Here is a 112,001-nt window from a genome sequence, read left to right on the forward strand (position 1 = left end):
CAACACCGCGATCTGACCCCGCTCACCCGCATCCAACCGACGACCCGGCATGCAACCACCCCTCCGTTGCAACAACCGTATGAAACCGCCCCCGGGGAACCGGATCGCCCTGGCGATTCGATTCCGCAGCGGCCGGGGCTAGAGGCGGTCGGCGAGCGCCGCGATGAGGGCCGCGCGGTCCTCGCGGAGGATCGAGGCGCCCGCGCCGGGGATCGTGCGGACCTCCGCGCCGTGGTCGGCGAGCACATCACCGAGCGAGGAGTGGCCCAGCGGGTCCTCCGGCAGCACGGCCAGCGTCGGCACCGGGAAGGCGTCCGGGGCGTCGGCCGCGCCGCGCGTCGTCAGGCCGGAGGCGGACTCCGGGTCCCAGAGCGCGTGGGCCGAGACGTCGAGCTCGATCTGCTCGTCGGTCCAGATCGGGTGGCGGTGGCGCAAGTCGTCGGCGTCGCCCTTCTCGACGTGCGCGATCGAGCCGGCGCGGCGCAGGGCGCTGGTCAGCCCCTTCGCGTCGGAGAAGGCGGGGTCGAGCAGGATCAGCCGCTCGGCGCGGTACTCCGGGGCGAGCCGCGCGGCGACGACGGCGCCGAGGCCGTGCCCGATCACCAGGTCGGGCGACTGCAGCACCGAGGCGCGCACGTCCTCCGCCCAGTGGCCGACGGAGTAGGCGGGCGATTTCGGCGAGCCGCCGTGCCCGGCGAGGTCGGGCGCGACGACGCGGTAGCCGTGCTCGTGCAGCGTCGGCACCAGGGCGTACCAGACCCGCGAGTCCGTGCCGAGGCCGTGCAGCAGCAGGGCGATCTTCTCGCCGGAGCCGCCGTAGTCGCGGACGTGCAGCTCGAGCGGCTCGGCACCGGCCGCGAGCGCCTTCCGCTCCGCCTTCGTCGGCGGGAGCACGAAGACGTTCCCGAACTCGCGCGGGGCCGGACCGAACGCGTCCCGCGCGCTCTGCACGACCTTGCGGCCGAGCATCGCGTTGCCGACGCCGCCCAGCGCGGCACCGATCCCGAACGGCATCGCCCGCCCGACCAGCCCGGCGCCCTGCTGCGCGAGGAAGTGCTTGGCGAACGACTTCTTGGCCCGGTCGGCCAGCTCGCCCACGAGGAACGACGGCAGCCCCTTGGTCACCACCGAGCCCCAGTACTGGTTCATCCCGGCGCTGGTCCCGGTCGCGTGCCCGGCGACCTGGCGCACCAGCTCGCTGCCGGAGGAGCCCATCATCAGCGTGAGCACGAGGGCGCGGGCGCGGTCCGGGTCCTCGAGGCGGATGCCGTGCACCTCGGTGACCGACTGCGCGAAGAGGGCGCTCGCCTCGAGGAAGCCGATCGCACCGGCGCCGGAGAGCGCGACGGACGCGGCGGTGCCGATTCCGGGGACGACCGCGGTCGCTCCGATGGCCGCGCCACCGGCGGCGACGCTGGAGAGGTACTGGCGCTCGAGCGAGGTGATCAGCTGCTCGGGAGTCGCGTTCGGCCGGCGACGCCGAAGCGCCCGGATGTTCGCGAGGACCGCGGGCCGCTGGACGGCGAGGACGCGGTCCAGGATCCTGGCCAGCTGCGCGTTCTCGACGTCGGCGGTGCCGGTCTGCTCGAGCTCGTCGCGGTCCTTGCGGTCCTTCTTCGAGGACATGTCTGCACTCCTGCGTCGTGAGGTCCCGCGCATCGCGCTGTCACGGCGAGCTCCGGGCCGTGCGGCTCGGACTGCCGGTCACTCCGCGGCGGGCTGCGCTTTCGGCGCGTAGTCCTCAGAATACCGGGCGAGAACCTGATCGATCGGTGCGTCGAGCACCAGCGCGCCCTTGTCCAGGTAGAGCCCGCGGGTGCAGAAGCGGCGGAGGTCGCGCTCGTTGTGCGAGACGAAGAAGAGCGTCCGGCCGGCCGCGAGCAGCTCCTCGATCCGGGCGTAGCACTTCTCGCGGAACGCCTTGTCGCCCACCGCGAGCACCTCGTCGACCAGGATGATCGGCTCCTCGAGCCGCGACACCACCGAGAACGCGATCCGCACCTTCATCCCGCTGGAGAGGTGCTTGTACGGGGTGTCCAGGAAGTCGCCGATCTCGGCGAACTCGATGATCGAGTCGAACCGGTCGTCGACCTCGCGCTTGGACATGCCGTGCAGCCCCGCGGTCAGGTAGACGTTCTCCCGGACGCTGAGGTCGGCCACGAAGCCGCCGGTGATCTCGATCAGCGGAGCGACCCCGCCGCGGACCTCGACCACGCCCTCGTCCGGCAGCACGACGCCGGCGACGAGCTTCAGCAGCGTCGACTTGCCCTGGCCGTTCCGGCCGACGACGCCGATCGCCTCGCCCGCGTGCACCCGGACGTCGAGGCCGCGCAGGGCCCAGAACTCACCGGGCCGCGAGCGTCGCGTCCCGCGGGAGAAGAGGTCCTTGAAGGAGCGACGGCCGCGGCGGTTCCGCCGGAACCGGATCCCGAGACCCCGGCACTCGATCACGACGGGCGAGTCCCCGGCGGGAGCGCGGCCGGCGGGGGAGTCGCCGACGGAAGCGCGGTCGGGGGCGTCCATGCTCACAGCTCCTTCAGCACCGCGCGCTCGGAGCGGCGGAAGACGATCAGGCCGAGACCGAGCACGAGGAACGAGATCAGCACGGAGGTGAGGATGAGCGGCAGGTCGAGCTCGCTCGCGAAGAAGGTCGAGCGGTAGAGCGCGAAGATCCCGCTGAGCGGGTTGAGCGCGGCCCACGGCCGGATCGCGTCGGGCAGGTTCGCCGTCGAGTAGATGATCGGCGAGGCGTAGAAGAGGAAGCGCAGCACCAGCTTGATCGCGCGCTCGAGGTCGCGGAAGAACACGACGAGCGGGGCGACCAGCAGGCCCACGCCGAGCGTGAGCACGCCCTGCAGCAGGATCGCGAGCGGGAAGAGCAGGATCGCCGGCGTCACTCCCGCTCCCGCGACGACCGCGAAGAGCACGAGCACCGGCAGGCTCGCCACGAACTCGATGCCCTTGGAGAGCACGATCCGGCCGACCCAGATGGTGCGCGGGATCGACGTGGAGCGCACGAGCTTCGCCTCGCGGAGGAAGGCGCGCGTCGCATCCGACGTCGCCTGGTTGAACCACATCCACGGCAGCAGGCCCGCGAGCAGGAAGACGATGTACGGGTCCTCGCCGACGGTGCGCTTGAACACCACGGTGAAGACGAAGTAGTAGATGCCCGACATCACCAGCGGGTCGAGCACCGACCACACGTAGCCGAGCGCGCTGGTGGCGTAGCGGACCGTGAGGTCGCGCTTGGTCAGCAGCCAGAGCGAGTGCCGATAGCGCCAGGCCCGCGAGCGGTGCGGACGCAGGGCGGTCGCACCGGCGTCGACGCGTGCGGGGCTGCTCACGGCAGGCGACTCCTCTCGACCGGCTCGGATCGAGCCGGACGAGACGCGAGCCTCAGACGAAGAGGTTCGCCCGCTCGAGATCCTCGGCGAAGTCCACCTCGACGGCGTAGAGGTCGGAGATGTCCATCGGCTCGACGAGCAGTCTGTCCTGCTCGATCGCCAACTCTATTCCACGCTCGAAGTAGTCCTGGGCGTCGACCCGGGCCAGCTGGCGGATGAGCGCCGGCTTGTCCGCGGCCGAGACGTAGTTGATCCCGACGGCCTCGCCGAGACCGCGCTTGACGGTCTTGGACAGCTCGTCGATGTAGCCCTCGGCGCTGGTCGTGTACTTGACCTCCTCGTCGGACACCTTCGCGGTGTTGACGGTGACGAAGGAGACGTCCTTCGCGATGAGGTCCGCGGTGCGGTCGAGGATGCGCGGGTCGAAGACGACGTCGCCGTTCATCCAGAGCACGCCGCCCTGGCCCGAGGCCTGCAGTGCGCGGAGGAGGCTCTTCGAGGTGTTGGTCTGGTCGTACTGCTCGTTGTAGACGAACGTCGCCGAGGGGAACGCCTCGATGATGTGCTCGAGCTTGTAGCCGACCACGATGCTCACCGGCACCTTCGTGCCGAAGGCGTGGTGGATGTTGTCGAACTGCTGCTGCATGATCGTGCGGCCGTCGCTCAGCGGCGTCAGCGGCTTCGGCAGGGAGCGGCCGAGCCGGCTGCCCATGCCTGCGGCGAGGATGACGACGGAGGCGGGCGCGCCGGTGGAGCCGCCGGCGGGGGCGGTCGGGAAGGGCTTGCTCGTCATGTGTTCTCCTCGCGTCGATCGCGGCGGAACGATGTGTTCACCGCCGCGTAGCGATCCTTAACCGGCGTGCAGCGACCTGATCGCTTCCTGGGTCGCCACTTAGTGTACTGTGCACGCCTTCGAAGGCCAGGGGTTGCCAGGAGCCGTGTCGGGGAGGCGGATCCCGGGCTCCTCTCCACAGGGTCCGGCGCGCCCCGTCCCCGTCCGGAGCGACTTGGTACCGTAGCCGGATGACGTCCGCGACGAACGCCGAGGAATCCGAGCGCGACGGCGCTCCGCCCGCCGAGTCGCCGACTCCCGCAGAATCCGTCGCGACGGAGACCGCGGATCCGGCCGCTCCCGCGCAGACGGCCGACCCCTCGCCGCAGCCCGAGACCGCCCAGCCCGCCGACCCCGAGCACCCCGTCGTCTTCGAGCTGCACGCCCTCACCCGCACCTTCGGGCGCACGGTCGCGGTCGACCGCATCGACCTCGCCGTCCGCGCCGGCACCTTCTACGGGATCATCGGTCCGAACGGCGCGGGCAAGACCACGACGCTGTCGATGATGACCGGCCTCCTCCGCCCTGACACCGGCCGCGTGCTCGTGCACGGCGTCGACGTCTGGAAGGACCCGCGCGCCGCGAAGCCCCTGATCGGCGTCCTGCCCGACCGCCTGCGCCTGTTCGACCGCCTCACCGGCGCGCAGTTCCTCTACTACTCCGCCGCGCTGCGGGGGATCGACCGGAAGACCGCCAAGCAGCGCACGGTCGAGCTCGCCGAGGCGCTCGGACTGACCGACGCGCTCGAGCGCCTGATCTCCGACTACTCCGCGGGCATGGCCAAGAAGGTCGCGCTCGCCGGCGCGATGATCCACGCGCCCCGCGTCCTGGTGCTCGACGAGCCGTTCGAGTCGGTCGACCCGGTCTCCTCCGCGGCCGTGATCACCGTCCTGCGCCGCTTCGTCGCGGGCGGCGGCACCGTCGTCCTCTCCAGCCACGGCCTCGACTTCATCGAGCGCGTCTGCGACGACGTCGCCGTGATCGTGGGCGGCAAGGTCCTCGCCGCCGGGTCCGTCGAGGAGGTCGCCGGCACCGCGACGCTCGAGGAGCGCTTCCTCGAGCTCGCGGGCGGCAAGCAGATCGCCGAGGGGCTGCAGTGGCTGCACGACTTCTCCGGCTGAGGCTCGACGTCCTGCTCGGCGCCTTCCGCTCGGGCGCGCGGCACACGGGCGGCGCCCTGCTCGGAGTGCTCGTCGTCGTCGTGGCGACCGCGGCGCTCCTGGCCGGCCTCGGCACGCTCGACCCCGGCTCCTGGCTCGCGGACGACGCCGTCGTCGCCGGGGGAGCGGTCGTCACGCTCGGCTTCCTGGTGCTCCCGTTCCTGCTCGGGCCGAAGGATCCGATGGACCCGCGGGCGTTCCGGCTCTTCGGCATCCCGAGCGGCCGGCTCGCGGCCGCGCTCGCGCTGGCCGGGCTCGTCTCCCTCCCCGTGCTCGCGCTCGTCGTCCTGGGTGCGGCGTCGATCCGGCTCTTCCCGGCCGCCGGACTCCTGGCTGTGCTCGGCCCGCTGCTCGGCGTGCTGACCGCGGCGCTGCTGGCCAGGATCGGCCTCGCCGCCTCCTCGGCGCTGGTGCCCTCCCGCACGGCGCGGGAGCTGCTCGCGGTGCTCGGCCTCGTCCTCCTGCTCACCGCGCCGGTCGCGCTCGTGCTCACCACCGGACTCGACTGGGGCGGCGAGGGCTCCGAGGCGCTGGAGCGGCTCGCCGCCGTCCTCGCGCCCACCCCGTTCGGCGCCGCCTGGGCTATCGCGCCGAGCGCGGCCTCCGGGGCGGCCGCCGGCCCGCTGATGACCGCGCTGCTCACCCTCGTCGTCGCCGGGGCGCTCTGGTGGCTGGTCGTCCGCGCGCTGACCGTCCGCCCCGAGCGCACCTCCCGGCCGCCGCGGGGGCTCCGCCTGGGCTGGTTCGACGTCCTCGGCGGCAGCCGCACCGGTGCCATCGCCGCGCGGAGCACGACCTACTGGCTCCGTGACCCCCGCTACCAGGCGTCGCTCGTCGCCGTGCCGCTGCTCCCGGTGCTCGCCGTGGTGCTGCTGGCCCTGGTGGGAGTGCCGTTCCCGCTGCTCTCGCTGCTGCCCGTCCCGCTCGTCGCGCTGTTCCTCGGCTGGTTCCTGCACAACGACGTCGCCTACGACGGCTCGGCCTTCTGGCTGCACGCCGCCGCCGGGGTGCGCGGCTGGTCGGACCGGCTCGGCCGCGCCTTCCCGACGCTGCTGCTCGGCCTGCCGGTCGTCGTGCTCGGCTCGCTCGTCAGCAGTGCCACCTCCGGCTTCGACGATGCGCTGCCGGTCCTGCTCGCGGTGAACGCCGCGCTGCTCCTGGTGCCCGCGGGGGTCGCCAGCGCCCTCTCCGCGCGGCTCGCCTATCCGGCACCGCGTCCCGGCGACAGCGCCTTCGTCCAGCCGCAGGCACCGGGAGCGAGCGGGGCCGGCTCGCAGGCGCTCGCGTTCGGCCTCGGGCTGCTGCTCTCGGCACCGGCCGTCGTGCTGGCGGTGCAGACCCTGTTCTTCGAGGGCGACCGGGACCAGGCGATCCTCGCGGGCCTCGGCAGCGCGGTCGGCGTCTTCGCCCTGGGCGTGCTGCTCGGCGGCTTCCTGTTCGACCGCCGCGCAGCCGAGCTGGTCTCGTTCACCAGCCGCTACTGAGCCTCAGCGGGCCCCGCCCGCTCCCGCGCTCCGAGCGTAGGATCGGAGCCATGACGTCCCGATTCGAGAACAGCAGCACCGACCCCCTCGAGGGAGGCGGAGGAACCGCCACCCTCGACCGCGAACTCGAGGAGCTCCTCAACCAGGAGACGATCGAGCCGGGCGACCACGAGCGCTTCTCCCACTACGTCCCGAAGGACAAGATCCTCGAGAGCGCGATGACCGGCAAGCCCGTCCGCGCTCTCTGCGGCAAGAAGTGGCTGCCGGGCCGCGACCCGGAGAAGTTCCCGGTCTGCCCCTCCTGCAAGGAGATCTACGCCCGGATGAAGTAGGGCGCGCGGCCCGGCCCCCTCGGGAGCCGGGCCGGTCCCGTTCCGCGGCCGTTCCGCTCAGGCGTAGCGGGTCGGGATCACCGGCTCGCCGCGGCCGAGACGCAGCGCGTCCTGCGGCAGCTCGATCACGGCGTTCGCCCGGTGCTCGCGCGCGGCGACGACACCCGCCGCACCCAGGTGCTCCTCGCGGATCCGGCCGTCCTCGATCAGCGGCACCAGCAGCGCGCGCTCGTCCTCGCCGACCGCGCCCTCGGGCCCGGCACCGACGTGCACGACCTCCTCGACGGCGACGCCGTCCTCGGTCAGGCGCCGCCCCGCGGACTTGCGCCCGCCGATGGAGGCCTTCGCCGCCGACTTCTTGGCGACCGAGACCCACTCGCCCGCGTCGTCCTCGTGCGCGACGAGCTTGTAGACCATGCCCGCGGTGGGGTGGCCGGAGCCGGTCGCGACCGAGGTGCCCACGCCGTAGGAGTCGACGGGGGAGGCGGCCAGCGCCGCGATGCCGTACTCGTCGAGATCGTTGGTGACGGTGATCCTGGTGCCGGTGGCGCCGAGTCCGTCCAGCTGCGCGCGGACGGCGGCGACCTGCTGCGGCAGATCGCCCGAGTCGATCCGCACGGCGCCGAGCGAGGTGCCCGCGACGCGGACCGCGAGGTCGACGGCGGCGGTGACGTCGTAGGTGTCGACGAGGAGCGTCGTGCCCGGCCCGAGCGCGGCGACCTGCGCGCGGAAGGCGTCCTCCTCGGAGTCGTGCAGCAGGGTGAACGCGTGCGCGGAGGTGCCCATCGTCGGCACGCCCCAGCTGCGACCCGCCTCGAGGTTCGAGGTCGCCCCGAAGCCGGCGATGTGCGCGGCGCGCGCGGCGGCGACCGCCGAGCGCTCGCCGGCCCGGCGCGAGCCCATCTCGGCCAGCGGGCGGCCGTCGGCGGCGGAGACCATCCGGGCGGCGGCGCTCGCCACGGCGCTGTCGTGGTTGAGCACGCTCAGCACCAGCGTCTCGAGCAGCACGCCCTCGGCGAAGGGCGCCTCGACGATCAGCACGGGAGAGCCGGGGAGGTAGACCTCGCCCTCGCGGTAGCCCCACATGTCGCCCTGGAAGCGGTAGTCGGCCAGCCAGTCCAGCGTGCGGGCGTCGACGACACGGTTCTCCCGCAGCCAGTCGAGCTCGGCGTCGCCGAAGCGGAAGCGGGAGATCAGCTCGAGCAGGCGGCCGGTGCCGGCGAGGATCCCGTAGCGGCGGCCCGGCGGGAGGCTCCGCGCGAACACCTCGAACATGCAGCGCCGGTCGGCGGTGCCGCTGCCGAGAGCGCCCTCGACCATCGTCAGCTCGTAGCGGTCGGTGAGGAAGGCCGTCGCGTCCATCCGACCAGTGTTCCATGCGCCGTTCCCCGCACGGGGCACCCTCCCCGGGCGCGGGTAGGCTCTTCCTCCGTGACGGACGCACCCCTCGGCATCTTCGACTCCGGCGTCGGCGGACTCACCGTCGCCCGCGCCGTGATCGACCAGCTGCAGAACGAGTCGATCGTCTACCTCGGCGACACCGCGCACTCGCCCTACGGGCCCAAGCCCCTCGCCGACGTCCGCGCCTACGCCCTGGACACCCTAGACACGCTGGTCGACCAGGGCGCGAAGCTGCTGGTGATCGCCTGCAACACCGCCTCGGCCGCGATGATGCGGGACGCGCGCGAGCGCTACACGATCGGCCGCGGCATCCCGGTGATCGAGGTCATCCAGCCGGCCGTCCGCAGCGCCGTCCGCGACACCCGCAACCGCCGCGTCGGCGTGATCGGCACCGTCGGCACGATCCGCTCGCGCGCCTACGACGACGCCTTCGTCGCCGCGCCCGACCTCGAGCTGGTCACCGCCGCCTGCCCGCGCTTCGTCGAGTTCGTCGAGGCCGGCATCACCTGGAGCGATGAGCTGCTGGCGCTCGCCGAGGAGTACCTCGCGCCGCTCAAGCAGGCCGGCGTCGACACCCTCGTGCTCGGCTGCACGCACTACCCGCTGCTGCGCGGCGCCATCGCCTACGTGATGGGGCCCGACGTCCGGCTGGTCTCGAGCGCCGAGGAGACCGCGCTCGACGTCTACCGCACGCTGGTGGCGCACGGACTGCAGCGCACCGCCGCCGCCCCGCCGACCTACCGCTGGGAGGAGACCGGCTCGAGCGACTTCGTCCGCCTCGCCCGGCGCTTCCTCGGCCCCGAGGTCTCGAGCGTCGACCTCGTCGAGACCGGCACGATCAACCTGCGCGAGCTCGACCGGGCCGCGCGCCGCACGACTCCAGGGAGCCCCGAGTGACCGACAGCACCGCCGCCCAGCCAACCGCCGCCCAGCCGACCGTCAAGCGCAAGGACGGCCGCGCGCCCGACGAGCTGCGCGCGATCACCATCGAGCGCGGCTGGAGCACCCAGGCTGAGGGCTCCGCGCTGATCTCCTACGGGAACACCAAGGTGCTCTGCACCGCCTCCTTCACCAACGGCGTCCCGCGCTGGCTGCAGGGCAAGGGCAAGGGCTGGGTCACCGCGGAGTACGCGATGCTGCCCCGCGCCACCAACTCCCGGATGGACCGCGAGGCCGTCAAGGGCAAGGTCGGCGGGCGCACCCACGAGATCTCCCGGCTGATCGGCCGCAGCCTGCGCGCGGTCGTCGACACCAAGGCGCTCGGCGAGAACACGATCGTGATCGACTGCGACGTCCTCCAGGCCGACGGCGGCACCCGTACCGCGGCGATCACCGGCGCGTACGTGGCGATGGTCGACGCGATCGAGTGGGCCCGCGGCAAGAAGTACGTCGGCCAGAAGGCGCAGCCGCTGATCGACAGCCTGTCGGCGGTCTCCGTCGGCATCATCGACGGCGTCCCGATGCTCGACCTGGCCTACGTCGAGGACGTGCGCGCGGAGACCGACATGAACGTCGTCGTCACCGGCCGCGGTCTCTTCGTCGAGGTGCAGGGCACCGCCGAGGGCGCCCCCTTCGACCGCCGGGAGCTCGACGCGCTGCTCGACCTCGCCGTCGGCGGCGCGGCCGACCTGGCCCGCTTCCAGACCGAGGCGCTCGCCGCGGGGCAGGACGCGTGAGCCTCGACCTCGTCCTCGCCACCCACAACGCGGGCAAGGTCGAGGAGTTCCGGGCGATGCTGGCCGGAGCGCTGCCGGGCGTCGGCGTCCGCGCCTACGAGGGACCGGAGCCGGTCGAGGACGGCGTCTCCTTCACCGAGAACGCGCTGATCAAGGCGCGGGCCGCGGCGGCGCACACCGGCCTCGTCGCGCTCGCCGACGACTCCGGCCTCTGCGTCGACGTGCTCGGCGGCTCGCCGGGCATCTTCTCGGCCCGCTGGTCGGGCCGCCCGCACGACGCGGTCGCGAACCACGAGCTGCTGCTCGCGCAGCTGGCCGACGTGAAGCCGGAGCACCGCGGCGCGCACTTCGTCTGCACGATCGCGCTGGTCGTCCCCGATTCGGTCCTGCCCGGCGGCCGCGAGATCGTGGTCGAGGGCCGCTGGGACGGCGCCATCGCCGCCGGTCCGCGCGGCACGAACGGCCACGGCTACGACCCGGTCTTCGTCCCCTCGGACTCAGCTCTCTCAGCCGCGGAGATCGCCCCCGCCGAGAAGAACGCCCGCAGCCACCGGGCCCGGGCCTTCACCGCCCTCCGAGCCGAACTGACCACCCTGGCGACCACCCTCTCCTGATCGGGGGCACAGCCTCCCGTCCGCGAGATGCCACTTGTGCACGCGACACGCCGTGTCGAGCGTGCACAAATGGCATCTCGCGGGATCGGTCAGTGCTTGCGGCGCTTGTCGTCGACGGCGGTGGGGTCGAGGACGAGGGCGCTCGCCTCCGACGCGTCGGTGTCCTTGTCGGCGGCGAGGCGGGCCTTGCGGCGCTGCTGGAAGAAGTGGAACGCGGTCGGGATGATCGCGAGGGCCACGGCGCCGATCAGGATGACGTCGATGTAGTGCGAGACGAAGTCGGCGACGGGCGGGATGAAGGCCAGCAGCCAGCCGATCAGCGTCACGCCGCTGCCCCAGATCAGGGCGCCGATGGCGTTGTACAGGCTGTACTTGCGGTAGTTCATGTGGGCGACACCGGCGGCGATCGGCGCGAAGGTGCGGACGATCGGCACGAATCGCGCGAGGATCACGGCGAGGCCGCCGAAGCGCTCGAAGAAGGCGTTGGTGCGCTTGACGTTCTCGACGCTGAAGAGGCCCGACTCCTTGCGCTCGAAGATGCGCGGACCGGCCTTGTGCCCGATCAGGTAGCCGACCTCGCCGCCGAGGAACGCCGAGAAGCCGACCGCGAGGCAGATCAGCCAGATCGGGACGCCCAGCCCGCCGTTGGAGGCGTTCTCGTGAGCGAGCAGGCCCGTGATGATCAGCAGGGTGTCGCCGGGGAAGAGGAAGCCGATCAGCAGGCCGGTCTCGGCGAAGACGATCAGGCAGACGACCAGCACGCCCCACGGACCGAAGGAGGTGAGGATCGTCTCCGGGTCCAGCCAGGGGATCAGGGCGGCGTGGTTCAACGGTTCTCCAGTCGATCAGTGCCGTGCGGCCGGCCGACGCCGCAGCCGATCCTCGGTCTGCGGCGGCTCGACCGCGCTCACTGTACCGGCGAAACCGGGAAGACGGCCGGGGCGGCCCCCGAAGGTGGCGTGCCACGCCGGTCGCTCCGGTCGCCCCTGGTGCGGAAGGTGGGACTCGAACCCACATGCCTCTCGGCACAGGAACCTAAATCCTGCGTGTCTGCCATTTCACCACTCCCGCGTGCGCGCTCCAGTGTAGGAGGGGAGCGCGAGCAGGGGCCCGCGCGGAGACCGCGTGGTCGCCAGGTGCGCTGCGGGTCAGCCGCGCGGGCGCCGGTGCGGCAGGTACCGCGGGATCCAGCGCGAGAGCGCGGCGGCACCGGCCAGCCCGAGCACGCCCATCGCCCCCGCAGCGAACGGCAGCGAGACCGCCGCGGTCAGCGCGGACACCGCGATCGGCGCCGCGGCGTTGCCCGCGTCACCGGTGAAGCGGAACGCTCCGAGGAAGGGCGCCGGATCCTTCGGCGGTGCGAGATCCGCGGCGATCGTCATCAGGATGCCCGAGCCGATCCCGTTCGCCACCGCGAGGACGCAGGCCACCGCGATGAACCAGGGCACCGGGTCGGCGGCGAGGAGCGTCGCCACCAGCAGCAGGTGTCCGACCCCCAGGCCGATCATCGACGGGATCGCCGTGGCGCCGCGGCCGAAGCGGTCCATCACCTGCCCGCCCGCGTAGAAGAGGGCGAAGTCGAGGGCCCCGGCGAGGCCGATGATGATCGCGGTGTCGGTCTCGGCGAGGCCGAGGCTGACCGCCCAGAGCGGGAGGATCAGCGTCCGGCTCGCGCGCAGGGCGCCGATCACGGCGGCGCCGGAGCCCATCCGCGCGAGCACGCCGCGGTGCGAGCGGAGGGTGCGGACCAGGCCGGGGGAGGACTCCGGCACGGCCTCGGCCTCGGCGGCGGCGTCGAGTGCGGGGTCGGCGGCGGCGGAGGCGGCCGCCGCGCGGCGCAGCACCGTCGCCGGGTCCGGCACGAGCAGCAGTACGACGACCGCGGCCACGCAGCAGGCGATGTGCACCCAGAAGATCGACTCGACCGAGCCGCTGAGGTGCACGACCCCGGCAGCGAGGAACGGGCCGATCAACCAGCCCGCGCGGAACACCCCAGCGAGGGAGGACAGCGCCCGCGCCCGGTGGCTGATCGGCACGAACGAGGTCATGAAGGCGTGCCGGGCGAGCGCGAAGACCGCCGTCGCGAGGCCGATCAGGAAGACGCCCACGGTCAGCGTCACCCAGGAGGTGGAGACGAGGCAGATCACCAGGCCGAGGATCGAGGCGGCCGAGGCGCCGAGCATCGCGCCGCGCTCGCCGATCCGCGAGACGATCCAGCCGCTCGGGATGTCGCCCGCGAGCTCGCCGATCATGATCATGCCCGCGACGAGGCCGGCGATCGCCAGCGTCGCCCCGAGGTCACCGGCGACGGCGGGGAGGAGGGGGATGATCGCGCCCTCGCCGACCGAGAAGAGCAGTGTCGGCAGGAAGGTCGAGAGCAGGAGGGGCCCGACGGGGAAGGGGCGCTCGGCGGTGCTGCTCACCAGCCCCATCCTAAGCGCCGCCCGGGCGGCCGCCCGCGGTGAGCCCCGGCGCCCCCGGTAGTCTGGAGCCACCATGCTGGACAACGACTTCACCGAGCAGATCACTGCTCTCCGCTCCACCTTCTCCGACATCCTCGCCGTCATCGACGTTGACGAGCTCCGCTCGAAGATCGAGGAGCTGAACGAGCAGGCGGGCGTCCCCGATCTCTGGGACGACACCGACAACGCGCAGAAGGTGACCAGCGCGCTGAGCCACCGCCAGTCCGAGCTCGCCCGGATCACCGCGATCGAGCGCCGCCTGGACGACCTCGAGGTCCTGGTCGAGATGGCCAACGAGGCCGATGACGCCGAGTCCGAGCAGGAGGCGATCGCCGAGCTCGACGCCCTGCAGAAGACCATGGGCGAGCTCGAGGTGCAGACCCTCCTCGACGGCGAGTACGACGACCGCCCGGCCGTCATCACCATCCGCGCGGGAGCCGGCGGCGTCGACGCCTCCGACTTCGCCGAGATGCTGATGCGGATGTACCTCCGCTGGGCCGAGAAGCACAAGTACCCCGCGACCGTGATGGACGCGAGCTACGCGGAGGAGGCCGGCATCAAGTCCGCCACCTTCCAGATCGACGCGCCCTACGCCTTCGGCACCCTCTCCGTCGAGGCCGGCACCCACCGCCTCGTCCGGATGAGCCCGTTCGGCGCCGCCGGCAAGCGCCAGACGTCCTTCGCCGCGGTCGAGGTCATCCCGCTGATGGAGGAGGCCGGGGCGATCGAGATCCCGGACAACGACATCCGCGTCGACGTCTTCCGCTCCTCCGGTCCCGGCGGCCAGTCGGTCAACACGACCGACTCCGCGGTGCGCCTGACCCACCTCCCCACCGGCCTGGTCGTCTCGATGCAGAACGAGAAGAGCCAGATCCAGAACCGCGCGGCCGCCATGCGCGTGCTGCAGTCGCGCCTGCTGCTGCTGCAGAAGGAGCAGGAGGCCGCGACCAAGAAGGAGCTGGCCGGCAACATCACGGCGAGCTGGGGCGACCAGATGCGCAGCTACGTCCTCGCGCCGTACCAGATGGTCAAGGACCTCCGCACCGACCACGAGGTCGGCAACCCCTCGCACGTCTTCGACGGCGACCTCGACGGCTTCATCGCCGCGGGCATCCGCTGGCGCAAGTCCGCCTGACCCGCGGCGGCACGGCGCGAGCCGGGCCGGCCCCCTCCGCCCGGGAGCCCCACTCGAGCACGAGCGCGAGGCGGAGCCGACGTTCCGCGAACCCGAAAGGGCCTGAGCGTCGACCGGTTCTACCCTGAGAACGTCTCGATGCGAGACTCTCTCAAGAAAGGTGGAACCATGTCGAAGACTCCTCTCCTGATCGCTGCCGGGGCCGGCGCCGTGCTCGCCCTCGCGGCAGCCGCTCCGGCACAGGCGGACGAGCCGATCGCCGGCCTCCCGCTGTCCTCCGAGACGTCGCTCTCCGACGCCCTCGGGGAGGACATCGCGCTGCGACTCGGAGAGACCCCCGCGAACCCGCTCGCTCCCGCCCGAGCAGCGGACGTGGTCGGGGGTGCCTCCGCGGGAGCGGTCACCGGCGCCGGGCTCCGAGTCGACGGAGCCGCGCTGTTCGACGGCACCGAGCTGTTCGCGCTGGTCCTCGAGGACGAGTGGGCGTCCCTCCCCGTGGAGGGCGACCTCGCGCTGCCCTCCGAGGAGACGGGCGCCGTCGTCGCGGGCGGTTCCGTCGCGGACGCCGCTGCCGTCGTCGACGCCGCCGCTCGCGTCGCCCCGACCGGGGCGGTCGACGGCGATCCGGGAGACGCCCCCTCCGCCGATCGCCGGTGAGCACGCCTCCCCGCCGGCCCGCCGCGGAGCGGACCGGCGGGGAGACCCCCGGGCGCACTCCGGCCGAGCGCCCGGTGGGGATCGTTCTCCTCGGGCTCGCTGCGCTCGGTGCGGCGGCGGCCGTGTTCGTCGTCGCGTCCGTCATCGGCAACCGGACCGGTGCGTTCGACGCCGTGCCGGACGAGGGGTGGCGGGTCGGCTTCGCGGTGGCGTCGGCGCTCGCCGGTCTGCTGCTGCTCGGAGCCGCCGCTCTCCTCGGGCGTGCGTGGGGTGCCGAGCGAGGGGGGAGCACTGCCCCCGTGATCGCGACGACGGCGGCCGCGGCGGCGGTCTGCCTCCTCGTCGGGCTGTCGCTCGTGAGCGTCGGGACGGAGGCGGCGACGTCGATGCCGGCTCCCGAGTCGCAGAGGGCGTCGTCCGCTCTCGCGATCGCTCTCCTCGCCTGCGCGACCGTCTCCGTCTGCTCCTTCGTCGTCGCCCTGGTGCGGCGACCCGGCGAGTCGCGAGGCGTCTGACTCCCAGGTCGGGTCCGCCGAAGGGCCGGCCGCTCGGCGCGCCGGGCGGCCGGACGGGTCACTCTCCGGGATCGTCGCTTACCCTCGTACCGACATGATTCGCTTCGACAACGTCTCCAAGCAGTATCGGGGTGGCACGAGACCCGCCCTCAACGCCATCGATCTCGAGATCCTCCGGGGCGAGTTCGTCTTCCTCGTCGGCGCCTCCGGGTCCGGCAAGTCCAGCTGCCTCCGCCTGATCCTCAAGGAGGAGCGGCCCTCCTCCGGCTCGATCCACGTGCTCGGGCAGAACCTGGGCAAGATCTCGAGCCGCAAGGTCCCCTACTTCCGCCGCAACATGGGCGTGGTGTTCCAGGACTTCCGGCTCCTCCCGAACAAGTCGGTCTTCGACAACGTCGCCTTCAGCCTCCAGGTGATCGGCAAGTCGAAGGGCTACATCCAGGAGGCGGTCCCCGACACGCTCAAGATGGTGGGTCTCGCCGGCAAGGCCGCGCGCCTGCCGCACGAGCTCTCCGGCGGCGAGCAGCAGCGCGTGGCCATCGCCCGCGCCGTCGTCAACAAGCCCGCGGTCCTCCTCGCCGACGAGCCGACCGGAAACCTCGACCCGACGACCAGCGCCGGCATCATGGCACTGCTCGAGCGGATCAACGCCGGCGGCACGACCGTGATCATGGCCACCCACGAGGCAGGCATCGTCGACCAGATGAAGCGCCGCGTCATCGAGCTCTCGGCGGGCAGCATCGTCCGCGACGAGAGCCGGGGCGGCTACGGCCAGACCGAGAGCATCACCGTCGTGCACGACGGCGTCGTGGTCGTCGCGGCCGACGACCACCCGACCACCACGTCCTCGATCGCCGTCCCCGTGATCACCGAGAGCGCCCTCGCGCCCGCCGAGGTCCCGGAGGTCGACCTGCGCCGCGCGCCGGCGCCCGCCGCCGCCGCGCCGGAGCTCCCCGAGCACGGCGCCGCGTTCGCGCGCCCGCGCCTGCAGCAGACCGCGCCGCAGCCCCGCGTCCCGGAGGGCCGCCGCTCGGCCGCCGCACCCGAGACCCACGTCGCTCCGGCGCGCCCCACCACCCAGTCGAACCCGGTCGTCCCGCCGCCGCCGCCCGCCCCGACCGAGGCGCCCGTCTCGCCGCGCGTGGTCGAGCTGCAGAGCCAGACCGGCCCGATCTACCTTCCCGCCGACACCGGGGCCCTCCCCGAGGAGTCCCTCGCGGCCCGCCTGGGCCTGCGCGCCCACGCGGGCGAGGGCGACGAGTCCGGGGACGACCAGCAGGATGTAGGACCCGTCAAGTGAGATACGCACTGATCTGGTCGGAGGTCTCGAGCGGCCTCCGGCGCAACGTCTCCATGGTCGTCTCGGTGATCCTGGTGACCTTCATCTCGCTCACCTTCGTCGGCACCGCGATCCTGCTGCAGATGCAGATCGGCCAGATGAAGAACTTCTGGTACGACAAGGCCCAGGTCGCGGTGTACATGTGCACCGCCACCTCCGGCGGCGCGAACTGCAGCGGCTCCGACGCGACGCAGGAGCAGATCGACACCGTCGAGTCGCAGCTCGCGGGCGCGACGCTCGCCCCGTACATCGACCGCTCCTACTTCGAGGACCACGACCAGGCCTACGCGAACTTCCAGGAGCAGTTCGCCGGGAACCCGGTCGCCGAGTACGTCACGCCCGACCTGCTCAACCAGACCTTCTGGATCAACCTGAAGGACCCGACGCAGTCGGACGTGCTCGTGGAGAGCCTGTCCAGCGTCTCGGGGGTCGAGAGCGTCACGGATCAGAAGCAGTACCTCGACCAGATCTTCTCGATCCTCAACGCGGCCAGCTACACGGCCATCGGCATCGCGGTGCTGATGCTCGTGGCGGCGGTGCTGCTGATCGCGACGACGATCCGATTGTCGGCGTTCTCGAGGAGACGGGAGCTGGGCATCATGCGGCTCGTGGGCGCCTCGAACCGGTTCATCCAGACCCCCTTCATCCTCGAGGGCGTGTTCGCGGCGCTGCTCGGCTCGATCCTCGCGGGGGTCGCGGTCGTGGCGATCGTGGTCTTCTTCGTGCAGGGCTTCCTCGCGTACCGGATCCCGCTGACGTCGTTCGTGGGCGTCGACGACGCGCTGATCGTGGTGCCGATCCTGATCGTGGTGGGCATCGTCCTGGCGGCGATCTCCGCCAACGTGGCGATCGCGCGGTACCTGCGGGTCTAGACCGCCCGGCGCTCTCGGCCGCGTGCGGCCGTATACTGGTGGGCTGCCCCGATCGGGGCGGCCCACCATCGCTCTCGGACCGAAGGAGCAGCCGTGCCCAGGGAACAGGGACAGAAGGTCGTCGCGACCAATCGCAAGGCGCGCCACGACTACCTCATCGAGGACACCTACGAGGCGGGACTCGTGCTCTCGGGCACCGAGGTCAAGTCGCTCCGCAACGGCCGCGCGTCACTGGTCGACGGCTACGCCTTCGTCGACGGCGGTGAGGCGTGGCTCGACGCCGTGCACATCAACGAGTGGGCCCAGGGCACCTGGACCAACCACCCGCCGCGCCGCAAGCGCAAGCTGCTGCTGCACAAGGCGCAGATCCTCAAGATCCACAACAAGGTGAAGGAGGGCGGGTACACGCTGATCCCGCTCTCGCTCTACTTCAGCGACGGCAAGGCCAAGGTCGAGCTCGCGGTCGCGAAGGGCAAGAAGGACTACGACAAGCGCCAGGTGCTCCGCGAGCGCCAGGACCGCCGCGAGGCCGACCGCGCGATGTCCACCCGCCGCCGGATGGGCGAGTAGGCCGTCCGCGCCGATGTCCCGCAAGCGGGGGAGGCGCGCGCTCCGGTCCTGAGAGACTGGAGGACGTGACCTCTCCCGACAACGCTCCCGACGCGCCGCCCACTGCCGCAGAGGAGCGGACGCGCTGGCGGGCCTTCGCGGTCGCGGTGTCGGTCGCCGCCTTCACGATCCTTGACCTGTCGAAGGTCAACGTCGGGCTGCCCTCGATCGAGAAGTCGCTCTCGGCCGATCCGAGCCAGTTGCAGCTGATCGTCGCCGGCTACGCGCTCGCGTTCGGTCTCTCGCTCGTTCCCTCGGGACGGCTCGGCGACATCAAGTCGCGGCGCCTGCTGTTCCTGGTCGGGCTGACCGCGTTCACGCTCGCGAGCCTGCTCTGCGCGGTGGCGCCGACCATTGAGTTGCTCGTCGTCGCCCGCTTCATCCAGGGAATCGCCGCGGGCATCCAGATGCCGCAGGTGCTCGGCCTGGTGCAGCAGCTGTTCACCGGGGCCGCACGGGCCCGCGCCTTCGGCGTCTTCGGCGCCGTGATCGGCCTCTCCACGGCGTTCGGGCCGACGCTGGGCGGACTGCTGATCGCGATCGGCGGCGAGCAGGACGGCTGGCGCCTGCTGTTCTGGATGAACATCCCGCTCGGCATCGCCGCGCTGGTCTTCGCCTGGAAGCTGCTGCCGAAGGTCCAGCGGACACCGCAGGGCGACACCTCGCTCGACCCGGTCGGCCTGCTGCTGCTGGGCGTGACGATCTTCGCCTTCATGCTGCCGTTCCTGCTGACCACCGGTGCCTCGACGGACTCGCCGTTCCGCTGGTTCTGGCTGCTGCTGGCGGTCGTCGCCGCGTACGCCTTCGTGAAGTGGGAGGCGCACTACGCCGCGAAGGACCGCACCCCGGTCATCGACTTCCGGATCTTCCGCACCAGCTCGTACCGCAACGGGATCCTGGTCGCGACCTCCTACTTCGCGGCCATCCCGGCGACCTTCCTGCTGACGACGCTCTTCCTCCAGCAGGGCCTCGGCCTCGCGCCGGTGTTCGCGGGCATGGTCAGCATCCCGTTCGCGCTGACCTCGGCGGTGACCGCCTGGTACGGCGGCAAGCTCGTCCAGCGCTACGGGCGCGCGCTCGTCGTGCTGGGCATCGTGCTCGTCGTCGTCGGCTTCACGCTGGTGCTGCTGGCGGCCGAGCTCCTGCCGGCCGAGACGGCCGCCTACGGGATGGGCGCGGCGATGCTCGTCGCCGGCGCGGGCGGCGGCTTCGTCGTCTCGCCGAACCAGACGCTGACGCTCGCCGAGATCTCGCCCGAGCAGGGCGGCGTGGCGGGGTCGGTCGGCCAGCTCGGTCAGCGCGTCGGCACCGCGGTCGGCACGGCCTGCGCCTCGGCGATCTTCTTCGCCACCCTCGCCAGCGAGGCGGGGATGGCGGAGGGGCTCGACCGGTACCACGACGCCTTCCGCAACGGCTACTTCGTCACCCTCGGGCTGATCGCACTGGCCCTCGTGCTCGGACTGCTCGATCTGCGCCGTCGTCGGGTCACCGCCCGCGCGACGAGGTAGACTCTTCTCTCGTAACTCCACAGTGTGCGACGACGACCCACTCCACCCGGCCCAGTGTCGGCCAAGGCTCAGTGCCGGTGAGTGCTCGCGGGGATGATCGGTTTCGACATTGCCTGCGAAACTGCGAGAAGCGGGTCGAGGATTCAGGGTTATCTCGTTAACGATCTCTGAAAAACACAGGTGCCGAACAGAAGCGCACCGACTTCGCTCTCGCTGCCTAAGCCAGAGTAGATAGTCCGTCAGCCCGTGGGTGCGTCCTCGCCCCGGATCCTGGCGTCATCTAGAGGACTTGCTGCGTCGTTACGCCTGAGGGCGACGCGGGACTTGAACTCGGGCTGGGCCCGTCGACCGATGCGCCAGTGGTAACGGTCGGGGCCGAGTAGAACGCTCTCACTGGCTACACCCGTAGAAGGCGCAGAATCACAGCGATGGACGGGGGTTCGATTCCCCCCATCTCCACCACCGGTCGTCGTCGCACACAGGAGCTGCCGCTCCGAGCCGCTGCCGCTCCGAGCCGCTGCCGCTCCGAGCCGCTGCCGCTCCGAGCCGCTGCCGCTCCGAGCCGCCGCTGCCCTGAGCCGCCGCTGCCCTGAGCCGCTGCTGCTCCGAGCCGTCACTCCGGACGCACGTCGAGCTGGCGGACGCGGCCGTAGAGGGTCAGCAGCGCGAGGCGCTCGTCGTCGTCGCGCTCCACGCCGTTCTCCGGACCCTGGAGCGTCTCGGGAGGCGTCCACGCGCGGTAGAGGTTCTCGGGCGTGACGACCGTCGCCATCGCCCCCTCCGGGTAGTGCGCGTGGGCATCGAGGGGCAGCTCGGCGAATCCGCTCGGGAGCATCCGCGCGAGTGCCTGCGTGAGCGGTGCGAGGCGCTCGGCGCGCTCGTCGTCGACGGTCAGCGTCACCGCGTTCATCGCCGCGAGAGCGGCGGCCAGGTGCTCGACCGCGTGGTCGTCCGCGCACTCCTCCGTGACCAGGAGGGCGACGACGCCGCGGGGCTTCAGCCAGCCCAGCACGGCCTCCTCGGCGCCGCCGTGCACCGACACGACCCGGTCCGAGGTCAGCGCGTAGTCGTGGATGAGCCGCGACCAGCGCCGGACGGAGTCCTCGGTCGAGTCGGCCAGCGCCTCCGCCGCCGAGAGCAGCGCGCACTGCCGCTGCAGCCGGGTGAAGAGGCTGTCCGCCGGCCGGAACTCGTGCTCCGCCGTCGCCGAGCGCTTCGGCTCCGCGCTCTCCGGAACGTCTCCTGCGTGCTCGTGCATCTTCGACTCCTGCAGCGCTTCGCGGCACCCCCGAGCCGTTCGCCGATCGTGTGTGATCGTCCTCCCACAGTGCGCGTGCGCCGCGAACCTGTCAATCGAGGTGCGGAGGGGATTGACCCCGACGCCGGGCGTCCGGGCTGGTCGTCAGCGCGCGGCGCCGAAGAGGCTGCCCGTGGTCTCGCCGGTCGCCGGGTCGAAGACGGCGCAGAGCACGGCGCGGTCGCCGTGGCGCCAGCTGACCTCGGACGGGACGAAGCTGCGGTACTCGAGGGCGGAGTCGCCGTAGGCGATGCCCATCACCGCGCCGAACTCGGGCTCGCAGCCGGCGTCCGCCTGGGCCAGCAGGGTGTTGCGGCTGGTGTAGTCGTCGCCGGGCTGCGCGAAGACGTGGAAGACCTCGAGGTCGTGGCTGTCCGCGCAGGGGACGGCCTCGAAGTCGGCGACGCGGTCGTCGTCCGGCTCCCGGAGGCAGTCGCCCTTCGCCACCGAGAAGGCGTCGACGACGCCCGCGGTGGTGACCGTGCCGCCCTCGTCGCGGAGCGCCGCCGGATCGTCGGAGCCGACGACGGACGAGCACGCCGCGAGCGGGAGCACAGCGGTGAGGAGTGCCGCCGCGAGGAGCGCCGAGCGCCGGCTCATCGGCGGGCGGCGATCGCGAGGACCTCGTCGTGCAGGAGGCCGTTGGTCGCGACGGCGCTGCCGTGCCAGGGGCCGTCCTCGCCGTCGGCGGAGGTGAAGCGGCCGCCCGCCTCCTGGACGATCGGGACCAGGGCGGCGAGGTCGTAGGGCTTCACGTCGAACTCGCCCGCGCCGTCGATGAGGCCCTCGGCGACCAGCATGTAGGGCCAGGCGTCGCCGTAGGCCCGGTCGCGCCAGACGGTGCGGGCGAGCTCCAGCAGCTGCTCGAGCCGGCCGGCGCCGTCCCACTGCTGGATGCTGTTGTAGCTGAAGGTGGCGTCGGCGAGGGACGCGACGCCGGAGACCTGGAGGCGGCGCGGCTCCTCGGCGGCCGGGGCGACCAGGACGCCGCGCAGGCCGTCCGGCAGATCGAGGCTGCCCAGGGGAGCGCGGCTCTCGTCCACCCAGGCGCCGGCGCCCCTGGAGGCCCACCAGCGCTTGCCGAGGGCGGGGGCCGAGACGACGCCGACCACCGGGACACCGTCGATCGCCAGCGCGATCAGGGTCGCCCAGATCGGGACGCCGCGTACGAAGTGCGCCGTGCCGTCGATCGGGTCGAGGATCCACTGGCGCGAGGCCTCGCCGGAGGTGCCGAACTCCTCGCCGAGGATCGCGTCGTCGGGGCGCTCGGCGGCGAGGAGCGCGCGGATCGCCTCCTCGACGGCGCGGTCCGCGTCCGAGACGGGGGTGCTGTCGGGCTTGGTGTCCACGACGAGGTCGAGGGCGAGGAAGCGCTCGCGCGAGATCGCGTCGGCGGCGTCGGCGAGGCGGAGGGCGAGGCGGAGGTCGTCGTCGAGGGTCACGCGTCCACGATACTGAGCGCCCCCGCTGCGCGCGGGTCTCCCCGCCGGTCGAGCGGCCCCGGAGGGGCGCACTGCATGCTGGTCGAGTAGCGCGGAGCGCGTATCGAGACCCACGTGTGCAGAAGGGTGGATCTCGATACGCCCGCTGCGCGGGCTACTCGATCAGCATGAGGCGCGGAATGCTCGCTCGGCAGGGAGCGCCAGCGAAACACGTCGGTGCTGGCGGATTCTTGCTGGTCGAGTAGCGCGGAGCGCGTATCGAGACCCGCCCCTCGGAGCGCGGCGGATCTCGCTACGCCCGCTGTGCGGGCTACTCGATCAGCATGGCGCGAGTGTCGATTTGACGAAACGGGGGTGGGCGCTGGTAATGTGATCCCTCGGTTCGGCACGCACGATTCGCCGGTCGCCACGCACCTCTAGCTCAATCGGCAGAGCAACTGACTCTTAATCAGTGGGTTCTCGGTTCAAGTCCGAGGGGGTGCACCACATCGAGACGCCCGCCACTCCGGCGGGCGTTTCGTGGTTTCCGGAGCGTCCGACGTCGTCGCGCTCCGCCTGGGCATCCCCGCAACGTGCGGCGTCGCCCCGTGCGCTCCCCGCCGTGTCCGTGGGAGGCTGCCCTCTTCGTCCGATCCGCTCGATGGTGCGCGCCCCTTCCCCCACTCGAAAGGACCGCCGTGCCAGAAGACGCTCTGCAAGAAGTCGGCTCCATCGCCCTCGCCGTGCTGATCGCCGTCGTGATCGCCGTCGTCGTGACCGCGGTCGTGGCGCTGATCATCCGCTCGATCGGCAAGCGCAAGACGTGGGCCCGGCTGCTGATCCGCCGGGTGCGCATCCCGTTCCGCGTGCTGCTGCTCACGATCGCCGTCTGGGCCGCGCTCGCCGCCACCGTCTCCGGTGACACCTGGCCGGGGCTCGTCGACCGGATCTTCCAGATCGCCACGATCGGCGCCGCCGCCTGGCTGGTCGGCGCGACCTTCGTCTTCCTCGAGGACCTCGGCGCCGAGCGCTACCGCACCGACACCGCCGACAACCGTCGCGCCCGTCGACTGCGCACGCAGATGACGATCATCCGGCGGGTGGCCGTCGCGGCCGTCGTCGTGATCGCGATCGGCGCCTCGCTGCTGACCTTCCCCGAGGCGCGGACCGCCGGGGCGTCCCTGCTGGCCTCGGCCGGTGTGCTCTCGATCGTCGCCGGTCTCGCCGCGCAGTCGAGCCTGACCAACATCTTCGCGGGGATGCAGCTCGCCTTCAGCGACGCGATCCGCCTGGACGACGTGGTCATCGTCGAGAACGAGTGGGGCCGGATCGAGGAGATCACCCTGACCTACGTGGTCGTGCACCTCTGGGACGACCGCCGCCTGGTGCTGCCGACCAACTACTTCACCACCCAGCCGTTCCAGAACTGGACCCGCACCGGCTCCGAGCTGCTCGGCGCCGTCGAGCTCGATCTGGACTGGCGCGTGCGCCCCGACGAGATGCGCGCCGAGCTGCACCGGATCCTCGAGGAGACCGACCTCTGGGACCAGCGGGTCAGCGTCCTGCAGGTCACCGACGCGGTCGGCGGCTACGTCCGCATCCGCGTGCTCGTCACCGCGAAGGACGCTCCGACGCTCTTCGACCTGCGCTGCTACGTCCGCGAGGGGCTGGTGAGCTGGCTGCACGAGAGCGACCCGATCGCCCTGCCGCGCCAGCGCGTGGAGATGCAGCACGAGGAGGCGGGCACCGCCCCCGCACCGCGCACCCGAACGAAGTCGGCGCCGGACAATCTGTTCTCGGGCGACCAGCAGTCCAACGAGCGCGGCGCGCTCTTCACCGGGCTGATCGACCTGCGCGAGACGCCCGACCGCGACGGCCGCCGGCACGACTGACCGCCACGGCGGGCGGGACCGGGCCTAGCCGCGCTCGCTTGCGAAGGCGAGCAGCGCCTCGGCGATCTGCGCGTCGGCCTCCTCGTGGCTGATCGTGGCGGTGCCGTCGCCCGGCTGCGGGCCGTACCAGCCGAAGTCGGCGTGGTTCGACCCGTCGATCTCGACGAAGCGCGCGTCGGCGGGCAGCTGGTCGCTCGCCGCGGCGACCTTCTCCGGGGTGCTCAGGCCGTCCTCCGAGCCGCTCACGCTCAGCACGGGCAGTCCCGACGCGGACAGGTCGTTCGCGCAGTAGCTGCCGAAGAGCACGAGGCCTGCGACCTCGGGGTCCTCGCCCCACTGGCAGGCCTTCACGCCGCCCAGGGAGTGGCCGCCGACCAGCCACTCGTCGACGCCGTCCGCCTGCGCCGTGAAGCTCTCGAGCGAGCGCAGATCGAAGAACGCCAGGTTGAGGATCGGCCGGGTGATCACCACGCTCGCGCCCTCCTCGACGAGCGGCGCGAGGGTCGCCTCGTAGGAGGCCGCGTCGACCTTGGCGCCGGGGACGAAGACGAGGCCGACGCCGTCGAGGTCGGTGCCCGCGTCGTCCGTCGGGGTGAGCACGATCGCGGTGTCGGTGCGCTCGACGGCGACCGCGGGGTCCGCGTCGACGCGGGCGAGCGCCTCCGGATCGGGGCCCATCACGATCGAGGACCAGGTCAGGAAGCCGAGGACCGCGACGGCGACGAGGGCGCCGAGGCTCACGAGGACGATCCGCAGCGGGCGGCGGCGCCTCCGCGCGGAGGTCGCGCGCGCGGCTCCGGCGCTCATCGGTGCCGCGCGATCGCGTCGGCGGCCTGGACGAGCGCGAGGTGCGAGAGCGCCTGCGGGGTGTTGCCCGCGTGGCGCCGGTTCTCGACGTCGTACTCCTCCGAGAGCAGACCGACGTCGTTGCAGAGCCCGACGAGGCGGTCCATCAGCGTGCGGGCGTCGTCGAGACGGCCGGAGTCGGCGTACTGCCGCACCAGCCAGAACGAGCAGGCGAGGAACGGGTGCTCCCCGCCGGCCAGGCCGTCGACCGAGGACTCGGTGCGGTAGCGGTGCAGCAGGCCGTCGTGCATCAGCGCCCGCTCGAGCTCGGCGACCGTGCCGAGCATCCGTGGGTCGTCGGCGGCGACGAAGCCGACCATCGGCAGCACGAGCAACGAGGCGTCCACCTCGGTGGAGCCGTAGGACTGCACGTAGTGGCCGCGCTCGGAGTCGAAGCCCTGCTCCTCGATCTCGGCGCGGACGGTGTCGCGCAGCCGCTCCCAGGTCTCGACCGGGCCGTCGAGCCCGTGCTCGCGGACGGCGCGGACGCCGCGGTCCAGCGCCGCCCAGACCATCACCCGGGAGTGGGTGAAGTGCCGGGGCTCGCCGCGGATCTCCCAGATGCCGTTGTCGGGCCGCTGCCAGTTGCTCTCGACGAAGCCGAGCAGCGCGCGCTGCAGCGGCCAGGAGAACTCGGTCTCGTCCACTCCGGCCACGCGCGCCTCGTGCAGCGCCACCATCACCTCGCCGATCACGTCGGCCTGGTACTGGTCGACCGCCGCGTTGCCGATCCGGACGGGGGAGGCGCCGTCGTAGCCGGGCAGGCTCGGCATCTCCCGCTCGGCCAGGTCGCGCTCGCCGGCGAGGCCGTACATGATCTGCACGTCCTCCGGCGAGCCGGCGACCGCCCGGAGCAGCCAGGCGCGCCACTTCTGCGCCTCCTTCTCGAAGCCGTGCGCGAGCAGGGCCTCGAGGGTGAGGGACGCGTCGCGGAGCCAGACGTAGCGGTAGTCCCAGTTGCGGCTGCCGCCGAACTCCTCCGGGAGGGAGGTGGTCGCGGCGGCGACGATGCCGCCGGTCTGGTCGTCGGTCAGCGCGCGCAGCGTGAGCAGCGAGCGGACCACCGCGTCGCGGTGCGGGCCGTCGTAGCGGATCGCGCCGGCCCAGTCCGTCCACCAGCGGATGGTGCGCTCGATCGCCTTGTCGACGTCGAGCACCTTCGGGGCGCGCTGGTGCGAGGGGAACCAGGCCATCGAGAGGTCGACCGTCTCGCCGGCTGCGACGTCGAACTCGGCGGAGTGCACGTGGTCGGTCGCCGAGAGGCGCACGCCGCGGACGACGACCGCGTCGGGGCCGGCGACGGCGACCAGCAGCGGATCCTCGTCCGTGCCCTCCTGGCGCACCCACGGCATCGTGCGGGCGTAGTCGAACCGGATCCGCAGCTCCTGGCGCATCCGCACCGAGCCGGAGACGCCCCGGACGCGGCGGACGAGCTCCGCGCGATCGTCGCGCAGCGGCATCACGTCGGTGACCTCGACGACGCCGGTCGCGGTGGTCCAGGTGGTGACGAGGGCGAGGGTGTCGCCGAGGTAGTGCCGCTCGACGGTCGCCTCCGCGTCCACCGGCCGGAGCGACCAGCGGCCCTGGTCGTCACCGCCGAGGAGCGCGCCGAAGATCGAGGCGGAGTCGAAGCGGGGGAGGCAGAGCCAGTCGATGCCGCCGTCACGGGAGACGAGAGCGGCGGTGCGGCAGTCGGAGAGGACGGCGTAGTCCTCGATCGGGGAGACCATGCGCTGATCCTGGCAGCAGAACGCTGGGCGCTCCTGCGAGCGGGCGGGGCCGGCCGACCGCGGCGCACCGCCGTCAAGGCCGGGAAACGGTCGGCGGGGGCGCCGTAGGGTGTGGCGCATGCCTCAGTCGGTCCACACGCTGCTCATCCTCGGTGCGACGGGCGACCTGTCCGCCCGCCTCCTCCTCCCCGCTGTCGGTCAGCTCCTGACCCGCGAGCCCGATCGCCGCCTGCACCTCGTCGGCGCCGGTCAGGAGGACTGGACGCAGGAGCACTGGCACGAGGTCGTGTCCACGTCGTTCGCCACGGAGACCGCCTCGGGCGCCGGCATCGACGCCCTGGTCTCCGGCACGCGCTACCAGCAGGTGGACGTGACGGATCCGGAGGCGCTCGCCGCGCTGCTCGCGAGCTGCGAGGGACCCGTCGCGATCTACTTCGCCCTGCCGCCGGCGATCGCCGCGAAGGCCTGCGACGCGCTCGCCGCGCACGAGCTGCCGGAGGGGACGGTGCTCGCGCTCGAGAAGCCGTTCGGCACCGACGAGAAGAGCGCCCGGGACCTGAACGCGCGCGTCGCCGCGCTCGTCCCCGAGGACCGGGTGCACCGCGTCGACCACTTCCTCGGCCGCGCGACCGTCATGAACCTGCTCGGGCTGCGCTTCGCGAACCGGATCCTCGAGCCGCTGTGGTCGGCGGAGCACATCGAGAGCGTCGCGATCGTCTACGACGAGCAGCTGGGCCTCGAGGGGCGCGCGGGCTACTACGACGGCGCCGGCGCGCTGATCGACATGATCCAGAGCCACCTGCTGCAGGTGCTGGCGGTCGTCGCGATGGAGCCGCCGTCGACCCTCGGCGCGGCGGACCTGCGCGACGCCAAGGGCATCGTGCTGCGGGCGACGCGGCTGCACGGCGAGGACCTGAGTGCGAACTCGCGTCGGGCGCGCTACACCGCCGGCTCGGTCGACGGGCGCGAGCTCCCCGCCTACACGGACGAGAAGGGCGTCGACCCGTCGCGCAAGACCGAGACGCTGGCCGAGCTGACCGTCGAGATCGACACCTGGCGCTGGGCGGGCGTGCCGTTCACGCTGCGCTCGGGCAAGGCCCTGGGGGAGCGGCGGCGCGAGATCGTCATCCGCTTCAAGCCGGTGCCGCACCTGCCGGCCGGCTTCCACGGGACGGCCGAGGCGTCGGTGCTGCGGCTGTTCCTCGCGCCGGACCAGATGGCGCTGGAGCTGAACATCAACGGCCCCGGCGACCCGTACACGCTCGAGCGCGCATCGCTCGAGGCGACCTTCGGCGCGGGGGAGCTGCTGGCCTACGGCGAGGTCATCTCCGGGATCCTCGACGACGACCCGTCGCTCTCGGTCCGCGGCGACGCGGCCGAGGAGTGCTGGCGCATCGTCCAGCCCGCGATCGACGCCTGGCGCGCCGACGACGTGCCGCTGGACGAGTACCCGGCCGGCAGCGAGGGCCCGGAGAGCTGGCCGGCGGTCTGAGCGCGTCCTTGGTGGTCGAGCAGCGGCGGAGCGGCTTCGCGTCTCGGTGGTGAGGGAAAGGACGCGGCTGCGCCGCGACATGCTGGTCGAGTAGCCCCGCAGGGGCGTATCGAGACCCTCCGTCACCAGAAGGGCGGGTCTGCCGACTCGTCTTGTGACGATGGTGGATCTCGATACGCCCGCTCCGCGGGCTACTCGATCAACATGGGGGACATGCTGGTCGAGCAGCCGCGGAGCGGCGTATCGAGACCCGGCGTGCTGACGAGGGCGGATCTCGATACGCGCTCTGCGAGCGCTGCTCGATCAGCAGGGGGGACATGCTGGTCGAGTAGCCGCGGAGCGGCGTATCGAGACCCGTCGGCGGGCGCGCAGGGCGTTTCGCGCCACAGCACGGCCGGGCTCCCCTCCGACCTACTGTGATCGGCGACCGGTGCCGAGTACGAGCCGGTCTCCGGTTCGAGGGAGTCTCCGTGGTCGTCGTCCTGTCCCCACTCGCCGGGCGCGCCGTGCCCCTCTCGGCCGTGCCCGATCAGCTCTTCGCGGCCGGCGTGATGGGGGCGGGGATGGCGATCCAGCCTCCCGCGGAGCGCGTCGAGGTGGTCTCGCCGGTCCGCGGGGTCCTGCTCCAGGTGCTGCCGCACGCGTTCGTGGTCGTCGCGGACAGCGGACGAGCGGTGCTCGTCCACCTCGGGATCGACACGGTCGGGCTGAAGGGCGCCGGCTTCACGGTCCTCGCCGCCAAGGGCGACCGCGTCGAGGCCGGGACGCCGGTCCTGGAGTACGACGTCCCGGCGGTCCTCGCCGCGGGACTCCCGACGGTGGTGCCCGTCGTCGTGCTGGAGCGGACCGCGGACCACGTCGACGCCCTCGTGGAGGACGGCGCGTCCGTCCTCGCCGGGGATCCTCTGCTCTCCGCATGACCGCCCGTCCTCGGAGCGCACCTGCCTCCCGCCGCCGACTCGTCGTCCCCGGCTTCGCCGGTCTGCAGCGCCTCGGCAAGAGCCTCATGCTCCCGATCGCGGTGCTCCCGGCGGCCGGGCTCCTCCTCCGGATCGGACAGCCCGATCTGCTCGGGCGGATCGATCTGCCGGTGATCCGCCCGTTCTTCCAGGCGATGAGCGCGGCGGGCGGTGCCCTCTTCGAGAACCTGGCCCTGCTGTTCGCCGTCGGCGTCGCCATCGGCTTCACCAGGAGGCCGGACGGGTCGACCGCGCTCGCGGCCGTCGTCGGCCACCTCGTGCTCGCGAAGGTCTTCACCGTCCTGTCGCCGATCGTCCTGGCGGGGCGGACGACGGCCGCCGGCGACCAGGTGCAGATCGACTACAGCGTCTTCGGCGGGATCGTGGTCGGTCTGCTCACGGCCGTGCTGTTCGACCGGTTCCACACCATCGCGCTCCCCGCCTACCTCGGTTTCTTCAGCGGCCGGCGGTTCGTCCCGATCGTCGTCTCGCTCGCGTGCCTCGTCGTCGGCTTCGGTCTGAGCTGGTTCTACCCGGTCTTCGAGTCCGGCCTCACCGGTCTCGGCGCCTTCATCGGCGGCACCGGGGCGCTCGGCGCCTTCGTCTACGGCTTCGCCAACCGCATGCTGATCCCGCTGGGGCTGCACCACATCCTCAACTCGTACGTCTGGTTCCTCCAGGGCTCGTACACGAACGCCGACGGCGGCGTCGTCACGGGCGAGCTGACGCGCTTCGCCGCGGGTGACCCGACGGCCGGCGCGCTCACCTCGGGCTTCTACCCGGTGCTCATGTTCGGACTCCCGGCGGCGGCGCTGGCGATGATCCACGTGTCCAACCGGTCGCAGCGCGCGGCCGCGATCGGAATCCTCGGTGCGGCCGGGCTGACCGCCTTCCTCACCGGCATCACGGAGCCGCTGGAGTTCGCGTTCATGTTCGCGGCGTTCCCGCTCTACGTCGTGCACGCCGTGCTGACCGGGCTGTCCCTCGCGATCGCTGACCTCCTCGACATCCACCTCGGCTTCTCGTTCTCCGCCGGGCTCGTCGACCTGCTTCTCTACGGCACGGCGCCCGCTGCGAAGAACGTGGGGCTGCTCATGATGATGGGCGTCGTGTACTTCGCCGTGTACTACCTGCTGTTCCGGGTGGTGATCAGGAGGTGGAATCTGCGCACACCGGGGCGGGAGGAGGTCGTCTCCGGAGTGGACGAGGGTGAACCCGTCGCGGTCGCGGCGGAGCCGATCTCCGCGGCGGACGCTCCGCCGGAGTCCGAGGTCGAGGCGGTCATCGCGGCCTTCGGCGGGCGCGGCAACCTCGTCCACGTCGACGCGTGCATCACGCGGCTGCGCGTCCAGGTCGGCGACCGGACGCTGGTCGATCCCGCGCGGCTGAAGGCTCTCGGCGCGGCCGGTGTGCTGGAGGTCGGCGAGAGCGTGCAGGCCGTCTTCGGCCCCCGCGCGGAGGTGCTGAAGAACGACATCCTCGACGTCCTCTGACGCGACCCATGCTGGTCGAGTAGCCGCGGAGCGGCGTATCGAGACCCGGCGTGCTCAGGGGGGGAATCTCGATACGCGCCCTGCGGGCGCTACTCGATCAGCATGAGTGGCGTCCTCTGCGAGGGGCTACGTGATCAGCATGAGTGGCGTCCTCTGCGAGGGGCTACGTGATCAGCATGAGTGGCGCCCTCTGCGAGGGCTACTCGATCAGCATGGTTCGGAGCATGCCGGCTACGCGGCGGCATTCCATGCTGGTCGAGTAGCCGCGGAGCGGCGTATCGAGACCCGCCGGGTCAGCGGGTGGCGTCGGCCGGGGTCGCGACGGGCGCGGCGTCGGGCTCGGCCCAGACGGCGATCGGCTTCGGGTCCCAGGTGAGGGCGGCGGGCTCGGCGACGGGGGCGGCCGGCTCCGCGGTGACGGGAGGAGTGGAGGCACGCATCACGGGGATGGCGGAGGTGACGGGGTTCGCGGTGGCCTCGACGCCGGCGCGCAGCTGCTCGGCCTGGATGGCGGCGGACAGCTCGTGGGCGAGCGAGCGGGCGAGCATCCCGTGGAAGATCGGGTCGCGGTCGTCGTGGCTGCGGCGGGTGACGACCCAGGCGCCCTCGGCGCCGACGAAGGCGGAGAGGCGCTCGTGCACAACGGCGAAGAGCTCGTCCTGCGTGAGCGCGGGGGCCGCGACGACCTCGGGGGCCGGCTGACGGCGCCTCAGACGAAACCTCATGTCGAACCCCGTTTCCCGTGCCGCGTGCTGGACCTCCAGTGTCCAGGGGCGACGGTGCCGGAGCGCGCTGACACGCCGCGGCCGGTGGCGCGCGGCGTGTCAGAAGGCGGTCAGCGGTCGCGCTTCTTGCCGTTCTGCTCCTTGACGAGCTCCTTCGAGTCGTAGGAGACCGAGCCGATGGCGACCGCCAGAGCGATCGCCCAGCTGACCCACTGCAGGGCCAGCCGCCAGTCGCGCGGACCCTTGCGCGTCGTCTGCAGGATGGACCAGCCTCCGACGATCGCGCTGATGACGCTGGAATTGAGGATGAACTTGCGCATCGATTGCCTCCTGTGTTCACCACGACGCTAGTGGCCCGGCACCGTTCCCTCCCAACGGTTGACACCGCCGACGGCCAGCGGACGGCTCCGTCGTCGGTCCCGCCCGCTACGGTGAACCGCTGCTCGGCGCCGGGCCGCGGCGGCCACCGAGGAGAACGGGTACGAGATGCGCACGGCTGTGATCGGGGCGGTGCTCCTCGTGCTCGGCGTGATCGCCGCCCTCACCGGGGTCCTGCCGATGGACGCGCTCGGCGAGCTGGTCGAGCGCACGGCGCCGATCCTGGCCTTCGTGGTCGCCGTCACCGTGGTGGCGGAGCTGGCCTCCGAGGCCGGAGTCTTCACGGTCGTGGCCGAGCGGGCGGCGATCTGGGGCCGCGGGCGGACCGCTCTGCTCTGGCTCCTGGTGGTCGCGATGGCGATCGTCAGCACCGTCTTCCTCTCCCTCGACACCACCGCCGTGCTGCTCACGCCGGTGGTCGTGCTGCTCGCCGCGCACGTCCGGGTGTCGCCGCTGCCGTTCGCGATGGCGACCGTCTGGCTCGCCAATTGCGCCTCCCTGCTGCTCCCTGTGTCGAACCTCACCAACCTCCTGGCAGAGAGGCGGCTCGGCGTCGACGGGCCGCTCGCCTTCGCCGCGCTGACCGCCGCGCCCGCGCTCGTCGCCGCGGTCGTCCCGGTCCTCGTGCTCGCGATCCGCTACCGGCGCGAGCTCGCCGGTCGCTACCGGACGGGGGAGCGGACCCCGGTCGAGGACCGCGTCCTGCTGATCGGCGCCGGCGTCGTCGTCGCGCTGCTGCTGCCCGCCCTCGTCTCCGGGCTCGAGGTGTGGATCCCGGCGGCCGTCGCGGCGCTCGCCCTCGTCGTGCTCTTCGCGGTGCGGAGGCCGTCCGCCCTGAAGGTCTCGCTGCTGCCCTGGCAGCTGGTCGTCTTCGCCTCCGGTCTCTTCGTCGTGATGGAGGCGGCGCACCAGCTCGGCCTCGGAGCGGCGCTCGCCGTGGTCGCGGGCGACGGGAGCGGCGTGGGCGAGCTGCTCCGGCTGGCGGGATCGGGCGTCGTCGCCGCGAACCTCGTCGACAACCTGCCCGCCTATCTCGCGCTCGAGCCGGTCGCCGCCGACCCGGTGCGCCTGGTCGCCCTGCTGATCGGCGTGAACGCCGGCCCGCTGATCACCCCGTGGGCCTCGCTCGCCACCCTGCTCTGGCACCAGCGGCTGACCGCGCTCGGCGTGACGATCTCCTGGCGGCAGTACGCGCTGCTCGGCGCCGTCGCGGTGGTGCCGACGGTCGGCGGCGCGGTGCTCGCACTGGCCCTCGCCCAGGGCTGAGCCCGGCCCCCGTTCGAGTGCGGCTGGTAGCCTCGGCGGGTACGAAGACGGGCACGACCGACGATCGGGACCACCATTCCTCCGCACTCCGCCTCCGCCCCCGCACCCCTCGAGGACAGTGCCGACGGGACGACTCCAGCCGCCGCCGACCACGCCGCCGGAGCGCGCAACGCGTTCGTCGTGGTCTCGAACCGCCTCCCGGTCGACCGCGTCGTCGACGCCGACGGCACCGCCTCGTGGAAGACCTCGCCCGGCGGGCTGGTCACCGCGCTCGAGCCCGTGATGCGGGCCAACGAGGGCGCCTGGGTCGGCTGGCCCGGGGTCGCGGACGAGGAGGTCGCGCCGTTCCAGAACGACGGCGTGCTGATCGTCCCGGTCGCCCTCAGCGCTCAGGAGCTCGAGGACTACTACGAGGGCTTCTCCAACGACACCCTCTGGCCGCTGTACCACGACGTGATCGCGCCGCCCACCTACCACCGCGAGTGGTGGGACGCCTACGTGCGGGTGAACCGCCGCTTCGCCGAGGCCGCCGCGGCGGTCACCGAGCAGGACGGCGTGGTCTGGGTGCAGGACTACCAGCTGCAGCTGGTGCCGAAGATGCTCCGCGAGCTGCGCCCGGACGTCACGATCGGCTTCTTCAACCACATCCCGTTCCCGCCGTACGGCATCTTCGCCCAACTCCCGTGGCGCAAGCAGATCGTCGAGGGCCTGCTCGGCGCCGACGTGATCGGCTTCCAGCGCCAGGGCGACGCGGGCAGCTTCCTCCGCGCGGTCCGCCGCCTGCTCGGCTACGACACCCGCAGCACCGTCGTCGAGGTGCCGGTCGAGGACGACGCGGTCGACGGCACCCGGCGGGTCAACCGCTCGCGCCGTGGCGCCAGCGTCCGCCCGGTCGTCGCCCGGCACTTCCCGATCTCGATCGACTCCGCCGCCTTCGAGGCGATGGCGCGCACCCCCGAGATCCAGGAGCGGGCGCGCCAGATCCGCTCCGATCTGGGCGATCCCGAGACCGTCATGCTCGGCGTCGACCGCCTCGACTACACCAAGGGCATCGGCCACCGGCTGAAGGCGTTCGGGGAGCTTCTCGCCGACGGCCGGCTCAGCACCAAGGACGCGGTGCTCGTGCAGGTCGCGAGCCCGAGCCGCGAGCGGGTCGAGACCTACAAGCAGCTGCGCGACGACATCGAGCTGCAGGTCGGCCGGATCAACGGCGACTACGGCACGATCGGCAACCCGGCGATCAGCTACCTGCACCACGGCTACCCGCGCGAGGAGATGGTCGCCCTCTACCTCGCCGCCGACGTGATGCTGGTGACGGCGCTGCGCGACGGGATGAACCTGGTCGCCAAGGAGTACGTCGCCTCCCGCTTCGACAACGAAGGCGTGCTCGTACTGAGCGAGTTCACCGGCGCGGCGGACGAGCTCAAGCAGGCCGTGCAGATCAACCCGCACGACATCTCCGGCCTCAAGGACGCGATCGAGAGCGCGGCCCGGATGCCGCGGGCCGAGCGCACCCGCCGGATGCGGGCGCTGCGCCGCCGCGTGCTCGAGAACGACGTCTCGCGCTGGTCGGCGAGCTTCCTCGACGCGCTGAGCGAGCACGCCGCGGGCCAGCAGCTCGACGTGCATCCGGCCGCGCGCGGCCAGGAGGCGCCGCTCGGCCAGGAGGCGGAGCACCACGAGGACGGCGTCCGCGGTCGCGCGGCCGAAGACGCGCACCACGAGGACGCCCGCCGCGACGAGGCGGAGGCGTCGCGATGACCGCCGTCATGCCGACCCCCGGCGAGCACCTGCCCGGCGTGCCCGACCGCCTCGTCGCCGCGCTGCACGAGCTGGCGGCGACCGGACGCCTGCTGGTGGCGCTCGACTTCGACGGGACGCTCGCCCCCGAGGTCGACGACCCGGCGCGCGCCCGCGCCCTGCCCGAGGCGCGCGAGGCGGTCCTCCGACTGCTCGCGCTGCCCGGCACCCGCGTCGCACTGGTCTCCGGCCGTGCGCTCGGGAGCCTCGAGGAGGTCGCGCAGCTGCCCGACGAGGCGCTGCTGGTCGGCTCGCACGGCATCGAGATCCGCCTCGACCCGGGCGACGACGCCGTCCGCCTCGACGAGACCGAGCTGGCGAAGGTCGGCGTGCTCGAGGACGTGCTGAAGGGCATCGCCCGCGGGATCGACAACGTCTGGATCGAGGACAAGCCGGCCGGCTTCGCCCTGCACACCCGCCTCGCGACGGACCGGCACAGCCGCGTCGCGCACGTCGTCGCCCTGTCGGAGGCGCGCGCCGAGGTCGAGGGCGTCACCGTCCGCGAGGGCAAGAACGTCCTCGAGTTCTCGGTCCGCTCGACCACCAAGGGCGAGGCCGTGCAGCACCTGCGCCGCTACACCGGCGCGACCGCCGTGCTCTACGCCGGCGACGACGTCACGGATGAGGACGCCTTCGCGGTCCTCGGCACCGGCGACGTCGGCGTCAAGAGCGGCCCCGGCACGACCTCCGCCGCCTACCGCGTCCGCGGCCCGGAGCAGATCGCCCACGTGCTGTCGCTCCTCGCCGACTTCCGCGCCACCGCGGACTGAGTCGTCACCAGCCGCGGCGGGGGTCCTCGCGGTGCAGACGGCGGAGCTCCCCGCTCGCCGCGGCGAAGGACGGATACGCGGCGTCGATCCGGCCCAGGATCGACAGCATGTCGTTCAGTCGGTGCGGGAGTGCCACGTCGAGCAGATCGTCGTGATGGGCGACCCGGTTGCGGAGCCGCCGGAGTGTCTCGAGCTGGTGCCCGAGAGCGACGCGCGACGCGTCGTCCCGAGGCGCGAGCGGGAACGCGCGGTGCAGCGCCTCCGACCAGAGCAGGGACTGGCGAGTCGGGTCGGACGTCGCGTGGAGGAGGCCCACCCACGCGCCGAAGGTCAGCCTCGACACGACATCGTCGTGCTCGGGTGTCGGAGGGCCGGGACGTCCCGATCGTGATCGCCTGTCCGTCTCACCGTGGGAACGTCGCCGTGCCGTCGTGAGCGGAGCGCGAAGCAGGCTGTAGAGCGGGTCGCCGGTCGCGTGCGGCGACGTCCAGTCGGGGCCCGATCCTCGGTCCGCGTTCCACGTGCGCAGCTCCCTGTCCATCGCGTTCCGCACCGCGATCTCGACGAAGAGGAGCTGGGAGTGCAGTGCTCCGGCCACCCGAGTCGCCCACTGACAGAGCTCGACGGCCCGCTCGTACTCGCCGCTCGCCGCCCCGAGGTGAATGTCGAACCGCGTTCGTCCGAGCAAGGCGATGAGGGAGGCTCGGGAAATCACGAGAGGGATGCTATTCTGGTCGCCGAGCGCCGGGCTTGGATCGGCGCGTAATACCCCGGGAACCCCCGTCTCTGACGGGGGTTCCCTGTTTCCTCTGACGGGGTTTCTCTGTTTCTCCGCGAGCCGCTTCCACACGTCGCGGCGCCGCCGCGGCAGCGCCGGAGCATCGCGCGCGAGGCGGTAGCCTCGTCACATGCCGGAAATCGATTGGAAGCCTCGTTCGCGCACCGTCACGGACGGCATCGAGGCCACGACGTCGCGCGGGATGCTGCGCGCCGTGGGAATGGGCGATGACGACTGGGAGAAGCCCCAGATCGGCATCGCGTCGTCCTGGAACGAGATCACCCCCTGCAACCTCTCGCTGGAGCGCCTCGCGCGCAGCGCGAAGGAGGGCGTGCACTCGGGCGGCGGGTACCCGCTGCAGTTCGGCACCATCTCCGTCTCGGACGGCATCTCGATGGGCCACGAGGGCATGCACTTCTCGCTCGTCTCACGCGAGGTCATCGCCGACTCCGTCGAGACCGTGATGATGGCCGAGCGCCTCGACGGCACCGTCATGCTGGCAGGCTGCGACAAGTCGCTGCCCGGCATGCTGATGGCCGCCGCGCGGCTCGACCTCGCCGCCGTCTTCGTCTACGCCGGGTCGATCGCGCCGGGCTGGGTCAAGCTGTCCGACGGCACCGAGAAGGACATCACGATCATCGACTCCTTCGAGGCGGTCGGCGGCGTCAAGGCCGGGATCATGTCCGAGGAGGACGCCAAGCGCATCGAGTGCGCCTTCGCCCCGGGCGAGGGCTCCTGCGGCGGCATGTACACCGCCAACACGATGGCCAGCGTCGCCGAGGCACTCGGGATGAGCCTGCCCGGCTCTGCGTCGCCCGCCGCGGCCGACCGCCGCCGCGACTACTTCGCCCGCAAGTCGGGGGAGGCGGTCGTCGAGCTGCTGCGCAACGGCACCACCGCGCGCGACATCCTGACCAAGGAGGCGTTCGAGAACGCGATCGCCGTGGCGATGGCCTTCGGCGGCTCGACCAACGTCATCCTGCACCTGCTCGCGATCGCGAACGAGGCGGAGGTCGACCTCACGATCGACGACTTCAACCGCATCGGCGACACGATCCCGCACATCGGCGACCTCAAGCCGTTCGGCAAGTACGTCATGAACGACGTCGACCGCCACGGCGGCGTCCCCGCCGTGATGAAGGCCCTGCTCGACGCGGGCCTGCTGCACGGCGACTGCCTCACGGTCACCGGGAAGACCGTCGCCGAGAACCTCGCGGCGATGGACATCGCGCCGCTGGACGGCGAGGTCATCCGCACCCTCGACAACCCGATCCACGCCACCGGCGGACTGACCGTGCTCAAGGGCTCGCTCGCTCCCGAGGGCGCGGTCGTCAAGACGGCCGGCTTCGACGCCTCGGTCTTCGAGGGCCCCGCGCGGGTCTTCGAGCGCGAGCGCGCCGCGATGGACGCGCTCACCGACGGCGAGATCAAGAAGGGCGACGTGGTGGTCATCCGCTACGAGGGCCCCAAGGGCGGCCCCGGGATGCGCGAGATGCTGGCCATCACCGCCGCCATCAAGGGGGCCGGCCTCGGAAAAGATGTACTACTGTTGACCGACGGACGATTCTCAGGCGGCACAACCGGCCTGTGCATCGGCCACATAGCTCCCGAATCGGTGGACGCAGGTCCCATCGCATTCGTTCGCGACGGAGACCCGATTCGGGTCGACATCGCCGCTCGATCGATCGACCTACTCGTCGACGAATCCGAGCTCGCCGCCCGCCGAGAAGGCTGGGCGCCCCTCCCTCCGCGCTACACCCGCGGTGTCCTCGCCAAGTACGCCAAGCTCGTCCGCTCGGCCGCCGAGGGCGCCACCACGGGTTGATCCCGGCCCGCTCGGGCCGGCCGCGCACTCGCGCCTCCCGGGCACCGCTCGCTCGCACTCCGAGCTCCCGGTGCCCGCCGCCGCACACCGCTTCGAAGGAATCGACACCCGCATGACCCCGGACCCGTCCGCCGCGCCTCCCGCCCCGACCCCCCAGCCACCACGCTCCGCCGCGTCCGCGTCCTCGGTCGCTCCCGTCGCCGAGTCGCTCACCGGAGCGCAGGCGGTCGTCCGCTCGCTCGAGATGCTCGGGATCGAGGACGTCTTCGGCCTGCCCGGCGGAGCGATCCTCCCCGTCTACGACCCGCTGATGGACTCGTCCAAGATCCGCCACATCCTGGTCCGCCATGAGCAGGGCGCCGGCCACGCGGCCGAGGGCTACGCCGCGGCGACCGGCAAGCTCGGCGTCTGCATCGCGACCTCCGGGCCCGGTGCGACCAACCTCGTCACGGCGATCGCGGACGCCTACATGGACTCCGTGCCGATGCTCGCGATCACCGGTCAGGTCTTCTCGACGCTGATGGGCACCGACGCCTTCCAGGAGGCGGACATCGTCGGCATCACGATGCCGATCACCAAGCACTCCATCCTGGTCACGCGCCCCGAGGACATCCCCTCGGCGCTCGCCTCCGCCGTGCTGATCGCGACGACGGGCCGCCCCGGCCCGGTGCTCGTCGACATCACCAAGGACGCGCAGCAGGATGCGGCGCCGTTCGTCTGGCCGCCCAAGGTCGACCTGCCCGGCTACCGCCCGGTGACGAAGGCGCACGGCAAGCAGATCCAGGCCGCGGCGCAGCTGCTGGCCGAGGCGAAGAAGCCCGTCCTGTACGTGGGCGGCGGCATCATCCGCGCCCGTGCGGCGGCCGAGCTCCTGGCGTTCGCCGAGGCCTGCGGCGCTCCCGTCGTTACGACGCTGATGGCGCGCGGCGCGTTCCCGGACTCGCACGAGCAGCAGCTGGGCATGCCCGGCATGCACGGCACCGTCCCCGCGGTGCTCGCGCTGCAGGAGTCGGACCTGATCCTGGCGCTCGGCTCGCGCTTCGACGACCGCGTGACCGGCAAGGCGGCGCTCTTCGCGCCGAACGCCAAGGTCGTGCACGTCGACATCGACCCGGCCGAGATCTCGAAGATCCGCACGGCCGACGTGCCGATTGTCGGCGACCTCAAGGACGTCCTGCCGGACCTCACCGACGCGTTCGCGAAGGCGATCGACGGCGCTGCGCCGGACACGGCCGACTGGTGGACCTACCTCAAGGGCCTGCAGGAGGAGTTCCCGCTCGGCTACACCGAGCCGGTCGACGGCCTGCTGTCCCCGCAGTACGTGATCAAGCGGATCGGCGAGATCACCGGTCCCGAGGGCGTCTTCGCCTCGGGTGTCGGCCAGCACCAGATGTGGGCGGCGCAGTTCATCAAGTACGAGCGCCCCAACTCGTGGCTCAACTCCGGCGGCGCCGGCACGATGGGCTACTCCGTGCCCGCGGCGATGGGCGCCAAGGTCGGCGAGCCGGACCGCACGGTCTGGGCGATCGACGGCGACGGCTGCTTCCAGATGACCAATCAGGAGCTCGCCACCTGCACGATCAACGACATCCCGATCAAGGTCGCGGTGATCAACAACTCCTCGCTCGGCATGGTGCGCCAGTGGCAGACCCTCTTCTACGAGGGCCGCTACTCGAACACCGACCTCAACACGGGGCACGACACCGTCCGGGTGCCGGACTTCGTGAAGCTCGCGGAGGCCTACGGCGCCCTGGGGATCCGGGTCACCAAGCCGGAGGAGATCGACGCGGCCATCGAGCTGGCGATCGCCACCAACGACCGGCCGGTCGTCATCGACTTCGTGGTCAGCCGCGACTCCATGGTGTGGCCGATGGTCCCGCAGGGCGTCTCGAACAGCTACGTCCAGTACGCCAGAGACCACAGCCCGACCTGGGACGACGAGGAGTAGACCGCATGACCCACCACGTTCTCTCCCTGCTCGTCGAGGACAAGCCGGGACTGCTCACCCGTGTCGCGGGGCTGTTCGCGCGCCGCGGCTTCAACATCGAGTCGCTGGCCGTCGGGCCGACCGAGCTCGAGGGGCTCTCGCGCATCACGGTCGCCGTGGACGTCGAGGACCTCCCGCTCGAGCAGGTGACCAAGCAGCTGAACAAGCTGATCAACGTCATCAAGATCGTCGAGCTCGACCCCGACCAGTCGGTGCACCGCGAGCACCTGCTCGTGAAGGTGCGCGTCGACAACGTCACCCGCTCGCAGGTGCTCGAGGCCGTGAACCTCTTCCGCGCCCGCGTGGTCGACGTCGCGACCGACGCCCTGGTGATCGAGGTCACCGGCGACTCCGGCAAGACCACCGCGTTCCTCCGGGTCATCGAGCCCTACGGGATCAAGGAGATCGCCCAGTCGGGCCTGCTGGCCATCGGCCGCGGCTCGAAGTCGATCACCGAGCGCGTCTTCAAGAACTGACGGCTCCGCGCCGTCCCCTCTGCTCCGCCCACTCCACAACCAGAAAAGGAAGCATCACGTGACCGAGCTCATCTACGACGCCGACGCCGATCTCTCCATCATCCAGTCCAAGAAGGTCGCGATCGTCGGCTACGGCTCGCAGGGCCACGCGCACGCGCAGAACCTCCGCGACTCCGGTGTCCAGGTCGTCATCGCTCTCAAGGAGGGGTCGAAGTCGACCGCCAAGGCCGAGGACGACGGGTTCGAGGTCAAGAGCGTCGCCGACGCCGCCGAGTGGGCCGACCTGATCATGATCCTCGCGCCGGACCAGCACCAGCGCGCCATCTACAGCGAGCAGATCGCGGACAAGCTGACCGAGGGCAAGACCCTCGCCTTCGCGCACGGCTTCAACATCCGCTTCGGCTACATCGAGGCCCCCGCGGGCGTCGACGTGATCCTGATCGCGCCGAAGGCCCCCGGCCACACCGTGCGCCGCGAGTTCGTCGCCGGCCGCGGCATCCCGGACATCATCGCCGTCGAGAACGACGCGACCGGCACCGCCTGGGAGACCGCGAAGTCCTACGCGAAGGCCATCGGCGGCACCCGCGCCGGCGTCATCAAGACGACCTTCACCGAGGAGACCGAGACCGACCTGTTCGGCGAGCAGGCCGTGCTCTGCGGCGGCACCTCGCAGCTCGTCCAGTACGGCTTCGAGACCCTCGTCGAGGCCGGCTACCAGCCCGAGATCGCCTACTTCGAGGTGCTCCACGAGCTCAAGCTGATCGTCGACCTGATGTGGGAGGGCGGCATCGCCAAGCAGCGCTGGTCGGTCTCCGACACCGCCGAGTACGGCGACTACGTGTCGGGCCCGCGTGTCATCGACCCGAGCGTCAAGGAGAACATGAAGGCCGTCCTGGGCGACATCCAGAACGGCGCCTTCGCGAAGCGCTTCATCGCGGACCAGGACGCGGGAGCGCCCGAGTTCCAGGAGCTGCGCGCCAAGGGCGAGAAGCACCCGATCGAGGAGACCGGCCGCGAGCTGCGCAAGCTCTTCGCCTGGAAGCAGACCGACGAGGACTACACCGACGGCAGCGTCGCGCGCTAGTCGCCCGCTCGGACGGACCTCGGAGCCCCGGGCCGTCGGCGGACACCGCTTCTGCGGTGGACGTCGGCGGGGCCGGGGCTCCGTCGCGTCCGGGGGCGGTCGTTCGGGCGGGGGTGGATCTCGATACGCCCGCTGCGCGGGCTACTCGATCAGCATGAAACGGGGCGTTCCTCGGATGCGAGCCTCCCATGCTGGTCGACTAGCCCCGGAGGGGCGTATCGAGACCCGGCGTCGCCGGCGCGGGTGGTCTGCAGACCTTTGTCCTGGCGGGGGTGGATCTCGATACGCCCGCTGCGCGGGCTACTCGATCAGCATGAAACGGGGCGTTCCTCGGATGCGGCCCTCCCATGGTGGTCGAGTAGCCCCGGAGGGGCGTATCGAGACCCGGCGTCGTCGGCGCGGGTTGTTTGCAGACCGTCGTTCGGGCGGGGTGGATCTCGAGACGCCCGCTGTGCGGGCTACTCGATCAGCATGCGCACCGCGGGAGAGCTCACGGGGGGCGCGGGTAGCGTGGGGCGGATGGAGCGACGGGCACGGCGGCTGCGGCAGTGGGACGAGGGCGTGGCGGCGGCGCGGGACGGGCTGTCGTACGAGGTGTCGGCGGGGATCGTGCTGTGCGGGGTGGCCGGCGGCGGGCTCGCGGCGGCGCTCGCGCTGGCGTCCGGCGGGATCCTCGAGTCGGCGCCGGTCGCGCTGCGGACGGTGACGGCCCTCGCGCTCGCGCTGATCGCCGGCACGGTCCTCGTGGCGACCGCCACCGCCCTGCGGCGACGGACGGAGGCCGCGGGAGCCCGCTTCGCCCGGGGCGCGTGGCCGGTCCCCGCCGACCTCGGACGGGACGACCTCGAGGAGACCGCCGATCTGCCGTCCGACGTGCGACTGCCGGAGGACGCGCTCTCGCCGGCGGACCTCGTCGGCATCCTCGCGCCGTCGCGTGCCGCACGGGCCGAGGCGAAGAGGAGGGCGGCCACGCGGGATCTGCGGGCCCGCTCCCTCCTGTTCTCGGCGCTCTCACTCGTCGGCATCGTCCTCGCGCTCGCCGGCGTGCTGCTGATGATCGCGGTGATCGCGCTGCAGGGCTCGGAGGGGGCCGTCGTCACCGCGGCGGTCGTCGTCGCGGCCGGAGCTGCGGCTGGGATCGGCTCGTCCCAGGCGAACGGGCTGCCGCTGGCGGTGCTGCGAGCATCCGACGCCGCCCTGGCCCGGAGCCGCGGGCTGCTGGTCGAGCGCTGGCCGGGGGATCTCGAGGAAGGACCGCTGTCGGTGCGCGGGGGAGTGGCGGCGATCGACCGCCGTCGGCTGACCGGACTGGCGCGGAGGCCGGCGCCGTCGAGCGCGGGTGCGGGACGGGTGGCGCCGATCGTGATGCTCGCGGTGGCGCTGCTGCTGGTGGCGGGGCTGCCGCTGCTGTCCTAGCGGCCCGCGCTTCGGGGGCCGAGCGACCCCTCGCGCAGAACATCAGTGGAGAGTGCTGCTCATCGCCGATGGCGGATGACGAGTGCTCTCGGCTGATGTTCTGCGCGCGAATGCTCGTCAGCGGGCGGCGTCGCGGGCGAGGCGGCGCAGGCCGCCCTTGGGCGGGACGAGCACGGGCTCCGGCCAGCGCGGCGAGAGGTGGTCGCCGAGGGTGACCCGGCGGATCTTGCGGCCGACGAGGGGGAGCACCCAGTCGTGCGCCCAGCGGTACTGGTCGCGCAGCAGCTCGCGCGGCGTGAGCGGCTCGGGCGGGTCCCACGGGCCGGCGGAGATGGTGTGCGGCACGCCGAGGACGTCCAGCACCTGCGCGGCGAGCACGCGGTGCCCGCGCTTGGAGAGGTGCATCCGGTCGCTGGACCACATCGCGGATTCGCGGAACGCCTGCATCCGCCAGTAGTCGACGAGGACCGCGCCGCGCTCGCGGGCGATGCGGCGGACGGCGCTGTTGTAGACGCGGTTGCGCTTGACGAACATCCGCGGGGCGGGCAGGAAGGGGATGTCGAAGCCGGTGAAGAGCACGAGCGACGCGCCCGTCGTCGCCAGGGCGTCGACCAGGTGCTCGTAGCCGTCGATCAGGACGCGCATGTCGGTGCCGAGATCGAGGATGTCGTTGCCGCCGGCGTAGAGGGTGACGAGGGTCGGCCGCAGTTCGAGCGCGGGCGTCAGCTGCTCCGCGGTGATCTGGGCGAGCCGCTTGGAGCGGATCGCGAGGTTCGCGTACTCCCAGCCGGGTTCGGCGCGGGCGAGCCGGTCGGCCACGCGGTCGGCCCAGCCGCGCACGCCGTTGGGCAGGAGCCGGTGCGGGTCGCCGACGCCCTCGGTGAAGGAGTCGCCGATCGCGACGTAGCGGCGCCGGCCGCCCTCCACCCCTCGTTCGTCCGTCCCCGACTGCTCCGCCATCCCCGAAGGGTCGCCCGCCGGGGAGGCCGGGCGGTGACGCCGCGGTGGCGGGGAGGTGTCGGGCTGCTCCGAGCCGACGGCGAGGCCGCGCGGCTAGGGTGTTGCGGTGATCGACAGCAGACCCGAGGACGACCGGGACGACGACGCGCTCAGCTGGGCGGGCGAGGGCGGCGACCCCACCCTGGTGGCGGGCGATGCTCCGGTCCGCCGCCGGACGCCCCGTGCCGTGCGCTCGGCTCCGGAGGTCCGTGAGGCGCGCGAGGGCGACGTCGACGAGCTGCCGGACGAGCTCCGCGAGGACGACGACGAGCTCGAGGACGACGACGAGCTGGAGGACGACGAGGACGACGAGCGCGACGCCGCCGACGCGGCGGCCGCCTCCTCCGTGCTGCTGGTCGCGATGGGCGTCGCCGCGGGCCTGTACCTGCTCTGGACGATCGGCTGGATGATCACCGCGACGCGGCAGAACGCCACGGTCGCCGGGACGTTCGGGGGCGACCCGCTCGGCGGCGGACTCTACGGCCTCGGACTCTGGCTCGCGGTCGCGGGGCCGGCGGCCTGGTTCGCCGCCGTGCTGCTCGGAACTCGGAGCGCCCGCACGCGCACCCGGGTGCTCTGGCTGATCGCCGGGCTGATCCTGCTGGCCCCCCTGCCGTTCCTGAAGGGGGCGTGATGAGCGACTCCGCATCGACCGACTCCGCATCGACCGACTCCGCATCGACCGATTCCGTCGCGACCGGGAGCACGGTGAAGGCGACCCTCGGCGGGACCGGACACCGTGACGGCCGTCGGAAGCGCCTCCTGCTCTCGGTGCTGATCGCCGCGGTCTTCGCCCTGTTCTTCGCCTGGGACGTCTGGGAGGGGATCGGCAACCTGGTCGGCCTGCGCACCTACGCCGCCACGCTCGGCACCGACCTGAACGGCACGGGCTGGACGGTGCTGCTGCTCGGGCTGGCGCTGCCCGTGGTCTGCTTCGTGCTGGCACTGGTGCTCGGCCGTCGGCGCGGGCTCCTGGCGCGGACCGGGCTGCTGTTCGCGGCGCTCTGCCTCTCCGCGGCGCTGTCGCTCGACGTGCAGCTGATCCTCGGATTCGAGAGACTCGTCTCGCTCTAGGCCGCCGTCGCGCCCGCCGTCGAGGCCGGGCGTCACACGGCCGGGGACGACTGCGGCCCTCCGCTACAGTGGCGGGGGTTCCACCGGCCCTCGTGCTCGGTGCCCGCTCCGTCCCCTCCCCGAAGGAAGCGCCTCTCGTGACTAAGCCGGTCGTCCTGATCGCCGAAGAACTCTCGCCCGCCACCGTGGACGCCCTCGGTCCCGACTTCGAGATCCGCTCCGTGGACGGCACCGACCGCCCCGCGCTGCTCGAGGCGCTCGGCTCGGCCGACGCGATCCTGGTCCGCTCCGCGACGCAGGTCGACGCGGAGGCGATCGCCGCGGCCCCCTCGCTCAAGGTCGTCGCGCGCGCCGGCGTGGGCCTCGACAACGTGGACATCACCGCCGCGACCGCCGCGGGCGTCATGGTCGTGAACGCGCCGACCTCGAACATCATCTCCGCCGCCGAGCTCACCGTCGGCCACATCCTGAGCCTCGCCCGCCACATCCCGGCCGCGCACAGCGCGCTCGCGCAGGGCCTCTGGAAGCGCTCGAAGTACACCGGTGTCGAGCTCTACGAGAAGACCGTCGGCATCATCGGCCTCGGCCGCATCGGCGCGCTGATCACCGCGCGCCTGCAGGCCTTCGGCGTGAACGTCGTCGCCTACGACCCCTACGTCACCAGCGCCCGCGCGCAGCAGCTCGGCGTGACGCTCCTGCCGCTCGAGGAGCTCCTCGCGCAGAGCGACTTCATCACCATCCACATGCCGAAGACCCCGGAGACCACCGGGATGATCTCGGACGCGCAGCTCGCGCTGATGAAGCCGACCGCGTTCCTGGTGAACGTCGCCCGCGGCGGGCTGATCGACGAGGACGCGCTGCACCGCGCGCTCGTCGCCAAGACCATCGCCGGCGCCGGGCTCGACGTGTTCGTGAAGGAGCCGCCGACCGACTCGCCGCTGCTGGCCCTCGAGAACGTGGTCGTCACTCCGCACCTCGGTGCGTCGACGGACGAGGCGCAGGAGAAGGCGGGCGTCTCGGTCGCGAAGTCGGTGCGCCTCGCGCTCTCGGGCGAGCTCGTGCCGGACGCGGTGAACGTCGCCGGCGGCGTCATCGACCCCTACGTCCGCCCGGGCATCCCGCTGGTCGAGAAGCTGGGCCAGGTCTTCTCCGGCCTCGCCGCCTCGCCGGTGACGTCGATCGACGTCGAGGTGCGCGGCGAGCTCGCCGGCTTCGACGTCAAGGTGCTCAAGCTCGCGGCGCTCAAGGGCGTCTTCAGCAACGTGGTGTCGGAGACGGTGTCCTACGTCAACGCGCCGGTGCTCGCGGAGCAGCGCGGCATCGAGGTGCGCCTGATCACGGACGCGGTCTCGGACGAGTACCGCAACGTGATCACGCTCCGCGGCGCCCTCTCGGACGGCTCGCAGATCTCGGTCTCGGGCACGCTGACCGGCACCAAGCAGGTCGAGAAGCTCGTCGCGATCAACGGCTACGACGTCGAGGTGCCGCTCGCGAAGCACCACGTGGTGATGAGCTACGTCGACCGTCCCGGGATCGTCGCGGTCTACGGGCGCGAGTTCGGCGAGGCCTCCGTCAACATCGCGGGCATGCAGATCGCGCGCACCGAGGCGGGCGGCAAGGCCCTCTCGGTGATCACCATCGACTCGCCGGCGCCGGACGGACTGCTGGAGAAGGTCCGCGTCGCGATCGACGCCGACCTGATGCAGGAGATCGACATCACCGAGTAGGTCCGAGCGCGGCGGAGGAGACGGCAGCATGGAGCGCAGGTTCGCCCAGGTCGACGTGTTCGGCGCGGAGCCGTTCCTCGGCAACCCGGTGGCGGTGGTCGTCGACGGCGACGGCGTGTCCGACGCGTCGATGGCCGCGTTCGCGCGGTGGACGAACCTGTCGGAGACGACGTTCCTGCTGCCGCCCACCACCCCGGAGGCCGACTACCGGCTGCGGATCCTCACGCCGCGGCGCGAGCTGCCCTTCGCGGGGCACCCGACGCTCGGCAGCGCGCACGCGTGGCTCGCGTCCGGGGGAGTGCCGCGCGATTCCGGAGTGCTGGTGCAGGAGTGCGCGGCCGGGCTCGTGCGGCTCCGGGTGCCGGACGGGGCGATCGCGTTCGCGGCGCCGCCGCGGCAGCGCACGGGGCCGGTGGACGAGCCGACGCTGGCGCGTGCGGCGGCGGCGCTGGGGCTCGCGCGCGAGGAGATCCTCGGGCACGAGTGGGCCGACAACGGGCCGGGCTGGCTGGCGCTGCGGCTGGAGTCGGCGGAGCGGGTGCTCGCCATCCGGCCGGAGTCGGCGCGGCTCGGCGGGCTCGCGGTCGGCGTGGTCGGTCCGCATCCGGCGGGGGCGGAGTGCGCCTTCGAGGTGCGCGCGTTCATCCCGGACGTTGGGGTGGCGGAGGATCCGGTGACGGGCAGCCTGAACGCGGGGATCGCGCAGTGGCTGATCGGGGCCGGGCTGGCGCCCGAGCGGTACGTCGCGGCGCAGGGGACCGCGATGGGGCGCGCTGGGCGAGTGCTTGTGGAGCGCGTGGGCGACGACGTGTGGATCGGCGGGGCCACGGCGACGCTGATCGAGGGGACCGTGCGGCTGTAGGCGACGGGTCTCGATACGCCGGCCTGCGGCCGGCTACTCGACCAGCATGATTTTCGGCACGGCACGGCACGGCACGGCACGGCATGGCACGGCACGGCATGGCAGGGCAGCGCGTGGCAGGCGCGGCAGGGCGCGGAAACGCGGCGCAGGCGCGGCAGCGGCTGCTCCTTCTCGCTGATCGAGTAGGCCGCGGAGCGGGCGTATCGAGATCCGGCGTGCCCGCGGTGGTGGGTCTCGATGCGCCGGCCTGCGGCCGGCTACTCGACTAGCATGCTCCGTGTCCTTCGGACGGGTGCTCCTCCTGGGTCAGCTCGGGAGGAGGCGGGCGATGACGGCGAGGACGTCGGCGGCCTCGCCACGGGGGCTGTCGCCGGTGGGGAGCAGGGCGGAGTTGTAGTAGAGGCCGTCGCTCAGCAGGACGATGGCGCGGGCGACCAGGGGGTCGCCGACGGCCTCGGCGACGACGGCGTACCAGCTGTCGTGGATGCGGGCGAGGCCGGCGCTCGCGCGCTCGTCGTGGCCCTGGGCCACGCGCGAGACGGCGAGGATGGTGCGGTCGAAGGGGGTGTCCGCGGCGAACGACGTGCGGATCAGGTACGGGACGACGCCCTCGTCGGACGTGCGGATCCGATCGATGTCCTCGGCGAGGCGGTCGTCGAGGCGCCCGACGAGGCCGTCGACGAGGGCGTCCTTCGAGGGGAAGTGGTAGAGCAGCCCGCCCTTGGAGACTCCGGCGGCCTTCGCGACGGCGTCGAGGGTGGCCGAGCGCTCGCCCTGCTCGATCAGCAGGGCCTCGAACGCGTCGAGGACGCGGTCGCGGGCGGGGGCGGCGGGCATGGGCTCCATCCTAGGGACGGATCTCGGTTCCGCCCCTGGCTACTGTACCGGCTGGACGGTATACTCGGTCGCGATCACCCCGTTCGAGAGAGAGCACCACTGTGTCCGCCCGCACCGCACCCGTCAGCACCGTCACGACCCCCGGCCCCGCCTCGCGCGCCGCCGTCGAGCCCGACGGTCCCCGCGTCGGGCGCCGCGCCTGGTTCGCGCTGGCCGTGCTGATGCTGCCGGTGCTGCTCGTCTCGGTCGACAACACCGTCCTCAACTTCGCGCTGCCGCTGATCGCGGAGGACCTCGGGCCCACCGGCACCGAGCTGCTCTGGATCGTCGACGCCTACCCGCTCGTGCTCGCCGGACTTCTGGTGGCGATGGGCAGCCTCGGCGACCGGGTCGGCCGGCGGAAGCTGCTTCTGATCGGCGCGGTCGGCTTCGCGGTCGTCTCGGTCGCGGCGGCCTTCGCTCCGACGGCCGGCGCGCTGATCGCCGCCCGCGCGGCGCTCGGTCTCTTCGGCGCGACGCTGATGCCGTCGACCCTCTCCCTCCTGCGCAGCCTCTTCCCGAACCGCGACCAGCGCCGGATGGCGATCGCCATCTGGGCGACCGGCTTCGCGGTCGGCTCGGCCGTCGGCCCGCTGGTCGGCGGCGTGCTGCTGGAGAACTTCCCCTGGGGCTCCGTGTTCCTGCTCGCGGTGCCGGTCCTGCTGCCGCTGGTGGTGCTCGCGCCGATCCTGGTGCCGGAGTCGCGTGACCCGAAGCCGGGCCCGGTCGACGTGGTCAGCATCGTGCTGTCGCTCGCGACGATGGCGCCGATCGTCTACGCGATCAAGTCGGCCGCCGAGCACGGGATCGACGCGGTCGCGGTGCTCTCGCTCGTGGTCGGCGTCGTGAGCGGCGTGCTCTTCGTGCGCCGGCAGCAGCGCCGCGAGGTGCCGATGCTCGACCTCTCGCTCTTCCGCCGCGGCTCGTTCAGCGCGGCGATCGTGGTCAACCTGCTCAGCGTCGTCGCGCTGGTGGGCGGTCTGTTCTTCGTCTCGCAGCACCTCCAGCTCGTGGTCGGCCTCTCGCCGCTCGAGGCGGGGCTCGTGCTGGTGCCCGGACTCGTGGTGATGATCGGCGCGGGGCTCGGCGTGGTGCCGATCGCCCGGCGGATCTCGCCGCGGATCGTCGTGCCGGCCGGACTCGTGATCTCGGCGGTGGGCTACGCGCTGCTCGCGATCGGCAGCGCGGCTCCCGGCGGCGCCTCCGCGCTGACCGTCGCGGTCTCGTTCGCCTTCCTCGGCCTCGGGATCGGCGCGGCCGAGACCGTCTCGAACGAGCTGGTGCTCGCGAACGCGCCCGCCGACAAGGCCGGGTCCGCCTCGGCGGTGTCGGAGACGGCGTACGAGCTGGGCGCGGTGCTCGGCACGGCGACGCTCGGCACGGTGCTGACCGCCGCCTACCGGAGCGGCGTGGTGCTGCCCGAGGGCCTCGACGCCGGCCAGGCGCAGCGCGCGGGGGAGACCCTGGGCGGCGCGGTCGCGGTCGCGGGCGAGATCCCGTCCGAGTCGGCGTCGAGCCTGCTCGCCTCGGCCGGTGCCGCGTTCGACGCGGGCGTCGGCTGGTCGGCCTGGATCGGCGTCGGACTGGTGCTGCTCGCCGGTGTCGTCGCGGCCTGGCGCCTGCGCCGGAGCTGACGCGGCGCGACCGGCGCGGGGACCGGCCCGAGAGTACGCTGGGCTGGTCTCCTGCCCCGCACGCTCGAGTGCTCCGCACGCCCAGTCCTCTGGACGCGCAGCACTCCGGCCCGTGCCCCCCGCACGTCTGAGGACCGCCATGACCCGCACCGTGAAGCTCGCCGTCATCCCCGGAGACGGGATCGGACCGGAGGTGATCGCCGAGGCCGTGAAGGTCCTCGACGCCGTCACCGCCGACTCCGACCTGGTGATCGAGAAGACGCCGTTCTCGCTCGGCGCCGGCCGGTTCCTCGAGACCGGCGACGTCCTCACCGACGAGGACCTCGCGTCGATCTCCGCGCACGACGCGATCCTGCTCGGCGCCGTCGGCGGCGTGCCCGGCGACCCGCGCCACAAGGACGCGAACATCGAGCGCGGGCTGCTGCTGCGCCTGCGCTTCGCGCTCGACCACTACGTGAACCTCCGCCCGACCCGCCTCTACGCGGGCGTGCCGTCGCCGCTGTCGGCGCCCGGCGAGGTCGACTTCGTCGTCGTCCGCGAGGGCACCGAGGGCCCGTACGTCGGCAACGGCGGGTCGATCCGCCAGGGGACGCCGCACGAGATCGCCAACGAGGTCTCGGTGAACACGGCCTACGGCGTCGAGCGCGTCGTCCGGCACGCCTTCGAGCTCGCCCGCAAGCGCCGTTCGAAGCTGACGCTGGTGCACAAGACGAACGTCCTGGTCTTCGCGGGCTCGCTCTGGAAGCGGCTCGTGGACGAGGTGGGGGCCACCTACGAGGACGTGGCCGTCGACTACCTCCACGTGGACGCGGCGACGATCTTCCTGGTGACCGATCCTGCTAGGTTCGACGTCATCGTCACCGACAACCTGTTCGGCGACATCCTGACCGATCTGGCCGGCGCGATCAGCGGCGGCATCGGACTCGCGGCCTCGGGCAACATCAACCCCGACGGCGCGTTCCCCAGCATGTTCGAGCCGGTCCACGGATCCGCGCCCGATATCGCCGGGAAGCAGCTCGCCGATCCGACCGCCGCGATCCTGTCGGTGGCGCTGCTGCTCGACCACCTGGGTCGCGGCGACGAGGCCGCCCGCGTGACGGCGGCCGTGACCGCCGACATCGAGTCGCGCGACGGCACCCCGCGCTCCACGGCCGCGATCGGCGACTCCGTCGTCTCGCGGCTCCGCTGACCCTCCTCTCCGGCCCCGCCCCCGGGCCCCACGCCACTCCAGGAAGAACCCCTCATGACCGACACCCTCCCCGCGCAGGACCTCGCCTTCGAGGTGACCGCCAACCCCGCGCCCCGCTCCGACGAGGAGCGCGCCCGCATCCTCGCGAACCCCGGCTTCGGGGTGCACTTCACCGACCACATGGTCGACATCCGCTGGTCGCGCGCCGGCGGCTGGGACCAGGCGCGCGTCGAGCCGTACGGCCCGATCCAGCTCGACCCGGCCGCGGCCGTGCTGCACTACGCGCAGGAGATCTTCGAGGGGATGAAGGCCTACCGCCACGCGGACGGCTCGATCTGGACCTTCCGCCCCGAGGCGAACGCGGGCCGGCTGCAGCGCTCCGCCCGCCGGCTCGCACTGCCCGAGCTGCCGACCGAGCTGTTCGTCGAGTCGCTGCGGCAGCTGATCGCGGCGGACGGCGCCTGGGTGCCGTCCGAGCCGGAGACGAGCCTGTACCTGCGGCCGTTCATGTTCGCCAAGGAGGCGTTCCTCGGCGTGCGCGCGGCCGAGGAGGTCGGCTACTACGTGATCGCGAGCCCGGCCGGCGCCTACTTCTCCGGCGGCGTGGCCCCGGTGTCGATCTGGCTGTCGACGTCCTTCGCCCGCGCGGGCAAGGGTGGCACCGGTGCGGCGAAGACCGGCGGCAACTACGCCTCGTCGCTGCTGCCGCAGCAGGAGGCGTACCAGCACGGCTGCGCGCAGGTGCTCTTCCTCGACTCGCAGGAGTCGCGCTGGATCGAGGAGCTCGGCGGCATGAACGTCGTGCTGGTGAAGAAGGACGGCACGCTCGTCACGCCGGAGTCGGACTCGATCCTCGAGGGGATCACCCGCGACAGCGTGCTGCAGCTGGCCGAGGACCGCGGTCACCGCGTGGAGCGCCGCCAGGTGTCGATCGACGAGTGGCGCGATGGGGTCGAATCCGGCGACGTGGTGGAGGTGTTCGCCTGCGGGACCGCGGCGGTCATCACGCCGATCGCCGAGCTCAAGGGCGACGGCTTCTCGGTGGGTCACGAGGGCGCGCCGGCCGGCGCGCTGACGATGTCGCTGCGCGAGGAGCTGACCGACATCCAGTACGGACGTCGCGAGGACACGCACGGCTGGATGACGAGGTTGGACTCATGAAGATCGCACGATTCGCCACGCAGCGCTCCGGAGACAACGGGGGTGCGATCCACTTCGGGATCCTGGACGAGGACGACCTGGTCGTGCTCGCCGGCGACCCGATGTTCGCGGGCTTCGAGACCACGGGGGAGCGGATCCCGCTCGCCGAGGCGAAGCTGCTCGCGCCGGTGATCCCGCGCTCGAAGGTGATCGGGATCGGCAAGAACTACTCCGACCACGCCGCCGAGATGGGCGGCGACGCCCCGGCCGAGCCGCTGATGTTCCTGAAGCCCAACACCTCGGTGATCGGGCCGGACGAGGCGATCGTGCTGCCCGAGGACAGCCAGCAGGTGGAGTTCGAGGGCGAGCTCGCGGTCGTGATCGGCGCGATCGCACGGAACGTGCGGGCGGAGGACTACGAGGACGTCGTCTTCGGCTACACGATCGCGAACGACGTCACGGCGCGCGACCTGCAGAAGTCGGACGGGCAGTGGGCGCGGGCGAAGGGCTACGACACGTTCTGCCCGATCGGGCCGGTCATCGAGACCGAGTTCGTCTGGAACGAGAGCGCGCTCGAGACGCGGGTGAACGGGCGGCGGCTGCAGTCCGGCAACACCGGCGACATGATCCACGGGGTGCCCGAGATCATCGCCTACGTCTCGCGGGTGTTCACGCTGCTGCCGGGCGACATCATCCTGACCGGGACGCCCGCGGGCGTCGGGCCGATCGCCAACGGCGACACGGTCGCGATCGACATCGAGGGCATCGGCACGCTCTTCAGCCCGGTGGTGTCCCGGGCCTGACCTTCGTCGCGAGATGCCACTTGTGCACGCTTCTCACGGCGTGTCGCGTGCACAAGTGGCATCTCGCGGTCCTTGACGGGCTCGGCTCAGTCGGCGGAGGCGCGGTCGTCGGTGACGGGGCCGTCGGTGTCGTCCGGGAGGTCGGCGTCGCCGGAGACGGTGTCACCGGCGCTGTCGCCCTCCGTGACGGTGTCGGAGACGCCGCGGTCGATGGCGGTGCCGCCGGGCGCGGCGCCCGCGGCGCTGGCGTCGGTCGCGTCCTCGCCGGGCAGCACGGTCTGGGCGCCGCCGGTGTTCGGGGTCAGGTCGGACTCCTGCTCGGGCAGGTCCTCGTTCACGTTCTCGGGCACGGGGGCTCCTCTCGTCGGTGGATCCATCGGAGCACGCGGGTGGTCGCGGGCGGCAGGGTCTTGACACGTTCCGGCGGTAGGTGGGTCTCAATACGCGCCTGCGGCGCTGCTCGACCGGCATGGTGGGGCCACCGTTGCCGACCGGCAGGATCGAGCGCGGCATCCATGCTGATCGAGTAGCCCGCGGAGCGGGCGTATCGAGATCCATCAGCGTCGGAACAGGGGTCTGCGGGCCCGCCCTTCTGAGGACGGTGGGTCTCGATACGCGCCTGCGGCGCTACTCGACCAGCATGGGTGGCCTGCGGCGCTACTCGACCAGCATGGTTGGGCTGCGGCGCTACTCGACCAGCACGGGGGCGCTCCGGCACTCTGCGACCGGCGCGGGGCGGGGCCGTGGCTTCACCGTGCTCCCCGGAGCTGTCAAGTGGAGACGCTCGACGGGGACGGAGTCGTAGCGTCGAAGCATGAGCTCGTCCCGCACGACCCGCAGTTCCGATACCACCGCCACGACCAAGAGCACTGCCACGACGACCGCCGCCGCAGAGAAGAGCCGCGCGAAGAAGACCGCCGCGAAGAAGACCGGCGCGAAGAAGATCACGCGCAGCAGCGTCGATCGGATCGCTCGCGAGGACTTCGGCTGGACGTCGCTGCTGCCGGGGCAGCGCGAGGCGATCGAGTCGGCCGCCGCGGGCCGGGACACGCTGCTCGTGCTCGCCACGGGCGGCGGCAAGTCCGCCGTCTACCAGATCGCCGGCGCCGAGCGCGGGGGCGTCGTGCTCGTCGTCTCACCGCTGGTCGCGCTGCAGGCCGACCAGCTCGCCTCGATCGAGGCCGCGCCGGCCGCGCCGCCCGCCGTCGCCATCAACTCCGCGCAGGGCGCCGCCGCCGTCGCGCGGGCCTGGGAGCGCATCGACGAGGGCGGCCCGCTGTACGTGCTGCTCGCTCCGGAGCAGCTGGCCAAGGAGGAGAACGTCGCCCGGCTCGCCGCGGCCGGCGTCTCGCTCCTGGTCGTCGACGAGGCGCACTGCGTCTCCTCCTGGGGCCACGACTTCCGCCCGGACTACCTGCGGCTGAAGGACGTCCGCAGTGCGCTGGGCGACCCGCCGGTGCTCGCGATGACGGCCACCGCCTCCCGGCCGGTGCGCGAGGAGATCATCGACCGGCTCGGCATGACCGACCCCGAAGTGCAGGTGCACGGCGTCGACCGCCCCGAGATCCGCCTCGTGGTGCACCGCCACGAGAGCGAGAACGAGAAGCGCGCGGCCGTCGCCGAGGAGGCCCGCAGCTGGACCGCTCCGGGGCTCGTCTACGTGGCCACGCGCAAGGAGACGGAGACCTACGCGGCGGAGATCGCTGCCGAGGGCCGCTCCGTCGCGGCGTACCACGCGGGGCTCAAGACGAGCGAGCGGCGTGATGTGCACCGGCAGTGGCGCGACGGCGAGCTGGACGTCGTGGTCGCCACCTCCGCCTTCGGCATGGGGATCGACCGCGGCGACGTGCGCTTCGTGCTGCACGCGACGACGTCCGAGTCGCTCGACGCGTACTACCAGGAGATCGGACGGGCCGGTCGCGACAGCGAGCCCGCGACGGCCGCGCTGCACTACCGGCTCGAGGACCTCGGGCTGCGCCGGTTCTTCGCCAAGCGCCGGGTCGAGCCGGCCGCGCTGCGCGTGGTGTGGGCGGCCGTGTCCGACAAGCCGGGCGTGCAGGTCGACGAGCTGGCGGAGGCGCTGGGCAAGTCGCCGCGCACCGTCGCGCGGCTGGTGAACGATCTGGCCGAGGCGGACCTGCTCGAGACCGACGGCGGCCTGCGGGCCGTGAGCGACGCCGGCGGGGACGACGCGGTCCGTGCGGTGAAGGAGGAGCTCTCCTCCCGCGAGCGCATCGCGGAGTCGCGGCTGTCGATGATGCGGGCCTACGCGGAGACCTCGCAGTGCCGGCGGCGCGTGCTGCTGGACTACTTCGGCGTCGAGGGGCCGGAGTGGTGCGGCAACTGCGACGGCTGCGAGCGGCACGAGGCGCGCCAGGAGGCGGCCGATGAGGCGGCGTCCGCGGCTCGCTCCGAAGCACCGCTGAGCGTCGACGAGGCCGTCGAGCACCGCGAGTGGGGTGCGGGGACCGTCATGAGCGTCGAGGACGACCGCGCGACGATCTTCTTCGAGTCCGAGGGCTACAAGGTGCTGTCGTTCGCGGCGCTGGAGTCCGGTGTGCTGCGTGAGCGCGAGGCCGTCTCGGCATAGGCGCCGACGGGGCGGGGTCTCGATACGCCGTCCTGCGGACGGCTGCTCGACCAGCGTGGAGGGCGACGTCATCAGTGCAGGAGGCGTCTCGTCCTAGAGGCGGCCTTCATGCTGATCGAGTAGCCCGCGGAGCGGGCGTATCGAGATCCACTTGCGTCAGAAGATCGGTCTGCAGACCGTCGTGCTGAGGACGGTAGGTCTCGATACGCCCCTGCGGGGCTACTCGACCAGCATGAAAGGGCAGCCGCACCGCAGTGCGACCTTTCATCGTGACGCGGGGTGCTCGATCAGCGTGAAGGGGCAGCCGCACCGAAGGTGCGACCTCCGCGCGCGGGTGCTGTCCGCGCCGAGCCCCACATGCGAGATGCCACTTGTGAGCGGGCGACACGGCGTGTCGCGCTCACAAGTGGCATCTCGCGGAGGGGGTCAGACGTTCGAGACGGCGGAGCTCACGTCGGTGGGCTTGTCGTAGTCGCCCTCGGGGATGGCGCGGAGGGCGTCGAGGACGTCGCTGTCGGCGCCCTCCTTCTCGGCGGTCTCGACGATCGTGTCCTTCGAGGCCGGGTAGTCGATCCCGGAGAGGTACTTCTGGACCTGGATCGGGTTGGGTGCATCCATCGTGCTGTCCTTTCGTCGTTCGGTCAGTGCTGGTGCTCTTCGGTGAAGAGCCGGTCGAAGGCGTCCACGCGCCGGTCGGTGACCGTCGTGGGCGTCTCGAGGTGCACGGCGCCGCTGGGGACGAGCCCCGCGCCGCCGAAGCGCTCCATGACGCGCCACTGCGCGGCGACGTCCTCGCCGCTGTGCTCCGGGGGCAGCTGCTCCCAGAAGTCGAAGCCGCCGCAGGCGACGAGCGCCTCGCGACGGTAGAGCACGCACGCGCCGAGCCAGGCGACGCGGTAGGCGCGCCAGGCGCCCTCCGGCACGTCGAGGCGGGCGGCGACGTGGGTGAGGTTCGCGGCGTTGTGCAGCGGCCAGCGCTCGAACTCCGGCGTGCCGCGCCGGATCCGCTCGGGCTGCACGCCGTCGTCCCAGGGCTCGAAGGCGGTCTGCTCGTGCGGCCGCTCGTCGCCGAGGTAGGACAGCCCCTGCACGGCCGAGCCGACGAAGCCGCAGCCGAGGCGCCCGAGTGCCTCGTGCAGCCGCGCCAGGGTGCCCGGCTCGAGCCAGACGTCGTCGTCGAGGTAGAGGACCGCCGGGGCGGTCGCGAGCGAGAGGAGGTAGTGCCGCTGCTCCGCGAGGCCGCGGCGGGGGAGGTGCCGGCGCACGAGCGGAGCGCGGCCCTGCGCGGCGAGGATCCGCAGCATCGAGACGACGGTCGGGTCCGTCTCCGTGACCGCGGCGTCCGACTGGTCGCTGACGACGACGCGGAACGGCGGGTCGTCCTGCGCCGCGAGGCCCGCGAGGGTCGCCGCCAGCTCGGCCGAGCGGCCGGCCGTCGGGATCAGGACGTCGACGGCCGGGGCCTCCGGGGGCAGGTCGCGCCCCCAGAGCCCCGACCAGCGCCGGCTGCTCACGGCGCCGACGACGAGCGGATGCGCTGGACCATCTCGGTCGTCGAGTGCTCGGAGACGTAGCCCACGGTGGTGACGGTGCCGCCGTAGGAGCGGACGACCACCGCCTCCGCGAGCATGTCGGGGGCGTAGTCGCCGCCCTTCACGTAGACGTCGGGCTGCACGCGCTCGAGCAGCGGGATCGGGGTGTCGCCGCTGAAGAGCGTGACGTAGTCGACGCAGCCCAGCTCGGCGATGACGCCCGCGCGGTCGCCCTCGGGGTTGATCGGGCGGCCCTCGCCCTTCAGCCGGCGGACGGAGTCGTCGTCGTTGACCGCGACGACCAGCACGTCGCCGAGCTCGCGCGCCTGGCGGAGGTAGGCGGTGTGGCCGCGGTGCAGCACGTCGAAGCAGCCGTTGGTGAAGACGATGCGGCGGCCGCGGCGCGCCTCCTCGGCGAGCACCTCGACCAGCCCGTCCTCGCCGAGCACGACGGCGCCGGGGGCGGCGAGCGAGGCGAGCAGGTCGTCGGCGGTGCAGACGGACGTGCCGGGGCGCTGCACGACCACGTCCGCCGCGGCCTGCGCCAGGTCGACGGCGGTCGCCAGCGAGCGGCCGGCGGCGAGGGCGAGGGTCGCGGTGGCGGCGAAGGTGTCGCCGGCTCCCGAGGCCTGCTTCTCCTCCGCGGGCTGCGCGAAGGTGCGGGAGACGGTGCCGTCGGCGTCGAGGGCGGTCGAGCCGTCGCGGTCGAGGGTGACCACGACGTGTCGGGCGCCGGAGCGCTCGCGCAGCTGGTCCGCCGCGGCGCGGACGGCGGCGGCGCGCTCGGTGCCGCGGCCGAGCGGGGTGCCGAGGAGCCGCTCCGCCTCCTTCGCGTTCGGGGTGACCAGGTCGGGCGCCGCGAAGGCCCAGTCGGCGAGCTCGTGCGCGTCGATCACGAGGAGGCCGGGGCGCTGAGCGGCGAGCACGCGCTCGACGGCCTCGCGGAGGATCCCGGAGCCGTAGTCGCAGACCAGCACGGCGTCGGCGCCGTCGGCCGCGCGGACGGCGGCCTCGGCGAGCTCGGCCAGCTCGGGGTCGGACGGGCGGTGCGGTCCGGAGTCGACGCGCAGCATCACGCTGTCGCCGCCGACGACGCGGGTCTTGATCGTGGTCGCGGCGTCGCTCCGGACGATCGCGCCGGTGTCCAGGCCCGCGCGCTCGAGCGCGGCGAGGAGGCGGTCGCCCTCGGGGTCGCGGCCGGCGACTCCGACCGTGCGGACCACGGCGCCGAGCGCGCAGAGGTTCGCCGCGGTGTTGGCCGCGCCCCCGGCGACGTCGACGACGTCCTCGAGGCGCAGCACCGGGGCGGGCGCCTCGCGGGTCACCCGCTCGGCCTCGCCGAGCCACCAGGAGTCGAGGATGAGGTCGCCGACCACGGCGACGACCGGCGGCCGCTCGCGCACGTGCGCGACCAGCGCGCTCGCCCGCTGGAGCGCGGAGCCCTCGAGGCTCATCGCCCGGCGCCGGGGAGGACGGGGAGGCCGAAGTGCACGACCGTGGTGGTGGTCATCTCGTCCAGCAGCTCCGGGCCGTAGCCGAAGCCCGAGCCGCTGGTGCCGCGGGGCTGGGCGCTGCCGCCGGGGGCGCCGCCGAAGACGCCGTTGATCTTGACGGTGCCGACCGGGAGGGTCGCCGCGGCGCGGTGCGCGTGCTCCATGTCGGCGGTGAGGACGGTGGCCGCGAGGCCGTAGGGACCGGCGGCGGCGCGGGTGAGCGCCTCGTCGAAGTCGTCGACGACGAGGACGGGGGCGACGGGGCCGAAGGTCTCCTCGGTCATCACCAGCATCTCGTCGGTGCAGTCGGCGAGGACGGTCGCGGGGTAGAAGGTGCCGTCGCCGGGCTCGCCACCGGTGAGGACGCGGGCGCCGTCGCGGACGGCGGAGGTGACGTGCTCGTGCACGGCGTCGCGCATCCGCGCGTCGACCAGGCGGGGGAGCGGGCCGTCGCGCCAGCGCTCGGCCTCGACGACCAGCGCGGCGGTGAAGGCCTCGGCGACGTCGCGGTGCACGTAGATCCGCTCGACGGAGGTGCAGATCTGGCCGGCGTTGGCGAAGGCGCCGAGGGCGGCCTGCTCGGCGGCCCAGACCGGGTCGACGTCGCGGTCGACGACGAGCGCGTCGTTGCCGCCGTTCTCGAGGATGGTGTGCGCGCCGGTGACGGCGGCGATCCGGGCCAGGGTTCGGCCGGTGGCGGTCGAGCCGACGTGCGCGAGGACGTCGACGCCGTCGGTGCGGGCCAGGGCGTCGCCCACGGCGCCGTCGCCCTCGACGAGGGTCAGCACGCCCTCGGGCAGGGCCTCGGCGAGCAGGCGGGTGAAGAGCGCGCCGGTGCCGGGGCTGCGCTCGCTGGGCTTGTGCACGACGACGTCGCCGGAGACGATCGCGGCGCCGAGCATGCCGGCGGCGACGGCGACCGGGTCGTTCCAGGGGGTGAGCGCGAGGACCACGCCGCGCGGGTGCGGCAGGGCGAGGTCGACGTTGAGGGCGCCGCCGCGCAGGCTCTTGCCGCGGTGCAGGGGGCCGAGCTCGGCGTACTGCAGCAGGGTGTCGACGCCGGCTCGGACGCCGCCGAGGGCGTCACCGGCGGGCTTGCCGGTCTCCTCGGTGTTGAGGTCGGCGAGCTCCTGCTCGCGGGCGGCCACGCGGTGGGCGGCGGCGCGCAGCAGGGCGCCGCGCTCGGCGGGCGCGGTGGCGGCCCAGGCGGGGAAGGCGGCGCGGGCGCGGGAGACGGCGTCGGCGGCGAGGTCGGCGGTGGCGCCGGTCGTGCCGGCGGCGGGGGTCGCGGTGTCGATGGTCACGGTCACCTCTCGGTCGGAGGCGTCCGCAGGGGTCGCGGACGCGCGTGCAGACGTCCGGTACCCGCGCGGCGGCGGCTCAAACGGATCGGGCCGCTCGACATCGGCTGAGAAGGGTGGGATATCCATGCTGATCGAGTAGCCCGCGTTGCGGGCGGATCGAGATCCACCACTGTCAGAAGTGGGGTCTGCAGACTCGCCGTGCTGGGGACGGGGGGTCTCGATACGCCCCTGCGGGGCTACTCGACCAGCATGTGCGCAAGCGTCTCTTCCAAGGAGATCCACCCATTGCTGAAAGACGGGTCCGGAGATCCGCCCTGCTGGGGACGGTGGGTCTCGATACGCCCCTGCGGGGCTACTCGACCAGCATGTTCCTGTGAGCGGGCGATTCTTCTGGGCTCCGATTGCGGTCACGGGACATCCATGCTGATCGAGTAGCCCGCGCAGCGGGCGTATCGAGATCCGCCGCTGTCAGAAGTGGGGTCTGCAGAATCTCCGTGCTGGCCACGGTGGGTCTCGATACGCCCCTGCGGGGCTACTCGACCAGCATGTGGGGGACGCCGACCATGTCCGCTGATGTCGCGCGGTCGCGGCGGGGGTCAGGCGGGGCCGAGGCGGGTGACGGCGGAGGTGATGGCGGGGGTGGTCTCGCCGTCGGGCCAGCGGAGGGTGACGCCCTCGCCGGGGACGACGCGGCCGATGGCGGCGGTCGTCGTGTGCGGCGTGCTCATGCGGGAGGCGCCGGGGCGGTCGGCGGTGAGCATCGCGAAGCCGGGGAAGCAGGAGAGCCAGTCGGCCAGGCCCGCGGCGGCGGGGCGGGGGATCGCGGCGACCTCGAGCTCGGCGCCCGCGCCGGACGCCTCGGCGAGCATGCCGACGGTGCCGACGAGGCCGGCCATGCTGACGTCCTTCGCGCCGTCGGGTGCGGCGGTGCCGACGCTCGCGGCAAGCGCGCGGAGCACCTCCGGTGAGCGGCCCGAGGTCGAGTCCCACTGCAGCCCGGCGTAGCCCGGGCGCCAGCCGCCGGCGAGGTCGGCGGTCAGGCTCAGCTCGTGCCCGACCGGGGCGCTGCCCGGGACCAGGCGCGCGGTGCGGCCGAGGCCGGTGACGGAGAGCGCGGCCGGGACGCCGAGCTGCGTGTGCCCGCCGAGCAGCGGGACGCCCCAGGCCTCGGCGCCGGCGCGCAGTCCGCGGAGGACGCGGGCGGCGAAGGAGGCGTCGCGTGCCCCGACCGCGTCGAGCAGGCCGACCGGATCCGTGCCCATCGCCGTGAGGTCGTTGACGTTGACGAGCACCGAGCACCAGCCGGCCCACTCCGGATCGCGCTCGACCATCGAGGGGACGATCGCGTCGCAGACGGCGACGAGGTCGGAGCCGGGGACGGGGGCGCCGTCGTCGCCGCGGAAGCCCGGGCCGCCGAGCTGGCCGGTGAAGGCGTCGAGCAGTGGACCGAGGGCCGCCTTGGCACCGCGGGCGAGCCGGTCGAAGCGGTCGATCGGCCAGCGCATCCGCACGTGGGGAGTCCCCGCGACCTCGACGGCGCCGAGCCGGTCCCAGCCGAGCCGGCGGAAGAGCACCTCGTTCTGCGTCTGCACCGTCGCCTCGAAGCGGATCACGCCGCGCGCCTCGGCCTCGGCGCAGGCGGCGCGCACCAGCGCGGCGCCGATGCCGGCACCGCCTCGGGCGCTGCGGCGGACGACCAGGCGGCTGCCGGTCCACCAGCCGAGATCCTGCTCGAGCGCGGGCGCGATCCGCACCCCGCCGAGCACGCCGTCGGCCGAGCGGGCCACCAGCACGACGGTGCGCGGATCCTCGTCGAGCGCGTCGCGGTCGTCCGCATCGAAGAGGCCCTGCTCACCGACGAAGACCTCGCGGCGCAGCGCGCGGTAGGCGGCCACCTCGGCCGGGTCCGCGACGACGACCACGAAGGCCTCGCGGGCGGCCGGCGCGACCGCCCGGACCCCCTCGAGGATCGAGAGCTCCATCAGGCGCCGGCGGTCTTCAGCACGCCGCAGGCGCCGCAAGCCGCGCAGCCCGCCTTCTGCCCGGACGAGAGCATCCCGGCGGCGATCAGCAGCGCGGCGACCTGCTCGCTGACCTTCTCCAGCAGCGAGCCGGCCGGCGGCAGGACGTGGTCCACCTCCGTCGCGAGCGTCCCCTTGAGCGGCCGGAACGGCACCACGAACGGGTAGATCCCGCGCTCGATCAGCTCGCCGGCGCTGGCGACCAGCTCGTCCGGGTCCTCGCCGAGGCCGACGAGCAGGTAGGTCGAGACCTGGTTGCGGCCGAAGATCCGCACCGCCTCGTCCCAGGCCTCCCAGTACTTCGCGGTCGAGACGCGCGCCTTGCCGGGGGTCCAGCGTCGGCGGATGTCGTCGTCCATCGACTCGATGTGGATGCCGATCGAGAGGGCGCCGGCGTCCTTGAGCTCCTGCAGGGCGGCGAGGTCCTCCGGCGGCTCGCACTGCACCTGGATCGGCAGCCCGGGGACGGCCTGGAGCACCGCGCGGACGCAGCGGGCGAGGTGCCGGGCCCCCCGGTCGCGGCCCTTCGAGGTGCCGGTGGTCATCACCATCTGGCGGATGCCGTCGAGCCGGGCGGCCGCCTCGGCGACCTCGGCGAGCTGCGCCGGGGTCTTCACCGCGATGGTCGAGTCGTTGGCGAGCGAGGCCTCGATCGCGCAGAAGCGGCAGCGCTCGGCCTCGTCGTAGCGCATGCAGGTCTGCACGACGGTGGTGGCCAGGATGTTCCGGCCGTGCAGGCGGGCGATCTTCTCGTAGGAGACGCCGTCGGCGGTGCTCAGGTCGTAGAAGCGCGGGCGCTTCACCGGCTCGACGTCGAGGCCGATGTCGGCGCCGTCGAGCAGGAGGCGTCCGTTGGTCACGGCGTAGGGGCTCTTCGGGTTCACCGGGATGGCGGCGCCGAGGCCGCCGAGCATCACGTGCCCGTCGTCGCTCGGGCCGGCGCCGGCCTCGCGGTGCACGGGGGCGTCGACGCGGATGCCCTGGAGGGCGATGTCGACGCGGGTGCGCAGGGCGGAGGAGCCGGTGCGGCGGACGGGGGCGGAGCCGCAGGCGTCAGGGCCGCAGGAGGAGTCGGCGGAGTCGGAGGGGGCGGGATCGGCGGTGCGGAGGCGGGGCGTCTGCAGATCGGTCATGGTGCTCCTCGGAGTCTCGAGTCGAGCGGTGCGCGACGGCGGAGTCCGACGTCGTGAGCCTCCATTAGGTCAACGCGGTGTTTCGGAGCGATGACATCGGGAACGCGATCGTGTTACATCCGACGGCGGACTCGGCGCCCACCCGATGCCCGCCCGGCGTCACGCAGGCTTCTTCTGGCCGAAACCACTCCGAAACACGAGCGGCCTTGACTGGACGCAGTCGGGACGAACGCTCCCGACCCGGCCCCGTCGCTCCGCTCGTCCTCGCACCGCCCCGAGCGACGCCGGCCTCTGCATCACAGCACCGCCCGTTCCACCCGGCACTCCTGTCCCTGCACCACTCGCTCGCGCCCCGCCCGGCGCGCTCCTCACCGAACCCCGGAGGTTCTCATGACCGACGACCAGACCACCCCCGCCGACCACAGCACCGACGACCAGGCCTCGATCGAGGAGCAGATCAGCGCCAACATCGAGAAGTCGCGCTCCGAGATCGCGCACCCCTCACTGCCCAAGGGCAGCAACCTCTACGGCTCCACCAAGGTGTTCCCCGACTACCAGGCCGAGCCCGGCCAGTCCTACTTCACGCTCGTGCACGGCATCGCGCACGAGTCCTCGGTCAGCTTCGTCGCGATCCTGCAGGCGACCCGCGCGGCGCGCAAGGGCTTCGAGTCGGCCGTCTACTTCTACGGCCCCGGCACGATCAACGCGATGGCCACCCGCGGCTTCCCGACGGTCGGCGACTCCGGCTTCCCGGGCGAGCAGAACATCAACGACGCCCTGAAGACCTTCATCGACGAGGGCAACCGCGTCTTCGTCTGCCGCTTCGGCATGGCGCTGCACGGCCTGCGCGAGGAGGACCTGATCGAGGGCACCATCCCGTGCCACCCGCTCGACGTCCAGGACGCCGTCATCCACTACGCCCGCAAGGGCGCCATCATCAACTCGACCTACAACCTCTAGGCGCCCGCCATGACCGTCGTCGGATCGGTCGCGGCGAACTTCACCCGCGACCTCGATCAGAACTACGCGCTCATCGCCGCGCTGGCCGAGGAGGCCCGCGAGAAGCGGGTCGAGTTCCTCGTCCTGCCCGAGGCCGCGATCGGCGGCTACCTCTCCTCCCTCGGCAATCACGGCGACACGGTCAAGACGACCACCCGCTCGATGCCCCCGGCGATCGCGCTGGACGGGCCGGAGCTGCGCCGGGTGCAGGAGATCGCCGGCGACCTGCTGGTCGCGATCGGCTTCTGCGAGCTCGACGCGGACGGCGAGACCCGCTACAACGCGGCCGCCCTGCTCGACGGCGGGCAGATCTACGGCAGCTACCGCAAGGTGCACCAGCCGCTCGGCGAGCACATGTCGTACTCGCCCGGGCCCGGCTACTCGGTCTTCGAGACGCCGGTCGGCCGGGTCGGGCTGCAGATCTGCTACGACAAGGCCTTCCCGGAGGCGGCCCGCTCGATGGCGCTGGACGGGGCGGAGATCATCGCCTCGCTCTCGGCCTGGCCTGCCGCCCGGACGGCGACGGCGGAGAACCTGCAGGAGGACCGCTGGACCTACCGCTTCAACCAGTTCGACATCGCGCGGGCCCTGGACAACCAGGTGTTCTGGCTGGCGTCGAACCAGTCCGGCACCTTCGGGTCGCTGCGCTACGTGGGCAACGCGAAGGTCGTCGATCCGGGCGGCAACATCCTCGCGACGACGCTGCTCGGCTCGGGCATGGCGGTCGCCGACATCGACGTGCGCGGCACCTTCGAGGCGATGCGCGGCGGGATGTTCCACCTCCGCGACCGCCGGCCGGACGCCTACGACATCGACCGCGTCTGGAGCGGAGGGCTGGTCCATGCCTGAGATGACCTTCCACGTCCGCTGGCCGGACGGTGTCGAGGAGCGCTGCTACTCGCCGAGCCTGGTGATGCACGACTACCTCGCCGAGGGCGAGAGCTATCCGCTCGAGGACTTCGTCGGGCGCTCGACCGAGGCGCTGCGGCTGGCGAGCGAGCGGGTGCGCGCGAAGTTCGGCTTCGCCTGCACCTCCGCGCTGCAGCAGGAGTCGGAGATCCTCGCGGCCGCCGCGCGCTTCGACGGCGGGCGGGTGCGGGTGCTGGCGATGGATCCGCCGCTCCCTCCGTCCTCCGCCCCCGCGTCCGCGCAGGGGGCCCGCGCATGACCGCGCTCGAGAACGGCCGGCACCTCCCGGTCGCCGTGATCGGCGCCGGCCAGGCCGGGCTGTCGATCAGCCGCCTGCTCACCGACCAGGGCGTCGAGCACCTCGTGATCGAGCGCGACACGATCGCGCACGACTGGATCGACCGCCGCTGGGACAACTTCACGCTCGTCACGCCGAACTGGCAGTGCCGGCTGCCGGGCTACCCCTACGACGGCGACGACCCCGACGGCTTCATGACCCGCGCCGAGGTGCACGCCTGGGTGCGGCGCTATGCGGAGTCGTTCGACGCTCCCGTCGCCGAGGACACCGAGGTGCTCCGGATGCGCGAGAGCGCGGACGGGGCGTTCGAGATCGTCACCTCGCGCGGCACGATCACCGCCGATCAGGTCGTCGTCGCCACCGGCGGCTACCACCGGCCGGTGCTGCCGGCGGTCGCGCACCGCATCCCCGACTCGATCGTGCAGCTGCACTCCGCCGACTACCGCTCCGCCGCGGCGCTGCCCGAGGGCGGCGTGCTCGTGGTCGGCTCCGGCCAGTCCGGCGCGCAGATCGCGGAGGACCTCTTCCTCGAGGGACGCGACGTGCACCTGGCGCTGGGAACGGCCCCGCGGGTCGCCCGGTTCTACCGCGGCCGTGACTGCGTCGCCTGGCTCGCCGACATGGGCGTCTACGATGTTCCGGTGCACGCGCAGGTGGGCGGGCTGTCCAAGCGGGAGTCGACCAACCACTACGTCACCGGGCGCGGCGGCGGCCGCGACATCGACCTGCGGGCGTTCGCGCGCGACGGGATGACGCTCTACGGCCGGCTGCAGCAGGTCGACGGCGGGTCGCTCCGCTTCGCGCCGACGGCCGAGGCGTCGCTCGACTACGCGGACTCGGTCGCCGAGTCGATCAAGAACGACATCGACGCCTACATCGAGCGCTCGGGTGTATCGGCGCCGACCGAGGCCCGGTACGCGCCGGTCTGGCGGCCGGAGCGCGAGATCGAGGAGCTGGATCTGGCGGCCGCCGGGATCACGAGCATCGTCTGGGCGGTCGGCTTCCGCTCCGACTACTCCTGGATGCAGATCGGCGTCTTCGACGGCGCCGGGCACCCCACCCACCGGCGCGGCGCGACCGCGGTGCCCGGGCTGCACTTCCTCGGGCTGCCGTGGCTGAACACCTGGGGCTCCGGGCGCTTCGAGGCGATCGCGCGCGACGCGGAGCACGTGGCGGAGCAGCTGCTCGGCGGCGCGCGGATGGACCGGCTCGAGGGCGCCGCGGTACGGTGACGGCCACGCGCTCGGCCCGAGCGCACCGCTCTGCCGCGCGGGGCGGAGGAGAGCGGAGGCTCTCCCTCCGCCCCGGCGCACCGGCCGCCTGCAGAGGGCGGGAGAGAAGGACCATGTCGACGATCACGATGGCCGCGGTCGCGGCGCACTTCGGCCGCGACATCGAGCGCACCCTCGTCAAGCTGCCCGGCATGATCGCGAGCGCGCAGGAGCGCGGGATCGACCTGCTGGTGCTGCCGGACGCGACCCTCGGCGGCTACCTCCTCGACATGCACCACCCCGGCCCCGACGACCTGCCGCAGGCCGTGGAGGTGGACGGGCCGGAGGTCGCGGCCGTCGCGGCGATGGCGGGGGACACCACGGTGTGCTTCGGCATCGCGGAGCGCGCGCTGGAGGGCGGCGAGGTGCGGCGCTACAACTCGGCGGTCTGCGTGCAGGGCGGTGAGGTGATCGGGACGCACCGCAAGGTGCACCTGCCGCTGGGCGAGTCCGAGGCGTACGCCGCAGGCGACTCCTTCCGCTCGTTCGACTCGGCCGTGGGGCGGATCGGGATGATGATCGACTTCGACAAGACATTCCCGGAGTCGGCCCGCTCGCTCGCCCTCGACGGGGCGGAGATCCTGTGCTGCCTCAGCGCCTGGCCCGCGAGCGTGACCGACCGGTCGGACCGGATCCGGAACGACCGCCAGGCGCACCTCTTCGACCTCTACGACTGCGCGCGTGCCGCGGAGAACCAGGTCTACCTGGTCTCCTCGAACCAGACCGGGGTGCTCGGCGGGCTGCGCTTCCTCGGGCAGGCGAAGGTCGTGGACCCGGCCGGCGAGATCCTCGCGAAGACCTGGGCGAAGGGCGGGCTGGCGGTCGCGACCGACGACGTCTCGACCTCCGTCGCCCGCGCCCGCCGCAGCATGGACCACCTGCGCGACCGCGCCGAGCACGCGTACCACCGCGCGGCTCCCACCGTCTGAACCCGGGGCCGCCCGTCCGACCGGTGCCGCCCGTGGGCGCCGCCCCGCCTGAAGGAGACCCCGTGCGGATCGCGCAGCTGACCTACTCCACGAAGCCCCGCGGCGGCGTGGTGCACACGCTCGCGCTCTCAGAGGCGCTGGCCCGGCGCGGGCACGAGGTGACCGTCTGGACGCTCGGCCGCGGCGGCGACTCCGCCTTCTTCCGCGCGGTCGACCCCGCGGTGGCCGTCCGGGTGGTGCCGTTCGCGGCGCGCGACGGGGAGGACGTCGGCGACCGGATCGTCCGCTCGCTCGACGCGTTGGCCGTCGCGCTCGGCGACGACAGGGAGGAGTGGGACGTCGTGCACGCGCAGGACTGCATCTCGGCCAACGCCGCGCTCGACGCGGGCTTCGCGGGGGCCAACGGGCTGCTCCGCACGGTGCACCATCTCGACGCCTTCACGACGCCGGCGCTGATCGCCTGCCACGAGCGCGCGATCACCGGGCCGGCCGGTCTGCTCGCGGTGTCGCGGGCGGTCGCCGACGAGGTGGCGGCGGGCTGGGGGCGGGCTCCGGCGGTGATCCCGAACGGCGTCGACGCCGCGCGGTTCGCGGCCGCGACCGGCGGTGCCGCGGCGGGGGAGTGGCGGGCCGAGCTCGGCCGCTACGTGCTCGCGCTCGGCGGCATCGAGCCGCGGAAGGGCAGCATCGACCTGCTGGAGGCGTTCGCGGGGCTGGCTCCGGGGACCGCGCTCGTCTTCGGCGGCGGGGAGACGCTGTTCGACTACCGGGGCTACCGCGAGGAGTTCGAGCGCCGGGCGGCGGAGCTGGGCGTCGTGCCGGTGGTGCTCGGCACGGTGCCGGAGGAGCGGCTCGCGGCGCTCGTCGCCGGTGCGGCGGTCCTCGGCTTCGTCTCGACCAAGGAGGGCTTCGGGCTGGCGGCGATGGAGGCGCTCGCCGCGGGGGTGCCGGTCGTCGCACGCGATCTGCCGGTGCTGCGAGAGGTGTTCGGGGAGACGGTGGCGTACGGGAGCGACGTGGCGGGGATCCGGGCGGCGCTCGCCGCGGCGCTCGCGGGGGAGGCGCCGGAGCCCGGGTCCGGGCGGGAGCTGGCGTTCTCGCACTCGTGGGACGACGTCGCGGCGAGCCACGAGGCGCTGTACCTCTCTCACGTCGGCGGCAGCTGATGCGGCGGTCGTTCTCGCGCTGCTTCTCGGCGCTCGCCGAGCGGGACCCCGAGCGCGTCGTGGTCGTCGCCGACGACGCGACCCTCACCGCGGGCGCCCTGGACCGGGCCTCGAACCGGCTCGCGCGCGCCTACGCGGCGCGGGGCGTCACTCCGGACTCGCTCGTCGCGGTCTCGCTGCCCAACAGCGCCGAGCTGGTGCTGGCCTGCGCGGCGATCTGGAAGGCGGGCGCGACGCCGCAGCCGCTCTCGCGCGGGCTGTCGGCTCGGGAGCTCGCCGAGGTCGGCGCGCTCGGGCGGCCGTCGCTGAGCATCGGCGTGGAGCTGGAGGGCGTGCCCTTCGTACCCGCGGGCTTCGCGCCCGACCCCGCGCTGCCGGACGACGCGCTGCCGGATCTCTGGGCCTCGTCCTGGAAGGCGCCCGCCTCCTCCGGCAGCACCGGGCGACCGAAGATCGTGCTCGCGGCGGCGCCCGCGCTGATGGATCCGACGCAGCCGGTCGCGGCGTTCCTGCCGCGGGAGGGGGTGCAGCTCGTGGCCGGGCCGCTCACCCACTCCGCGACCTTCACCTACGCCTTCCGCGGGCTGCTGACCGGGCAGCGGCTGGTGATCCTGCCGCGCTTCGACGAGGCGCGGGTGCTCGCGGCGATCGCGGAGCACCGGGTGACCTGGGCGCTGCTGGTGCCGACGATGATCCACCGGCTGCTGCGCGCGCCCGGGCACCGGGACGCGGATGTGTCGTCACTCGAGACGGTGCTGCACCTCGGCTCGCCGTGCCCGCCCGCGGACAAGCGCGCGCTCATCGACTGGATCGGTGCCGAGCGGGTCGTCGAGGTCTACGCCGGGAGCGAGTCGAACGGGCTGACGATGATCCGCGGCGACGAGTGGCTGGAGCGGCCGGGGAGCGTCGGCCGGCCGATCGGCGGGACGGAGCTGCGGGTGCTGCGGCCGGACGGGTCGGAGTGTGCGGCCGGTGAGCCCGGGCTCGTGCAGCTGCGCCGCGGCGAGCCGACCTACCGCTACCTCGGCGGGGAGTCGAAGCGGACCGACGACGGCTGGGACACCCTCGGCGACCTCGGCTCGGTCGACGCCGACGGCTTCCTGACGGTGCTCGACCGGGCGGACGACCTGATCCTGCGGGGCGGCGTGAACATCTACCCGGCCGAGATCGAGCGCGTCCTGGAGGAGCACCCGGCGGTGCGCGGCGCGGTCGCCTTCGGCGTCGCTGACGCCGAGCTCGGCCAGGCGATCGAGGCGGTCGTCGACATCGCGGACGCCGCCGTGACGGAGGAGGAGCTGCTCGCCTTCGCGCGCGAGCACCTCGGCTCGCGGGCACCGCGGGCTCTGCGACTCCAGCGGACCCCGCTGCGCGACGACGCGGGCAAGATCCGCCGGGCGGCGCTCGCCGGCGACTGAGCTCCGAGAGCAACGCGGCGGTGCCCCTCCCTGCATGCTGGTCGAGTAGCCCCGGAGGGGCGTATCGAGACCCGCCGTGATCAGCAGGGCGGATCTGCAGACTCCTGTTCTGACGCTGGTGGATCTCGATGCGCCCGCTGCGCGGGCTACTCGATCAGCATGACCCGACCATGCTGGTCGAGTAGCCCCGGAGGGGCGTATCGAGACCCGCCGTGATCAGCAGGGCGGGTCTGCGGACTCCTGTTCTGACGGTGGTGGATCTCGATACGCCCGCTGTGCGGGCTACTCGATCAGCATGACCCGTCCATGCTGGTCGAGTAGCCCCGGAGGGGCGTATCGAGACCCACCGTGATCAGCAGGGCGGGTCGAAGGGCTTCTCGGTTCGCTGCGATGCTCCCGCACCGGTCGCCGACGGTTTCGGATCGCCTCCGACGGGGAAGAGGAGGAGTGCCCCTTCCCCGGAGCCGCCGCGCGCGACTCCGCCCCACCGAGAGGAACGCCCGTGGTCGCCATCGCCCCGCTCCGAGACCGCTTCGACGGAGTCGAGAGGATCGCCGTGCTGCGCGGCGGCGGACTCGGCGACCTGCTGTTCGCGCTGCCCGCCGTGGACGCGCTCGCCGCCGCCTACCCGGGCGCCGAGATCGTGCTGCTCGGCACTCCGGCGCACCGCGTGCTGCTGCAGGGCGTGGAGTCGCCGGTGAGCGACGTCGAGATCCTGCCGGTGGCGCAGGGCGTCCGCGACGGCGAGGGCGAGGACCCGCGGGTCGTCGAGGACTTCACCGAGCGGATGCGCGCGCGCCGCTTCGATCTCGCGGTGCAGCTGCACGGCGGCGGCCGCTTCTCCAACCCGTTCCTGCAGCGCCTCGGCGCGCGGCACACGATCGGCTCGCGCACCGACGACGCGGCCGAGCTGGAGCGCACCATCCCCTACGTCTACTACCAGCACGAGATGCTGCGGGCGCTCGAGATCGTCGGGCTCGCGGGGGCCCCGGCCGTCCGGCTCGAGGCGTCGCTGCAGGTCGACCCGGAGCGCCGCGACCGCCTCGCCGCGGCTCTGCCCGCCGGGGGGCCGCTGGTGCTGATCCACCCGGGCGCGACCGACGTCCGGCGCCGCTGGAGCTCCGCGAACTTCGCCGAGGTGGCCCGCGCGCTGCTGGCCGACGGCGCGCGCGTGCTCGTCGTGGGCGACGCCTCCGACGCGCCCGCCGCGGAGGCGATCGTCGCGGGCGCTCCGGGCGCGGTGTCCTGGGCCGGCACGGTCGAGCTCCCGGATCTCGGTCCGCTGCTCTCGCTCGCCGACCTCGTGCTCGGCAACGACAGCGGCCCGCGGCACCTCGCGGCGGCGGTCGGCGCGCCCACGGTCGGCGTCTTCTGGGTCGGCAACGCCATCAACGCCCAGCCCCTCGGCCGCCAGCGCCACCGCGTCCAGCTGAGCTGGACCGTCCGCTGCCCGATCTGCGGCATCGACGTCACCCAGGTCGGCTGGACCGCCCCGCGCTGCGAGCACGAGCTGTCCTTCGTCGACGACGTCCCCGTCGCCCGGGTCCTCGAGGACGTCCGCGGCGTCCTGGCCTCCACCCGCTGACGACGCCCGGCCCTGCCCCCAATCGCGAGATGCCACTCGAGTACGCGACACGCCGAGGCGTGCGTACTCAAGTGGCATCTCGCGGAGCCCCGACGGGGGCGTCAGCTCACGGCCAGGAGGGCTCCTCCTCGTGGGTGATGACGAGCTCGCGGACCTCGCAGCCGCGGGGCTGGCCGAGGACGAACATCACGGCGTTGGCGACGTTCTCCGGGTCGTTGAGGAGCGCGTCGGGGCCCGGCTTGTACTGGGCGTCGCGGTCGTCGAAGAAGCGGGTCTTCATGCCGGAGGGGATCAGCGTGGTGACGCCGATCTCGCCCTTGGTCTCGGCCGTGAGCGCCCGCGTGAAGCCGAGCACGCCGAACTTCGACGCGCAGTAGGCGGTCGCGTCCGAGACGGCCTTGATCGCGAGCGAGGACGCGACGGTGACGACGCGGCCGTGGGTCTCGGTGAGGAACGGCAGCGCCGCGCGGACGACGGCCGCGGTGCCGAGCAGGTTGACCGAGATCACGCGCTCCCACTCCTCCGGCTCGACGTCGACGAGGCGGCCGCAGCGGTCGATGCCGGCCGCGGTCACGACGGCGTCGAGTCCGCCGTGCTCGCGGGCGATCTCGACGACGGCCTTCTCGGCCTCGCGCGTCTTGGCGACGTCCACCTGGTAGGCGGCGACGCCCTCCTGCACGTTCGACACGTCGCGGTCGAGGACGATCGGGGTGCCGCCCGCGGCCGTGACGGCGGCGGCGACGGCGGCTCCGAGTCCGGAGGCGCCTCCGGTGATCAGGACGCGGCCGATGGGGGTGGGGGTGGTGGTCATGGGTGTCCCTTCCAGGATCCTCGTCGTCGGCGGGGCCGACGTGGTGGGGCGGCGGTCGGCGAGGCCGGCCGGGTCTGCGGTGGTCGGCCGGAGCCGACGCGGTCAGCCGACGCGCGCGAGCGCGGCGGCGAGATGGGTGGTCGAGCGGCCCGCGTGGTACGGCACCGTCAGGACGCGGCCGCCCCACTCGGCGACCGTGGCGGTCTCGGGCAGCGATTCGGCGGAGTAGTCGCCGCCCTTCACCCAGACGTCCGGGCGGATGCGGCGCAGCGCCTCGTCGGGGGTGTCCTCGCCGAAGACGAGCACCGCGTCGACGCACTCGAGCGCGAGCAGCAGGTCGACCCGGTCGTCCTCGGGGATGATCGGCCGGGCCGGTCCCTTGAGCCGGCGGACGGAGTCGTCGGAGTTGAGGCAGACGATCAGGCAGTCGCCGAGCGCCCGGGCGGCCGAGAGCGTGCGCGCGTGGCCGGCGTGCAGCAGGTCGAAGCAGCCGCCGGTCGCGACCACGGTGCCGCCGGCGCCGCGGACGGCCTCGGCGACGCGCAGCGCGTCCACTCCCGACGCCCCGTGCAGGGCGGCGGTGTCGGCGGGAGCGCCGAGGGAGGAGACGCCGCCCGCGAGCAGGTAGGCCCCGGCCGCGGCGACGGCCGCGCCGACCGCCTCGGAGGGGCTGGCCCCGCCGGCCAGCGCGACGGCGGCGGAGGCGGCGAAGCGGTCGCCCGCCCCGCAGGGATCGGTCGGCGGCACCGCGGCGGCCGGGTGCACCACCGGGACGCCGGCACCGCGCGAGCGGACCAGAGCACCGCCGGAGCCCATCGTCACGGCGACCGCGCCGCAGCCCCAGCGCTCGAGCAGCGTCGTCGCGGCGGTCTCGGCGAGGGTGACGCCGCGGCCCGAGGCCCCGGAGAAGCCGGTCGCCTCGCCCAGGTTCGGCGTCGCGAGCGTCGTCCCGGCGACGGGCTCGGTCCCGCGCGGATGCGGATCCCAGACCAGCGGCACGGTGAGAGCGTCGAGGGCGGCGCGGAGCGAGGCGTCCTCGGTGAGCCGGCGGCCGTAGTCCGCGACGACGACCGCGTCGACCTCGCCGAGTGCGGCGAGCATCTCCTCGGTCACGGTCGGCACCGGCGGGCGCTCGCAGCCGCGGTCGAAGCGGACGACCGCCTGGCCGGAGGCGGCGACGCGCGTCTTCACGGGCGTCGGCGCGCCGGAGGGCCCGGCGACCACTCGGACGCCGTCGAGGGCGGCGAGCAGCTCGGCCGCATCGGGATCTGCGGCGTCGGCCAGCGCCGTCACCAGCACGACCTCGTGGCCGTCGCGCACCAGCATCCGCGCGACCAGCCCGGCACCGCCGGCGCGCACCCCGCGGGTCGACACGTCGACCACCGGCACCGGCGCGTCGGGGCTCAGCCTCTCGGCCGGCCCGGAGAGGTCGACGTCGAGCATCACGTCGCCGACCACGGCGATCCGCATGCGGCTCACGCGGCCGCCCCCGTCCGCACCCGGATCCGGTGCTCGAAGGCCCGGCAGAGCGCGTGCACCAGCACGAGCTGCGCCTCCTGCACGTTCGAGCCGTGGCCCTCGAGCGCGATCGACTCGTCGCAGGCCTCGGTCAGCGGGTTGGGCCCGTCGCCGGTGAGCGCCCAGGTGCGGGCGCCGGCCGCGCGGGCCGCCTCGGCCGCGTGCAGCAGGTTGGCGCTGCGGCCGCTGGTCGAGAGCAGCACGACGACGTCGCCGCTGCGGGCGTGCGCGGTGACCTGGCGGGCGAAGACGTGGTCGAAGCCGTAGTCGTTGCCGATCGCGGTGAGGCTCGAGGTCTCGGAGTGCAGCGAGATCGCGGAGAAGGGGATGCGGTCGCCGTCGAAGCGGCCGACCAGCTCGGCGGTGAGGTGCTGCGCCTCCGCGGCCGAGCCGCCGTTGCCGGCCGCGAGCAGCCGGGCGCCGGTGTGCAGGCGGTCCGCCAGCTCGACGCCCCAGGCGACGATCCGGTCGGAGTGTCGCTCGAGCTGCGCGACGACGTCGAGCGCGCGGGCGACGTGGTCGTCGACGAGGCGCCGGGCGGCGTCCGTGGGGGTGTCGGACGGCGTGTCCGTCGGGGTGTCCAGAACGGTGTCGATGCTCATCTGCGCGGGGCCGCCTTCCGGGGGGTGGAGGAGAGGGAGGTGCGAGCGGTGCCGCTCCTGGCGGCATCGCCGTCGCCGAGTCCGGCGAGGGTGGTCAGGTAGGCGCGCTCGGTGTCCGCGGCGACGCGGTCCCAGGAGTAGCGGGACTCGACGCGGGCGCGGCCGGCGGCTCCGTAGGCGCGGGCGCGCTCGGGGTCGGCGATCAGCGCGGCGAGGGCCTCGGCGAGGGCGGCGGGGTCGCGCGGCGGCACGTGCACGCCGGTGACGTCCTCGACGACCGTGTCGATCAGCCCGCCGACGGAGGAGGCGACCACCGGCACGCCGCAGGCCATCGCCTCCAGCGGGGTGATGCCGAACGGCTCGTACCAGGGCGCGCAGATCACGATGTCGGCGGAGCGGAGCATCGCCGGCATCTCGGTCTGCGAGAGCTGGCCGGCGAAGACCACGCGGTCGGCGACTCCGAGGCCCTCGGCGACTCCGTGCAGGCGCTGGTATTCCGGGTCGGCGATGAGCGCGTCGCCCGAGCCGGAGCCGCCGACGACGACCAGCTCGGCGTCGCAGCCGTCGGCGACCAGGCGGGCGAGCGCCTCGATCGCGTGGCCCATGCCCTTGCGGGGCACGAGGCGGCCGATGCTCATCAACCGGACGCGCCCGGTGCGCTCGGCGACCGGTCCGTCGGGCGTGAAGCGCTCGAGGTCCACGCCGCAGGGCACCACCGAGATGCTCGAGGTGGGCACGCCGAGGCCCTTCAGCTCGAAGGCCTCGTCGGAGCAGGTGGCGACGACGCCGTCCGCCCGCTGGCCGACGCCGGGCTCGAGCCAGGCGCGCTCCTCGGGGCTGGTGTCGAGCGCACCCTGCTGGCGGCGCTTCACCACGCCGAGCGCGTGGAAGGTGTGGAAGACGGGCACGCGGCGCCCGGTGGCGCGCTCCACCCGCTCGGAGGCGTCGAGCGCGGCGACCCCGGACATCCAGAAGTGGCTGTGCACCAGGTCGGGGCGGGAGTCGAGCCAGTCGTTCGCGAGGTCGACGGCGAAGTCGCCCATGAACGGCAGCAGCTCGTCCTTGGAGACCTTGGCGGCCGGGCCCGCGTCGATGTGCACGACCTCGACGCCGGAGGTGAAGGGCACCCGGCGGGGGAGCGACGCGTCGTCGCGCCGGGTGTAGACGGTGACGCGGTGGCCGCGGCGCGCGAGCGCGTCGGCGAGGGCCGCGACGTGCACGTTCTGGCCGCCGGCGTCCACGCCGCCGAGCGTCGCCAGCGGGCTGGCGTGCTCGGAGACCATCGCGATCGAGAGGGGACGGGGGGTGCTCATCGGGTGCTCCCTTCGCGGGTTCCGGCGGTGGAGAGGGTGCGCGGGGCGGCGGCGAGGTCGCCGAGCAGCTCGTCCCAGTCGCGGTGGAAGCGGCCGAGGCTGTAGCGCGCGAGCGCGGCCTCGCGGGCGACCGCACCGGCGACGGCGGCCCGCTCCGGGTCCTCCATCAGCTCTCGGGCGGCCGCGGCGAGCGCGTCGAGGTCGTTGGAGATCGCGCCGGCCTCGGGCGGCACCGCGCGGCCGGCCTCGGTGGTCTCGAGCGCGACGACCGGCATCCCCAGGTGCATCGCCTCGAGCAGCGCCAGGCCGAGCGAGGTCCAGCGGAACGGGTGCAGGTAGACCCGGCGTCGAGCCAGCTCCGCGTGCATCGCGCCGGTCTTCACGTCGCCGAGCACGTCGAGGCGGTCGGCGGGCAGCCCGGGCGTGCCGACGAGGCCCTCGGTCTTCATCCCGAAGACGTCGAGCGGCGCGACCGCGGCGAAGCGCGGCAGGAGGTCGGTGCCGGTCACCCGCTGCCGGCGCACCGGCTCGTTGATGACGACGCCGAAGCGCGCGAGTTCGCCGGTGTAGAGGGGGCCGGGGTCGTTGATCCCGTGCTCGATCACCGTGGTGCGGGTCGATCCGGTGTCCCACATCAGCGCGTTGAAGTGCGTGACGTGCACGAGGAGGAGGTCGTCGCGATCGGCGAGCGGGTGGCGGTTGTCGGGCACGTCGCCGCGGGGCGTGTTGTGCTCGACGTAGACCGCCGGGATCTCGCGGCCGAGCCGGCGGCCGAGCAGGCGCTCCGCCTCGGCGAGCTCGTCGGGCCGCTGGAGGAGCACGACGTCGACGTCGGCGTCGCGCAGCTCCTCCGGTGCGATCTCGATCGTGTTCGGCCAGTCGCGGCCGCCGGTGCCGAGGCCCCAGCCGTCGCGGGCGGGAGTGGTGGGCAGCAGGTACTCGTGGTCGCCGCGGACGAACGCGTCCGCCCAGCCGCCGTGCACGTGCCAGAGCAGGATCCTCATGCGAGCGCCTCCGAGGGTGTCGTGGTGGATGTCGTGGAGTCGCGCCGCGGGAGCGCACGGAGTCGGTGGGCGGCGGCGACCGCCTCCTCGGCGCTCACTCCCGTGAGGCAGGGGTGACCGGGGACGGGGCAGACGCGGGCGCGCGAGCCGGCGCAGGCGGCCTGCTGGTCGCCGAGCAGCTCGACCGGGACGCCGTACGGCGCCCAGCGGATCGCCGGGACGACGGGCGCGAACAGACTGACCACCGGCGTGCCGACGGCCGCGGCCAGGTGCGCCGGTCCGGTGTTGCCGCTGATGACGACCTCGGCGCGGGCGAGCACCTCGGCCGCACCGGCGAAGTCGGTCGCGCCGCCGAGGTCGATGCCGCGGCTGCCGGCGACCTGCGCGGTGAGCGCGCGCTCGCCGGGGCCGCCGGTGACGGCGACCGCGACTCCGGAGTCCGCGAGCAGCTCGACCGCGCGCGCCGCGTTCTCGGCGGGCCAGGCCCGCGCGGGTACCGCGGCGCCGGGATGCACGACCACGTACGGTCCGACGCCCTCGAGCACGGCGGGGAGGACGCCTTCGCGGTTCACCCGCAGCAGCCCGTCGTCGCCCTCGGGCAGCGCGAAGCCCGCCGCCGCCGCGATGGCGAGCGCGCGCTCCGGCTCGGGCTGGTCCTCCTCGAGCGTCTCGCCCGGTACCAGCCGGACATCGAGCAGCGCGCCGGCGAAGTCGACCGAGGCGCCGGAGATCCGCGCGACGCCCGACAGGCGCAGCAGCAGCGCCAGCGGCAGCGGCGACTGGTGGAAGGAGGTGAGGATCACGGCCTCGTCCGGAGCGAACTCCTCGACGATCGACCGCAGCTCCGCCACGAGGGCGGAGTCGACCGGGCGCGAGGCGTCGCCGATCCACGGGCAGGACCAGGTGCGCACGGCCACAGGCCCCGGCAGCAGCGCCGCGGCGGGCGCGCCCTGCGGTCCCGCGAGCAGCAGCACCTCGGCGTCGGCCGCGATCGCGCGGACGGCCGGTCCGCAGAGCAGCACGTCGCCGGCGCTGTCCAGGCGCGCCACCAGCACGCGGCGGGTCATTCGGCGTCCTCGTCCGGCTGCATCGCCAGCAGCAGCTCGACGGCCTCGAGGAGCGTCGCCGCGCGCAGCGGTGCGGCGGCCACCTCCTCGGCCCGGGTGATCGGGGTGGGCACGAGCACGCCGCGGGCGCCCGCGGCAGCGGCCGCGCCGACGTCCGCGCCGATGTCGCCGATCACCGCGAGGGAGCCGGCGGGCAGCCCGAGGGTCCGCGCGGCGTCGAGCACCATGCCTGGCGCGGGCTTGCGGCAGGCGCAGCCGTCCTCGGGGCCGTGCGGGCAGAGCATCCAGGCGTCGAAGCCGCCGAACAGCTCGTCCACCCGGCGGTTCACGGCGTCGGCCTGCGCGCGGTCGATGATGCCGCGGGCGATGCCGGACTGGTTCGTGACGACGCCGAGCTTCAGTCCCGCCTCGCGGGCCCGCTCGACCGCGTCCAGCGCGGTGGGCATCGGCTCGACCAGCGCCGGGTCGCCGTTGTAGGGCACGTCGACCACGAGCGTCGCGTCGCGGTCGAAGAGGATTCCGCGCAGCCGCGCAGCGCGCGGGGCGGGGGCGTCCTCCGCGGTGCGGTGCGCGGAGCCCGGCTGGATCGAGTCGTTCACCTCTCCCTCGTACCCCCCTCCTCCGGGTTCCAAACGCGGGGGAGGAGAAGTGGTCCGCTCGGGCGCGTCGGAGCCGCGGGGCCGCCCGCTCGAGATCCGCGCGTCTGAGGTCGCCGGAGCGGGGTACGGGACCTCCGACAGGAAGGAGGCGCCGTGCGCGCTCTCACCGACCCGGATGGAACCCCGGAGATCCTCGCCCTGCGAGCCCTCAAGCTCGGCGACATCCTCGTGGCCGTCCCCGCCCTCAAGGCGCTGCGCCGCGGCTTCCCCGAGCACCGGCTGATCCTCGCGACCACGCCCTGGCTGGAGCCGATCGTCGACCTCATCGACGGCCTCGACGCCCTCGTGCCGACCCTGCGCGGGCTGGACGATCCGCTGCCGGTCGCGCCCGGTCGCATCGAGCTCGCCGTCAACCTGCACGGCAACGGCCCGGAGTCCCGCGACGCCCTGATCGCGCTCGAGCCCGAGCGCCGCCTCGAGTTCCGCGTCCCCGCCCTCGACCCCGACGCGAGCCACGACGACCCGCGCCCGCTCTGGATCGACGGCGAGCTGGAGCGCGCGCGCTGGGCCCGCCTGGTCAACTCCATCGGTCTCGACGCCGACCCCGAGGACGTCGGCATCGCCGTCCCGGCCGTGCCCGCGCCCGTCGACGGCGCCGCGATCGTGCACATCGGCGCGTTCTACGGCTCGCGCGAGTGGCCGGAGGAGCGATTCGCCGCGGTCGCGCGGTCGCTGGCCGCCGAGGGGCACCGCGTCGTCTACACCGGAGGCGCGAACGAGGCCGACCGCGCCCGCCGCGTCGCCGAGCTGGCCGGAACGGGCGAGGTGCTCGCCGGCGCGATCGATCTGAGTGGATTCGCCGCGGTCGTCGCCGCGGCGGAGGTGCTCGTCACGGTCGACACCGGTGCCGCGCACCTGGCGTCCGCCTACGGCATCCCGTCGGTCGTGATCTTCGGACCGGCGCCGCCCGAGGCCTGGGGCCCGCCGGTCAGCGGACCGCACGTCGTGCTGACCGACGCGTCGCTGCGCCGCGGCGACGTCTTCTCCTCCGAGCCCGATCCGGCGCTCCTCGCGGTGCGGACCGAGCACGTCCTCGACGCGCTCGCCACCCTGCCCTCGCGCGCCGACGCGCACCTCAGGCGGTCCGCAGCCGCGCCGCAGGGTGGACGGGCGTGACGGTCGCGACCCCGTTCCGGGGCGCCTTCGGCTGATGACTGCGCGACGGGGCGCCGAGGCGGTCGGCGAGCTGCGCGAGGATCCGGCGCTGCAGCCGCGAGACCTGCATCTGCGTGGTGCCGAGCGCGTCGGCGATCTGCTGCTGCGTCATCTCCTCGACGAAGCGCATCCGGAGCAGCTCGCGCTGGCCGTTCTCGAGCTCGGCGAGCGCCCGGGCCAGGCCGTGCCGGCGGTCGATCGCCGCGAGGTCCTCGTCCTCCCCGCCGATCGTCTCGGCCAGCCGGACGCCGGTCTCGCCGATGGTCTCGTCGAGGGAGAGCGGATGCCCGGCCGCGCGCGCGTCGGCGACCTCGGCCGGCTCGACGCCGAGCCGCGCGGCGATCTCCCGATCGCTCGGGTGGCGGCCGAGCTCCTGCGCGAGCTCGTCGGCGACGACGGCCGAGCGGCGGTGCAGCTCCTGCACGCCGCGGGGCGGGCGGATCATCCAGCCGAGGTCGCGCAGGTGGCGCTTGAGCTCGCCGGTGATGGTGGGCACCGCGAAGGCGGCGAAGCTGTCGCCGCGCTCCGGCGTGAAGCGGCGGGCGGCCTTGACCAGCCCCACGTAGGCGACCTGGCGGAGGTCCGCGCGGTCGCCGCCGGCGCGGGACACCCGGTTCGCCATCGCCTCGGCCAGCCCGAGGTGGTCGAGCACGATGCGCTCCCGGATCCGGGCGCCCTCGGCGTCGTCGGCGGTCGCCGCCGCCTGGAAGAGCGAGAGGGTGCGGGCGTCCTTCTCCTCGCGCGGCGAGGCGGGCTCGCTCGGCGAGTCGGTCGCAGGGGCGAGCGCTGAGAGGGCGGTGTCGAGAACGACCGTGCTCATCGGGACCCCTTTCCGGGCATGCTGGCGCGTCCGGGGCGGCAGGATGCGACGCGCTCGTCGTCGAGCGGCCCCGGGGGAGAAGCAGTAGCCACAGGCCACCACTGCTCCTCCCGTTCGAGAAGTCCGTTGACTCGGAGCACTGCTTCGCGCTAAGAGCTCCGCCCGCCCCGGCCGCTTCGCACCCTGCCGCTGCGACCTCCGGCTCGCGATTCCCCCCTCGGCTCGCCGAATCCCCGGATTCCCGCGTGCCCGACCGGATTCCGCGAGCCCGAGGTCGGCCCGAGCCCGCCCGTGTCCAGTACCGGCGCCCCTCCCCGCCCCGCCGCTAGAATCGCCCCGTATGTCTGAGCTCACCCCGCCCTCCGATCGCGCCCACGACGCGCACCCGTTCACGATCGCGTCCGGGAGCGACGTCCGCGTCCGCTTCTGCCCGTCCCCGACCGGGACGCCGCACGTCGGCCTCATCCGCACCGCCCTGTTCAACTGGGCCTACGCGCGGCACACCGGAGGCACCTTCGTCTTCCGGATCGAGGACACCGACGCGGCCCGCGACAGCGAGGAGAGCTACGAGCAGCTCATCGACGCGCTCCGCTGGCTGAAGCTCGACTGGGACGAGGGCGTGGGCGTCGGGGGCCCGCACGGCCCGTACCGGCAGTCCGAGCGCAGCGACGTCTACACCGACGTCATCCAGCGCCTGCTCGCCTCCGGCCACCTCTACGAGAGCTACTCGAACGCCGAGGAGATCGACGCGCGCAACGAGGCGGCCGGCCGCGCCAAGCAGCACGGCTACGACAACTTCGACCGCGACCTCACCGAGGAGCAGCGCGCCGCCTTCCGCGCCGAGGGCCGGAGCCCGGCGCTGCGCCTGCGCGTCCCGGACGCCGACCTCTCCTTCGACGACCTCGTCCGCGGCGAGATCACCTTCCCGGCCGGCTCCTTCAGCGACTTCGTCGTCGTCCGCCCCAACGGCCAGCCGCTCTACACGCTGGTGAACCCGGTCGACGACGCGCTGATGCAGATCACCCACGTCCTCCGCGGCGAGGACATCCTGCCCTCCACCGCGCGGCAGATCGCGCTGTACCACGCGCTGATCGACATCGGACTGACGACCTTCGTCCCGCGCTTCGGCCACCTCCCCTACGTGATGGGCGAGGGCAACAAGAAGCTCTCCAAGCGCGACCCCTCCGCCAACCTCTTCCACCACCGCGACCGCGGCTTCATCCCCGAGGGCCTGGTCAACTACCTGGCCCTGCTCGGCTGGTCGCTCACCCACGACCGCGACGTCTTCTCGATCGACGAGATGATCGCCGCCTTCGACGTCGCCGACGTGAACCCCAACCCCGCGCGCTTCGACCTCAAGAAGGCCGAGTCGATCAACGGCGACCACATCCGCCTGCTCGCGGTCGACGACTTCACCGAGCGGACGATCCCCTACCTGATCGCCGCCGGCGTGCTCGAGACCGAGCCGACCGCAGACCAGCGCGCCGTCCTCGACGCCGCCGCCCCGCTCGTCCAGGAGCGCATCGGCCTGCTCGGCGAGGCGCCCGGCATGCTCGGCTTCCTCTTCACCACGGCCGACGCCCTGTCGTACGACGAGGACGCGCTGAAGGGCCTGCCCGCGAACGCCGGCGAGGTCCTCGCCGCGTCGATCGGCGCCCTCGAGCTCGTGCCCGAGGGGGAGTGGCTGACCGCCTCGATCCAGGAGGCGCTCGCCGGCGCGCTGATCGAGGGCCTCGGCCTCAAGCCCCGCATCGCCTACGGGCCGCTGCGCACCGCGATCTCGGGCCGCCGCGTCTCGCCGCCGCTGTTCGAGTCGATGGAGATCCTCGGCAAGTCCGAGTCGATCGCCCGCCTCGCCCGCCTCGCCGACACCCGGAGCTGATCGTGGCGGAGGTGCAGGGCGGCCACTACGACGTCGTCATCATCGGCGCCGGCCCCGCGGGGCTCTCGGCGGGGCTGAATCTCGTCCGCGCGCGCCGCAGCGTGCTGCTGCTCGACAGCAACCGGCCGCGCAACGCGGCGACCCTGCACTCGCACGGCTTCCTGACCCGCGACGGCGTCTCGCCGCTCGAGCTGCGCCGCCTCGGCCGCGCCGAGCTCGAGCAGTACGAGGAGGCCCAGGTGCACAACGCGATGGTGACCGCCGTCGAGCGCTCCGGCGGCGAGTTCGTCGTCACCGCGAAGGGCGTCCGCGGCTCGGCCGACCGCTCCGTGCTGGCGACCGCGGTCGTCGTCGCGGGCGGCCTCTCCGAGCGCCTCCCGACGCTGCCCAGCCTCCGCGCCTACTACGGCACCGCCGTGCACAGCTGCATGGAGTGCGACGGCTACGAGAAGGCCGGCGAGCCGCTGGCCCTGATCGGCGAGACCGCCGACCTCGCCGAGCGCGCCATGCTCCTCTCCCAGTGGTCGACCGACCTCATCGTCTTCACCAACGGCGTCGGAGTCGTCAGCGACACCGACGAGTCGCTCCTGAACTCGATCGGCATCCGCATCGAGCGCCGCCCCGTCGCGGACCTGGTGGGGGAGCGTGCCGTGATGACCGGCGTCGCCCTCGCCGACGGCGATGTGATCCCGCGCACCGGCGCCTTCGTCCGCCCGGTGTGGGTCCCCGTCCTCGACTACCTCGACCCGGCCGGCCCCGAGGTCGACCCCGACGGCTTCCTCCGCGTCGACGCGGGCGGCCGCACCTCCGTCCCCGGCCTCTACGCCGCCGGCGAGGTCACCGCCCCCGGACCGCAGCAGCTGATCGTCGCCGCGGGCTCCGGCGCGCAGGTCGCCTCGGCGATCAACCGCGACCTCGTCCGCGCCCGCCTCGGCGAGGCCGCGCCCGAGTCGGAGGCCCTCGCCGTGCACGATCGCGGAGCCGATTTGAGCGGCGTGCGTCCGTAGGGTACTGTCGTCTCTCGGCGCCGAGTTCCACTCCGGCCGCCGCCTGGTCCCGGCCTCACCGCCGGATGACCATTGGGGTATGGTGTAATTGGCAACACGACTGATTCTGGTTCAGTTGTTCTTGGTTCGAGTCCAGGTACCCCAGCACTGAAGTGCTCGCGAGAGTCGAAGCATCGCCCGGCGTTCGTCGCCGTTGTGGCTCCTCTCGCTGCGATCCCGCTTGTCGCCGGGCGTCCCGACCACGGTCTTGCTCTCCGTCCGGCACCGCCGCGCGTCCCGCGCACAGGACGCCGCATCCGCCGTCCGGCCGACGCCCGGGAACCCCGTCCATGCCACGATGAACCTGTACATCGCTCAGAAACCCGCCCCGCGCGGGTTCCGAGAAGGGGGTCCCTCGTCCATGAATTCTGATCTGCTCTGGGTCGTAGGCGCCGGCATCGTCGTCGGTGTCGTCCTGCTGCTCGCCATCATCGGCTTCTTCATCTTCCGCGCCTGGTACCAGGTCCCGCAGGCCGACGAGGCCATCGTGATCGTCGGAAAGAAGCAGAAGGGCGACGACGGCCTGACCTCGAACATGACCGTCATCACCGGCGGCGGCGCGTTCGTCAACAAGCTGACCCAGCGCTCCGACCGCATCTCGCTGCGGTCGCGGCAGATCAAGATGGAGCCGGTCGCGCAGACCAAGAACGGCGTCACGATCCACCTCGCGGGCGTCGCCCTCGTCAAGATCGGCTCGACGCCGGACCAGGTGCGCGCCGCCGCCGAGCGTTTCGCCTCGCAGGACCAGTCGATCGACGTCTTCACCACCGAGCAGCTCGAGGGCGCGCTGCGCGGCGTCGTCGCGAAGCTCAGCGTCGAGGAGGTCATGCAGGACCGCCAGAAGCTCGGCGACGAGATCGCCGAGGGCATCAAGGGCGACCTGCTCGCCCAGGGACTCGTCCTCGACTCCTTCGCCATCCAGGGCGTCACCGACCGCAACGGCTACATCGAGGCGCTCGGTGCGCAGGAGATCGAGCGCGTCAGGCGCGAGGCCGACGTCGCCCGGATCAATGCGGCCCGCGAGGTCAAGGCCCGTCAGCTCGCCACCGACGAGGCGAACCTGATCGAGCAGACCGCCTTCGACAAGAACACTGCGGCCTCGAAGTCCGAGGTCGGCCGCGCCAACGCCGAGGCCGAGCAGGCCGAGAACCTGGCCCGCGCCGAGCGCGAGCAGGCCGTCCTCGTCCAGCGCGCCGAGAACCGGCAGGCCGAGCTCGACGCCGACGTCAAGCGCGTGGCCGACGCCGAGAAGTACCGGCGCCAGACCGAGGCCGACGCCGACGCCTACGGCCGCGCGAAGAAGGCCGAGACCGACCGCCAGGTCGCGCAGCAGGTGTCCGACGCCGAGGCCTACGCCGTCCAGCGCCAGGCGGAGGCCCGCCAGGCGTCGGCTGCGGCCGAGGCGGCGGCGGTCAGTGCCCGCGCCGAGGCGGAGGCCCACGCTCTGCGCGCCAAGGCCGGTGCCGAGGCCGAGGCCCTGCGCGCGAACGCCTCCGCCGAGGCGGAGGCCATCCGCACCAAGGGTGAGGCGAGCGCCGCCGCGATCCAGGCCGAGGCGGAGGCGCTCCGCGAGAACCAGGAGGCGATCCTGGGCCGCGAGCTCATCGGCCAGCTGCCGTCCCTGATGGCGGAGTTCGCGAAGGGCTACCAGAACGTCGGCACCATCACCCTGATCGGAGGCGACACCGCGGCCACGCACATCGCCCGCGAGCAGGCGGCGAGCCTCACGGCCACGTTCGACAGCGTCAAGTCCGCGACCGGCGTCGACCTCGGAGCCATCCTCCAGGGCCAGGCCTTCGGCCGGGGCGTGGCCTCGACCTCGGCCGCCGCGCCCGCTCCGTCGGCCGATCCCACCGCCGTCCCCTCCACGAGCTGACGACCCGGGGCCGCCCGCCCTCGACGCGGGCGGCCCGGCGTGGTGGGGCCGCGGACGCCGGTGCGGGGGCCGCCGGCGCTTCTCCTCCTGCCGGAGGATCCCCGTCGGGCCCTCCGCTTCCTAGGCTGGCCGGATGTTCGCAGGACTCGCCGGCTGGCACGTCATCATCATCCTCGGCGTCCTGTCGCCGGTCCTCGTCGCCGCGATCGGCGTCCCTGTCGCCGTCGCGCAGGGCCGTGCCCGCCGCGACGCGGGCCTCGTGACGGATCCGCGCGTCAACACCGTCTCGATCGTGGCCTTCGTGGCCGCCTTCGTGGTCGGTCTCGTCGGCCTCGTCCTCGGCCACGTCGCCCGGGCGCAGATCCGGCGCACCGGCGAGGCCGGCTGGGGCTTCGCCACCTTCGCCCTCGTCCTCGGCTACTGGTCGACGGCTCTCGCCGTCCTCGCGGGCGTCTCCCTGCTGGTCTCCGCGCTCGCCTGAGCGCCCTGACTCCGCGCCCCGCCCAGCCGTCGCCGATCCGTCACCCGCGGTCGCCCCGACCGCCCGAGGACGACCCTCCGCGCCGGATCGACGCCCCCTCGCTCGACGAGCACGCGGCGGGCGATCCGTCCACTCCCCGTGCACTCCGCGGTCCGGACGTACGCTGGCCCGATGGGACAGGGGAGGGCGCGCGGGCTCGGCCGGGCCGCCGTCGTCCTGACCGCGGTGCTCCTGCTGACCGGCTGCAGCGGCGACTCCTTCCGCGCCGACTTCACACGCACCTTCGCCAGCGACGAGGCGGTCGCCGACGTCGAGCTCGCGACGGTCGAGGACATGCCGTTCACCGGCGGAGTCAGCGCCGAGGTCGTCGCCCGCGAGGACCTCTCCGACGCCGACGTGACGTCCCTCGCCGAGCGGTTGGCCGCCTTCGCCGCGAAGCGCCCGACGGGCGACGTGCGGATCCTCCTCGACGCCGACGACCTCACCCTGCCCGTGTCCGGCGACGAGGACCTCACGTCCGGCCGGATCGCCGCCGCCCTCGCGCTCCGGGACGACCCGCGAGTCTCCTCCCTCGCCCTCGCGGCCGATGACAGCGAGGACCGCGTGAGCGGCCTGAGCCTCTTCTTGGCGGAGCAGACGACCGCCGACGACGCCTTCGCTCTCGCCCGCGACGCCCCCGCGCTCCTCCCCGACGCCCCGCCCCTGCACGTGAGCGTCCAGAGCGCCGACCGCTCGCTGCTCGTCACCGGCACTCCGGGCCCCTGGCTCGACGACGCCCAGCGCCTCTGGACCGCGATCTCGGCCGCCGTCCCCACCGCGGGCTTCCGCGCCGCCCCCGACCACCTCGACGTGACCCTGACGAGCGACGCCGACCGCGCTGCGGCGACACTCGCCGCCGCCACCGTCCCCAGCGGCGCGACCGCCGTCACGTTCTCCGGCCCCTGACCGCCGAGGACGCCACCGCCCTCGAGCGCAGGCTCGTGCAGCCTCGTCATTCCGGATCCCCGCGCCGGTCAGCAGCGCGGCCTCACCGTCACTCCCAGGTCGCGACGACAGGATTCCATCGACCGGCCACGGCGGCGGACAGCACCGGGTCGGCGAAGCGCGCGACCGCGCCGAGCAGATCGCCGAACGCCTCGGGGAGCTCGCCGTCTCGGTGCGAGCGGGTACGCCAGGCGCGGTACTTCTGCTGTGCTCGTTCGCTCATGGGCGCGAGCGCGGGCAGGAGGGGCGCCAGCGCGACCCCGCGGTACTCGGCGACAGCGGTCATCGAGGTGCGGAGCTCTCCTGCGTCGACCGAGTGGAGTCGTGTGAGCACGTGGACGTCTGCGAAATCACGCCATCGAGTGTTGGCGACACCGCGGTCGATGGCAGTGATGATCTTCTCGGCGATCACCATCGTCAGCGGGTACCCGAGTACCGTCACGGGTGGGAGGCCGAGAGGGACGACGCGCGGCAGATCGATGAGGCGTGGCGCAGGCCAGATTGGGTCGCCGAAGTTCACGTCCATCCCGATGGTCAACCGCGCAGTGCCGAGCTGTGCGGTCAGTCTCACTCGAACGCCCGCGTACTCGTCCTCGTCGCGGATCGTCGTCGCGGTGACGGCGGACGGGTCGAAGACGAGGCCGTCGGCGCACCCCAGCGCCGCGATCGCTCGAACACGCTCCGCGACCTCCTCGGGGTCACTGTCGAGTCCGGTCGCCTGGAGGTCGATGTCCTTCGTCGGGCGGCGCGCAGCGAACGCGGCGAGCAGCACACCGCCCTTGAGAACGAAGTCCTCGCGGTACTCGGAGAGCGCGATCCGCGCCAGCAGCCCCTCGAGCGCGTACAGGGTCATCAGCTCCTGCACGTCCGCGCCGGACCGCCGGGCGAAGGAGCGGATGGCGAGGATCGCGTTCCCCGCCGGGGTGCCGTGCTGCGGACCAGGGCTCACAGAAGAACCTCCAGGGCCTGCTGGAGTGCGGGACGCGCCATCGGGAAGCCCTCGGCCATCGCGAGCAGCGCACCCGGGCTGCTGCCCCGCCTGCGGAGCCACTGCTTGAGCGCGCCGAGCGCGAGGTCGGCGCCCCAGACGTGCCGCAGCCGGAAGACGTCGATCAGGGTGCGCTCGGCCGAGTAGAGGCCGATCGACATCCCACCGGGGAGTGCGTGTTCACCGCGACCGACGCCGAAGGTGCCGGCATCGAACCGGTGCCACGTGAGGAGGGCGTGATGCACGGTGACCGTCTGAGCGCCGCGTGGAACAGCGACGTCGCTTCGAGAAGGGATCTCGTCGGTCAGCTCGTGCAGCGAGAGCGCCGTCAGCAGGCACAGCGTGGCGTCGGCGTTCTTCGCCGCGATCGCGATCCACGCCGCCGTCGTGTCGTCGGCGAGCCCCGATCGGAGGAACAGGCCGGGAGCGATGCGCTCGAATTCGCCGGTCCGGATCAGGTGGTCGAGGCCGTACCGGGTGAGGCCTTGCGCAGCCAGACCGCGGTAGTCGAGAAGGTCCGGCACAGTCGTGGCGTCCACGCTCGCCCTCCCCTCAGCAGAATTCGATACAGGTTCACTATACCTGTACCGCTTTTCGTCGTGTCGTGTGACTCCGAACGTCTGCGGCTCCGTGATCCCTGCTCAGAAGTAGCGCGCCAGGTGCGCGCGGAGTGCTTCGTCGCAGACGTGCACGTAGGTCCCCCTGATCCCGCGGGTGAGCAGCACCGTGTAGATGTTGCGCACGTAGGCGAGCAGGTCCTCGTCGCTGTAGGTGATGCCGAGCTTCTTGTTGTTCTCGCGGCCCTTCTTGTCGAAGGAGTGCGCGCGGTCGAAGACGATGCGGCCCGAGGCGGTGTCGTAGCGCAGGTCCCGGCCGATGATCACTCCGGCGTAGTTCAGGTCGTAGCCCTGCACCGTGTGGATCGAGCCGACCTCGTCGATCGCGCCGGGGGAGTTGATCCAGTCGCGCTGCGTCTGATTCCAGCGGAGCGATTCGTCGCCGATCACGATGTCGAAGGCGCCCTTGTCCGTCTTCGTGACCCACTTCCACGCGTAGCCGGCGACCAGTCGCGAGAGGCCGTGCTCCCGGTCGCGCTGCACCACGGCCCGCCGCAGCTCGCTCGGGTCGTCGAAGAAGCGCAGGTCGTACTCGCCGAAGTCCTCTCGCGCGGGGGGAGGCTCGTCGGACAGCACGGCGCGCACGTAGCCGACGTAGTCCTTGTCCGCGGCGATGCGCATCTGCGAGCGGAGCGGGTAGAGCCGACCCGCGGCCGACGCCTCGGCCAGCACGGCTCGGGTGACGGTGGCGGGCAGGTCCGCCGGGCGCACGGTCTGCGCGGTGTCCAGCATCAGGATCGTGTGCCGGCTCTGCGCGCGGATCCAGTCGAGCTGCGTGTGCTCCACCGAGTCCTCGCCGAAGAGGCGCTCGTTGATGTCGATGAACTTCCGGTTCAGCGGCCCCGACGGCTGATTCGCGCGCTGGCTGAGCCGGTGCGCCTCGTCGACGAGCAGCAGGTCGAACGGCTCGTCGCTCTCGCCGACCTGGAACGGCGTCAGCACGAGGTCCTTCGACAGCCCCGGCGTGAGCGTGAACACCCGCGAGATCGACCCGCGCAGCGACTGCTGCGGCACGACCAGGCCGACCCGCAGCGTCGCGAGCAGCTCGGCGTGCCCCGGGGTGAAGAACTCGCTGAAGACGGAGTCGGCGTCCAGCGGCTCCTCCGGGTCGTGCCGGCGGATGTCCTGCAGGAGCTTCAGCAGGTAGATGGCGACGACGGTCTTCCCGGTGCCCGGGTCGCCCTGCACGACGACGGTGCTCCGCTCGCCGGACTCGAGGTCGGCGAACAGCCCCTCGAGGATGTCCTCGACGGCGACGGCCTGATCGTGGTTGAGCGCCTTGAACGGCGACAGCTTGAAGAGGTCGCTGTTGACGATCTCCGGGAGCGTTCGCTGGAAGAGGTGCTCCCGGGTGCGGAGTACCTCGAAGACCTCGTCGAACGTCTCGCGGTACGACGCGCGGTCGAAGTAGTCGGCGTCGGTGATGCCGGCGTTCTGATTGAGGACCGTCAGGCGTCCCTCGCCGGCGAGCATCCGCAGGAGGAACGACTCGAGATCGAGGCAGGCAGACTTGTTGAACGTGTCGTCGAAGACCACCCGCACGCGATCGAGTCGGCTCTTGACCGGCGAGTCCAGGTGCTGGCGCAGCCGTGCCTCCGCGTTCAGCGACTCGCCGACGTAGACCTCCGAGGCGCTGTCGAGGACGTACACGACGGGCCAGTTGCGGTGGCGAGGGTCGGCGGCTCCCCAGGCGCGCACTCGGTCCCCGTCGAAGGGCAGGCGCTCGAGCTCAAAGCCGGTCATGCTTCTCGCTCCGGCCCCGCGCCTTCTCCACCGGGTACTTCGCGCGCGTCTTCTCGAGCTTGTCGAGGACGATCGCGCCGGGATCGACTCCGAGCCGGTCGGCGAGGAGGAAGCAGTACGTCAGGACGTCCGCGAGCTCCTCGACCGCGGCCGGGAGGTCGCTCCCGCCCCACTGGAAGCACTCGAGCAGCTCGCCCGACTCGATGCTGATGCTCTTCGCGAGGTTCTCCGGCGAGTGGAACTGCGCCCACTCCCGCTCCCGGACGAAGGCGCGGAGGGCGTCGAGGACGTCGTCATCGGGCATGGCTGCCAAACTACAGCGGCGGTGCGGTGGTCCCGCTGCCCCCTCGCGCGGAGATGTCGGCCTGATGCCGGACGACCCTCGTGCACGCGTTATTTCGCGCCGTCAGGACATTCAGAAGTCGTTCTGAACTAGGATCGAGAGATGGCGACCACCCCGATCCCGACGTTCCAATCCTCCGAGCTGAGCCGGAACGCGCGCGCCGTCTTCGCGGCGGCGGAGGAGCAGCCGGTCGACGTCACCCGTCGCGACGGGGACGACCTCGTGCTGATGTCCAAGCGCGAGGCGGACTCGCGCGAGCAGCTGCTCCAGCTGGCCGCGCAGCTCATCGCGGTCTCGACCGACGACCGGGGGACGCTCGGCGACCGGATGGCGCAGGTCTTCCCCTGGATGCTCGCGCTGTCCGGCCCGGACCGGGAGCAGTGCGCGAAGGACCTGCTGTCGACGGCGCGCGCGTCCTTCGCCACCGGTCACGCGCACCTGGCCGCGGCCGAGCTGGTCTCCTGGCGGGAGTCGGCCACGGCGATCGCCGACGGACTCGCGATCATGCCGGTCGACTGGCTCGAGACCGGCGTCGTCGTCGAGCGTCCGTAGCCGTGGCGAGGGACAGCCGCGTCGAGCGGCCGCTCAAGAAGTCCGAATACGAGATCCGCTTCGCCACGTTGCAGGCGCAGAAGGGCTGGACCGATCTCTGCGCCACCAGCCGGAACGCCGTGACGGAGGCGTGGGACTTCCTGACGCGGACGCCGACGGAGACGACCCCGTCCAACTACCGGTTGCGGGGCGAGCTCGGCACCCTGACGAAGGGCGCCGACGTGCACGAGCGCTGGCAGCACAAGCCGACGCGGCAGGGCGACGCGCGCCTCTGGTTCTTCGTGGTGGGGCGGACGGTGTTCCTCGAGCAGGTGCACACCCGGCATCCGAACGCGACGAAGTGAGTCACGCCTCCGCGGTGCCGAGCTCCTTGCGCATCTGGATCGACGTCGGCTCGTAGCCGAGCGACTCGTACAGTCCCCGCGCCGTCGTGTTGAAGCCGAAGACGTTCAGCGCGAGCGCGCGGTAGCCGCGCGAGCGGGCGTGCTCCTCCGCCAGCAGCATCGCCGCGCGGCCGAACCCGCGGCCGCGCTCCGACGGGTCGACCTCGACGTCCCAGATGTAGGCGACGCCCTCGAGCTCCTGCGGGTGCGGCCCCACCCAGATCACGCCGACCGGGCGCCCGTCGTCGAGGACCCGCAGCAGGTCGTGGCTCGGTGCTAGCACTCCGCCCGGGAACAGCCGCTCGTCGTTCGCGTCCGCGTTCCGCAACGCCGCGGCCTCGTCGTCGCCCGCGCGCATCCGGTCCGCGACGTAGGACACGCGCTGGACGGACATCCACTCGGCGAGTTCGGCGAGCGGGAACGGCGCGAGCGACACGGGCATGCCCCCACGCTCGCACACCCGCCGCGCACCATCAGCTGAGACGGGTGGGTCTCGCCCCACAGGGGAGGCCCACCCCTCTCAGCTGATGTTGCGCGCGGCTCCGGCGCCGAACCGCGATCAGGAGCGGTCCGCGCCCTCGCTCTCCGCCGCCGCGGTCTGCTCCGCGTGCTTCTTCTTGCCGAAGCGCGTCGCCAGGAACAGCAGCGTGCCCACGACCACGTAGCCGGCGGTCCCGAGCCAGACCACGCCGGTCTGCTGTGTCAGCAGCACGACGCTGGCGATGATCGCCAGGATCGGCACGATCCGGGCCACCGAGAAGTGCGGGTGGTCGACGCGGTCCTTCTTCAGCACCAGCACCGAGATGTTCGCCGAGATGAAGACCAGGAGCAGCAGGAGCACGGTCGTCTCGGCCAGCGTGCCGACGTCGCCGATCAGGCTGAGCAGCATGGTCACGCCGCCGACGACGACGATCGAGACCCAGGGGGTGCGGCGGTTCGGCAGCACGCGGCCGAAGGCGCTGGGCAGCAGACCGGAGGACGCCAGTCCGAAGCCGACCCGGCTCGCCATCACCATGAACAGCAGCGCGCCGTTCGCGATCGCGATGAGCGCGATCAGGCCGAACAGCCACGGCGGCACCGCCACGCCGCTGGCCGCGACCACATCGAGCAGCGGACCGGTCGACTCCGCGAGCTCCTCGTTCGGCAGCACGATCACCGCGCCGAGGGCGATCAGGAGGTAGACCACGGCGGCGGTGATCAGCGCGCCGAACAGCGCGCGCGGGTAGACCTTCGAGGGGTTGCGGACCTCCTCCGCCATGTTCGCCGCGGCCTCGAAGCCGAGGAAGGAGAAGAACGCGACGATGGAGGCGGCGAACGCGCCCTGCAGCGGTGCGACCTCGGGGTTGAACTCGAGGACGCGGCCGGCGTCGCCGTTGCCGCCGCCGAAGAAGATCGCCGCGCAGACGATCACGATGACGAGTCCGCTGACCTCGATCACCGAGGCGACCAGGTTCGCGGTCAGCGACTCCTTCACCCCGCGCAGATTGATCAGCGTGAGCACCGCGATGAAGACGATGGCGGTCGGCGCGGGGGGCACGTCGAGCAGAGCGCCGAGGTAGTCGCCGGCGAAGGCGTTGGCGAGCGAGGCGGCGGTGGTGATCCCGGACGCCATCATCAGGAAGCCGACCAGGAAGGACAGGTACGGCTTGCCGAACGCCCGGTCCACGTAGCGGGCGGCGCCGCCGGCGTGCGGGTACTTGGTGATCAGCTCGGCGTAGGTGCCGGCCGTCAGCAGCGCGATGACGAGCGCGATCAGCAGCGGCAGCCAGATGACGCCGCCGACGTCGGCGGCCATCGTGCCGACGAGCGTGTAGATGCCGGCGCCGAGCGTGTCGCCGACGATGAAGGCGAAGAGCAGCGGGCCGGTGATGACCTTCTTCAGCGACCCTCCGCCCTTCGCGGGGGCACTGGCGGCGGCGTTCGTCGTTTCGGTCATCCGGCGATTCCAACGAGAACCGGGCCCAGGCGCAACCCCTGCCCCGAGATCGCTGCGTGATTTCTCATGCTGGAAACACGCGGGGGAGTGCCCGGATCCGGACCGGAGCGTCTCCGGAGCCGGGCGGGACGCTCGTTCGTCCCGTCCGGTCGACCCGCAGGCTCCCGGACGACGCCGCGTCCGTCTCCCCGGGCGCCACCCCGTGCGCCACGATGAGCGGACGCCCCGCGACGGATCGAGGACCCCCTGCACGACAGCACCCCGCGTCCCGGTCTGCCCGAGCGGCTCGCGCGCCTGATCCGCCTCCGCACCGTCTCGGCCGAGCTCGAGACCGTCGACGAGGCGCTCGCGCTGCTCCGCGAGCTCTACCCCCTGACCCACGAGCGTCTCGAGACCGAGCGGATCACCGACCGCGGACTCCTCTACCGCTGGCCGGGCCGCGACTCCCGTGCGGACCCGCTGGTCCTGATGGCGCACCTGGACGTGGTGCCGGTCGAGGACCCCGCCGCCTGGACGCATCCGCCCTTCGGCGGCGACATCGTCGAGGGCGCTGTCTGGGGCCGCGGCGCCCTCGACGACAAGGGCCCGCTCGTCGTCGTGCTCGAGGCGGTCGAGAACCTGCTGTCCGCCGGCGTCGTGCCGGCCCGCGACGTCCTGCTGGCCCTCGGCGGCGACGAGGAGGTGCGCGGGGCCTCGGCCCGCGCGATCGCCGAGACGCTGCACGAGCGCGGGATCGTGCCCTGGCTCGTGCTCGACGAGGGCAGCGCTGTCGTCGAGGCGCCGCTGCCCGGGGTCGTCGGGCCGGTCGCGATGATCGGCGTCGGCGAGAAGGGCCTGCTCACGCTCCGGCTGACCGCGCGCTCCGCCGGCGGTCACGCCTCCGCCCCGCCGCGACTCACTGCGGTCGGCCGCCTGGCGCGGGCGATCACCCGGCTCACGCCCTCGACCTTCCCCGCCCGGGTCCCGGAGGCGCTGGCCCGCGCGCTCGCGCTCCTCGCCGACCGAGCACCCGGCGCTCGCGGCACGCTCTACCGGCTGCTCGGCGCCCGGCCGCAGCTCGCCGCGCCCGTGCTCGCGGCGCTCGGCGGCGAGACGGCGGCCCTGGTCCGCACCACGATCGCGCCGACGATGCTCCGCGCGGGGACCGCCGACAACGTGCTCGCGGCGGAGGCCTCCGCCGTGCTGAACCTGCGCCTGGCCCCCGGGGAGACCGCGGCCGGGGCCGCCGAGCGCGTCCGCCGGCGGATCCGCGACCGCGAGGTGACCGTCGAGGTGGTGCTGGGGGAGGACCCGTCGCCGCAGTCGCCGAGCGACGGCGCCCCCTTCGCGGCGCTGCGGGCGGCGCTCGCCGTCTCGCACCCGGAGGCGGCGGTCGTCCCCTACGTCATCAACGCGGCGACCGACTCCCGCCACCTGCACCGCTTCGCCCCCGCGGTGTACCGCTTCGCACCGCTCCTGATGACGAAGGAGCAGCGCGCCGGGATCCACGGCGTCGACGAGCACGCCGACATCGCGGCCCTCGAGCGCGGCGAGCTCTTCCACCGCGCCCTGATCACCGGGCTCGACGGGTGAGGGCCCGGTGAGCCGCAGGCCGCGCAGGCGCCGGGTGTAGGTTCGTCCGTCGTGGAGACGGTGCCGATGCAGACCCAGGATCACGAGCGGACCCAGGACGGGCCACCGGCCGGGGACCGCGTGCTCGCCGATCTGCGCGCGCTGCTCGGCGACCGCGTCCTCACCGACGCCGACGTCCTCGAGGCCTACCGCCACGACGACGCCGAGTGGGCGCCCTCCGGGCTGCCGCTGGCGGTCGTCCTCGCCGAGAGCGCGGAGGACGTGGCGCACGCCGTCCGCGTCGCCGCCCGCGCGGGTCTGAGCGTCGTCCCGCGCGGCGCCGGCACCGGCCTCTCCGGCGGGGCCAACGCGCTCGCCGGCTGCCTCGTCGTCTCGCTCGAGCGGATGGACGCCGTCCTCGAGATCGACGCGGACGAGCGCTTCGTCGTCGCCCAGCCCGGCGTGATCAACGACGCGCTGCGGGCGGCCGTCGCCGAGGCCGGACTCTGGTACCCGCCGGACCCGGCCAGCTCCGCCATCTCGACCATCGGCGGCAACGCCGCCACCAACGCCGGCGGCATCTGCTGCGTGAAGTACGGCGTCACCCGCGACTACGTGCTCGGGATGAAGGTGGTCCTCGCCGACGGCTCGCTCGTCAGCCTCGGCCGCCGCACTGCGAAGGGCGTCGTCGGCTACGACCTCACCGGCCTGATGGTCGGCTCGGAGGGCACGCTCGGCGTCATCGTCGAGCTGACCCTCCGCCTGCTCCCGCTGGCGGGCCGTGAGCAGCGCGCGATCGTCGGCTCCTTCGGCTCGCTCGAGGACGCCGGAGTCGCGGTCGCCGCGATCTCCGCCGCCGGCATCATCCCCTCCGCCCTCGAGATCATCGACAGCACCTGCCTGCGCGCCGTCGACGACTGGCAGCACCTCGGCCTGCCGCACGGCGTCGACACGCTGCTGCTGGCCAAGGTCGACGAGCCGGGGGAGGCGGGTCGCACCGCCGCCGACCGCGTCGAGGCGCTGATGGCCGGTGCCCGCGCGCTCTCGGTCGAGCAGGCCACCGACCAGGAGGAGGTCGACCGGCTCTTCCTGGCCCGCCGCCTCGCCTACCCGGCGCTCGAGCGCCTCGGTCCGGTGCTCACCGAGGACGTCTGCGTGCCGCGCCGCGCCGTCCCCGAGATGCTCGCGCGCATCCGCTCGGCCGCTGCGGACCACGACGTGGTCATCGCGACGATCGCGCACGCCGGCGACGGCAACCTGCACCCGCTGATCATCGCGCCCGAGGGCGACGAGGCCGCGAAGGCCCGGGCGAAGAGCGCCTTCGACCGCATCGTCGAGGACTGCCTCGACCTCGGCGGCACCGTCACCGGCGAGCACGGCGTGGGCCTCCTGAAGCTGCCGGGAGCGGCGGACGAGCTCGGCCCGCGCGTGCTCGGCATGCACCGCTCGATCAAGGACGCCCTCGATCCGCTCGGCGTGCTCAACCCGGGCAAGGCGTTCCCGGGCTGAGCCGGCGCGGGCGTCGGCCGTCGCCGATCAGCGCGCCAGGAACTCCAGCAGCGCCTCGGTGAAGGCCTTCGGCTGCTCGATGTTCGCCGCGTGCCCGTCCTTCTCGATGACGAGGGAGTCGCCCCGCGGAGCGAGCGAGGCCGCGGCCGCCGCGTGCTCGGCAGGCCAGAACTCGCTCTCGCGCCCGGCGACGAAGAGCACCGGCACGCTCGTCCGCGCGATCACCGGACGCCAGTCCGCCTTCGCGTGGTCGTTCAGCAGCAGTCGCTCGGTCTCCGTCAGCTCCCGGCGCTCGCCGCCGCCGAGCGCCTTCAGCAGCCGCGCGATCCGCACCGGCCCCTTGGACGCGACACTCCAGCGGCCGGGATCCGGGATCGTGGTCGCGAAGAGGGTGTCGCGGTTCGCCTCGGTGTAGTCGTAGAAGCCGTAGGGCCAGTCGTCGCCGTTGAGCATGCGCGGTGTCTGGTCGACGATCACGATGCGGTCGACGCGGCTCGCGTCGGTGCTCTCGTCGGTGCTTCCCGCCGTGCCTCCCGCGGAGCCGGCCAGGAACGCCCAGATCGAGTTCCCGCCCATCGACCCGCCGACCAGCGCCGCGCCGCGCAGATCCAGGTGGCGCAGCAGCTGCGCGAGATCCGCGCCGTGCCGGAGCATCGTCGCGCCGGCCTCCGTCCGCTCGGACAGCCCGTGCCCGCGTCGGTCGAACGAGATCACCCGGTAGCCGGCCTCGGCGAGCGGCCCCTGCTGCGGCTTCCAGCTCGTCGCCGGCGCCTTGAACCCGGCGATCAGCACCACCGGCCGCCCGGCCGGGTCGCCCTGCTCGGTCCAGCTCAGCCGGACCCCGTCGTCCGTGGTGAAGTCCGGCATCGTGGCCCCTCGTCGCTCTCGTCGCGGCCTGCTCCGGCCGCTCCCCGCCACGCTAGTGCGACGGGAGGCGCGCGTCGCCGCCCGTGGGGACCCTCTCGCGATCAGGCCTCCTCGAGCACGCTCCGCACCGCGTCGTTGGCCTCCCGCCACTCCTCCGGGTCGGCCTCCTCCCAGAGCTCGGTGAGCTCGCTGCCGGGCGAGTCGGCGGCGGCCAGCGCGGCGAGAGCGAGCGCCACGAGCTCGTCGTCGGGCCGCCCGGCCCGCTGCACGAAGTGCGCGATCGTCTCGGCGTGCGGACCGCCCTCCCGGCCGAGTCCGCGCGCGACCACCTCGGCGGCCGCGATCGCGAGGGTCGCCGCATCCGCGTCCACCTGCGTCCGCGAGACCGCGGCGTCCAGCGCCTCGCGGACGTACTGCCAGTCGCCGGCCTCGTCGAGCTCGTAGACCCAGTCGCTCGCCGTGTCGTTGCCGAACGGCTCTCCACTCCATGCACCCATGGCCCGACGCTACGCCGACGCGCGCGCGGCCGCATCGCCGACGCTCCGATCGATCCGGCGGGGAAGCACGTGCCGGAGCACGCGAGACAGCCCTTCGCGACGGATCGACACGGGAGGTCGCGCGGCCGTGCTCGCGGACCGCCCGTTCCGCGTTCTCCGGGCGTTCACCACGGCGAGCTCCCCGCGCGTGACCCGGCTCGCCCGCACTGGGTAGGCTGTACTGCTCCGTCGTCGAGGGGGAGCGGTCGCGGAGGAACGATGGGCAAGAAGCGCAATCAGGGACGATCCGGGAACGGGCGCTCCGGCGGCTCCGGCGGCCAGGGCGGCGGCCGCACGGCCGAGACCGCGCTGATGGTGCGGTTCCGCAGCTGGTACCGGTCGCACCTCGCCGACGTCGCCGTCCTGCACGAGCACCTCGACGTCGACGAGGCCGTGGAGGTCCTCACCGACCTCTTCGCCATGACCCGCGACCTGCGCCCGCGCGGCTCGTTCGCCCAGCCGGACGCCGAGCTCCTCGAGGCCGTCTTCGACCAGATCGAGGCCGACCTCTCCGGCGAGGAGAGCGAGGCCGACCTGGACGACACCCTCTTCACCGTCGCCGAGGTCGTCGAGCACTTCCTCGACTTCCTCACCGACGAGGACCTCTGGACCGGCACCGACGAGGAGCTCGACGAGTGCCAGGCCGTGCTCGACGAGGTCCTCGACCTCGCCGGCTCCTTCGTCGAGGCCGTCCTCGACGACCTGCTCGAGGTCGAGGAGGTCCCGGACGCCGAGATGCTCTCCGCCGCCCGCGCCACCGCCCTCGTGCACGCCGCCGACGTCGTCGTCGAGCACCTCGCCGGCGCCGACAGAGCGACGATCTCCGAGCGCGCCGCCCGCGAGATCGTGGTCGAGGCCGGTGTCGCCTCCGCCGGCTCGTCGCCGAGCGACGACGCCGTCCGCATCCCGGTCTCCGCCTGGTGGGACGCGCTGGTCGCCTCCGACGTGCTCGACGCCGACGGCTCCACCGCCGGCCTCGGCGACGCCGCGCCGGCCTGGCGCAGCTCCGAGGCGCGCGAGGCCACGGTCGAGCGCATCGCCTACATCGCCCGCTTCATCGAGCTCTGGCTCGTCAGCGCGCAGGAGGCGCTCGCCGCCGCCGACACCGAGAACGGCGCCTTCTCGCCGCGCGAGCGCGCGATCACCACCACCGACGCCGTCCTCGCCCGGATCGCGGTCGCCTGCCAGGCGCAGATCCACGAGGGCCTCGTCGTCGGCGAGCTGGTCGACGAGCTCGCCGCCGAGCTCGACGTCTCGCTCGAGGACGCCCTGGACGAGCGCGAGCGGATGGTCGGCGCGGCCGAGCGGATGCTCGACGACGCCGCCGAGCTCGGACTGCTGCTGCACTCGCCCGAGTTCGGCTACGTGCTCCCCGAGGGCCTGCAGCCGGTCCTCGCCTCGGTGGTCCGCGCGAGCATCGTGCTGCTCGGCGCCCGCGACGCCACCCGCCTCGAGATCCTCGACGAGGCGACGGAGGACACCGACTCCGCCTACGCCCTGCACGTCTCGCTGCTCGGCACGAAGCCGGTCGTCTGGCGCCGGCTCGAGCTGTCCTCGGAGTCGTCGCTGCGCGATCTGCACCTCGCGCTGCAGCTCTCGCTCGGCTGGACCGACGCGCAGCCGCACTACTTCAGCGTCGGCGTGCCCGACGAGGAGCAGGCGCCGATCGGCTCGCCGGCCGACGCGGAGGAGCTCGGCTCCGGCCTCGTCGACGAGGGCGGCGTCGCGCTCGCCGAGGTGCTCGAGAGCGTCGGCGACGAGCTGTTCTACGTCTACGACCTCGAGGACGAGTGGCGCCACGTCATCCGCCTCGAGTCGGTGTCGCCGCTCGGCGCCGCCCTGCCGCGCTGCACCGGCGCGCGCGGAGCCGCTCCGCTCGACGCGCCCGGCGGCCCGGCCGCCTGGGCCGACACGGTCCGCGCCGCGACCGATCCGTCGTCCGCCGACCACGCGGAGGCGCTCGACGCCCTCGGGCTCGCCCCGGAGGCGGCGTTCGACCCCGCCAGCGTCGACATCGACGGCATCAACCGCTCGCTCGGCCTGCTCCGCGCGGCGGTCTGACCGGTCCGCGCCGCAGAACGTCAGCCGAGAGGCCCCGTCATCGCCGATCGCGGCTGACGGGGCCTCTCGGCTGATGCTGTGTCGTCAGTTCCCCGTCACGGGGTGAGCAGCAGCTTGCCGATGTGCCCGGAGGCGGTCATCCGCTCGTGCGCCCGCTCGGCGTCGGCCAGCGGGATCACCTCGTCGACCACCGGCCGCACGGTCCCGTCCGCGACGAGCGGCCAGACGCTCTCGTGCACCGCGGCGACGATCGCGCGCCGCTCCGCCACCGGCCGGGCACGCAGCGTCGTGGCGTGCACCGCCGCGCGCTTGCGCATCAGCGTCCCGATGTCGAGGGAGCCCTGCGCGCCGGACTGGTTGCCGATGAAGACGACGCGGCCGCCGAGCGCGAGCGCCTCGACGTCGCGGGCGAGGTAGTCGCCGCCGACCGGATCCAGGATCACGTCGACCCCGCCGTCCGTCTCAGCGGCGATCCGCTCGACGAAGTCCTGCTCGCGGTAGTCGATCAGGATGTCCGCGCCCAGCGCCCGGCAGGCGTCGAGCTTCCGCGGGCTGCCGGCCGTCACGGCCACCCGGGCGCCGATCGCGGAGGCGATCTGGATCGCGGTGGTGCCGATCCCGCTGCCGCCGCCGTGGATCAGCACGGTCTCGCCGGCGCGGAGCCCGGCGACCAGGACCAGGTTCGACCAGACGGTCGCGGTCGTCTCGGGCAGCGCGGCGGCCGAGATCAGGTCGACGCCCTCCGGCACCGGCAGCAGCAGCCCCGCGTCGACGACGACGTGCTCGGCGTAGCCGCCGCCGGAGAGCAGCGCGCAGACCTCGTCGCCGTGTGCGGCCGTCGTGACGCCCTCGCCGAGGCCGACGACCGTTCCGGACACCTCCATGCCGAGGATCTCCGACGCTCCGGCCGGCGGCGGGTAGACGCCCGCGCGCTGCCCGAGGTCGGCGCGGTTCACGCCCGCGGCGGCCACGCGGAGCAGCACCTCACCGGGTCCGGGGGAGGGGGTGGCGGTCTCCTCGAGCACGAGGCGGGAGTCGGGGCCGGGGTTCTCGACGCGGATCGCAAGCATTCCGCGATGCTACGCCGCGCGCCTCCACGGGCGGTCCGGTCCGATCCGCAGGTGATCCGGCGCTCCGCCGGCGCCTCTGCGCGGACGAGAGCGCGCTCCCGCCGGGATCGCCTGCGGATCGCACGCAGGCGTCAGGCGTGCTCCGCCAGGAACGCCAGCACCGCGTCCTTGAACGCCCGCGCCGGCACCGTGCTCGTGTGATCGCGGCCCGGGACGCTGACGAAGCGCGCGCCCGCCTCCTCCGCCAGCCGCGCCCCGCCGGGCGCGATCGGGTCGGCCCCGCCCGTCACCATCAGCGTCGGCAGCTCGGGGTGCGCGCCGAGCTCCGGATGCGCGCCGCCGCGCACCCCGTCGGCCACCGCCACCAGCGCGGCCAGGTCGTTCCCGGCGACGCCCTCCGCCATGCCGATGAACGCGCGGGTGAACCGGTCGTCGATCTCGCCGCCGTCGGCCACCCGCGCACGCGCCGCCGCCGCGTCGAAGTGCCGCAGCGGCTCGCCCACCGTGAGCCCGCCGAGGCTGAGCGTCGCCAGCAGCTCCGGATGCTCCAGCCCGAGCACCCAGCCCATCCGCGCGCCGAGCGAGTAGCCGAGGTAGTGCGGAGCGATCAGGTCGTAGGTCTCGATGACCCGCACGATGTCGGCGACCATCAGGTCGACCCCGTAGGCGCCGGCGCGATGCGGCTTCTCGCTGGCGCCGTGCCCGCGCTGGTCGAGCGCGACCACCCGGTACCCGGCGCGGCTCAGCGTCCGCAGCCAGCCCGCCGTCTCCCAGTTCAGCACCGCGTTCGACGCGAACCCGTGCACCGCCAGCACGGTCGGCGCCCCCTCGTCGCCGAGCGCGTACGTCGCGATCCGCGTCCCGTCGTCGGCGACCACGGACACGGGCGGGGGGAAGGCGATCGGCGTCACCCGACCACCCTGCCATCCCGCGAGCGCCTGCTCCTCCGCGCTCCGCGGTGTCCGGGCCGGCGAGCCCGGAATCGGACCCTGGGTCGGCGACGAGCCCGCGTCCTGCGCCATCCTCCCGCGAGAGCTGCCGGCGGGCCTCGCCTCAATGGCCATGTGCGTATGGTGTGCGGATGACGGAGCCGGAGCACTCGAGTACCAGGCAGGGCCGGAGGTCGCTGTACGGGGAGCACACGCCGTGGGGCTTCCTCGCGATCCTGTTCGTCGGGATGACCATCGGCGGCGTCGTCGCCAGGGCGGCCGGTGTAGCCGATCCGATGAACATCGCGTCGATCTGCGTCTCCGTCGTGACGACTCTTCTCGTCAGCCGACTGGTGCTCTTCCTCCGGCACCGCAGGCGCTGATCGCAACCGTCGGTGACCGCTGTCGAGGTCGTGGAACAGGACGTCGAATCGCCGTCAGCGCACCGGCCGGGAGGAGCGGACGAACGGCACCGCGATGACGAGGCGGACGCTGCGGCCCCGGCCCGAGCGGATGCCGAGCACGACGCAGAGGACGAGGTGGCTCAGCTGCCGGTCACGGCGACGACGCCGTTGCGATCGCTCCGCCGATTCGGGCGAGCGAACTCCGAGAGAGGCGTGATCGCGCGCCAAGTTCGCGCAATCGATCCTGACCTCGGTGGTGTCACAACCATTTCAGTATGGTTCTCAGATGGGTGAGGCAGAGCAGCCGAAAGACGAGCCGAAGCGTGACCCGATATGGGGAACACGCACACCGTGGGGATTCTGCGTGACCGCCTTCGTCGGATCGTGGTGCGGCGGCGCCATCTCCCGAGCAGTCGGAGCGATCGACCCGTGGACAGTGGTGATCAATTCCGTCTCCATCGCGATCACGTATTTCATCTGCCGTGCAGTGCTCACCCTTTGGCGCAGTCAGCGCCGATGACACAATCCAGGAAGGTACTCAATGAAGAGCATTCGAACGACACTGACAGTGGTGGCTGTCTGCGCGGCGACCCTCAGCGGAGCCCCCTTCGCCGCAGCATCGGCCGCGGCGGAAGCACCAGCACAGGTGCGGTCCAGCGGACATGTCGAGCTGACCGTGAATCGAGCGACCGACTCGACCATCACCTTCGACGTCGGCGGTGGAGCCAGGCCAGTGAAGTCGAAGGACGGCCGTGTCCGCATCACCGATGGGAGCGTCACCTCGGAGGCCCTGCCCACCAGGATCGGCGCCGCCAACGGGCAGACCGTGAGCGGCAGTTGGACCGTCGACGACTCGGACACGATGACCTTCCACTTCACGCCGTTCGAGATGCGGCGAGCCCTTGCTGGAGTCGCGGTGGCTGGGGCTCTCTCGAGCGACTGGACCTCGAAGGAATGGGGTCACTGCGTGGCGAAATCGGGAGTCGATGCCGCCGTGCTCGGGGGCCTCGGCGGTGCGATCACCGGGGCGGGAGCGGTCGTCACGGCGACAGGAGGCTTGATCTTCGGAATCCTCGGCGGCGCGCTCAATTGCTGAAGCCCCGGCGGAGGGCCATGTTCGGCTCCGTCAGCGCACCGGCCGGGAGGAGCGGACGAACGGCACCGCGATGACGAGGCGGACGCTGCGGCCCCGTCCCGAGCGGATGCCGAGCACGACGCAGAGCACGAGGTTCAGCACGAAGAGGCCGAGGATCGCCGCGATCGTGAGGGTCGGCCAGCCGCCGCCCCAGGTGTCGCGCACGGAGACGAGCGCGAGGTGCAGCGGCACGAGCATCAGCTGGAGCGCGAGGTAGGTCAGCTGCCAGTTCACGGCGACGACGCCGTTGCGGTCGCTCAGAGTGCCGCCGCGACGCCGGGCACCCCAGGCCAGCACCGTCGCCGTCACCGAGATCAGCGGGGAGAGGATCACGAAGCCCGCGAGCGCCGACAGTCCGGCGAGCCAGACCGCGCGGGCCCCGCGGCCGTCGCGGCGACGGCGCAGCGTCTCGTCGTCGTCCATCCGCGGCCGCTCCCTCGCGATCGTCCCGGCGCGCCGCCGGTCGTCCCAGTCTCGCACCGGCCCCCGGGAGTGAGCGGGGGGTTCCCCCTCCCGCCCGGGGGTTAGCCGGATGGGGGAGGATCCGCGTCCTCCGTAGCGTGGAGGCATCGCCGGGCGCCCCCGGCACCGCACCCCGCAGAAGGAGCTCCGACCATGTCGAACGCCGAGACCACCCCGACCGCCGCCACCCCGACCGCCGCCACCACGTCCACCCGCACCACCTCCGCCGACGAGCAGCCCACCGAGGTCTACGGCTCGACCGCCGTCCTCACCGACCCCGCCCCGGAGTCGCGGCAGCAGCAGTCCGAGCAGCAGGACCCGCCGTTCGAGCGGCCCGCCGTGCAGCACCCGGCCCCCTACGGCGTTCCGCCCGTCGCCGTCGCCCCGGCACCGTCCACTCCGTTCTCGCTGACCAGCCTCATCCTCGGCGTCACCTCCGTCTTCTTCGGCCTCACCGTCATCGCCCCCGTCGCCGGCCTCGTGTTCGGCATCCTGGGCCTCCGTCGCGAGCCGACCGGCCGCACGCTCGCGATCTGGGGCATCGTCCTCAACGCGGTGATGATCAGCCTCGTCGTGCTCTTCGTCGTCGCCCTGCTCGTCCTCGGCCTGCTCGTGCCGTTCGTCGCGATCGCGACCGGCACCGACGTCAACTGACCGGGCAGGCGCTCCCGACTCAGGTCAGGAACGCCCGCAGCAGCGCCGCGGAGGCGTGCACGTGCTCGGTCATCAGCCGGGCCGCCTCCGCCGCCCGACCGGTGAGGATCGCCGTCACGAGCGCCCGGTGCTGCTCGTCCGCGTGGGCGATGTTCCGCGGCAGCAGCGGGATGTCGTCCAGCAGGGCGTTCACCCGCGTCCGGCTCTCGGCCACGAGCGGCAGGAGCGACGGGACGCCTGCCAGCTCCGCGATCGTCAGGTGCAGCCGCGAGTCGAGCCGCCGGTAGTCCTCGGGACTCGCGCCCTCGACGTCGGCGAGAGCCCGGAACAGCTGCTCCCGATCGGCGGCCGTCAGGTCCGCGCCGGCTGCGAGCCGCGCGGCCCCCACCTCGAGGATCTCGCGCAGCGCCACCACGTCGTCGATCTCGGCCCGGTCGAAGCCGCGCCGGCCGATCGGCGCCGCCGGCAGCTCCTCCGCCACGAAGGCCCCGCCGTACCGGCCGCGCCGCACCACCAGGTACCCTGCGTCCGCGAGCGAGGCGATCGCCTCGCGCAGGGTGTCGCGCCCCACGCCGAGCTGCGCCGCGAGCTCGCGCTCGGAGGGCAGCCGCTCGCCGGGCCCCACGAGCCCGAGACTCACCGTCTGCATCAGCCGCTGCACCGTCTCCTCGAAGGCGTTGATCCGGAGCAGCCGCCTCAGGATCGCCTCCCTGGCGCTCGCCGCGGGAGCGGCCGGCCGGTCGTCCCCGTCGGCGTCCGCCTCGTCCGTCCCGGTGCCCGCGCTCACGTCGTGCTCACTCCGGGGTCACGTAGGCGGAGGAGATGCCGCCGTCGACGAGGAACGTCGACCCGGTGATGAAGGACGCGTCGTCGCTGGCGAGGAACGCCACCGCGGCGGCGAGCTCCTCCGGCTCCGCGAAGCGCCCGACCGGGATGTGCACGAGCCGGCGCTGAGCCCGCACCGGGTCGGCCGCGAACAGCTCCTGCAGCAGCGGAGTGTTCACCGGGCCCGGGCAGAGCGCGTTGACCCGGATGCCCTGGCGCGCGAACTGCACGCCCAGCTCGCGGCTCATCGCGAGCACACCGCCCTTCGACGCGGTGTAGCTGATCTGCGACGTCGCCGAGCCGAGCACCGCCACGAACGAGGCCGTGTTGATGATCGATCCGCGGCCCTGCTTCGTCATGTGCCGGAGCGCCGCGCGGCAGCAGAGGTAGACCGACTTCAGGTTGACGTCCTGCACGCGCTCCCACGCCGGCAGCTCGGTGGTCTCGATCGAGTCGTCGTCGGGCGGCGAGATGCCCGCGTTGTTGAAGGCGATGTCCACCGAGCCGTAGGCGTCGACCGCGGCCTGGAAGAGCGCGTCGACCTCCGCCTCACTGGTGACGTCGACCCGCACGAACATCCCGCCGAGCGCCTCCGCGACCTCGGTGCCGCGCGCGACGTCGACGTCGGCGATCACCACGCGCGCCCCCTCGCGGGCGAAGCGCGTCGCGGTGGCGAGGCCGATCCCGCTGGCGCCGCCGGTGACGACGGCGACCTTGCCGGCGAGGCGCTGCGTGAGGTCGATCGGGGTGGTGTCGAGGGGAGGGAGAGCCATGGTGCGGCCTTTCACGGGAGGGTGCGGGGGTGGAACGGGCGGGTCAGTCGGCCGCGAAGAAGATGTTCTTGGTCTCGGTGAAGCCGAGCGCCGCGTCGGGTCCGAGCTCGCGGCCGAGCCCGGACTGCTTGAAGCCGCCGAACGGGGTCGAGTAGCGGACCGAGGAGTGCGAGTTGACGGACAGGTTGCCGGCCTCGACCGCCCGTGACATCCGCAGCGCGCGGCCGAGGTCGCGGGTCCAGATCGAGCCGGAGAGGCCGTAGTCGGTGTCGTTGGCGAGCCGGATCGCGTCGGCCTCGTCCTCGAAGGGGAGGACGGAGACGACCGGGCCGAAGACCTCCTCGCGCCAGACCGGCTCGCCGCTCGAGGGCAGCAGCACGGTCGGCGGGAACCAGAAGCCGGGGCCGGCGGGGGCCGAGCCGCGGAACGCGACGGGTGCCCCCTCCGGGACGAAGGCGGCGACGCGCTCGTGGTGCGCAGCGGAGACCAGCGGGCCCATCTCGGTCGCCTCGTCGCGCGGATCGCCGACCACGACTCCCTGCACGGCCGGCTCGAGCAGCTCGAGGAAGCGGTCGAGGACGCGCCGCTCGACTAGGATCCGGCTGCGGGCGCAGCAGTCCTGACCGGCGTTCTCGAAGACGCCGTACGGGGCGGTGCTCGCGGCGCGCTCCAGATCGGAGTCGGCGAAGACGATGTTCGCGCTCTTGCCGCCGAGCTCGAGCGTGACCCGCTTCACCTGGTCGGCGCAGCCCGCCATCACTTGCTTGCCGACGCGCGTCGAGCCGGTGAAGACGACCTTGCGGACCAGCGGATGGGTCACGAAGCGCTCGCCGACGACGTCGCCCCGGCCGGGCAGCACCTGGAAGAGGCCCTCCGGCAGCCCCGAGGCGAGGGCGAGCTCGGCGAGGCGGAGGCTCGTCAGCGGCGTCCACTCCGCCGGCTTCAGCACGACGGCGTTGCCCGCGGCGAGCGCCGGTGCGAAGCCCCAGGAGGCGATCGTCATCGGGAAGTTCCACGGCGTGATGATGCCGACGACGCCGAGCGGCTCGTGCACCGTCACGTCCAGCCCGCCGGCGACCGGGATCTGCGCGCCGAGCAGCCGCTCCGGAGCGGCGGAGGAGTACTCCAGGACGTCGCGGACGTGCCCCGCCTCCCAGCGCGACTGGGTGATCGGGTGACCGGAGTTCCGGGTCTCGAGCTGCGCCAGCTCCTCGATCGCGCCGTCGACGGCGGCGGCGAACCGGCGGAGGGCGCGGGCCCGGTCGAGCGGGGCCAGCGCCGCCCAGCCGCGCTGCGCCACGGCCGCGCGCTCGATCGCGGCGTCGACGGTCGCGAGGTCGGCGAGGGCGACCTCGTCGAAGGCGGCGCCCGTCGAGGGGTCGACGAGGGTCTGCACGGTCGTCTGCGGAGTGGGCGTCGGCAGGGTCGTCGTCTGCGGGGTCATCGGTGTGCGTCCTTCGGGGTGCTGGGGGAGGAGCCTTCAGCCGTGCCGGTACCCGCGCGGTGCGCGAGCGCGGCGGCCACCAGGCCGGTGAAGAGGCGGGTGTCGGCGGTGTCCTCCTCCGGGTGCCACTGCACGCCGAGCGCGAAGCGGCGCCCCGGCAGCTCGAGCGCCTCGATGGTGCCGTCGGCGGTCCGCGCGGCGACCTCGAGGCCGTCGGCGACCCGGTCGACCGCCTGGTGGTGGTAGACCTGCGCGACCACGGCGTCCTCGCCGAGCAGTCCGCGCAGGCGCGACTCCGGCTCGACTGCGACGTCGACGTGCGAGAACACGCCGCCGCCCGCCTGGTAGCGGCGGTCGCCGACCACGTCGGGCAGGTGCTGGTGCAGGGTGCCGCCGAGCGAGACGTTGAGCAACTGCGCGCCGCGGCAGATGCCGAGGAGCGGCAGGTCGGCCTCGAGCGCGGCGGTCATCAGGTGGTCCTCCCAGGCGTCGCGCTCGGGGCGGGGCGCGTCGGTCTCGGGGTGCGCCTCCTGGCCGTAGCGGGCGGGGTCGATGTCCTTGCCGCCGCAGACGATCAGCCCGTCGAGGCGCTCGACGACGGCACGCGCGGTCTCCGCCGAGGCGGGCTGCGGTGGCAGGAGCAGAGCGACGCCGCCGGCCCGCGTCACCGAGTCGATGTAGTTCGCGGGCAGGAACGATGCCTCGACGTCCCAGACGCCGGAGACGGCGCGCTCGCGGTAGGTGGTGAGCCCGATGATCGGACGCGGGGCGACGGCGCCGTGCTCGGAGCCCGCCAGGAGGTCAGAGCCGCTCAAAGCCGCGCACCCTCTCCCAGTCGGTGACGGCGGCGTCGTAGGCGGCGAGCTCCACCCGGGCGTTGTTCACGTAGTGGTCGACGACCTCGTCGCCGAAGGCGGCCCGGGCCAGCGCGGAGGACTCGAACAGGTCGGCGGCCTCGCGCAGCGTCGTCGGGACACGCGGCGCTCCGGAGCCGTAGGCGTTGCCGGTGCAGACGTCCTCGAGCTCCAGCTCGTTCTCGATGCCGTGCAGCCCGGCGGCGACCAGCGCGGCGACGGCCAGGTACTGGTTGACGTCGCCTCCCGGCACGCGGTTCTCGACGCGCATCCCGGCTCCGTGGCCGACGACGCGCAGGGCGCAGGTGCGGTTGTCGAGACCCCAGGCGACCGCGGTCGGCGCGAACGACCCGTCGACGTAGCGCTTGTAGGAGTTGATGTTCGGCGCGAAGAAGAGGGTGAACTCGCGCATCGCGGCGAGCTGGCCGGCCAGGTAGTGCCGGAAGAGCGGCGACATCCCGTGCTCGCTCTCCGCATCGGCGAAGACGGGCGTGCCATCGGTGCCGCGGAGGGAGAGGTGGATGTGGCACGAGTTGCCCTCGCGCTCGTTGAACTTGGCCATGAAGGTCAGGCTCTTGCCGTGCTTGTCGGCGATCTCCTTCGCCCCCGACTTGTAGATCGAGTGGTTGTCGCAGGTGACGAGCGCGGCGTCGTAGCGGAAGCCGATCTCCTGCTGGCCCAGGTTGCACTCGCCCTTGATGCCCTCGCAGTACAGCCCGGCGCCCTCCATCGACACCCGGATGTCCCGCATCAGCGGCTCCATCCGCGTCGAGGCGAGCAGCGCGTAGTCGATGTTGTAGTCGCTGGCGGGAGTGAGGCCGCGGTAGCCCTTCGCGAAGGCCTCGCGGTAGGAGTCGTCGAACACGATGAATTCGAGCTCCGTGGCCACGAACGCCTCGAGCCCGCGCTCGGCCAGGCGGTCGAGCTGCGCGCGGAGGATCTGCCGCGGCGCCTCGCCGACCGGAGCGTCGTCGAGCCAGGTGAGATCGGCCGTGACCAGCGCGGTCCCCGGCAGCCACGGCGCGAGACGCAGCGTCGAGAGGTCCGGGGTCATCTTCATGTCGCCGTAGCCGCGCTCCCAGCTCGAGATCGCGTAGCCCTCGACGGTGTTCATCTCGACGTCCACGGCGAGCAGGTAGTTGCAGCACTCGGCGCCGTGCGCGGCGACGTCGTCCTGGAACAGCCGCGCCGAGATCCGCTTGCCGACGAGCCGGCCCTGCATGTCGGTGAAGGCGACGATCACCGTGTCGATCTCACCGGCGTCGATCAGCGCGTCGAGTCGCTCGAGGGTGAGCATGCCCCGCACCGGGGCGGGACCGGCGGCACGGCGTCGATCGGCGGCACTGCTCTCGGCGCTGACAGATGCCATGGGATGCCTCCGGGGGTCACTCCGCCGGGTGGCCGGACGAGGCCGCATGGTCGGATCGGGGTCCATTGAAGCACAGCCGCTGATCCCGAGGGAGTGAGGTCGGCGCTGGTGGCGCGGGGTGCGCGTCATTCCTCCAGACCTTCGGATCGCGCCGTTCACACCGTCGTAACGCCATCGGTCTTCCCAGCGTCCATTGAGGTCCCTATGCTCGGACCACCCGAGCCGAGGAGACCCGATGGCAGAGCAGACGAAGCAGACTCCGACGAGCAAGGGTGCGCGGCGCCCGGCGGCGTCGGGACCCGACTCCGCGAACGTCACCAGCACCGCGGGGGTGACCTACCGCGAGGCCGAGGCCGGCTACTTCGAGAAGCGCACCCTGCGCCGCTCCGCCGGCGTCTGGGGCCTGTGGGGGCTGGCGGTCGCCGCGGTCATCTCCGGCGACTTCTCGGGCTGGAACTTCGGCATCGACTTCGCCGGATTCGGCGGGATGCTCATCGCCTTCGCCGTCCTCGTGGTGATGTACTACGGCCTCATCTTCTCGATCGGCGAGATGTCCGCCGCGATGCCGCACACCGGCGGCGCCTACTCCTTCGCCCGCTCGGCCATGGGGCCCTGGGGCGGCCTGGTGACCGGGCTGGCCGAGACCATCGAGTACGTGGCCACCACCGCCGTGGTCGTCTTCTTCTCCGCGCAGTACGCGAACGGGGTGACGAGCGAGCTGCTCGGCTTCGACCTCTCCGGTGCGATGTGGATCTGGTGGCTGGTCCTCTACATCGTCTTCGTCGCGCTGAACTCGGCGGGCGCGGCGATCTCGTTCCGCTTCGCCATCGTCGTCTCGATCGTGTCCATCGCGATCCTCCTGGCCTTCTCCGTGATGGCCCTGCTCTCGCCGGCGCTGGACTGGTCGAGCCTGTGGAACATCGCGCCGGACGCGGGTCAGACCGAGTTCCTCCCGCACGGCGTCCTGCCGATCCTCTTCGCGCTGCCGTTCGCCATGTGGTTCTTCCTCGGCATCGAGGAGCTGCCGCTCGCGGCCGAGGAGGCGCACGATCCGGTCCGCGACATCCCCCGTGCCGGCTTCTGGGCCCGCGGCACCCTGATCGTGACCGGCCTGCTCGTCCTCTTCCTCAACACGGCGCTGATCGGCTCCGAGGACATGGGCGTCTCGACCGAGCCGCTGCTGGACGGCTTCCGCGCGATGGTCGGCGACGGCGCGGCCGCCGTGCTCGCGCTCTTCGCCCTGATCGGACTGCT

General features: G+C 72.9%; 106 protein-coding genes, 3 tRNA genes and 1 other RNA gene (1 of these 110 running past the window's edge). 61 read left to right on the forward strand and 49 right to left on the reverse strand.

The annotated features are described in order from the left end of the window. Window positions 1–138: 138 nt before the first annotated feature. The 4 genes from EDF17_RS17285 to EDF17_RS17300 form a co-directional block, all read right to left on the reverse strand. A complete protein-coding gene (locus EDF17_RS17285; RefSeq protein ID WP_123448013.1) occupies window positions 139–1,626 on the reverse strand; it encodes an alpha/beta hydrolase in 1,488 nt (495 codons plus the stop codon). A gap of 78 nt (window positions 1,627–1,704) precedes the next feature. Next, the gene (locus tag EDF17_RS17290; protein WP_123448012.1) at window positions 1,705–2,523 is read right to left on the reverse strand and encodes an ABC transporter ATP-binding protein; all 819 of its coding nucleotides are present in this window, start codon (window positions 2,521–2,523) and stop codon (window positions 1,705–1,707) included. A 2-nt stretch (window positions 2,524–2,525) separates the two neighbouring features. Next, window positions 2,526–3,305, reverse strand: coding sequence for an ABC transporter permease (locus EDF17_RS17295; RefSeq protein ID WP_123448025.1), 780 nt, complete (start codon window positions 3,303–3,305; stop codon window positions 2,526–2,528). 91 nt (window positions 3,306–3,396) lie between these two features. Continuing rightward, window positions 3,397–4,137 carry a phosphocholine cytidylyltransferase family protein gene (locus tag EDF17_RS17300; RefSeq protein ID WP_123448011.1) on the reverse strand — a complete coding sequence of 247 codons (741 nt, stop codon included), beginning with the start codon at window positions 4,135–4,137 and terminating at the stop codon, window positions 3,397–3,399. 230 nt (window positions 4,138–4,367) lie between these two features. On the opposite strand from EDF17_RS17300, the gene EDF17_RS17305 reads away from it, so the two are divergent. From EDF17_RS17305 to EDF17_RS17315, 3 genes are read left to right on the forward strand one after another with little or no spacing between them, the layout of a single operon-like run. Further along, window positions 4,368–5,297, forward strand: a complete 930-nt coding sequence (locus EDF17_RS17305) for an ABC transporter ATP-binding protein (RefSeq protein ID WP_123448010.1) — start codon at window positions 4,368–4,370, stop codon at window positions 5,295–5,297. Further along, window positions 5,273–6,820 (forward strand): ABC transporter permease, encoded by a 1,548-nt coding sequence (locus tag EDF17_RS17310; protein WP_123448009.1) that lies wholly within the window; start codon window positions 5,273–5,275, stop codon window positions 6,818–6,820. The genes EDF17_RS17305 and EDF17_RS17310 overlap by 25 nt, the downstream gene beginning before the upstream one ends. Window positions 6,821–6,870: 50 nt before the next feature. After that, window positions 6,871–7,152 (forward strand): DUF3039 domain-containing protein, encoded by a 282-nt coding sequence (locus tag EDF17_RS17315; RefSeq protein WP_123448008.1) that lies wholly within the window; start codon window positions 6,871–6,873, stop codon window positions 7,150–7,152. A gap of 57 nt (window positions 7,153–7,209) precedes the next feature. On the opposite strand, the gene EDF17_RS17320 is transcribed toward EDF17_RS17315, so the two are convergent. After that, the gene (locus EDF17_RS17320) at window positions 7,210–8,514 is read right to left on the reverse strand and encodes a nicotinate phosphoribosyltransferase (protein WP_123448007.1); all 1,305 of its coding nucleotides are present in this window, start codon (window positions 8,512–8,514) and stop codon (window positions 7,210–7,212) included. Window positions 8,515–8,583: 69 nt separating this feature from the next. Between EDF17_RS17320 and murI the strand changes: the two genes are divergently transcribed. Genes murI through rdgB form a run of 3 tightly spaced genes read left to right on the forward strand, consistent with a single transcriptional unit; the run spans window position 8,584 to window position 10,843 of the window. Beyond that, window positions 8,584–9,450, forward strand: a complete 867-nt coding sequence (gene murI / locus EDF17_RS17325) for a glutamate racemase (protein WP_123448006.1) — start codon at window positions 8,584–8,586, stop codon at window positions 9,448–9,450. After that, the gene (gene rph / locus EDF17_RS17330) at window positions 9,447–10,229 is read left to right on the forward strand and encodes a ribonuclease PH (RefSeq protein ID WP_123448005.1); all 783 of its coding nucleotides are present in this window, start codon (window positions 9,447–9,449) and stop codon (window positions 10,227–10,229) included. The genes murI and rph overlap by 4 nt, the downstream gene beginning before the upstream one ends. Continuing rightward, window positions 10,226–10,843 (forward strand): RdgB/HAM1 family non-canonical purine NTP pyrophosphatase, encoded by a 618-nt coding sequence (gene rdgB, locus EDF17_RS17335; RefSeq protein ID WP_123448004.1) that lies wholly within the window; start codon window positions 10,226–10,228, stop codon window positions 10,841–10,843. The genes rph and rdgB overlap by 4 nt, the downstream gene beginning before the upstream one ends. 89 nt (window positions 10,844–10,932) lie before the next feature. Here the strand turns inward: rdgB and EDF17_RS17340 are convergent, their stop codons facing one another. From EDF17_RS17340 to EDF17_RS17350, 3 genes are all read right to left on the reverse strand, one after another. Further along, window positions 10,933–11,673 carry a VTT domain-containing protein gene (locus EDF17_RS17340; protein ID WP_123448003.1) on the reverse strand — a complete coding sequence of 247 codons (741 nt, stop codon included), beginning with the start codon at window positions 11,671–11,673 and terminating at the stop codon, window positions 10,933–10,935. Window positions 11,674–11,830: 157 nt separating this feature from the next. Next, window positions 11,831–11,914, reverse strand: a tRNA-Leu gene (locus EDF17_RS17345). 77 nt (window positions 11,915–11,991) lie between these two features. Next, the gene (locus EDF17_RS17350; protein WP_243732952.1) at window positions 11,992–13,266 is read right to left on the reverse strand and encodes an MFS transporter; all 1,275 of its coding nucleotides are present in this window, start codon (window positions 13,264–13,266) and stop codon (window positions 11,992–11,994) included. Window positions 13,267–13,339: 73 nt separating this feature from the next. On the opposite strand from EDF17_RS17350, the gene prfB reads away from it, so the two are divergent. From prfB to ssrA, 8 genes are all read left to right on the forward strand, one after another. After that, window positions 13,340–14,440 carry a peptide chain release factor 2 gene (prfB, locus tag EDF17_RS17355; RefSeq protein WP_123448001.1) on the forward strand — a complete coding sequence of 367 codons (1,101 nt, stop codon included), beginning with the start codon at window positions 13,340–13,342 and terminating at the stop codon, window positions 14,438–14,440. Between the two features lie 168 nt (window positions 14,441–14,608). Further along, the gene (locus EDF17_RS17360; protein WP_123448000.1) at window positions 14,609–15,097 is read left to right on the forward strand and encodes a hypothetical protein; all 489 of its coding nucleotides are present in this window, start codon (window positions 14,609–14,611) and stop codon (window positions 15,095–15,097) included. Beyond that, window positions 15,094–15,612, forward strand: a complete 519-nt coding sequence (locus EDF17_RS17365) for a hypothetical protein (protein WP_123447999.1) — start codon at window positions 15,094–15,096, stop codon at window positions 15,610–15,612. The genes EDF17_RS17360 and EDF17_RS17365 overlap by 4 nt, the downstream gene beginning before the upstream one ends. A gap of 94 nt (window positions 15,613–15,706) precedes the next feature. Beyond that, on the forward strand, window positions 15,707–16,912 hold the full coding sequence (ftsE, locus tag EDF17_RS17370; RefSeq protein WP_123447998.1) for a cell division ATP-binding protein FtsE: 1,206 nt from the start codon (window positions 15,707–15,709) through the stop codon (window positions 16,910–16,912). Further along, window positions 16,909–17,823 carry a permease-like cell division protein FtsX gene (gene ftsX / locus EDF17_RS17375; RefSeq protein ID WP_123447997.1) on the forward strand — a complete coding sequence of 305 codons (915 nt, stop codon included), beginning with the start codon at window positions 16,909–16,911 and terminating at the stop codon, window positions 17,821–17,823. Before ftsE ends, ftsX begins: the two co-directional genes overlap by 4 nt. 93 nt (window positions 17,824–17,916) lie before the next feature. After that, window positions 17,917–18,393, forward strand: coding sequence for an SsrA-binding protein SmpB (smpB, locus tag EDF17_RS17380; RefSeq protein WP_123447996.1), 477 nt, complete (start codon window positions 17,917–17,919; stop codon window positions 18,391–18,393). A 65-nt stretch (window positions 18,394–18,458) separates the two neighbouring features. Beyond that, a complete protein-coding gene (locus EDF17_RS17385; RefSeq protein ID WP_243732953.1) occupies window positions 18,459–19,940 on the forward strand; it encodes an MFS transporter in 1,482 nt (493 codons plus the stop codon). A gap of 89 nt (window positions 19,941–20,029) precedes the next feature. Beyond that, window positions 20,030–20,402, forward strand: a transfer-messenger RNA (tmRNA) gene (gene ssrA / locus EDF17_RS17390). Between the two features lie 151 nt (window positions 20,403–20,553). Here ssrA and EDF17_RS17395 read toward each other — a convergent pair. From EDF17_RS17395 to EDF17_RS17405, 3 genes are all read right to left on the reverse strand, one after another. Then, the gene (locus EDF17_RS17395; RefSeq protein ID WP_123447995.1) at window positions 20,554–21,198 is read right to left on the reverse strand and encodes a hypothetical protein; all 645 of its coding nucleotides are present in this window, start codon (window positions 21,196–21,198) and stop codon (window positions 20,554–20,556) included. Between the two features lie 144 nt (window positions 21,199–21,342). After that, window positions 21,343–21,837, reverse strand: a complete 495-nt coding sequence (locus EDF17_RS17400; RefSeq protein ID WP_123447994.1) for a septum formation family protein — start codon at window positions 21,835–21,837, stop codon at window positions 21,343–21,345. Further along, on the reverse strand, window positions 21,834–22,679 hold the full coding sequence (locus EDF17_RS17405) for an inositol monophosphatase family protein (RefSeq protein ID WP_123447993.1): 846 nt from the start codon (window positions 22,677–22,679) through the stop codon (window positions 21,834–21,836). The genes EDF17_RS17400 and EDF17_RS17405 overlap by 4 nt, the downstream gene beginning before the upstream one ends. Window positions 22,680–23,089: 410 nt before the next feature. Here EDF17_RS17405 and EDF17_RS17410 point away from each other — a divergent pair. Both EDF17_RS17410 and EDF17_RS17415 read left to right on the forward strand, forming a co-directional pair. Then, window positions 23,090–23,165: transfer RNA gene (locus EDF17_RS17410), tRNA-Lys, on the forward strand. A 191-nt stretch (window positions 23,166–23,356) separates the two neighbouring features. Further along, window positions 23,357–24,550, forward strand: coding sequence for a mechanosensitive ion channel domain-containing protein (locus tag EDF17_RS17415; protein ID WP_132438503.1), 1,194 nt, complete (start codon window positions 23,357–23,359; stop codon window positions 24,548–24,550). A 24-nt stretch (window positions 24,551–24,574) separates the two neighbouring features. Here the strand turns inward: EDF17_RS17415 and EDF17_RS17420 are convergent, their stop codons facing one another. Then, a complete protein-coding gene (locus EDF17_RS17420) occupies window positions 24,575–25,357 on the reverse strand; it encodes an alpha/beta hydrolase (RefSeq protein ID WP_123447991.1) in 783 nt (260 codons plus the stop codon). Next, the gene (locus tag EDF17_RS17425; protein WP_123447990.1) at window positions 25,354–27,126 is read right to left on the reverse strand and encodes a glycoside hydrolase family 15 protein; all 1,773 of its coding nucleotides are present in this window, start codon (window positions 27,124–27,126) and stop codon (window positions 25,354–25,356) included. The genes EDF17_RS17420 and EDF17_RS17425 overlap by 4 nt, the downstream gene beginning before the upstream one ends. 118 nt (window positions 27,127–27,244) lie before the next feature. Here EDF17_RS17425 and EDF17_RS17430 point away from each other — a divergent pair, with 118 nt between their 5' ends. From EDF17_RS17430 to EDF17_RS17440, 3 genes are all read left to right on the forward strand, one after another. After that, window positions 27,245–28,618: a glucose-6-phosphate dehydrogenase gene (locus tag EDF17_RS17430; protein WP_164874507.1), complete on the forward strand. Its 1,374-nt coding sequence runs from the start codon at window positions 27,245–27,247 to the stop codon at window positions 28,616–28,618. Between the two features lie 470 nt (window positions 28,619–29,088). Beyond that, a complete protein-coding gene (locus EDF17_RS17435; protein ID WP_123447988.1) occupies window positions 29,089–29,538 on the forward strand; it encodes a PTS glucose transporter subunit IIA in 450 nt (149 codons plus the stop codon). After that, a complete protein-coding gene (locus tag EDF17_RS17440) occupies window positions 29,535–31,070 on the forward strand; it encodes a PTS transporter subunit EIIC (RefSeq protein ID WP_123447987.1) in 1,536 nt (511 codons plus the stop codon). The genes EDF17_RS17435 and EDF17_RS17440 overlap by 4 nt, the downstream gene beginning before the upstream one ends. Window positions 31,071–31,363: 293 nt before the next feature. On the opposite strand, the gene EDF17_RS17445 is transcribed toward EDF17_RS17440, so the two are convergent. Next, window positions 31,364–31,795: a hypothetical protein gene (locus EDF17_RS17445; protein ID WP_133672136.1), complete on the reverse strand. Its 432-nt coding sequence runs from the start codon at window positions 31,793–31,795 to the stop codon at window positions 31,364–31,366. A gap of 110 nt (window positions 31,796–31,905) precedes the next feature. Further along, window positions 31,906–32,115, reverse strand: coding sequence for a hypothetical protein (locus EDF17_RS17450; protein WP_123447985.1), 210 nt, complete (start codon window positions 32,113–32,115; stop codon window positions 31,906–31,908). 166 nt (window positions 32,116–32,281) lie between these two features. Between EDF17_RS17450 and EDF17_RS17455 the strand changes: the two genes are divergently transcribed. The 3 genes from EDF17_RS17455 (at window position 32,282) to otsB (ending at window position 36,009) form a co-directional block, all read left to right on the forward strand. After that, window positions 32,282–33,439 carry an SLC13 family permease gene (locus EDF17_RS17455; protein ID WP_123447984.1) on the forward strand — a complete coding sequence of 386 codons (1,158 nt, stop codon included), beginning with the start codon at window positions 32,282–32,284 and terminating at the stop codon, window positions 33,437–33,439. Window positions 33,440–33,619: 180 nt separating this feature from the next. Further along, window positions 33,620–35,200, forward strand: a complete 1,581-nt coding sequence (locus tag EDF17_RS17460; protein WP_123447983.1) for a trehalose-6-phosphate synthase — start codon at window positions 33,620–33,622, stop codon at window positions 35,198–35,200. Then, complete coding sequence (gene otsB / locus EDF17_RS17465; RefSeq protein ID WP_123447982.1) at window positions 35,197–36,009, forward strand: trehalose-phosphatase; 813 nt, start codon at window positions 35,197–35,199, stop codon at window positions 36,007–36,009. The genes EDF17_RS17460 and otsB overlap by 4 nt, the downstream gene beginning before the upstream one ends. Before the next feature lie 4 nt (window positions 36,010–36,013). On the opposite strand, the gene EDF17_RS17470 is transcribed toward otsB, so the two are convergent. Continuing rightward, window positions 36,014–36,352, reverse strand: coding sequence for a hypothetical protein (locus EDF17_RS17470; protein WP_127887139.1), 339 nt, complete (start codon window positions 36,350–36,352; stop codon window positions 36,014–36,016). A gap of 565 nt (window positions 36,353–36,917) precedes the next feature. Here EDF17_RS17470 and ilvD point away from each other — a divergent pair. From ilvD to EDF17_RS17495, 5 genes are all read left to right on the forward strand, one after another. Continuing rightward, entirely contained in the window at window positions 36,918–38,612 is a 1,695-nt protein-coding gene (ilvD, locus tag EDF17_RS17475; protein ID WP_123447980.1) for a dihydroxy-acid dehydratase, read from the forward strand. A 112-nt stretch (window positions 38,613–38,724) separates the two neighbouring features. Further along, a complete protein-coding gene (locus EDF17_RS17480) occupies window positions 38,725–40,560 on the forward strand; it encodes an acetolactate synthase large subunit (RefSeq protein WP_123447979.1) in 1,836 nt (611 codons plus the stop codon). A gap of 5 nt (window positions 40,561–40,565) precedes the next feature. Beyond that, a complete protein-coding gene (ilvN, locus tag EDF17_RS17485; protein WP_123447978.1) occupies window positions 40,566–41,075 on the forward strand; it encodes an acetolactate synthase small subunit in 510 nt (169 codons plus the stop codon). Window positions 41,076–41,133: 58 nt separating this feature from the next. Next, window positions 41,134–42,159, forward strand: a complete 1,026-nt coding sequence (gene ilvC / locus EDF17_RS17490; protein WP_123447977.1) for a ketol-acid reductoisomerase — start codon at window positions 41,134–41,136, stop codon at window positions 42,157–42,159. Window positions 42,160–42,678: 519 nt separating this feature from the next. Further along, window positions 42,679–43,575 (forward strand): hypothetical protein, encoded by an 897-nt coding sequence (locus EDF17_RS17495; protein WP_133672138.1) that lies wholly within the window; start codon window positions 42,679–42,681, stop codon window positions 43,573–43,575. Window positions 43,576–43,692: 117 nt separating this feature from the next. Here EDF17_RS17495 and EDF17_RS17500 read toward each other — a convergent pair whose 3' ends face one another. Continuing rightward, window positions 43,693–44,535, reverse strand: a complete 843-nt coding sequence (locus tag EDF17_RS17500) for an SGNH/GDSL hydrolase family protein (protein WP_123447975.1) — start codon at window positions 44,533–44,535, stop codon at window positions 43,693–43,695. A gap of 106 nt (window positions 44,536–44,641) precedes the next feature. On the opposite strand from EDF17_RS17500, the gene EDF17_RS19995 reads away from it, so the two are divergent. From EDF17_RS19995 to EDF17_RS17525, 4 genes are all read left to right on the forward strand, one after another. Further along, entirely contained in the window at window positions 44,642–45,208 is a 567-nt protein-coding gene (locus EDF17_RS19995; RefSeq protein WP_166649731.1) for a DNA polymerase III subunit gamma/tau, read from the forward strand. Beyond that, window positions 45,208–45,648: a hypothetical protein gene (locus EDF17_RS17515; protein ID WP_123447973.1), complete on the forward strand. Its 441-nt coding sequence runs from the start codon at window positions 45,208–45,210 to the stop codon at window positions 45,646–45,648. The genes EDF17_RS19995 and EDF17_RS17515 overlap by 1 nt, the downstream gene beginning before the upstream one ends. Before the next feature lie 137 nt (window positions 45,649–45,785). Beyond that, complete coding sequence (gene serA / locus EDF17_RS17520) at window positions 45,786–47,375, forward strand: phosphoglycerate dehydrogenase (RefSeq protein WP_123447972.1); 1,590 nt, start codon at window positions 45,786–45,788, stop codon at window positions 47,373–47,375. Window positions 47,376–47,403: 28 nt separating this feature from the next. After that, the gene (locus EDF17_RS17525; RefSeq protein ID WP_123447971.1) at window positions 47,404–48,237 is read left to right on the forward strand and encodes a PhzF family phenazine biosynthesis protein; all 834 of its coding nucleotides are present in this window, start codon (window positions 47,404–47,406) and stop codon (window positions 48,235–48,237) included. Window positions 48,238–48,543: 306 nt separating this feature from the next. Here EDF17_RS17525 and EDF17_RS17530 read toward each other — a convergent pair whose 3' ends face one another. Beyond that, window positions 48,544–49,074, reverse strand: a complete 531-nt coding sequence (locus EDF17_RS17530; RefSeq protein ID WP_123447970.1) for a TetR/AcrR family transcriptional regulator — start codon at window positions 49,072–49,074, stop codon at window positions 48,544–48,546. Between the two features lie 101 nt (window positions 49,075–49,175). On the opposite strand from EDF17_RS17530, the gene EDF17_RS17535 reads away from it, so the two are divergent. The 4 genes from EDF17_RS17535 to EDF17_RS17550 all read left to right on the forward strand — a co-directional run bounded on the left by EDF17_RS17535 (window position 49,176) and on the right by EDF17_RS17550 (window position 53,879). Beyond that, complete coding sequence (locus EDF17_RS17535; protein WP_243732954.1) at window positions 49,176–50,747, forward strand: MFS transporter; 1,572 nt, start codon at window positions 49,176–49,178, stop codon at window positions 50,745–50,747. 139 nt (window positions 50,748–50,886) lie between these two features. Continuing rightward, window positions 50,887–51,936, forward strand: a complete 1,050-nt coding sequence (locus tag EDF17_RS17540) for a 3-isopropylmalate dehydrogenase (RefSeq protein WP_123447969.1) — start codon at window positions 50,887–50,889, stop codon at window positions 51,934–51,936. Window positions 51,937–51,990: 54 nt separating this feature from the next. Beyond that, window positions 51,991–53,097: a branched-chain amino acid aminotransferase gene (locus tag EDF17_RS17545; RefSeq protein ID WP_123447968.1), complete on the forward strand. Its 1,107-nt coding sequence runs from the start codon at window positions 51,991–51,993 to the stop codon at window positions 53,095–53,097. Further along, window positions 53,094–53,879, forward strand: coding sequence for a fumarylacetoacetate hydrolase family protein (locus tag EDF17_RS17550; RefSeq protein ID WP_123447967.1), 786 nt, complete (start codon window positions 53,094–53,096; stop codon window positions 53,877–53,879). The genes EDF17_RS17545 and EDF17_RS17550 overlap by 4 nt, the downstream gene beginning before the upstream one ends. A gap of 86 nt (window positions 53,880–53,965) precedes the next feature. Here EDF17_RS17550 and EDF17_RS17555 read toward each other — a convergent pair whose 3' ends face one another. Continuing rightward, complete coding sequence (locus tag EDF17_RS17555; RefSeq protein ID WP_123447966.1) at window positions 53,966–54,229, reverse strand: hypothetical protein; 264 nt, start codon at window positions 54,227–54,229, stop codon at window positions 53,966–53,968. A 464-nt stretch (window positions 54,230–54,693) separates the two neighbouring features. Here EDF17_RS17555 and EDF17_RS17560 point away from each other — a divergent pair, with 464 nt between their 5' ends. Continuing rightward, the gene (locus EDF17_RS17560; RefSeq protein ID WP_123447965.1) at window positions 54,694–56,469 is read left to right on the forward strand and encodes a RecQ family ATP-dependent DNA helicase; all 1,776 of its coding nucleotides are present in this window, start codon (window positions 54,694–54,696) and stop codon (window positions 56,467–56,469) included. 426 nt (window positions 56,470–56,895) lie between these two features. Here EDF17_RS17560 and EDF17_RS17565 read toward each other — a convergent pair whose 3' ends face one another. The 6 genes from EDF17_RS17565 to EDF17_RS17590 all read right to left on the reverse strand — a co-directional run bounded on the left by EDF17_RS17565 (window position 56,896) and on the right by EDF17_RS17590 (window position 63,952). Beyond that, window positions 56,896–57,087: a DUF2795 domain-containing protein gene (locus EDF17_RS17565; RefSeq protein ID WP_123447964.1), complete on the reverse strand. Its 192-nt coding sequence runs from the start codon at window positions 57,085–57,087 to the stop codon at window positions 56,896–56,898. 23 nt (window positions 57,088–57,110) lie between these two features. Beyond that, a complete protein-coding gene (locus EDF17_RS17570) occupies window positions 57,111–57,983 on the reverse strand; it encodes a glycosyltransferase family 2 protein (protein WP_208110641.1) in 873 nt (290 codons plus the stop codon). Next, a complete protein-coding gene (gene rfaE2 / locus EDF17_RS17575; protein ID WP_123447963.1) occupies window positions 57,980–59,455 on the reverse strand; it encodes a D-glycero-beta-D-manno-heptose 1-phosphate adenylyltransferase in 1,476 nt (491 codons plus the stop codon). The genes EDF17_RS17570 and rfaE2 overlap by 4 nt, the downstream gene beginning before the upstream one ends. Next, window positions 59,452–60,792: an aldehyde dehydrogenase family protein gene (locus tag EDF17_RS17580; RefSeq protein ID WP_243732963.1), complete on the reverse strand. Its 1,341-nt coding sequence runs from the start codon at window positions 60,790–60,792 to the stop codon at window positions 59,452–59,454. Before EDF17_RS17580 ends, rfaE2 begins: the two co-directional genes overlap by 4 nt. Window positions 60,793–61,394: 602 nt before the next feature. Beyond that, window positions 61,395–62,780 carry an MSMEG_0567/sll0787 family protein gene (locus tag EDF17_RS17585; protein ID WP_123447961.1) on the reverse strand — a complete coding sequence of 462 codons (1,386 nt, stop codon included), beginning with the start codon at window positions 62,778–62,780 and terminating at the stop codon, window positions 61,395–61,397. Continuing rightward, a complete protein-coding gene (locus tag EDF17_RS17590) occupies window positions 62,780–63,952 on the reverse strand; it encodes an MSMEG_0568 family radical SAM protein (protein WP_123447960.1) in 1,173 nt (390 codons plus the stop codon). The genes EDF17_RS17585 and EDF17_RS17590 overlap by 1 nt, the downstream gene beginning before the upstream one ends. A 390-nt stretch (window positions 63,953–64,342) precedes the next feature. On the opposite strand from EDF17_RS17590, the gene EDF17_RS17595 reads away from it, so the two are divergent. From EDF17_RS17595 to EDF17_RS17630, 8 genes are all read left to right on the forward strand, one after another. Continuing rightward, window positions 64,343–64,912, forward strand: a complete 570-nt coding sequence (locus EDF17_RS17595) for an MSMEG_0572/Sll0783 family nitrogen starvation response protein (protein WP_123447959.1) — start codon at window positions 64,343–64,345, stop codon at window positions 64,910–64,912. A 9-nt stretch (window positions 64,913–64,921) separates the two neighbouring features. After that, window positions 64,922–65,800 carry a carbon-nitrogen hydrolase family protein gene (locus EDF17_RS17600; RefSeq protein ID WP_123447958.1) on the forward strand — a complete coding sequence of 293 codons (879 nt, stop codon included), beginning with the start codon at window positions 64,922–64,924 and terminating at the stop codon, window positions 65,798–65,800. After that, window positions 65,793–66,119 carry an MSMEG_0570 family nitrogen starvation response protein gene (locus tag EDF17_RS17605; RefSeq protein WP_123447957.1) on the forward strand — a complete coding sequence of 109 codons (327 nt, stop codon included), beginning with the start codon at window positions 65,793–65,795 and terminating at the stop codon, window positions 66,117–66,119. The genes EDF17_RS17600 and EDF17_RS17605 overlap by 8 nt, the downstream gene beginning before the upstream one ends. After that, on the forward strand, window positions 66,116–67,390 hold the full coding sequence (locus EDF17_RS17610; protein WP_123447956.1) for an MSMEG_0569 family flavin-dependent oxidoreductase: 1,275 nt from the start codon (window positions 66,116–66,118) through the stop codon (window positions 67,388–67,390). The genes EDF17_RS17605 and EDF17_RS17610 overlap by 4 nt, the downstream gene beginning before the upstream one ends. A gap of 113 nt (window positions 67,391–67,503) precedes the next feature. Next, entirely contained in the window at window positions 67,504–68,358 is an 855-nt protein-coding gene (locus tag EDF17_RS17615) for a carbon-nitrogen hydrolase family protein (protein WP_123447955.1), read from the forward strand. 62 nt (window positions 68,359–68,420) lie between these two features. After that, on the forward strand, window positions 68,421–69,524 hold the full coding sequence (locus tag EDF17_RS17620) for an MSMEG_0565 family glycosyltransferase (RefSeq protein ID WP_123447954.1): 1,104 nt from the start codon (window positions 68,421–68,423) through the stop codon (window positions 69,522–69,524). After that, window positions 69,524–70,939 (forward strand): AMP-binding protein, encoded by a 1,416-nt coding sequence (locus EDF17_RS17625; protein WP_123447953.1) that lies wholly within the window; start codon window positions 69,524–69,526, stop codon window positions 70,937–70,939. The genes EDF17_RS17620 and EDF17_RS17625 overlap by 1 nt, the downstream gene beginning before the upstream one ends. A 502-nt stretch (window positions 70,940–71,441) precedes the next feature. Beyond that, window positions 71,442–72,524, forward strand: a complete 1,083-nt coding sequence (locus EDF17_RS17630; RefSeq protein WP_123447952.1) for a glycosyltransferase family 9 protein — start codon at window positions 71,442–71,444, stop codon at window positions 72,522–72,524. 106 nt (window positions 72,525–72,630) lie between these two features. Here the strand turns inward: EDF17_RS17630 and EDF17_RS17635 are convergent, their stop codons facing one another. From EDF17_RS17635 to EDF17_RS17665, 7 genes are all read right to left on the reverse strand, one after another. Next, entirely contained in the window at window positions 72,631–73,335 is a 705-nt protein-coding gene (locus tag EDF17_RS17635) for an SDR family oxidoreductase (RefSeq protein ID WP_123447951.1), read from the reverse strand. Between the two features lie 102 nt (window positions 73,336–73,437). Continuing rightward, a complete protein-coding gene (locus tag EDF17_RS17640) occupies window positions 73,438–74,805 on the reverse strand; it encodes a PfkB family carbohydrate kinase (RefSeq protein ID WP_123447950.1) in 1,368 nt (455 codons plus the stop codon). A gap of 5 nt (window positions 74,806–74,810) precedes the next feature. Next, complete coding sequence (locus EDF17_RS17645; protein ID WP_123447949.1) at window positions 74,811–75,455, reverse strand: SIS domain-containing protein; 645 nt, start codon at window positions 75,453–75,455, stop codon at window positions 74,811–74,813. After that, window positions 75,452–76,768 carry a glycosyltransferase gene (locus EDF17_RS17650; protein ID WP_123447948.1) on the reverse strand — a complete coding sequence of 439 codons (1,317 nt, stop codon included), beginning with the start codon at window positions 76,766–76,768 and terminating at the stop codon, window positions 75,452–75,454. The genes EDF17_RS17645 and EDF17_RS17650 overlap by 4 nt, the downstream gene beginning before the upstream one ends. Further along, on the reverse strand, window positions 76,765–77,772 hold the full coding sequence (locus tag EDF17_RS17655; protein WP_123447947.1) for a glycosyltransferase: 1,008 nt from the start codon (window positions 77,770–77,772) through the stop codon (window positions 76,765–76,767). The genes EDF17_RS17650 and EDF17_RS17655 overlap by 4 nt, the downstream gene beginning before the upstream one ends. Beyond that, a complete protein-coding gene (locus tag EDF17_RS17660) occupies window positions 77,769–78,839 on the reverse strand; it encodes a glycosyltransferase family 9 protein (protein WP_123447946.1) in 1,071 nt (356 codons plus the stop codon). Before EDF17_RS17660 ends, EDF17_RS17655 begins: the two co-directional genes overlap by 4 nt. Then, on the reverse strand, window positions 78,836–79,438 hold the full coding sequence (locus EDF17_RS17665; RefSeq protein ID WP_311316448.1) for an HAD family hydrolase: 603 nt from the start codon (window positions 79,436–79,438) through the stop codon (window positions 78,836–78,838). Before EDF17_RS17665 ends, EDF17_RS17660 begins: the two co-directional genes overlap by 4 nt. Window positions 79,439–79,591: 153 nt before the next feature. Here EDF17_RS17665 and EDF17_RS17670 point away from each other — a divergent pair, with 153 nt between their 5' ends. Then, window positions 79,592–80,614: a glycosyltransferase family 9 protein gene (locus EDF17_RS17670; protein WP_123447945.1), complete on the forward strand. Its 1,023-nt coding sequence runs from the start codon at window positions 79,592–79,594 to the stop codon at window positions 80,612–80,614. Here the strand turns inward: EDF17_RS17670 and EDF17_RS17675 are convergent. Continuing rightward, window positions 80,574–81,473 (reverse strand): sigma-70 family RNA polymerase sigma factor, encoded by a 900-nt coding sequence (locus tag EDF17_RS17675; protein WP_166649732.1) that lies wholly within the window; start codon window positions 81,471–81,473, stop codon window positions 80,574–80,576. The genes EDF17_RS17670 and EDF17_RS17675 overlap by 41 nt on opposite strands. Window positions 81,474–81,813: 340 nt before the next feature. On the opposite strand from EDF17_RS17675, the gene gltX reads away from it, so the two are divergent. From gltX to EDF17_RS17705, 6 genes are all read left to right on the forward strand, one after another. Then, entirely contained in the window at window positions 81,814–83,355 is a 1,542-nt protein-coding gene (gltX, locus tag EDF17_RS17680; RefSeq protein ID WP_123447943.1) for a glutamate--tRNA ligase, read from the forward strand. 2 nt (window positions 83,356–83,357) lie between these two features. Beyond that, window positions 83,358–84,362 carry an NAD(P)/FAD-dependent oxidoreductase gene (locus tag EDF17_RS17685; protein WP_243732955.1) on the forward strand — a complete coding sequence of 335 codons (1,005 nt, stop codon included), beginning with the start codon at window positions 83,358–83,360 and terminating at the stop codon, window positions 84,360–84,362. A 73-nt stretch (window positions 84,363–84,435) separates the two neighbouring features. Further along, a tRNA-Gln gene (locus EDF17_RS17690) sits at window positions 84,436–84,507 on the forward strand. Between the two features lie 255 nt (window positions 84,508–84,762). Further along, on the forward strand, window positions 84,763–86,277 hold the full coding sequence (locus EDF17_RS17695) for an SPFH domain-containing protein (protein ID WP_123447942.1): 1,515 nt from the start codon (window positions 84,763–84,765) through the stop codon (window positions 86,275–86,277). Between the two features lie 133 nt (window positions 86,278–86,410). Beyond that, entirely contained in the window at window positions 86,411–86,758 is a 348-nt protein-coding gene (locus tag EDF17_RS17700; RefSeq protein ID WP_123447941.1) for a DUF4190 domain-containing protein, read from the forward strand. A 171-nt stretch (window positions 86,759–86,929) separates the two neighbouring features. Further along, entirely contained in the window at window positions 86,930–87,703 is a 774-nt protein-coding gene (locus tag EDF17_RS17705; RefSeq protein WP_123447940.1) for a hypothetical protein, read from the forward strand. Between the two features lie 88 nt (window positions 87,704–87,791). Here the strand turns inward: EDF17_RS17705 and EDF17_RS17710 are convergent, their stop codons facing one another. The 4 genes from EDF17_RS17710 to EDF17_RS17725 all read right to left on the reverse strand — a co-directional run bounded on the left by EDF17_RS17710 (window position 87,792) and on the right by EDF17_RS17725 (window position 91,394). Continuing rightward, a complete protein-coding gene (locus EDF17_RS17710) occupies window positions 87,792–88,691 on the reverse strand; it encodes a nucleotidyl transferase AbiEii/AbiGii toxin family protein (protein WP_185020010.1) in 900 nt (299 codons plus the stop codon). Further along, a complete protein-coding gene (locus tag EDF17_RS17715) occupies window positions 88,688–89,269 on the reverse strand; it encodes a hypothetical protein (protein WP_123447939.1) in 582 nt (193 codons plus the stop codon). The genes EDF17_RS17710 and EDF17_RS17715 overlap by 4 nt, the downstream gene beginning before the upstream one ends. Before the next feature lie 102 nt (window positions 89,270–89,371). Continuing rightward, the gene (locus EDF17_RS17720; RefSeq protein ID WP_123447938.1) at window positions 89,372–91,090 is read right to left on the reverse strand and encodes a DUF2075 domain-containing protein; all 1,719 of its coding nucleotides are present in this window, start codon (window positions 91,088–91,090) and stop codon (window positions 89,372–89,374) included. Continuing rightward, window positions 91,077–91,394, reverse strand: a complete 318-nt coding sequence (locus EDF17_RS17725) for a nucleotide pyrophosphohydrolase (protein ID WP_123447937.1) — start codon at window positions 91,392–91,394, stop codon at window positions 91,077–91,079. Before EDF17_RS17725 ends, EDF17_RS17720 begins: the two co-directional genes overlap by 14 nt. 141 nt (window positions 91,395–91,535) lie before the next feature. On the opposite strand from EDF17_RS17725, the gene EDF17_RS17730 reads away from it, so the two are divergent. Together EDF17_RS17730 and EDF17_RS17735 are read left to right on the forward strand one after the other, a co-directional pair. Further along, window positions 91,536–91,985 (forward strand): prevent-host-death protein, encoded by a 450-nt coding sequence (locus tag EDF17_RS17730; protein WP_123447936.1) that lies wholly within the window; start codon window positions 91,536–91,538, stop codon window positions 91,983–91,985. A 2-nt stretch (window positions 91,986–91,987) separates the two neighbouring features. Beyond that, window positions 91,988–92,329 (forward strand): hypothetical protein, encoded by a 342-nt coding sequence (locus EDF17_RS17735; protein ID WP_123447935.1) that lies wholly within the window; start codon window positions 91,988–91,990, stop codon window positions 92,327–92,329. Window position 92,330: 1 nt separating this feature from the next. On the opposite strand, the gene EDF17_RS17740 is transcribed toward EDF17_RS17735, so the two are convergent. Further along, window positions 92,331–92,810 (reverse strand): GNAT family N-acetyltransferase, encoded by a 480-nt coding sequence (locus tag EDF17_RS17740; protein ID WP_123447934.1) that lies wholly within the window; start codon window positions 92,808–92,810, stop codon window positions 92,331–92,333. A gap of 117 nt (window positions 92,811–92,927) precedes the next feature. Next, a complete protein-coding gene (locus EDF17_RS17745; protein WP_123447933.1) occupies window positions 92,928–94,304 on the reverse strand; it encodes an APC family permease in 1,377 nt (458 codons plus the stop codon). A 297-nt stretch (window positions 94,305–94,601) separates the two neighbouring features. Here EDF17_RS17745 and EDF17_RS17750 point away from each other — a divergent pair, with 297 nt between their 5' ends. Both EDF17_RS17750 and EDF17_RS17755 read left to right on the forward strand, forming a co-directional pair. Continuing rightward, window positions 94,602–95,876 carry a M20/M25/M40 family metallo-hydrolase gene (locus tag EDF17_RS17750; RefSeq protein WP_347814143.1) on the forward strand — a complete coding sequence of 425 codons (1,275 nt, stop codon included), beginning with the start codon at window positions 94,602–94,604 and terminating at the stop codon, window positions 95,874–95,876. 66 nt (window positions 95,877–95,942) lie between these two features. Then, on the forward strand, window positions 95,943–97,364 hold the full coding sequence (locus tag EDF17_RS17755) for an FAD-linked oxidase C-terminal domain-containing protein (RefSeq protein ID WP_123447931.1): 1,422 nt from the start codon (window positions 95,943–95,945) through the stop codon (window positions 97,362–97,364). 27 nt (window positions 97,365–97,391) lie between these two features. Here the strand turns inward: EDF17_RS17755 and EDF17_RS17760 are convergent, their stop codons facing one another. Further along, window positions 97,392–98,231: an alpha/beta hydrolase gene (locus tag EDF17_RS17760; protein ID WP_123447930.1), complete on the reverse strand. Its 840-nt coding sequence runs from the start codon at window positions 98,229–98,231 to the stop codon at window positions 97,392–97,394. A 101-nt stretch (window positions 98,232–98,332) separates the two neighbouring features. Next, window positions 98,333–98,728, reverse strand: coding sequence for a DUF4259 domain-containing protein (locus EDF17_RS17765; protein ID WP_123447929.1), 396 nt, complete (start codon window positions 98,726–98,728; stop codon window positions 98,333–98,335). 258 nt (window positions 98,729–98,986) lie between these two features. Here EDF17_RS17765 and EDF17_RS17770 point away from each other — a divergent pair, with 258 nt between their 5' ends. Continuing rightward, a complete protein-coding gene (locus EDF17_RS17770) occupies window positions 98,987–100,828 on the forward strand; it encodes a plasmid pRiA4b ORF-3 family protein (RefSeq protein ID WP_123447928.1) in 1,842 nt (613 codons plus the stop codon). Between the two features lie 95 nt (window positions 100,829–100,923). Here the strand turns inward: EDF17_RS17770 and EDF17_RS17775 are convergent, their stop codons facing one another. Further along, on the reverse strand, window positions 100,924–101,898 hold the full coding sequence (locus EDF17_RS17775; RefSeq protein WP_123447927.1) for an NAD(P)H-quinone oxidoreductase: 975 nt from the start codon (window positions 101,896–101,898) through the stop codon (window positions 100,924–100,926). A gap of 131 nt (window positions 101,899–102,029) precedes the next feature. After that, on the reverse strand, window positions 102,030–102,809 hold the full coding sequence (locus tag EDF17_RS17780) for an alpha/beta hydrolase (protein WP_243732957.1): 780 nt from the start codon (window positions 102,807–102,809) through the stop codon (window positions 102,030–102,032). Window positions 102,810–102,979: 170 nt separating this feature from the next. Between EDF17_RS17780 and EDF17_RS17785 the strand changes: the two genes are divergently transcribed. The 3 genes from EDF17_RS17785 (at window position 102,980) to EDF17_RS17790 (ending at window position 104,327) form a co-directional block, all read left to right on the forward strand. Continuing rightward, window positions 102,980–103,210, forward strand: a complete 231-nt coding sequence (locus EDF17_RS17785; RefSeq protein ID WP_123447925.1) for a hypothetical protein — start codon at window positions 102,980–102,982, stop codon at window positions 103,208–103,210. Between the two features lie 385 nt (window positions 103,211–103,595). Beyond that, window positions 103,596–103,751, forward strand: a complete 156-nt coding sequence (locus EDF17_RS20000; RefSeq protein ID WP_166649733.1) for a hypothetical protein — start codon at window positions 103,596–103,598, stop codon at window positions 103,749–103,751. A 213-nt stretch (window positions 103,752–103,964) separates the two neighbouring features. Continuing rightward, complete coding sequence (locus tag EDF17_RS17790) at window positions 103,965–104,327, forward strand: hypothetical protein (RefSeq protein WP_123447924.1); 363 nt, start codon at window positions 103,965–103,967, stop codon at window positions 104,325–104,327. A 30-nt stretch (window positions 104,328–104,357) separates the two neighbouring features. Here EDF17_RS17790 and EDF17_RS17795 read toward each other — a convergent pair whose 3' ends face one another. After that, window positions 104,358–104,789 (reverse strand): DUF4870 domain-containing protein, encoded by a 432-nt coding sequence (locus tag EDF17_RS17795; protein WP_166649734.1) that lies wholly within the window; start codon window positions 104,787–104,789, stop codon window positions 104,358–104,360. A 192-nt stretch (window positions 104,790–104,981) separates the two neighbouring features. On the opposite strand from EDF17_RS17795, the gene EDF17_RS20400 reads away from it, so the two are divergent. After that, complete coding sequence (locus EDF17_RS20400; protein ID WP_243732958.1) at window positions 104,982–105,482, forward strand: DUF4190 domain-containing protein; 501 nt, start codon at window positions 104,982–104,984, stop codon at window positions 105,480–105,482. Window positions 105,483–105,501: 19 nt separating this feature from the next. Here EDF17_RS20400 and EDF17_RS17805 read toward each other — a convergent pair whose 3' ends face one another. The 5 genes from EDF17_RS17805 to EDF17_RS17825 are packed head-to-tail and all read right to left on the reverse strand — an operon-like array spanning window position 105,502 to window position 110,675. Next, window positions 105,502–106,269: an FCD domain-containing protein gene (locus EDF17_RS17805; RefSeq protein WP_123447922.1), complete on the reverse strand. Its 768-nt coding sequence runs from the start codon at window positions 106,267–106,269 to the stop codon at window positions 105,502–105,504. 7 nt (window positions 106,270–106,276) lie between these two features. After that, window positions 106,277–107,080, reverse strand: a complete 804-nt coding sequence (locus EDF17_RS17810) for a 3-oxoacyl-ACP reductase (protein WP_123447921.1) — start codon at window positions 107,078–107,080, stop codon at window positions 106,277–106,279. Between the two features lie 43 nt (window positions 107,081–107,123). Next, the gene (locus tag EDF17_RS17815) at window positions 107,124–108,524 is read right to left on the reverse strand and encodes an aldehyde dehydrogenase family protein (protein ID WP_123447920.1); all 1,401 of its coding nucleotides are present in this window, start codon (window positions 108,522–108,524) and stop codon (window positions 107,124–107,126) included. Then, window positions 108,521–109,339 (reverse strand): gamma-glutamyl-gamma-aminobutyrate hydrolase family protein, encoded by an 819-nt coding sequence (locus EDF17_RS17820; RefSeq protein WP_243732959.1) that lies wholly within the window; start codon window positions 109,337–109,339, stop codon window positions 108,521–108,523. Before EDF17_RS17820 ends, EDF17_RS17815 begins: the two co-directional genes overlap by 4 nt. Beyond that, window positions 109,326–110,675 carry a glutamine synthetase family protein gene (locus tag EDF17_RS17825; protein WP_123447919.1) on the reverse strand — a complete coding sequence of 450 codons (1,350 nt, stop codon included), beginning with the start codon at window positions 110,673–110,675 and terminating at the stop codon, window positions 109,326–109,328. Before EDF17_RS17825 ends, EDF17_RS17820 begins: the two co-directional genes overlap by 14 nt. Before the next feature lie 307 nt (window positions 110,676–110,982). Here EDF17_RS17825 and EDF17_RS17830 point away from each other — a divergent pair, with 307 nt between their 5' ends. Further along, a protein-coding gene (locus EDF17_RS17830; protein WP_123447918.1) for an amino acid permease crosses the window boundary here: on the forward strand, window positions 110,983–112,001 show its 5' portion. 568 nt of this gene lie beyond the right edge of the window; the window shows 1,019 of its 1,587 coding nt (coding positions 1–1,019); its start codon is at window positions 110,983–110,985; its stop codon lies off the right edge, out of view.

It is taken from the genome of Rathayibacter sp. PhB1 (assembly GCF_004362935.1).
Taxonomy (GTDB): Bacteria; Actinomycetota; Actinomycetes; order Actinomycetales; family Microbacteriaceae; genus Rathayibacter; species Rathayibacter festucae.

Bases quoted from the DNA above. Each gene is read 5' to 3' on its own strand.
- EDF17_RS17720 (WP_123447938.1), bottom strand. From the start codon at position 91,090: ATGACCGGCTTTGAGCTCGAGCGCCTGCCCTTCGACGGGGACCGAGTG.
- EDF17_RS17560 (WP_123447965.1), top strand. From the start codon at position 54,694: ATGAGCTCGTCCCGCACGACCCGCAGTTCCGATACCACCGCCACGACC.
- EDF17_RS17615 (WP_123447955.1), top strand. From the start codon at position 67,504: ATGTCGACGATCACGATGGCCGCGGTCGCGGCGCACTTCGGCCGCGAC.
- EDF17_RS17500 (WP_123447975.1), bottom strand. From the start codon at position 44,535: ATGGCGGAGCAGTCGGGGACGGACGAACGAGGGGTGGAGGGCGGCCGG.
- EDF17_RS17755 (WP_123447931.1), top strand. From the start codon at position 95,943: ATGCAGACCCAGGATCACGAGCGGACCCAGGACGGGCCACCGGCCGGG.
- EDF17_RS20400 (WP_243732958.1), top strand. From the start codon at position 104,982: ATGTCGAACGCCGAGACCACCCCGACCGCCGCCACCCCGACCGCCGCC.
- rfaE2 (WP_123447963.1), bottom strand. From the start codon at position 59,455: ATGAGCCTCGAGGGCTCCGCGCTCCAGCGGGCGAGCGCGCTGGTCGCG.
- EDF17_RS17745 (WP_123447933.1), bottom strand. From the start codon at position 94,304: ATGACCGAAACGACGAACGCCGCCGCCAGTGCCCCCGCGAAGGGCGGA.
- EDF17_RS17625 (WP_123447953.1), top strand. From the start codon at position 69,524: ATGCGGCGGTCGTTCTCGCGCTGCTTCTCGGCGCTCGCCGAGCGGGAC.
- otsB (WP_123447982.1), top strand. From the start codon at position 35,197: ATGACCGCCGTCATGCCGACCCCCGGCGAGCACCTGCCCGGCGTGCCC.
- EDF17_RS17430 (WP_164874507.1), top strand. From the start codon at position 27,245: ATGCCTCAGTCGGTCCACACGCTGCTCATCCTCGGTGCGACGGGCGAC.
- EDF17_RS17765 (WP_123447929.1), bottom strand. From the start codon at position 98,728: ATGGGTGCATGGAGTGGAGAGCCGTTCGGCAACGACACGGCGAGCGAC.
- EDF17_RS17585 (WP_123447961.1), bottom strand. From the start codon at position 62,780: ATGGAGCTCTCGATCCTCGAGGGGGTCCGGGCGGTCGCGCCGGCCGCC.
- EDF17_RS17660 (WP_123447946.1), bottom strand. From the start codon at position 78,839: ATGACCCGCCGCGTGCTGGTGGCGCGCCTGGACAGCGCCGGCGACGTG.
- EDF17_RS17565 (WP_123447964.1), bottom strand. From the start codon at position 57,087: ATGGATGCACCCAACCCGATCCAGGTCCAGAAGTACCTCTCCGGGATC.
- EDF17_RS17590 (WP_123447960.1), bottom strand. From the start codon at position 63,952: ATGACCGATCTGCAGACGCCCCGCCTCCGCACCGCCGATCCCGCCCCC.
- EDF17_RS17425 (WP_123447990.1), bottom strand. From the start codon at position 27,126: ATGGTCTCCCCGATCGAGGACTACGCCGTCCTCTCCGACTGCCGCACC.
- EDF17_RS17525 (WP_123447971.1), top strand. From the start codon at position 47,404: ATGGAGCGCAGGTTCGCCCAGGTCGACGTGTTCGGCGCGGAGCCGTTC.
- EDF17_RS17600 (WP_123447958.1), top strand. From the start codon at position 64,922: ATGACCGTCGTCGGATCGGTCGCGGCGAACTTCACCCGCGACCTCGAT.
- EDF17_RS17695 (WP_123447942.1), top strand. From the start codon at position 84,763: ATGAATTCTGATCTGCTCTGGGTCGTAGGCGCCGGCATCGTCGTCGGT.
- EDF17_RS17650 (WP_123447948.1), bottom strand. From the start codon at position 76,768: ATGAGCACCCCCCGTCCCCTCTCGATCGCGATGGTCTCCGAGCACGCC.
- EDF17_RS17540 (WP_123447969.1), top strand. From the start codon at position 50,887: ATGACCCGCACCGTGAAGCTCGCCGTCATCCCCGGAGACGGGATCGGA.
- ftsE (WP_123447998.1), top strand. From the start codon at position 15,707: ATGATTCGCTTCGACAACGTCTCCAAGCAGTATCGGGGTGGCACGAGA.
- EDF17_RS17785 (WP_123447925.1), top strand. From the start codon at position 102,980: ATGACGGAGCCGGAGCACTCGAGTACCAGGCAGGGCCGGAGGTCGCTG.
- EDF17_RS17725 (WP_123447937.1), bottom strand. From the start codon at position 91,394: ATGCCCGATGACGACGTCCTCGACGCCCTCCGCGCCTTCGTCCGGGAG.
- EDF17_RS17450 (WP_123447985.1), bottom strand. From the start codon at position 32,115: ATGCGCAAGTTCATCCTCAATTCCAGCGTCATCAGCGCGATCGTCGGA.
- EDF17_RS17770 (WP_123447928.1), top strand. From the start codon at position 98,987: ATGGGCAAGAAGCGCAATCAGGGACGATCCGGGAACGGGCGCTCCGGC.
- EDF17_RS17645 (WP_123447949.1), bottom strand. From the start codon at position 75,455: ATGAGCATCGACACCGTTCTGGACACCCCGACGGACACGCCGTCCGAC.
- EDF17_RS17495 (WP_133672138.1), top strand. From the start codon at position 42,679: ATGGAGCGACGGGCACGGCGGCTGCGGCAGTGGGACGAGGGCGTGGCG.
- EDF17_RS17730 (WP_123447936.1), top strand. From the start codon at position 91,536: ATGGCGACCACCCCGATCCCGACGTTCCAATCCTCCGAGCTGAGCCGG.
- EDF17_RS17445 (WP_133672136.1), bottom strand. From the start codon at position 31,795: ATGAGGTTTCGTCTGAGGCGCCGTCAGCCGGCCCCCGAGGTCGTCGCG.
- EDF17_RS17775 (WP_123447927.1), bottom strand. From the start codon at position 101,898: ATGCTTGCGATCCGCGTCGAGAACCCCGGCCCCGACTCCCGCCTCGTG.
- EDF17_RS17810 (WP_123447921.1), bottom strand. From the start codon at position 107,080: ATGGCTCTCCCTCCCCTCGACACCACCCCGATCGACCTCACGCAGCGC.
- EDF17_RS17635 (WP_123447951.1), bottom strand. From the start codon at position 73,335: ATGACCACCACCCCCACCCCCATCGGCCGCGTCCTGATCACCGGAGGC.
- EDF17_RS17700 (WP_123447941.1), top strand. From the start codon at position 86,411: ATGTTCGCAGGACTCGCCGGCTGGCACGTCATCATCATCCTCGGCGTC.
- EDF17_RS17320 (WP_123448007.1), bottom strand. From the start codon at position 8,514: ATGGACGCGACGGCCTTCCTCACCGACCGCTACGAGCTGACGATGGTC.
- EDF17_RS17530 (WP_123447970.1), bottom strand. From the start codon at position 49,074: ATGCCCGCCGCCCCCGCCCGCGACCGCGTCCTCGACGCGTTCGAGGCC.
- gltX (WP_123447943.1), top strand. From the start codon at position 81,814: ATGTCTGAGCTCACCCCGCCCTCCGATCGCGCCCACGACGCGCACCCG.
- prfB (WP_123448001.1), top strand. From the start codon at position 13,340: ATGCTGGACAACGACTTCACCGAGCAGATCACTGCTCTCCGCTCCACC.
- EDF17_RS17455 (WP_123447984.1), top strand. From the start codon at position 32,282: ATGCGCACGGCTGTGATCGGGGCGGTGCTCCTCGTGCTCGGCGTGATC.
- EDF17_RS17675 (WP_166649732.1), bottom strand. From the start codon at position 81,473: ATGAGCACGGTCGTTCTCGACACCGCCCTCTCAGCGCTCGCCCCTGCG.
- EDF17_RS17395 (WP_123447995.1), bottom strand. From the start codon at position 21,198: ATGCACGAGCACGCAGGAGACGTTCCGGAGAGCGCGGAGCCGAAGCGC.
- EDF17_RS17825 (WP_123447919.1), bottom strand. From the start codon at position 110,675: ATGCTCACCCTCGAGCGACTCGACGCGCTGATCGACGCCGGTGAGATC.
- EDF17_RS17440 (WP_123447987.1), top strand. From the start codon at position 29,535: ATGACCGCCCGTCCTCGGAGCGCACCTGCCTCCCGCCGCCGACTCGTC.
- EDF17_RS17640 (WP_123447950.1), bottom strand. From the start codon at position 74,805: ATGCGGATCGCCGTGGTCGGCGACGTGATGCTCGACGTCGACCTCTCC.
- EDF17_RS17300 (WP_123448011.1), bottom strand. From the start codon at position 4,137: ATGACGAGCAAGCCCTTCCCGACCGCCCCCGCCGGCGGCTCCACCGGC.
- EDF17_RS17360 (WP_123448000.1), top strand. From the start codon at position 14,609: ATGTCGAAGACTCCTCTCCTGATCGCTGCCGGGGCCGGCGCCGTGCTC.
- EDF17_RS17795 (WP_166649734.1), bottom strand. From the start codon at position 104,789: ATGGACGACGACGAGACGCTGCGCCGTCGCCGCGACGGCCGCGGGGCC.
- EDF17_RS17400 (WP_123447994.1), bottom strand. From the start codon at position 21,837: ATGAGCCGGCGCTCGGCGCTCCTCGCGGCGGCACTCCTCACCGCTGTG.
- EDF17_RS17610 (WP_123447956.1), top strand. From the start codon at position 66,116: ATGACCGCGCTCGAGAACGGCCGGCACCTCCCGGTCGCCGTGATCGGC.
- EDF17_RS17315 (WP_123448008.1), top strand. From the start codon at position 6,871: ATGACGTCCCGATTCGAGAACAGCAGCACCGACCCCCTCGAGGGAGGC.
- EDF17_RS17760 (WP_123447930.1), bottom strand. From the start codon at position 98,231: ATGCCGGACTTCACCACGGACGACGGGGTCCGGCTGAGCTGGACCGAG.
- EDF17_RS17480 (WP_123447979.1), top strand. From the start codon at position 38,725: ATGACCCCGGACCCGTCCGCCGCGCCTCCCGCCCCGACCCCCCAGCCA.
- EDF17_RS17420 (WP_123447991.1), bottom strand. From the start codon at position 25,357: ATGAGCGCCGGAGCCGCGCGCGCGACCTCCGCGCGGAGGCGCCGCCGC.
- EDF17_RS17815 (WP_123447920.1), bottom strand. From the start codon at position 108,524: ATGACCCCGCAGACGACGACCCTGCCGACGCCCACTCCGCAGACGACC.
- EDF17_RS17705 (WP_123447940.1), top strand. From the start codon at position 86,930: ATGGGACAGGGGAGGGCGCGCGGGCTCGGCCGGGCCGCCGTCGTCCTG.
- EDF17_RS17550 (WP_123447967.1), top strand. From the start codon at position 53,094: ATGAAGATCGCACGATTCGCCACGCAGCGCTCCGGAGACAACGGGGGT.
- EDF17_RS17305 (WP_123448010.1), top strand. From the start codon at position 4,368: ATGACGTCCGCGACGAACGCCGAGGAATCCGAGCGCGACGGCGCTCCG.
- ilvD (WP_123447980.1), top strand. From the start codon at position 36,918: ATGCCGGAAATCGATTGGAAGCCTCGTTCGCGCACCGTCACGGACGGC.
- EDF17_RS17605 (WP_123447957.1), top strand. From the start codon at position 65,793: ATGCCTGAGATGACCTTCCACGTCCGCTGGCCGGACGGTGTCGAGGAG.
- EDF17_RS17595 (WP_123447959.1), top strand. From the start codon at position 64,343: ATGACCGACGACCAGACCACCCCCGCCGACCACAGCACCGACGACCAG.
- EDF17_RS17655 (WP_123447947.1), bottom strand. From the start codon at position 77,772: ATGAGGATCCTGCTCTGGCACGTGCACGGCGGCTGGGCGGACGCGTTC.
- EDF17_RS17285 (WP_123448013.1), bottom strand. From the start codon at position 1,626: ATGTCCTCGAAGAAGGACCGCAAGGACCGCGACGAGCTCGAGCAGACC.
- EDF17_RS17515 (WP_123447973.1), top strand. From the start codon at position 45,208: ATGAGCGACTCCGCATCGACCGACTCCGCATCGACCGACTCCGCATCG.
- ilvN (WP_123447978.1), top strand. From the start codon at position 40,566: ATGACCCACCACGTTCTCTCCCTGCTCGTCGAGGACAAGCCGGGACTG.
- EDF17_RS17290 (WP_123448012.1), bottom strand. From the start codon at position 2,523: ATGGACGCCCCCGACCGCGCTTCCGTCGGCGACTCCCCCGCCGGCCGC.
- EDF17_RS17740 (WP_123447934.1), bottom strand. From the start codon at position 92,810: ATGCCCGTGTCGCTCGCGCCGTTCCCGCTCGCCGAACTCGCCGAGTGG.
- EDF17_RS17545 (WP_123447968.1), top strand. From the start codon at position 51,991: ATGACCGACACCCTCCCCGCGCAGGACCTCGCCTTCGAGGTGACCGCC.